The organism is Thermanaeromonas sp. C210 (assembly GCF_013167955.1).
In the GTDB taxonomy this organism is placed as follows: Bacteria; Bacillota; DSM-521; order Neomoorellales; family Neomoorellaceae; genus UBA12545.
Window position 1 is genome coordinate 57394 of sequence record NZ_BLWF01000004.1, and the last position, 115343, is coordinate 172736.

General features: G+C 55.7%; 110 protein-coding genes, 10 pseudogenes and 2 riboswitches. Of the genes and pseudogenes, 13 read left to right on the forward strand and 107 right to left on the reverse strand.

Features of this window, described 5'->3' with window-relative positions:
* Positions 1 to 6: 6 nt before the first annotated feature.
* The 16 genes and pseudogenes from cbiT to TAMC210_RS10655 form a co-directional block, all read right to left on the reverse strand.
* Positions 7 to 615 carry a precorrin-6Y C5,15-methyltransferase (decarboxylating) subunit CbiT gene (gene cbiT / locus TAMC210_RS10580; protein WP_254388642.1) on the reverse strand — a complete coding sequence of 203 codons (609 nt, stop codon included), beginning with the start codon at positions 613 to 615 and terminating at the stop codon, positions 7 to 9.
* Positions 596 to 1249: a precorrin-6y C5,15-methyltransferase (decarboxylating) subunit CbiE gene (gene cbiE, locus TAMC210_RS10585; protein ID WP_173298785.1), complete on the reverse strand. Its 654-nt coding sequence runs from the start codon at positions 1247 to 1249 to the stop codon at positions 596 to 598. Before cbiE ends, cbiT begins: the two co-directional genes overlap by 20 nt.
* Positions 1239 to 2345: a cobalt-precorrin-5B (C(1))-methyltransferase CbiD gene (cbiD, locus tag TAMC210_RS10590; RefSeq protein ID WP_173298786.1), complete on the reverse strand. Its 1107-nt coding sequence runs from the start codon at positions 2343 to 2345 to the stop codon at positions 1239 to 1241. The genes cbiE and cbiD overlap by 11 nt, the downstream gene beginning before the upstream one ends.
* Positions 2332 to 2916, reverse strand: a complete 585-nt coding sequence (cobU, locus tag TAMC210_RS10595; protein WP_173298787.1) for a bifunctional adenosylcobinamide kinase/adenosylcobinamide-phosphate guanylyltransferase — start codon at positions 2914 to 2916, stop codon at positions 2332 to 2334. Before cobU ends, cbiD begins: the two co-directional genes overlap by 14 nt.
* Positions 2917 to 3023: 107 nt before the next feature.
* Positions 3024 to 3201: riboswitch (cobalamin riboswitch) on the reverse strand.
* A gap of 146 nt (positions 3202 to 3347) precedes the next feature.
* Positions 3348 to 4247 carry a PHP domain-containing protein gene (locus tag TAMC210_RS10600; RefSeq protein WP_173298788.1) on the reverse strand — a complete coding sequence of 300 codons (900 nt, stop codon included), beginning with the start codon at positions 4245 to 4247 and terminating at the stop codon, positions 3348 to 3350.
* 17 nt (positions 4248 to 4264) lie between these two features.
* Positions 4265 to 4789, reverse strand: a complete 525-nt coding sequence (locus tag TAMC210_RS10605) for a hypothetical protein (protein WP_173298789.1) — start codon at positions 4787 to 4789, stop codon at positions 4265 to 4267.
* A 165-nt stretch (positions 4790 to 4954) separates the two neighbouring features.
* Positions 4955 to 6499, reverse strand: a complete 1545-nt coding sequence (gene rny, locus TAMC210_RS10610; RefSeq protein ID WP_217267361.1) for a ribonuclease Y — start codon at positions 6497 to 6499, stop codon at positions 4955 to 4957.
* A 388-nt stretch (positions 6500 to 6887) separates the two neighbouring features.
* Entirely contained in the window at positions 6888 to 7961 is a 1074-nt protein-coding gene (gene recA, locus TAMC210_RS10615) for a recombinase RecA (protein ID WP_173298790.1), read from the reverse strand.
* A 1-nt stretch (position 7962) separates the two neighbouring features.
* Positions 7963 to 8529: an RNA 2',3'-cyclic phosphodiesterase gene (thpR, locus tag TAMC210_RS10620; RefSeq protein ID WP_173298791.1), complete on the reverse strand. Its 567-nt coding sequence runs from the start codon at positions 8527 to 8529 to the stop codon at positions 7963 to 7965.
* 80 nt (positions 8530 to 8609) lie between these two features.
* Positions 8610 to 10088, reverse strand: coding sequence for an AAA family ATPase (locus tag TAMC210_RS10625; RefSeq protein WP_217267389.1), 1479 nt, complete (start codon positions 10086 to 10088; stop codon positions 8610 to 8612).
* A complete protein-coding gene (locus TAMC210_RS10630; protein WP_173298793.1) occupies positions 10081 to 10665 on the reverse strand; it encodes a hypothetical protein in 585 nt (194 codons plus the stop codon). The genes TAMC210_RS10625 and TAMC210_RS10630 overlap by 8 nt, the downstream gene beginning before the upstream one ends.
* Positions 10666 to 10716: 51 nt before the next feature.
* On the reverse strand, positions 10717 to 12045 hold the full coding sequence (gene rimO / locus TAMC210_RS10635) for a 30S ribosomal protein S12 methylthiotransferase RimO (protein ID WP_173298794.1): 1329 nt from the start codon (positions 12043 to 12045) through the stop codon (positions 10717 to 10719).
* A 56-nt stretch (positions 12046 to 12101) separates the two neighbouring features.
* The gene (locus TAMC210_RS10640; protein WP_173298795.1) at positions 12102 to 12860 is read right to left on the reverse strand and encodes a helix-turn-helix domain-containing protein; all 759 of its coding nucleotides are present in this window, start codon (positions 12858 to 12860) and stop codon (positions 12102 to 12104) included.
* Positions 12861 to 12942: 82 nt separating this feature from the next.
* A complete protein-coding gene (locus tag TAMC210_RS13755) occupies positions 12943 to 15255 on the reverse strand; it encodes an FtsK/SpoIIIE family DNA translocase (protein ID WP_173298796.1) in 2313 nt (770 codons plus the stop codon).
* 57 nt (positions 15256 to 15312) lie between these two features.
* The gene (locus tag TAMC210_RS10650) at positions 15313 to 15555 is read right to left on the reverse strand and encodes a YlzJ-like family protein (RefSeq protein WP_173298797.1); all 243 of its coding nucleotides are present in this window, start codon (positions 15553 to 15555) and stop codon (positions 15313 to 15315) included.
* A pseudogene (locus TAMC210_RS10655) lies at positions 15555 to 15920 on the reverse strand (ClpP family protease); the annotation flags it as partial. The gene TAMC210_RS10650 and the pseudogene TAMC210_RS10655, both read right to left, overlap by 1 nt.
* Before the next feature lie 183 nt (positions 15921 to 16103).
* Here TAMC210_RS10655 and TAMC210_RS13965 point away from each other — a divergent pair.
* On the forward strand, positions 16104 to 16310 hold the full coding sequence (locus tag TAMC210_RS13965; protein WP_373996453.1) for a nucleotidyltransferase domain-containing protein: 207 nt from the start codon (positions 16104 to 16106) through the stop codon (positions 16308 to 16310).
* Here the strand turns inward: TAMC210_RS13965 and TAMC210_RS10660 are convergent.
* From TAMC210_RS10660 to TAMC210_RS10705, 11 genes and pseudogenes are all read right to left on the reverse strand, one after another.
* Complete coding sequence (locus TAMC210_RS10660; protein WP_173298798.1) at positions 16223 to 17923, reverse strand: recombinase family protein; 1701 nt, start codon at positions 17921 to 17923, stop codon at positions 16223 to 16225. The two genes, TAMC210_RS13965 and TAMC210_RS10660, sit on opposite strands and share 88 nt — an antisense overlap.
* A 3-nt stretch (positions 17924 to 17926) precedes the next feature.
* Positions 17927 to 18109 (reverse strand): hypothetical protein, encoded by a 183-nt coding sequence (locus TAMC210_RS10665; protein WP_173298799.1) that lies wholly within the window; start codon positions 18107 to 18109, stop codon positions 17927 to 17929.
* Positions 18110 to 18840: 731 nt separating this feature from the next.
* Positions 18841 to 19482 (reverse strand): DUF1638 domain-containing protein, encoded by a 642-nt coding sequence (locus TAMC210_RS10670; RefSeq protein ID WP_173298800.1) that lies wholly within the window; start codon positions 19480 to 19482, stop codon positions 18841 to 18843.
* Between the two features lie 72 nt (positions 19483 to 19554).
* On the reverse strand, positions 19555 to 20073 hold the full coding sequence (locus TAMC210_RS10675) for a uroporphyrinogen decarboxylase family protein (RefSeq protein ID WP_173298801.1): 519 nt from the start codon (positions 20071 to 20073) through the stop codon (positions 19555 to 19557).
* Positions 20074 to 20370: 297 nt separating this feature from the next.
* Positions 20371 to 21629: pseudogene (gene ltrA, locus TAMC210_RS10680) on the reverse strand (group II intron reverse transcriptase/maturase).
* A 575-nt stretch (positions 21630 to 22204) separates the two neighbouring features.
* On the reverse strand, positions 22205 to 22333 hold the full coding sequence (locus TAMC210_RS13690; protein WP_256366494.1) for a hypothetical protein: 129 nt from the start codon (positions 22331 to 22333) through the stop codon (positions 22205 to 22207).
* Positions 22334 to 22369: 36 nt separating this feature from the next.
* The gene (locus tag TAMC210_RS10685; RefSeq protein WP_173298802.1) at positions 22370 to 23287 is read right to left on the reverse strand and encodes a polysaccharide deacetylase family protein; all 918 of its coding nucleotides are present in this window, start codon (positions 23285 to 23287) and stop codon (positions 22370 to 22372) included.
* A 448-nt stretch (positions 23288 to 23735) separates the two neighbouring features.
* Entirely contained in the window at positions 23736 to 24620 is an 885-nt protein-coding gene (gene ligD / locus TAMC210_RS10690; protein WP_254388643.1) for a non-homologous end-joining DNA ligase, read from the reverse strand.
* A 41-nt stretch (positions 24621 to 24661) separates the two neighbouring features.
* A complete protein-coding gene (locus tag TAMC210_RS10695) occupies positions 24662 to 25471 on the reverse strand; it encodes a Ku protein (protein WP_173298804.1) in 810 nt (269 codons plus the stop codon).
* 466 nt (positions 25472 to 25937) lie between these two features.
* Entirely contained in the window at positions 25938 to 26834 is an 897-nt protein-coding gene (ligD, locus tag TAMC210_RS10700; protein ID WP_173298805.1) for a non-homologous end-joining DNA ligase, read from the reverse strand.
* A gap of 265 nt (positions 26835 to 27099) precedes the next feature.
* Positions 27100 to 28368, reverse strand: coding sequence for a stalk domain-containing protein (locus TAMC210_RS10705; RefSeq protein WP_173298806.1), 1269 nt, complete (start codon positions 28366 to 28368; stop codon positions 27100 to 27102).
* A 388-nt stretch (positions 28369 to 28756) separates the two neighbouring features.
* Here TAMC210_RS10705 and TAMC210_RS13970 point away from each other — a divergent pair, with 388 nt between their 5' ends.
* A complete protein-coding gene (locus tag TAMC210_RS13970) occupies positions 28757 to 29194 on the forward strand; it encodes a DUF6951 family protein (protein ID WP_373996451.1) in 438 nt (145 codons plus the stop codon).
* Between the two features lie 104 nt (positions 29195 to 29298).
* On the opposite strand, the gene TAMC210_RS10710 is transcribed toward TAMC210_RS13970, so the two are convergent.
* The 4 genes and pseudogenes from TAMC210_RS10710 to TAMC210_RS13975 form a co-directional block, all read right to left on the reverse strand.
* The gene (locus TAMC210_RS10710) at positions 29299 to 31674 is read right to left on the reverse strand and encodes a DMSO/selenate family reductase complex A subunit (RefSeq protein ID WP_173298807.1); all 2376 of its coding nucleotides are present in this window, start codon (positions 31672 to 31674) and stop codon (positions 29299 to 29301) included.
* 103 nt (positions 31675 to 31777) lie between these two features.
* Positions 31778 to 33103 carry a radical SAM protein gene (locus tag TAMC210_RS10715; RefSeq protein WP_173298808.1) on the reverse strand — a complete coding sequence of 442 codons (1326 nt, stop codon included), beginning with the start codon at positions 33101 to 33103 and terminating at the stop codon, positions 31778 to 31780.
* A gap of 487 nt (positions 33104 to 33590) precedes the next feature.
* A pseudogene (locus TAMC210_RS10720) lies at positions 33591 to 33973 on the reverse strand (P-II family nitrogen regulator).
* 39 nt (positions 33974 to 34012) lie between these two features.
* A pseudogene (locus tag TAMC210_RS13975) lies at positions 34013 to 35140 on the reverse strand (ammonium transporter); the annotation flags it as partial.
* Between TAMC210_RS13975 and TAMC210_RS13980 the strand changes: the two are divergent.
* Both TAMC210_RS13980 and TAMC210_RS10735 read left to right on the forward strand, forming a co-directional pair.
* Positions 35141 to 35515 (forward strand): annotated as a pseudogene (locus TAMC210_RS13980) (sodium/proton-translocating pyrophosphatase); the annotation flags it as partial. It abuts the pseudogene before it with no gap.
* A 132-nt stretch (positions 35516 to 35647) separates the two neighbouring features.
* Positions 35648 to 36038 (forward strand): annotated as a pseudogene (locus TAMC210_RS10735) (HD domain-containing protein); the annotation flags it as partial.
* Between the two features lie 29 nt (positions 36039 to 36067).
* Here TAMC210_RS10735 and TAMC210_RS10740 read toward each other — a convergent pair.
* Genes TAMC210_RS10740 through TAMC210_RS10750 form a run of 3 tightly spaced genes read right to left on the reverse strand, consistent with a single transcriptional unit; the run spans position 36068 to position 38346 of the window.
* On the reverse strand, positions 36068 to 36754 hold the full coding sequence (locus TAMC210_RS10740; RefSeq protein ID WP_173298809.1) for a DUF2225 domain-containing protein: 687 nt from the start codon (positions 36752 to 36754) through the stop codon (positions 36068 to 36070).
* Positions 36755 to 36771: 17 nt separating this feature from the next.
* The gene (locus TAMC210_RS10745; protein WP_173298810.1) at positions 36772 to 37551 is read right to left on the reverse strand and encodes an OmpA/MotB family protein; all 780 of its coding nucleotides are present in this window, start codon (positions 37549 to 37551) and stop codon (positions 36772 to 36774) included.
* A gap of 54 nt (positions 37552 to 37605) precedes the next feature.
* The gene (locus tag TAMC210_RS10750; RefSeq protein WP_173298811.1) at positions 37606 to 38346 is read right to left on the reverse strand and encodes a flagellar motor protein; all 741 of its coding nucleotides are present in this window, start codon (positions 38344 to 38346) and stop codon (positions 37606 to 37608) included.
* A 276-nt stretch (positions 38347 to 38622) separates the two neighbouring features.
* On the opposite strand from TAMC210_RS10750, the gene TAMC210_RS10755 reads away from it, so the two are divergent.
* Complete coding sequence (locus tag TAMC210_RS10755) at positions 38623 to 40335, forward strand: IS1634 family transposase (protein ID WP_173297513.1); 1713 nt, start codon at positions 38623 to 38625, stop codon at positions 40333 to 40335.
* Between the two features lie 240 nt (positions 40336 to 40575).
* Here the strand turns inward: TAMC210_RS10755 and TAMC210_RS10760 are convergent, their stop codons facing one another.
* The 3 genes from TAMC210_RS10760 to TAMC210_RS10770 all read right to left on the reverse strand — a co-directional run bounded on the left by TAMC210_RS10760 (position 40576) and on the right by TAMC210_RS10770 (position 41619).
* Positions 40576 to 40983, reverse strand: a complete 408-nt coding sequence (locus tag TAMC210_RS10760) for a HEPN domain-containing protein (protein WP_173298812.1) — start codon at positions 40981 to 40983, stop codon at positions 40576 to 40578.
* Positions 40980 to 41354, reverse strand: a complete 375-nt coding sequence (locus TAMC210_RS10765) for a nucleotidyltransferase domain-containing protein (protein ID WP_173298813.1) — start codon at positions 41352 to 41354, stop codon at positions 40980 to 40982. The genes TAMC210_RS10760 and TAMC210_RS10765 overlap by 4 nt, the downstream gene beginning before the upstream one ends.
* Positions 41355 to 41424: 70 nt before the next feature.
* The gene (locus tag TAMC210_RS10770) at positions 41425 to 41619 is read right to left on the reverse strand and encodes a DUF3854 domain-containing protein (RefSeq protein ID WP_254388674.1); all 195 of its coding nucleotides are present in this window, start codon (positions 41617 to 41619) and stop codon (positions 41425 to 41427) included.
* A 71-nt stretch (positions 41620 to 41690) separates the two neighbouring features.
* On the opposite strand from TAMC210_RS10770, the pseudogene TAMC210_RS10775 reads away from it, so the two are divergent.
* Positions 41691 to 41912 (forward strand): annotated as a pseudogene (locus tag TAMC210_RS10775) (hypothetical protein); the annotation flags it as partial.
* A 373-nt stretch (positions 41913 to 42285) separates the two neighbouring features.
* Here the strand turns inward: TAMC210_RS10775 and TAMC210_RS10780 are convergent.
* From TAMC210_RS10780 to TAMC210_RS11040, 54 genes and pseudogenes are all read right to left on the reverse strand, one after another.
* A pseudogene (locus TAMC210_RS10780) lies at positions 42286 to 42690 on the reverse strand (ClpP family protease); the annotation flags it as partial.
* Between the two features lie 156 nt (positions 42691 to 42846).
* Positions 42847 to 44511, reverse strand: a complete 1665-nt coding sequence (locus tag TAMC210_RS10785; RefSeq protein WP_173298815.1) for a ribonuclease J — start codon at positions 44509 to 44511, stop codon at positions 42847 to 42849.
* A gap of 156 nt (positions 44512 to 44667) precedes the next feature.
* Positions 44668 to 45552, reverse strand: coding sequence for a 4-hydroxy-tetrahydrodipicolinate synthase (gene dapA, locus TAMC210_RS10790; protein WP_173298816.1), 885 nt, complete (start codon positions 45550 to 45552; stop codon positions 44668 to 44670).
* Between the two features lie 21 nt (positions 45553 to 45573).
* The gene (gene dapG / locus TAMC210_RS10795; RefSeq protein WP_173298817.1) at positions 45574 to 46779 is read right to left on the reverse strand and encodes an aspartate kinase; all 1206 of its coding nucleotides are present in this window, start codon (positions 46777 to 46779) and stop codon (positions 45574 to 45576) included.
* 17 nt (positions 46780 to 46796) lie between these two features.
* Positions 46797 to 47807: an aspartate-semialdehyde dehydrogenase gene (locus tag TAMC210_RS10800; RefSeq protein WP_173298818.1), complete on the reverse strand. Its 1011-nt coding sequence runs from the start codon at positions 47805 to 47807 to the stop codon at positions 46797 to 46799.
* A 20-nt stretch (positions 47808 to 47827) separates the two neighbouring features.
* Entirely contained in the window at positions 47828 to 48436 is a 609-nt protein-coding gene (locus TAMC210_RS10805) for a dipicolinate synthase subunit B (protein ID WP_173298819.1), read from the reverse strand.
* Between the two features lie 23 nt (positions 48437 to 48459).
* The gene (gene dpsA, locus TAMC210_RS10810; RefSeq protein WP_173298820.1) at positions 48460 to 49353 is read right to left on the reverse strand and encodes a dipicolinate synthase subunit DpsA; all 894 of its coding nucleotides are present in this window, start codon (positions 49351 to 49353) and stop codon (positions 48460 to 48462) included.
* A gap of 99 nt (positions 49354 to 49452) precedes the next feature.
* Positions 49453 to 50259 carry a 4-hydroxy-tetrahydrodipicolinate reductase gene (gene dapB / locus TAMC210_RS10815; protein WP_173298821.1) on the reverse strand — a complete coding sequence of 269 codons (807 nt, stop codon included), beginning with the start codon at positions 50257 to 50259 and terminating at the stop codon, positions 49453 to 49455.
* A gap of 97 nt (positions 50260 to 50356) precedes the next feature.
* A riboswitch (Lysine riboswitch) is annotated at positions 50357 to 50535 on the reverse strand.
* Positions 50536 to 50623: 88 nt separating this feature from the next.
* Complete coding sequence (locus tag TAMC210_RS10820) at positions 50624 to 50854, reverse strand: YlmC/YmxH family sporulation protein (protein ID WP_254388675.1); 231 nt, start codon at positions 50852 to 50854, stop codon at positions 50624 to 50626.
* A 26-nt stretch (positions 50855 to 50880) separates the two neighbouring features.
* Positions 50881 to 51192: a hypothetical protein gene (locus tag TAMC210_RS10825; RefSeq protein ID WP_173298823.1), complete on the reverse strand. Its 312-nt coding sequence runs from the start codon at positions 51190 to 51192 to the stop codon at positions 50881 to 50883.
* Between the two features lie 36 nt (positions 51193 to 51228).
* Positions 51229 to 51408: an aspartyl-phosphate phosphatase Spo0E family protein gene (locus tag TAMC210_RS10830; RefSeq protein WP_173298824.1), complete on the reverse strand. Its 180-nt coding sequence runs from the start codon at positions 51406 to 51408 to the stop codon at positions 51229 to 51231.
* Positions 51409 to 51410: 2 nt separating this feature from the next.
* A complete protein-coding gene (locus TAMC210_RS10835) occupies positions 51411 to 51782 on the reverse strand; it encodes a dUTPase (protein ID WP_173298825.1) in 372 nt (123 codons plus the stop codon).
* A 26-nt stretch (positions 51783 to 51808) separates the two neighbouring features.
* The gene (locus TAMC210_RS10840; protein ID WP_173298826.1) at positions 51809 to 53077 is read right to left on the reverse strand and encodes a M16 family metallopeptidase; all 1269 of its coding nucleotides are present in this window, start codon (positions 53075 to 53077) and stop codon (positions 51809 to 51811) included.
* A 23-nt stretch (positions 53078 to 53100) separates the two neighbouring features.
* On the reverse strand, positions 53101 to 54204 hold the full coding sequence (locus TAMC210_RS10845) for a D-alanyl-D-alanine carboxypeptidase family protein (RefSeq protein WP_173298827.1): 1104 nt from the start codon (positions 54202 to 54204) through the stop codon (positions 53101 to 53103).
* Between the two features lie 82 nt (positions 54205 to 54286).
* On the reverse strand, positions 54287 to 54997 hold the full coding sequence (locus tag TAMC210_RS10850) for a polysaccharide deacetylase family protein (RefSeq protein WP_173298828.1): 711 nt from the start codon (positions 54995 to 54997) through the stop codon (positions 54287 to 54289).
* A gap of 82 nt (positions 54998 to 55079) precedes the next feature.
* Positions 55080 to 57299: a polyribonucleotide nucleotidyltransferase gene (pnp, locus tag TAMC210_RS10855; RefSeq protein ID WP_173298829.1), complete on the reverse strand. Its 2220-nt coding sequence runs from the start codon at positions 57297 to 57299 to the stop codon at positions 55080 to 55082.
* A gap of 162 nt (positions 57300 to 57461) precedes the next feature.
* Complete coding sequence (gene rpsO, locus TAMC210_RS10860; protein WP_173298830.1) at positions 57462 to 57731, reverse strand: 30S ribosomal protein S15; 270 nt, start codon at positions 57729 to 57731, stop codon at positions 57462 to 57464.
* Positions 57732 to 57885: 154 nt separating this feature from the next.
* Positions 57886 to 58107, reverse strand: a complete 222-nt coding sequence (locus TAMC210_RS10865; RefSeq protein WP_173298831.1) for a hypothetical protein — start codon at positions 58105 to 58107, stop codon at positions 57886 to 57888.
* 76 nt (positions 58108 to 58183) lie between these two features.
* Positions 58184 to 59113, reverse strand: a complete 930-nt coding sequence (locus TAMC210_RS10870) for a bifunctional riboflavin kinase/FAD synthetase (protein WP_173298832.1) — start codon at positions 59111 to 59113, stop codon at positions 58184 to 58186.
* Positions 59114 to 59137: 24 nt separating this feature from the next.
* Positions 59138 to 60052: a tRNA pseudouridine(55) synthase TruB gene (gene truB / locus TAMC210_RS10875; protein ID WP_173298833.1), complete on the reverse strand. Its 915-nt coding sequence runs from the start codon at positions 60050 to 60052 to the stop codon at positions 59138 to 59140.
* Positions 60036 to 61019, reverse strand: coding sequence for a DHH family phosphoesterase (locus tag TAMC210_RS10880; RefSeq protein WP_173298834.1), 984 nt, complete (start codon positions 61017 to 61019; stop codon positions 60036 to 60038). Before TAMC210_RS10880 ends, truB begins: the two co-directional genes overlap by 17 nt.
* Positions 60994 to 61371 carry a 30S ribosome-binding factor RbfA gene (gene rbfA, locus TAMC210_RS10885; RefSeq protein ID WP_173298835.1) on the reverse strand — a complete coding sequence of 126 codons (378 nt, stop codon included), beginning with the start codon at positions 61369 to 61371 and terminating at the stop codon, positions 60994 to 60996. Before rbfA ends, TAMC210_RS10880 begins: the two co-directional genes overlap by 26 nt.
* A 15-nt stretch (positions 61372 to 61386) precedes the next feature.
* Positions 61387 to 63942 carry a translation initiation factor IF-2 gene (gene infB, locus TAMC210_RS10890; RefSeq protein WP_173298836.1) on the reverse strand — a complete coding sequence of 852 codons (2556 nt, stop codon included), beginning with the start codon at positions 63940 to 63942 and terminating at the stop codon, positions 61387 to 61389.
* A 34-nt stretch (positions 63943 to 63976) separates the two neighbouring features.
* Positions 63977 to 64264 (reverse strand): L7Ae/L30e/S12e/Gadd45 family ribosomal protein, encoded by a 288-nt coding sequence (locus TAMC210_RS10895; protein ID WP_173298837.1) that lies wholly within the window; start codon positions 64262 to 64264, stop codon positions 63977 to 63979.
* Complete coding sequence (gene rnpM, locus TAMC210_RS10900; RefSeq protein WP_173298838.1) at positions 64257 to 64547, reverse strand: RNase P modulator RnpM; 291 nt, start codon at positions 64545 to 64547, stop codon at positions 64257 to 64259. Before rnpM ends, TAMC210_RS10895 begins: the two co-directional genes overlap by 8 nt.
* An 18-nt stretch (positions 64548 to 64565) precedes the next feature.
* The gene (gene nusA, locus TAMC210_RS10905; RefSeq protein ID WP_173299220.1) at positions 64566 to 65639 is read right to left on the reverse strand and encodes a transcription termination factor NusA; all 1074 of its coding nucleotides are present in this window, start codon (positions 65637 to 65639) and stop codon (positions 64566 to 64568) included.
* 13 nt (positions 65640 to 65652) lie between these two features.
* Complete coding sequence (rimP, locus tag TAMC210_RS10910) at positions 65653 to 66120, reverse strand: ribosome maturation factor RimP (RefSeq protein WP_173298839.1); 468 nt, start codon at positions 66118 to 66120, stop codon at positions 65653 to 65655.
* 142 nt (positions 66121 to 66262) lie between these two features.
* Positions 66263 to 69865, reverse strand: a complete 3603-nt coding sequence (locus tag TAMC210_RS10915; RefSeq protein WP_173298840.1) for a PolC-type DNA polymerase III — start codon at positions 69863 to 69865, stop codon at positions 66263 to 66265.
* Positions 69866 to 69902: 37 nt separating this feature from the next.
* Positions 69903 to 71651, reverse strand: a complete 1749-nt coding sequence (locus TAMC210_RS10920; RefSeq protein WP_173298841.1) for a proline--tRNA ligase — start codon at positions 71649 to 71651, stop codon at positions 69903 to 69905.
* The gene (ispG, locus tag TAMC210_RS10925; RefSeq protein ID WP_173298842.1) at positions 71638 to 72726 is read right to left on the reverse strand and encodes a flavodoxin-dependent (E)-4-hydroxy-3-methylbut-2-enyl-diphosphate synthase; all 1089 of its coding nucleotides are present in this window, start codon (positions 72724 to 72726) and stop codon (positions 71638 to 71640) included. The genes TAMC210_RS10920 and ispG overlap by 14 nt, the downstream gene beginning before the upstream one ends.
* 10 nt (positions 72727 to 72736) lie before the next feature.
* Positions 72737 to 73747 (reverse strand): RIP metalloprotease RseP, encoded by a 1011-nt coding sequence (gene rseP, locus TAMC210_RS10930; protein WP_173298843.1) that lies wholly within the window; start codon positions 73745 to 73747, stop codon positions 72737 to 72739.
* Positions 73744 to 74916 carry a 1-deoxy-D-xylulose-5-phosphate reductoisomerase gene (locus tag TAMC210_RS10935; protein WP_173298844.1) on the reverse strand — a complete coding sequence of 391 codons (1173 nt, stop codon included), beginning with the start codon at positions 74914 to 74916 and terminating at the stop codon, positions 73744 to 73746. The genes rseP and TAMC210_RS10935 overlap by 4 nt, the downstream gene beginning before the upstream one ends.
* The gene (gene ytvI / locus TAMC210_RS10940) at positions 74916 to 76016 is read right to left on the reverse strand and encodes a sporulation integral membrane protein YtvI (protein ID WP_173298845.1); all 1101 of its coding nucleotides are present in this window, start codon (positions 76014 to 76016) and stop codon (positions 74916 to 74918) included. Before ytvI ends, TAMC210_RS10935 begins: the two co-directional genes overlap by 1 nt.
* Positions 76017 to 76031: 15 nt before the next feature.
* Positions 76032 to 76817: a phosphatidate cytidylyltransferase gene (locus TAMC210_RS10945; RefSeq protein WP_173298846.1), complete on the reverse strand. Its 786-nt coding sequence runs from the start codon at positions 76815 to 76817 to the stop codon at positions 76032 to 76034.
* The gene (locus TAMC210_RS10950; RefSeq protein ID WP_217267391.1) at positions 76818 to 77576 is read right to left on the reverse strand and encodes an isoprenyl transferase; all 759 of its coding nucleotides are present in this window, start codon (positions 77574 to 77576) and stop codon (positions 76818 to 76820) included.
* Positions 77577 to 77655: 79 nt separating this feature from the next.
* Complete coding sequence (locus TAMC210_RS10955) at positions 77656 to 77826, reverse strand: 4Fe-4S binding protein (protein WP_173298848.1); 171 nt, start codon at positions 77824 to 77826, stop codon at positions 77656 to 77658.
* A gap of 230 nt (positions 77827 to 78056) precedes the next feature.
* Positions 78057 to 78578 carry a ribosome recycling factor gene (gene frr, locus TAMC210_RS10960; RefSeq protein WP_277997722.1) on the reverse strand — a complete coding sequence of 174 codons (522 nt, stop codon included), beginning with the start codon at positions 78576 to 78578 and terminating at the stop codon, positions 78057 to 78059.
* A gap of 39 nt (positions 78579 to 78617) precedes the next feature.
* Entirely contained in the window at positions 78618 to 79334 is a 717-nt protein-coding gene (gene pyrH, locus TAMC210_RS10965) for a UMP kinase (protein WP_173298850.1), read from the reverse strand.
* 98 nt (positions 79335 to 79432) lie between these two features.
* Positions 79433 to 80038, reverse strand: a complete 606-nt coding sequence (gene tsf / locus TAMC210_RS10970; RefSeq protein WP_173298851.1) for a translation elongation factor Ts — start codon at positions 80036 to 80038, stop codon at positions 79433 to 79435.
* A gap of 12 nt (positions 80039 to 80050) precedes the next feature.
* The gene (gene rpsB, locus TAMC210_RS10975; protein ID WP_173298852.1) at positions 80051 to 80761 is read right to left on the reverse strand and encodes a 30S ribosomal protein S2; all 711 of its coding nucleotides are present in this window, start codon (positions 80759 to 80761) and stop codon (positions 80051 to 80053) included.
* A gap of 223 nt (positions 80762 to 80984) precedes the next feature.
* Positions 80985 to 81767, reverse strand: coding sequence for a GTP-sensing pleiotropic transcriptional regulator CodY (gene codY, locus TAMC210_RS10980; protein WP_173298853.1), 783 nt, complete (start codon positions 81765 to 81767; stop codon positions 80985 to 80987).
* A 28-nt stretch (positions 81768 to 81795) separates the two neighbouring features.
* Complete coding sequence (gene hslU, locus TAMC210_RS10985; RefSeq protein WP_173298854.1) at positions 81796 to 83181, reverse strand: ATP-dependent protease ATPase subunit HslU; 1386 nt, start codon at positions 83179 to 83181, stop codon at positions 81796 to 81798.
* A 67-nt stretch (positions 83182 to 83248) separates the two neighbouring features.
* Entirely contained in the window at positions 83249 to 83773 is a 525-nt protein-coding gene (hslV, locus tag TAMC210_RS10990; protein ID WP_173298855.1) for an ATP-dependent protease subunit HslV, read from the reverse strand.
* Positions 83774 to 84712: a tyrosine recombinase gene (locus TAMC210_RS10995; protein ID WP_173298856.1), complete on the reverse strand. Its 939-nt coding sequence runs from the start codon at positions 84710 to 84712 to the stop codon at positions 83774 to 83776. It lies immediately after the preceding gene.
* A gap of 59 nt (positions 84713 to 84771) precedes the next feature.
* Complete coding sequence (gene trmFO, locus TAMC210_RS11000) at positions 84772 to 86073, reverse strand: FADH(2)-oxidizing methylenetetrahydrofolate--tRNA-(uracil(54)-C(5))-methyltransferase TrmFO (protein WP_217267392.1); 1302 nt, start codon at positions 86071 to 86073, stop codon at positions 84772 to 84774.
* A gap of 14 nt (positions 86074 to 86087) precedes the next feature.
* Complete coding sequence (gene topA / locus TAMC210_RS11005) at positions 86088 to 88190, reverse strand: type I DNA topoisomerase (protein WP_173298858.1); 2103 nt, start codon at positions 88188 to 88190, stop codon at positions 86088 to 86090.
* A 25-nt stretch (positions 88191 to 88215) separates the two neighbouring features.
* Entirely contained in the window at positions 88216 to 89247 is a 1032-nt protein-coding gene (dprA, locus tag TAMC210_RS11010) for a DNA-processing protein DprA (RefSeq protein ID WP_173298859.1), read from the reverse strand.
* A gap of 146 nt (positions 89248 to 89393) precedes the next feature.
* The gene (locus TAMC210_RS13695) at positions 89394 to 89528 is read right to left on the reverse strand and encodes a hypothetical protein (RefSeq protein ID WP_256366495.1); all 135 of its coding nucleotides are present in this window, start codon (positions 89526 to 89528) and stop codon (positions 89394 to 89396) included.
* Between the two features lie 92 nt (positions 89529 to 89620).
* On the reverse strand, positions 89621 to 90373 hold the full coding sequence (locus tag TAMC210_RS11015) for a type 1 glutamine amidotransferase (protein WP_173298860.1): 753 nt from the start codon (positions 90371 to 90373) through the stop codon (positions 89621 to 89623).
* On the reverse strand, positions 90333 to 91721 hold the full coding sequence (locus TAMC210_RS11020; protein ID WP_173298861.1) for a Mur ligase family protein: 1389 nt from the start codon (positions 91719 to 91721) through the stop codon (positions 90333 to 90335). The genes TAMC210_RS11015 and TAMC210_RS11020 overlap by 41 nt, the downstream gene beginning before the upstream one ends.
* On the reverse strand, positions 91714 to 93327 hold the full coding sequence (gene murJ, locus TAMC210_RS11025; RefSeq protein ID WP_173298862.1) for a murein biosynthesis integral membrane protein MurJ: 1614 nt from the start codon (positions 93325 to 93327) through the stop codon (positions 91714 to 91716). The genes TAMC210_RS11020 and murJ overlap by 8 nt, the downstream gene beginning before the upstream one ends.
* Before the next feature lie 110 nt (positions 93328 to 93437).
* Positions 93438 to 94961: a YifB family Mg chelatase-like AAA ATPase gene (locus TAMC210_RS11030; protein WP_173298863.1), complete on the reverse strand. Its 1524-nt coding sequence runs from the start codon at positions 94959 to 94961 to the stop codon at positions 93438 to 93440.
* A 182-nt stretch (positions 94962 to 95143) separates the two neighbouring features.
* On the reverse strand, positions 95144 to 96217 hold the full coding sequence (gene arsB, locus TAMC210_RS11035; protein ID WP_254388645.1) for an ACR3 family arsenite efflux transporter: 1074 nt from the start codon (positions 96215 to 96217) through the stop codon (positions 95144 to 95146).
* Between the two features lie 38 nt (positions 96218 to 96255).
* A complete protein-coding gene (locus TAMC210_RS11040; protein WP_173298864.1) occupies positions 96256 to 96645 on the reverse strand; it encodes an ArsR/SmtB family transcription factor in 390 nt (129 codons plus the stop codon).
* Positions 96646 to 96923: 278 nt separating this feature from the next.
* Here TAMC210_RS11040 and TAMC210_RS11045 point away from each other — a divergent pair, with 278 nt between their 5' ends.
* Both TAMC210_RS11045 and TAMC210_RS11050 read left to right on the forward strand, forming a co-directional pair.
* The gene (locus TAMC210_RS11045; protein WP_256366501.1) at positions 96924 to 97088 is read left to right on the forward strand and encodes a permease; all 165 of its coding nucleotides are present in this window, start codon (positions 96924 to 96926) and stop codon (positions 97086 to 97088) included.
* 14 nt (positions 97089 to 97102) lie between these two features.
* Positions 97103 to 97786, forward strand: coding sequence for a DUF2703 domain-containing protein (locus TAMC210_RS11050; protein ID WP_173298866.1), 684 nt, complete (start codon positions 97103 to 97105; stop codon positions 97784 to 97786).
* A 98-nt stretch (positions 97787 to 97884) separates the two neighbouring features.
* On the opposite strand, the gene TAMC210_RS11055 is transcribed toward TAMC210_RS11050, so the two are convergent.
* The 7 genes and pseudogenes from TAMC210_RS11055 to TAMC210_RS11085 form a co-directional block, all read right to left on the reverse strand.
* Entirely contained in the window at positions 97885 to 98130 is a 246-nt protein-coding gene (locus TAMC210_RS11055) for a thioredoxin family protein (protein ID WP_173298867.1), read from the reverse strand.
* 40 nt (positions 98131 to 98170) lie between these two features.
* Positions 98171 to 99348, reverse strand: a pseudogene (locus TAMC210_RS13985) (permease).
* 724 nt (positions 99349 to 100072) lie between these two features.
* Complete coding sequence (locus TAMC210_RS11065) at positions 100073 to 100363, reverse strand: hypothetical protein (protein ID WP_173298868.1); 291 nt, start codon at positions 100361 to 100363, stop codon at positions 100073 to 100075.
* A gap of 226 nt (positions 100364 to 100589) precedes the next feature.
* Complete coding sequence (locus TAMC210_RS11070) at positions 100590 to 100829, reverse strand: hypothetical protein (protein ID WP_071521725.1); 240 nt, start codon at positions 100827 to 100829, stop codon at positions 100590 to 100592.
* Positions 100830 to 101436: 607 nt separating this feature from the next.
* Complete coding sequence (locus TAMC210_RS11075) at positions 101437 to 101670, reverse strand: cytochrome b5 domain-containing protein (protein ID WP_071521723.1); 234 nt, start codon at positions 101668 to 101670, stop codon at positions 101437 to 101439.
* Between the two features lie 144 nt (positions 101671 to 101814).
* A complete protein-coding gene (locus tag TAMC210_RS11080; protein WP_173298869.1) occupies positions 101815 to 103203 on the reverse strand; it encodes a nickel-dependent hydrogenase large subunit in 1389 nt (462 codons plus the stop codon).
* A complete protein-coding gene (locus TAMC210_RS11085) occupies positions 103200 to 104132 on the reverse strand; it encodes a hydrogenase small subunit (protein ID WP_173298870.1) in 933 nt (310 codons plus the stop codon). Before TAMC210_RS11085 ends, TAMC210_RS11080 begins: the two co-directional genes overlap by 4 nt.
* 83 nt (positions 104133 to 104215) lie before the next feature.
* On the opposite strand from TAMC210_RS11085, the gene TAMC210_RS11090 reads away from it, so the two are divergent.
* From TAMC210_RS11090 to TAMC210_RS13990, 3 genes are read left to right on the forward strand one after another with little or no spacing between them, the layout of a single operon-like run.
* A complete protein-coding gene (locus TAMC210_RS11090) occupies positions 104216 to 104716 on the forward strand; it encodes a hydrogenase maturation protease (RefSeq protein ID WP_256366496.1) in 501 nt (166 codons plus the stop codon).
* Between the two features lie 40 nt (positions 104717 to 104756).
* Positions 104757 to 105005 (forward strand): hydrogenase maturation nickel metallochaperone HypA, encoded by a 249-nt coding sequence (locus TAMC210_RS11095; protein WP_173298872.1) that lies wholly within the window; start codon positions 104757 to 104759, stop codon positions 105003 to 105005.
* A gap of 45 nt (positions 105006 to 105050) precedes the next feature.
* A complete protein-coding gene (locus tag TAMC210_RS13990) occupies positions 105051 to 105296 on the forward strand; it encodes an acylphosphatase (protein WP_173298873.1) in 246 nt (81 codons plus the stop codon).
* Between the two features lie 328 nt (positions 105297 to 105624).
* Here the strand turns inward: TAMC210_RS13990 and TAMC210_RS11105 are convergent, their stop codons facing one another.
* The 7 genes and pseudogenes from TAMC210_RS11105 to TAMC210_RS13995 all read right to left on the reverse strand — a co-directional run bounded on the left by TAMC210_RS11105 (position 105625) and on the right by TAMC210_RS13995 (position 111174).
* A complete protein-coding gene (locus tag TAMC210_RS11105) occupies positions 105625 to 106902 on the reverse strand; it encodes an IS110 family transposase (RefSeq protein WP_173298874.1) in 1278 nt (425 codons plus the stop codon).
* Positions 106903 to 107072: 170 nt separating this feature from the next.
* Positions 107073 to 107666, reverse strand: a complete 594-nt coding sequence (locus TAMC210_RS11110) for a cysteine hydrolase family protein (RefSeq protein ID WP_173298875.1) — start codon at positions 107664 to 107666, stop codon at positions 107073 to 107075.
* A gap of 63 nt (positions 107667 to 107729) precedes the next feature.
* Positions 107730 to 108341 (reverse strand): DedA family protein, encoded by a 612-nt coding sequence (locus TAMC210_RS11115; protein ID WP_173298876.1) that lies wholly within the window; start codon positions 108339 to 108341, stop codon positions 107730 to 107732.
* Between the two features lie 595 nt (positions 108342 to 108936).
* Positions 108937 to 110064 (reverse strand): annotated as a pseudogene (gene tnpC, locus TAMC210_RS11120) (IS66 family transposase); the annotation flags it as partial.
* A gap of 137 nt (positions 110065 to 110201) precedes the next feature.
* Entirely contained in the window at positions 110202 to 110558 is a 357-nt protein-coding gene (gene tnpB, locus TAMC210_RS11125; protein WP_173298877.1) for an IS66 family insertion sequence element accessory protein TnpB, read from the reverse strand.
* Complete coding sequence (gene tnpA, locus TAMC210_RS11130; protein WP_173298535.1) at positions 110552 to 110872, reverse strand: IS66 family insertion sequence element accessory protein TnpA; 321 nt, start codon at positions 110870 to 110872, stop codon at positions 110552 to 110554. The genes tnpB and tnpA overlap by 7 nt, the downstream gene beginning before the upstream one ends.
* Before the next feature lie 44 nt (positions 110873 to 110916).
* Complete coding sequence (locus TAMC210_RS13995; protein WP_217267363.1) at positions 110917 to 111174, reverse strand: DUF2225 domain-containing protein; 258 nt, start codon at positions 111172 to 111174, stop codon at positions 110917 to 110919.
* A 136-nt stretch (positions 111175 to 111310) separates the two neighbouring features.
* Here TAMC210_RS13995 and TAMC210_RS11140 point away from each other — a divergent pair, with 136 nt between their 5' ends.
* Together TAMC210_RS11140 and arsM are read left to right on the forward strand one after the other, a co-directional pair.
* Positions 111311 to 111769, forward strand: a complete 459-nt coding sequence (locus TAMC210_RS11140) for a MarR family winged helix-turn-helix transcriptional regulator (RefSeq protein ID WP_173298878.1) — start codon at positions 111311 to 111313, stop codon at positions 111767 to 111769.
* Positions 111766 to 112563 (forward strand): arsenite methyltransferase, encoded by a 798-nt coding sequence (gene arsM, locus TAMC210_RS11145; RefSeq protein ID WP_173298879.1) that lies wholly within the window; start codon positions 111766 to 111768, stop codon positions 112561 to 112563. The genes TAMC210_RS11140 and arsM overlap by 4 nt, the downstream gene beginning before the upstream one ends.
* Positions 112564 to 112988: 425 nt before the next feature.
* Here arsM and TAMC210_RS11150 read toward each other — a convergent pair whose 3' ends face one another.
* Entirely contained in the window at positions 112989 to 114074 is a 1086-nt protein-coding gene (locus TAMC210_RS11150; RefSeq protein ID WP_173298880.1) for a DUF362 domain-containing protein, read from the reverse strand.
* Positions 114075 to 114593: 519 nt separating this feature from the next.
* Positions 114594 to 115121: a hypothetical protein gene (locus TAMC210_RS11155; RefSeq protein WP_173298881.1), complete on the reverse strand. Its 528-nt coding sequence runs from the start codon at positions 115119 to 115121 to the stop codon at positions 114594 to 114596.
* Between the last annotated feature and the right edge of the window lie 222 nt (positions 115122 to 115343).

Below are 115343 nucleotides of genomic sequence, written 5' to 3' on the forward strand. Positions count from 1 at the left end.
ACCTGACTAGGAACAGGCGCCGTCGGCCAGCTGAACAATATAAACCGGATTTAGGCTGCGGAACATCCGGCGCCCGCCCACCTCTTCCAACCTCGCTACATTTAATGCTACGGCCGAGGTGTGGTACCCCTTGCTCCGGCCGAAGGTCATACTATCCCACAGGGTTTCCAAGGTAACAGCATTAATGACCATGATCCCCCGGGGCTTCAGGGCCCTGCTACAGTACTCCAGAATATCCTTCAGCCGGCCCCCGCTGCCCCCGATAAAAATGCGGTCAGCCGGCGGCAGGCCCTCCAGGGCTTCAGGAGCCCTCCCCACTACCTGAACTACATTCCCCAAGCCGAAGGCCTGGATGTTAGCGCGGGTCAAATCCGCCGCCACCGGGTCCTCCTCGACGGCGTATAACGTTCCGGGATTAACCAATCGGGCGGCCTCTACCGTCAGGGACCCTGTACCGGAGCCGACGTCATATACCACCTGTCCCGGGGCCAGGCGCCCCTTGGCCAGGGTCAGTACCCGGATTTCCTCTTTAGTAAGGGGAACTGCCCCCCGGCTGAACATCCCGTCGGGAATGCCGGGAGTTATGTAGGGCCACTTACCGCCGGGAAAACCCACCGATGATCACCGCCGCCGCATCAAAATCGGCCCGGGCCAGCTCCTCGGCCGTCAGATACGCCGTCCTCTCTCCCGGCCCGCCCAGTTGACTTCCCACCCAGAGGACGGTTGCACCCAGCCCTTTACCCTCCATGTATCTTCCCACCGCCGCCGGCGTATTTTCCCCGCCGGTGAGGACGGCAAGTAGGATTTCCTGCCGGGCCAACCCCTCCAAATAGGGGTCCAGTACTCCCAGGGGCCGTCCGTGCAGGCTCACTATATTGGCCCTTTCCCAGCTGCATCCCAGCCGGGCGAAGGCCAGCTGCACCGAGCTTATTCCCGGCAGCACCCGCATTTCCTCCGGGCGAAAACGGCGCTGCAGCCAGCCCAAGAGGCTATAAAGGCCGGGATCTCCCGAGACCAGAACTGCTGTCGGGCGCCCCGCTACCGAACTCAAATACCGGTATAACCCTTCCAGATCGGCATCAATAATCCTGCGTTCCTTATCGAGGAAACCGAACAGTTCCAGGGCCCGGCGCCCTCCCACCAAAATCTCCGCCTCCGCTGCCGCCTGGTAAGCCGCCGGCGTAAGCCACATAGGATCGCCCGGTCCCACGCCGACCACCGTAAGCCAAGGCCGCCTTTCACCCTGCATGCTGCAAGTCCTCCATTATCCTAGCCCCTTCCTCGTCCTGGCCGACGATGCCACCGGCCAGGTCCAAGAAGGCGGTCCCCACCTCCAGGACATCCCCTACCAGCTCCCGGCTGCGCTTGCTGGCCACGGAAGCCAGATGGTCCCAGAATTCGCGGGACCGCCTTTCCTCCCAGAAACCGCGCAGAATTTGAACAACAACCTCCAGGGTATTGGCCGACAGTATAGCCTGCACCCCCTCGGGTGGGAGGCCCCAGGCTGCCGCCCTCGCAGCCACAATCTCCCGCCGGGCATCTGCCGTCCGGCTATGGGTATTAAAGATACCGCCGGCCACCTTCACTAACTTGCCCACGCCACCCCACAGGAGCACCTTCTTCAAGCCCCGCTCTGCACACGCCTTAAGCAGGTCTCCTATGTAGTTACCGCTCAAGATTACCGCCCTTTCCGGCAGGCCGTAACCCTCCACCGCCTGGCGCCGGCCCCGGCGGCCGGGCGTTAACACGATGGCTCTAAATCCCGCCGCCCGGGCTACATCAATTTGCGGGAGGAGGGAAACGCGCAGCGCCTCTTCCGACATGGGCTCTACAATGCCGGTAGTCCCCAGGATGGACAGGCCTCCTACAATTCCCAGGTGGGGGTTTAAAGTGCGCCGGGCCAGTTCCTCACCGCCGGGGATACTTATGGTGAGCTCCACACCCTCACCTTCGGGGATAAAATCCCTGACTGCTGCGAAAATCATGGCGCGGGGCACGGGATTGATGGCCGGCTCTCCCACCGGTACCGCCAGGCCCGGAAGAGTTACCTTTCCCACCCCTCTACCGGCCTTCAAAGTAATCCCCCGCCCTCCGGGACGCGCCCTCACCTGAACGGCGGCACCGTGGGTAATGTCGGGATCATCGCCTGCGTCTTTGATGACCGTAGCTTCTGCCCAGCCCTCCCCCCGCCGCACCGTTACCGGGAGTTCGATTACCTCTCCCCGGGGCAGGGTGACCCGCACTCGGTCCTCTGTTTTTCCGGGGCCCCAGAGGGCTTTTACCGCCGCCCTGGCTGCGGCCGCCGCGCAGGTACCGGTGGTATAGCCCTTTCTAAGATTGTTCATAGAGACCTCCTCCCGGTCCCTTAAGTTGCCTCCGGACAGCCAGGGATTTTACTTCCACGGGCAGGCCGCAGACCACTAGATACACCGCGTCGGCCCTGGAGGCCACTTCCTGATTGGCCAGGCCCAGGAGATCGCGATAAAGGCGGCCGAGGGGATAGGGTGGTACCACCCCTAATCCCACCTCATTGCTGACCAGGATAACGTCGGCCGGGGACTCCTGGGCCCTGCGGGCCACCTTCCGCAACCGGACCACGACCTCCTCCTCGCCGAGGCCCTCCTCTACCAGGAGGTTGCCCACATAAACCGCCAGGCAGTCCACCAGGAGGACCCTTCCCCTCTTCCCCCATTCTTTGATTACTTCCTCCAGGGCCACGGGTTCCTCCACCGTAGTCCAGCAGTCCGGCCTCCGGGCCTTATGGCGGGCCACCCGGGCGGCCATCTCCTCATCCGTGACCCTGGCGGTGGCCACATAAACGACCTCCTCACCCCAGCTCGCGGCCAACTCTTCGGCAAAGCGGCTCTTACCGCTCCGCACCCCTCCCGTAATGAGTACCAGCCTTCCCCGTTCCAATCCCGGACCTCCCTAAACTGCCTAGCTCCACATACCAAAAAACCCAGCCTCTCGCCTAGAGGCTGGGTTGCTATTATCCTTCCATCGGGCCCTTCCCTTGACGCGAGGGTCTACAGTCACCACAGGCAGGTCTCCTGGCTCCGGCTCACCGCCATCCTTCCCCTTCCCAGGGCGTACCCCAGTGGGCTTTCTGAAGGATAGCTCCCCGGTTACAGTGGCGCGACCGCTCAGGATTTTCACCTGATTCCCTTTTAGCCTTACGGCACCTGTGGTCGTCCGCTATTTTTTCCTTCAGTATAGCGCAAGATCGTTCACTAATCAAGGGTTTCCTGTCGCAATCATGCCCCTTGTTCTCGTCCGGCCACCACTCCTAAACCCCGGAGCTAAAAGAGCCCGCCGGAGTCTAGCTCTAGGGCGGCTGCGCTGGGAGGCTAAAGCTTCCCGGGTCCTTCTCCCGACCGGCCAGGCCTCTCCCCTTCCCCGCCATCAAAGGCACTCCTTAGGGCACGGGCACACCCCTTGAGTCTTTCTATGACCTCCTCGCCCACTGTCACGGCTCCCAGCTCGGCATGGTCCGGGATGTCCGGACCGTGAAAATCGGAGCCGCCGGTAACCAGGAGGCCGAGCTCTCCGGCCAGGTCCAGGTAGCGGGCCACCTCCTCCCGGCTGTGCTGGGGGTAATAGGCCTCAAGCCCCTGAAGCCCTCTGCTCGCCAGTTCCCTTATAATGGCGTCTTCGCCTATGAGGCCGGGATGGGCCAGCACGGCTACTCCCCGACAGGATCTGATAATCTCGACACCTTCGGCCGGCGCAAGTTTATACCGGGGCACATAGGCCGGCCGTCCCCGTTCCAGGAGCTCGGAAAAAGCAGCCTCGATGGAGGGAACAAGGCCCCGCGCTACCAGGGCCTGGGCAATATGCAGACGTCCGACGGCCTGCCCCCGGACCAGGGGAGACACGTCCTCCCAGGTAACGGGATAACCCAGCTCTTGCAACCGGGCGATGATCTTAAGGCACCGCCTGTACCGGGCCTCCTGCCGCTGTTGCAAGAAGCTGCGTAGCCTGTCCCCCTGGAAGTCGATATAATATCCCAGCAGGTGGACGTCACAACCCTCCCACTCGGTGCTCAACTCAATGCCCGGGATTACCTCAATACCATAAAGGGAAGCCACAGCCAGGGCTTCCTCTAAGCCGTCCACCGTGTCATGATCCGTAACCGCTATGGTCGCCAGCCCTTTTCGATGTGCCAGCCGGACCAGTTCGTGGGGCGTTAGCTTTCCATCCGAAGCGGTAGTATGGGTATGGAGGTCTCCGCCTTTGACTGCCGGCACCCCCCTGCTTCCCCGGCTTACTTTTGCTTGTTAAAAACCAGGACTCGGCCTTCCTCCCTAAAGGCTATCAGTTTTTTCTGGGTTGCTTCTCTCCTTATACTCTCCAACATGTGGTCGATTATTTCTTCCTGCACCAGCAGGTCTTCTTCCTGCACATTCTCATTAACATCCGCCACCAGGCTCTCGCCGAACTGCTGGCGTACGAGGGTCATTATAAGGTCAATTTCCCCCTGGGACAGGGTTCCCACATCCCTCTGCACCTCGAGAACGGTGAGCTGCTCGAAGCAGTGATAATCCAGGATGATTACCTGGGCCTCCCGCTGCTCCAGGAGATTAAAGGTGGCCAAAGACTTAACAAACTGCTCCCTGAACTCTTCCAGTTCCTCGCGGGGAACCCGGCCCCTCAGCATGAAGGAAAACTTTAGTATGCGGGCGCCCGGTTCATAATTGATGGTCCCTATCTCCGGATAGCGCACCAGTATAGAGATTAATAGTCCCACGCTGTCGGATATCTCGCCGTTGTACCGGTATCGTACGCCCATACTGTGCCACCTGCCTTCTACCTAAACGGTGTTCAAGGCTTAGTTCTGCGCCTTCTTCAAAAAATCCTGCCATCTTTTAGTTCGGGCCGCAAAAAATATGGTGGCAGAGATGGCAATTTAAGGCCTCTCCCTGCCACCCCTGCCTGTAAGCAACACCTTCCCGGCCTACTTGGCATAGTCCACGGCCCTTGTTTCCCGAATGACCACTACCTTAATCTGGCCCGGATATTCCAGTTCATGCTCGATCTTCTTCACTATGTCCCGGGCCAGCTGCACGGCCATGGTATCGTCTATTTTCTCGGGCTTGACTATGATGCGGATCTCGCGGCCTGCCTGTATGGCGTACGCCTTATCCACTCCGCTAAAGGAGTCGGCAATCTCCTCTAGTTTTTCCAGACGCTTGATGTAGGCCTCCAGCGTTTCCCGCCGCGCTCCGGGCCTGGCGGCGGAGATGGCATCGGCCGCCTGCACCAGCACAGCCTCGAGGCTGCGCGGCTCTATATCCCCGTGGTGGGCTGCAATGGCGTGGATTACCTCCGGGGACTCCCGGTATTTCTTGGCCAGCTCAACCCCGATATTGACATGGGGCCCTTCTACTTCGTAGTCTACGGCTTTCCCGATATCGTGGAGCAGGCCGGCACGCTTGGCCACCTGGACGTCGGCCCCCAGCTCGGCCGCCATGGAGCCCGCCAGAAAGGCCACCTCCAGCGAATGTTTCAGGACGTTCTGGCCGTAGCTGGTCCGGTACTTAAGCCGGCCCAACAACCTGATAAGTTCCGGGTGCAGGCCGTGAACGCCGGCCTCAAAAGCAGCCTGTTCACCCTCCTCCCGGATCTTCTGCTCGATCTCCCGCCGGGCCCTTTCCACCATTTCCTCAATGCGGGCCGGGTGAATGCGGCCGTCGGCAATGAGCTTCTCCAGGGCAATACGGGCTATTTCCCGGCGGATGGGGTCAAAGGCTGATAAAATGACGGCCTCCGGAGTATCATCGATAATTAAGTCCACACCGGTCAGGGTTTCCAGGGCGCGGATATTGCGTCCCTCGCGCCCGATGATGCGCCCCTTCATCTCATCGTTGGGCAGGTTAACCACGGAAACAGTGGTTTCGGCCACCACTTCAGGAGCACACCGCTGAATGGCCCAGGTGATGATCTCTTTGGCTCGTTTGTCGGCTTCCTCCTTGGCCTCCGTTTCCACTTGTTTGATCAACAGGGCGGCCTCATGGCGCACCTCGTCCTCCACGCTTTTCAGCAGCAGCGCCTTGGCCTCTTCGGTCGTCAAGCCGGAAAGGCGCTCCAGTTCGGCCACCTGCTGCCGCTTGAGCTCCTCCAGATGCTGCTTGAGGCGTTGCAGGTCTTCTTCCTGCCGCTGAAGATGGGCTTCCCTTCGTTCGAGACCCTCGGCCTTCCGCTCCAGAGCTTCCTCCTTCTGCAGCAGGCGGCGCTCCAGGCGCTGGAGCTCACTACGCCTTTCGCGGTTTTCCCGCTCCACTTCATTACGGAGGCGATGGACCTCTTCCTTAGCCTCCAGGAGGGCCTCCCGCTTCCTGGCCTCGGCCTCCCTTTTGGCCTCCTCGATGATGGCCGCCGCCGACTTTTCCGCGGAAGCTATCTTAGTCTCCACCAAATATCTACGGAGAACATACCCAATTCCCGTGCCTGCCGCCAGAGCCGCCAGCAGGGATGCTATCCAAACTAAAATCTCTCTCACCCCCTTGACATAAAATAAAGCCGAGCAGAAACCCGGCTTAGGAAAGGCATCCTACCAATTTTTCCCTTGAAAAAATACAGCTATGCACCTGTTGGCTAAGAACTGGCTAACGGGACCCTCTTCTACTCCGGCCTAACGGCACAAGAAAGGCCTCTACTTCTCCGCAGTCCGTATTTTACCCTGATTATGCTCAAAGGCCGCCAACTGACCCCTTAATATCTAAGGCACAAGCCTATCACGGTGCATCTATTTCAAGGACTTGGTAGTACGCCTTAACACCTAGTTTCCCTCGATGGTATTGTATTATTTTCGGTAATTGGCTGTCAAGCAAGTTCCGGCCAGCCCCTGGACGCCGCGTGCACCGCCGCCGGACGCCCGAGACCACCCTTTAATCTTCTCCGTCGCCTTCCCTCGGCCGGGTAAGGAAGGTGGCCACATTAGCACTGGCCTTCTGGGCTAACTGCCCGGCCAGGGCGGCGGCCAGCTCGGCATGCTGGCGCAGGTACTCCTTCGCCGCCTCGCGCCCTTGGCCCAGGCGCTCTTCCCCCACCGAATACCAGGTGCCGCTCTTCTTGACGATGCCCAGGTCTACGGCCAAGTCGATAAGACACCCTTCTTTATCGATGCCCCGTCCGTAAATAATATCGAATTCCGCCTGCCGGAAGGGAGGAGCGACCTTATTCTTGACGACCTTGACCCGGGTCCGGCTGCCTATAATGTCGGCCCCCTGCTTGATATTGTCGACTTTACGCACATCCAGCCGGACCGAGGCATAGAACTTTAGGGCCCGGCCTCCCGGCGTAGTCTCGGGATTACCGAACAGCACTCCCACTTTTTCCCGCAGCTGGTTTATAAAGATGGCCACCGTGCGGGACTTGGACACCACACCCGCCAGTTTCCTCAGGGCCTGGGACATAAGCCGGGCCTGGAGCCCTACGTGGGCATCCCCCATTTGGCCTTCGAGTTCGGCCCGGGGAACCAGGGCGGCCACCGAATCGATCACCACCACATCGATGGCCCCGCTCTTTACTAAAACTTCGGCTATTTCTAAAGCTTGCTCACCGGTATCGGGCTGGGAAACCAGGAGGTTGTCGATGTCCACTCCCAGATTGCGGGCGTAGAGGGGATCCAGGGCATGTTCCGCGTCGATGAAGGCGGCGGTACCCCCTTGCTTCTGGGCCTCGGCTATGATATGGAGGGCCACGGTGGTCTTACCGGAAGACTCCGGCCCGAATATCTCCACAATGCGCCCCCGGGGTACCCCTCCCACTCCCAGGGCCAGGTCCAGGGGCAGGGCACCCGTGGGTATAACTTCCACATTGAGGCGGGCGCTGGCTTCCCCCAACTTCATTATGGAGCCCTTGCCGAAATGGCGTTCGATCAGGTTAAGGGTGTGCTCCAGCATCTTCTGCTTTTCTGATACTTCCACCCTTGGGTTCCTCCTCCAGGTTACTATTTCCATTTTAGAAAAATTTTTGACCTGAAGTCAAGGTAAATGTTTCTAAAACCTCGTAGCGGGGTCCCCGGGGGGTTAGATGACTCTGCATGAGCACTATCTCTTTTACCCTCTCTTCTCCCCAATTTTCTCCCTGACAGAGCCGTAGCCGTTGCTCAAGTTGAGTCCAATTGGCCCTGGACCGCAAACGCCCCAAGGTTAAATGGGGAGTAAAAGGCTCAGAGCCAAAGCCCAGGGGAAGAAGTGCGCCCTCTACGCGCCGGTGGAGATCCATTAAAGAAGGATTGGGATCAAGGCCCACCCAAATCACCCGGGGCCGGGACCAAGCAGGGAAGACGCCTATGCCCTTGAAGTGCAGCACCAGCTCTCCATATCCCTCCATATCCTGCCGTAGGCGGGGAACCATTTGTAGGGCCTGCGCCGGTTCGACTTCGCCCAGAAACTTCAGGGTTAGGTGAAGGTTTTCCCTTTCTACCCATTTAACGTCGGCCCCGCAGGTACGGAGTTCATCCTGCAGGGAAGCAAGGCGGCTATTCAATTCCCCAGACAGGGTTATGGCCACGAACAGGCGCACCTTTCTCTCCTCCAACCTGTCTTAAGGATAACCCAGCTCCACTTTTTTGGCAATAGATAAGATAAAAGGAGCCGGGAACCTCAAGAGGCCCTGGCTCCTGTCGTAAGAAGGGAACGTAGAGTCTCCCCTTTCAAAGTTTCCTCCCTCAGCAGCCGACCGGCTATCCCCTCCAGCAAGTCCCTGTGCTGGAGCAGCAGTTCCCCTACTTTTTTCTCCTGGACTTTAATAATCTCCGCAGCGGCTCGGTGCATCTGCTCCTTGCTCAGGCACTCCTCGTCCACCACTCCCAGGTCCGAAAGTCCGGAAACAATGATCACTTTCGCCAACCGCACTGCCTCCTTAAAGTCGTTCAGCGAACCGGTACTGCGGTTACCCAAGAGCAGGTCCTCGGCCGCCGCACCGGCCAGGCAAATGCGAAGTTGCCCCTCCAGGTGTTCCCGGGTATAGAGGTACGCATCGTCGAGTTTCTGCCGGGTGTATCCGAGGGCTTGGCCCCGGGAAGCAATGGTAACCCGGGTTACCGACCCCGGCTGGACCAGTTCCGCCACCAGAGCGTGCCCGGCCTCGTGAACCGCAAGCCGGTAGAGCTCCTCCTTGCTGGGTTTACGCCCTATCTTCTCACCCAGCATAACTTTATCCACCGCTTCCTGCAGGTGTTTCTGCCGGATAACAGGAGAATTGGCCCTCAAGGCCAGGATAGCCGCTTCGTTGGCCACGCTTTCCAGGTGGGCCCCGGAAAAGCCGAAAGTCTCCCGCGCTATACTCTCCAGATTAACATCGGGGCCCAGGGGTTTGTTGGACGTATGGAGCCTAAGAATCTCCAGGCGGCCCTCCCGGTCCGGCAGCTCTACCTTAACATGACGGTCAAAACGGCCGGGCCTTAAGAGGGCGGGATCCAGCAGGTCGGGCCTGTTGGTCGCGCCGATCACCAAAATTTGGGTGTCTTCCCCGGTCCCCAAGCCGTCCATTTCCACCAGGAGCTGATTCAGCGTTTGGTCGTATTCCAGGTGGGACGAGTGACTCCCCCTCTTACCACCAAGGACCTCGAGCTCGTCGATGAAAATAATGGCCCGGTTCTTCCCCGCCCTGCGGGCCAGGCACCTGGCCTCGCGGAAGAGGGATCTTATTCTCTGGGCGCCGACCCCCGCATAGACCTCGATGAATTCACTGCCGCTGGCGGCCAGGAACACCGCATCCGTATACGTGGCCGCCGCCCTGGCCATCAAGGTCTTACCCGTTCCCGGAGGCCCGCTTAAGAGAATGCCCTTCAGAGGCCTGATGCCCATACTGTGCAACTGGTCACTGCGCCGCAAAAATTCCAGGGCTTCCTTAAGTTCCTGGACGGCTGCAGCCTGGCCACCTATATCCTCAAAGGAAATGTTCTGCCGGGGATAGTAAGGGGCGTAGGACCTCGCCGTAAGCATCCCCTTTTTGTCCAGCAGCCAGTAAAGGACCACCCCCATGCCGCCTAGCAGGAGCAGAGGAGCCACGTCGTAGCCCTGGAAAAGTAGAAAGATCAACAGGCCCAGCGCTCCGCCGGCCGCGAGCTCCTTAAGCACCGGCAGCCTCACCTCCCGCGGCCCCATCCCCCTGGAGCCGGCACGGAACGATCTCGTACAGGTAATAGGGTCCCTGGTAGAGGGCCACGTAAATGCGTCTGCCGTCCATATCCAATTTTATATCCATGCCGGCGGCGCGGGCCTGGCTCTCCAATTCACGGGCCATGGCAGTGAAATTGCCCCTAACCGCCGCCTCATAAACCGCAAACTGACCTTTATCCCACAGCTCTTCCAGGGCCGGGGAACGGCGGTCCGTAATGAGCAGCTGGAAGGTGCCCGGCCGGTAATACCGCTCCAGAGTCCCTTCCAAGCTCCGGTAAGTCGCCTCCAGGTTTTCTACCCGTCCCAATTCCACCACCACTTCCTCCGTGCCGTCGGCCCTTTGAACCTTCACCCTTTCTACCCCGGGCTCGGCCTGCAACTCTTCCCATACCGGCCGGTCAAGAAAGAATCTCTCGTATACGAATTGTCCGCCGAAAAAAAAGGCCGCACTGAGGAGGCAAGCCACTACAACATATGGAAGGCGCCAACCTTGCCCTAGCAAAGGCAACACTCCCCTCCCGTTAGCACCTTCCATTATAACAAAACCTCCTGCCGGAAACCTTAGTAATTCCTTGGTACTGCTGGATTAAACCACAACCTCTCCCCCGAGGTCATAGACACCCTCTACGCCGGTTATCCTGACCCTTACCATATCTCCCGGCCGGCACTTCCCGCGGATGTATATCACCCCGTCCACCTCCGGGGCCTGCCGGAAGCTACGGCCCACGTACACTTCTCCCTGTCCGTCATCTGCCTTTCCCTCCACCAGGACTTCCAGTTCCTTGCCGACCCAGGCCGCGTTGTTTTCTTCGGTAATGGGCTCCTGGTGTTCAAGGAGGCGCCTGTACCTCCTCTGCTTCGTCCTTTCCGGTACTTGCCCCGGCATACCGGCTGCCGGCGTACCCTCCTCCGGCGAATAAGTAAAAGCTCCCACCCAATCGAAGCGGACCTCTTCCAGGAACCGCAACAATTCGCGAAAATGCCCTTCCCTTTCGCCGGGGAAGCCCACGATGAAGGTCGAGCGCAAGGCTATGTGGGGTAAAAGGGCCCTCAACCTGGTAATAACCTTGCGGGCAAGGGCTAAAGTGCCGGCTCTCCCCATGGCCCGAAGAATATCCGGATGAGCATGCTGCATCGGCAGGTCCAAGTAGGCACATACCTTATCTTCGCCGGCCATAACTTCTATGAGTTCGGAGGTTATTCTGCTGGGGTAGGCGTATAATAACCGGAGCCACCTTACTCCGGGAAGGCGGGCCAGAGTCTTCAATAATTCGGGCAGGGCGTACCTTCCGTATAGATCCATCCCGTAGGCTGTAGTATCCTGAGCAACCAGTACCAGCTCCCGGGCACCCCGGGAAACCAGCCATTCTGCCTCCCTTAGCAGCTCTTCCTTAGGCCGGCTGCGGTAGGTCCCTTTAATCAGGGGTATGGTACAGTAGGCACAGGCATTGTCGCAGCCTTCGGCTATCTTCAAATAGGCCGTAGGGCCGGTGGTGAGCCTGCGGCGGGGCAGGCCCCGGAGATCCTCTTCCCCGGGTCCCGGTATGTCCACCAAACGCTCCCCCCGCAACACGCGCTCTATTATCTCCGGCAGCCGCGGGATGGCTTCCGGCCCTATAAAAGCCCCTACCTCCGGTAATTCCTGCCAGAGTTCCGGCCCATGCTGTTGGGCCAGGCACCCTGCTACGATGAGGGCGGGACAACTTTCTCCTCTCGTGGGGGTCAGGCTCAAGATGGTACGAAGGGCCTCTTCCTTGGCCGCCCTTATAAAGCTACAGGTATTGATGATAACTACTTCTGCCTCTTCAGGGGTTTCAACCAGCTCATATCCCTTTTCTTCCAGTACTCCCAGCATATATTCGCTGTCTACTTCGTTCTTGGCGCAGCCTAAGGTAATTACCGCTACTTTAGCCATTACGTCTAAACTATCCGTTGGGCTCCTTTCCCTCGGCTAAGGCTTGCCCCTACCGTTCACTCTTCGCCGGCCTCCGGGGCCCTGAAGGTCCGGGTAACCACCTCGCCCACTTTGCCCAGGGGCGGCAACACCTCGCCGTTGACGGTGACTTCGGCCCTCCCGGCGCTCCCCAGGGTAAGGGTTATGGCTTCGTCCCCGCGAAAAGTTCGGGTGTCTCCGGCCCGAAGGGTGCCGGAGAAGGTGTCCTTCCCATCGACTCGAACACCTATCCAGCATTCCTGCTCTCGGACGTACACCTTAACTTCCACTCCGCTGATTTCGGGAACCTGGGACGGAGGCGGCTCCGACGGGGAGGGAGCTGGCGGCGGAGCCGCAGGAGGTGTCACCCCGCCGTTCCTCGCGGGAGGGGGCAACTGCGGGCTTTCCTCGGGAACCGGCCGAGATTGATTATAAAGATAGTTCAACCCCCAGAGGAGGAACAACACCAGAACCACTGCCCACCAGCGGCTGATACCCCTTTTCTTGGTCTTTTCCCGGTGTCCTTCTCTGGGAGAGGCAACTCTGTATTCTTCCTCCTCTTCCGGAGGCAGCTCGGCCTTCAGCTCTTCCACCAGCTCCTGGGGATCTAACCCCAGATAGCGGGCATAACTGCGCAAGAAACCAATAGCATATACCCGCCCCGGGAACTGCTGGAAATCCTCCTTCTCCAGGGCATCCAGGTACTTCAGGCGTATTTTGGTGGCTTCCTCAGCCTCCCGTAAAGTGATACCTTTTTCTTCCCGCGCCCGGCGCAGCTCCTCACCTATTCTCCCCATAGCCCCACCCCTACAACCCTTTCTTCCGGGCATATCGCCCACTTTGGTTCTTCGACAAGGACCTATGAAATCCTTCTATAGATCAAATATCGGCTGTTTCGCCAAAAATACGCCGGTACTCATCCCAATTAATAAGGATAGCGCGCGGTTTGGTGCCCTCAGGTCCCCCCACAAAGCCCCGGGCCTCCATCATATCCATCAGCCGTGCGGCCCGGGCGTATCCCACCCGCAGTCGCCTCTGGAGCATGGAGATGGACGCCTGGCCCGTTTCCAGTACTACCCGCACTGCATCGGGCAGCAGTTCGTCACCACCGTTCTCCTCAGAAGAAAGCTGTTCTTCTTCCTTAAGGAAATTAGGATCGTAATCGGGGCGGGCTTGCTGCTTTATGTAAGTGACCAAATCCTCGACCTCCCGGTCGGAAACATAGACTCCCTGGACGCGAATGGGCTTAGTAGCCCCTGTGGGCAAAAAGAGCATGTCGCCCCGGCCGAGGAGCTTTTCAGCTCCCGCCATATCCAAGATGGTCCGGGAATCGATCTGGGAAGAGACGGCAAAGGCTATCCGGGCCGAGATATTGGCTTTGATCAAACCCGTGATAACATCCACCGACGGCCGCTGGGTGGCCACCACCAGGTGTATGCCCGCTGCCCTGGCCATCTGCGCCAGGCGGCATATGGCATCTTCCACATCGGCAGGGGCCACCATCATAAGATCGGCCAGCTCGTCGATGAGGACCACTATCAGGGGCAAGGCACCTTGTCCCTCGTTCTCCTTTTGCTGCAGGCGGTTATAACGGGTGAGATCTTTTACTCCTGCCGCAGCAAAAAGCTCATAGCGCTTCTCCATCTCATTTACCACCCAGTGCAGGGCGGCAGCTGCCTTCTTGGGGTGGCTGACCACCGGCGCCAGGAGATGAGGTATGCCGTTGTACTGGGTAAGTTCTACCATTTTGGGGTCGATCATCAGCAGCTTCAGCTCATGGGGCTTGGCCTTAAAAAGCATGCTGCAGATAAGGGAATTGAGGCAGACGCTCTTCCCCGAGCCGGTAGCCCCCGCGATAAGAAGATGGGGCATCTTCGCCAGATCCGCGATCACCGGATTGCCGGCAATGTCCTTGCCCAGAGCCAGAGTCAGTTTGCTGGGAGACTCAGTAAAGGCGGGGGTTTCCAGCACTTCCCGCAGGTGAACCAGGGCTACTTCTTTATTGGGCACTTCAATACCCACGGCGGCTTTACCCGGGATCGGCGCTTCAATCCTCACCTGGGGTGCGGCCAGGCTGAGGGCAATATCGTCGGCCAGGCTTACTATGCGGCTCACTTTAATACCTGGCGCCGGCTGCACTTCGTAACGGGTAACAGCTGGGCCACAGCTCACCTGGGTCACCTTTACTTTGACGCCAAAACTGTCTAGAGTATCTTCTAAGATTTTGATGCGCTCGGCAATATCCTTTTCTAAGCGGGGATTTTTAACCCTTACGGGCTTGCTCAGTAAATTAAGAGGCGGCAAAACGTAATCCCCCGAGGAGCCCCCCCCCGCCGACAAAGGAAGTTCCTCATCCGTTTGTTCTGCGGAAGGCAGGGGGCTACGGGAACGCCGGCGCCGCTTTCCCTCCTCGTCTACCGCCGGGGGTGGAGGAGTATCGGGATAAATCCTGGGCGATGGTTCCTCTTTAGCCTCAGCCGTTACCACCGGCGCGGCAGGACGGGTGTCCACAATTACCGGAACCACTTCCCGCTCGGTCTTGGCGTTTAATTTAGGCGCTTTTTCCTCCGCGCCATTATCCCCTGCTTCGTCAACCGTCACTTCGGTATAAAGGAAATTGACCAGCCACTCCTTAAGGCCGGAGCCCGCGGTCCTAAACCGGTGCCAGACCGACGCCAGCCCCTTGGACAGGGAAACCCCCGTAAAAAGAAGAAAAGCTATTAATACCAGGGATCCCAGAATAATCCAGGTGCCTATCCGACCGAACACCGTCCCCAAAATTACAGAAAGCACGGCTCCGATGAGCCCGCCACCACCGCCGGCCATGCCTATGGCCAAAACTTCCCTGGCACCCCGCCCAGGCAAGTAAGGCTGGTGCAGTGCGCTCAGCAAGGTCAGGATGAAAATTAACACCCCGATCAGGCGGGCATTCAAATCGCGGGCCCGGCCGCCGATGATCAACCTCAGGCCCCACATTCCGAAAAAAATAGGAACCAAAAATTTGCCCTGGCCCGTCAAACCCTGAAGAACACGGACCATGAACTGGCCCAGGGCTCCGATGCTTGCGCCGGGGGACACCCACCCTACCGAGGTAGTATACAGGCCTGCTGCAAACAGGAGGGCCAAAGCCATCAGCAGGACGCCCATTATTTCATTCTTCAACCTGTTGGTAACCGTTTTGGTCTGCGGCATTTTGCATCCCCCCAGCAGGTACTATTTCTACACGGGGGAAAAAATTCCTTGTCGTACTCACTCCTTCCAGGGGTCCGTGACACGGCCGGGAACGAAACTCACCACCCGGCCAGGCTGGTAGGGGCTGTAAAGGTAATCGGCAGGGTCGGTGCTCAACAGGCGCACAACCCGCGCCTGCTGGAAGCCCAGGGGTTCTACCAGCAAGGTCAACCTTCCCACCTGTATCTCCTGGAAGCTGGGCCGGAACCCGTCAGCTCCCTCCCAGATCAATTCCGGTATCATGGGAGTATAGATTACCATTAGTGGAGACCTCCCGGACCCGGAGCACCTTCGGCTATCAGGGTCTTCAAGTGATTTACCGCCTGGGACAATCCTCCCACTTCATCTATGAGCCCCACTTCGACGGCATCCCTCCCAACCAGAACCGTACCAATATCCCTGGCCAGCTCCCCTGTGCGGAACATCAACTCACGGAATTTCTCTTCGGAGATTCTGGAATGCTCAGTGACGAAGCGCACCACCCGGTCCTGCATCTTATCCAGATATTCGTAGGTCTGGGGCACACCGATTACCAGGCCCGTCAGCCGGATGGGGTGCACCGTCATGGTAGCGGTTTCCGCAATAAAGGAGCGGTTGGCGGCGACAGCGATGGGCACCCCCATCGACCCCAAGTAGCTACCAACCGGAATTCCACAGCTATTAACATAGAGACGCCTTACACTCGACGCAGTAGTAACTAACTGGTAAAAAAATAAAAAGAAAGTAATTTCCATTAATGGAAGGATAGTTATGGCTAGACTGAACCGTAAACTGGAGAAAATCACTCTTTCCCCTCAGCAGTTTAAAAAATTGACGGATTTCATCCGCAGTCAGGGGGATGCCCTCGCTTTTTTATCTATGGCTCCTACGGGACAGAGCTACAAACTCCGTTGTCGGATATTGATTTTGCCGTTCTACCAATGCCGACCTACAGGGACACTGCCACCCGGAGTTCCACCGTACCCTCTCCTTCACCTCCGGCCAGGCGGGCGAACTCGGTGAGGTCCACGCGGTAGCTTATCTCTAGTCTATCCTTCCAGAGGGTAACCTTGTCAATAATCTGGGCCAGCATCCTCTTCTGCACCGGTACAGGAGCCGTGATAAAAATGTCAAACCACCGGGGCGCCAACCTGGCGAATTCCTGAAGTTTTTCCCGCTCGTAAGTGCAGGCCCTCAATTCCGCCCTAGTCGCGGCTACCTTCTTTTCCAGGTCGGCTATCTCCTCCTGGGCCCTTTTTATCTCGGCCGCCATGAGTTCCTCACTGTAAAGGCTTCCGGCAGGATCGGAAAAATATTGGTTTAAACGTTCCACCCAGTTCTTGAGCCGCCGCTTGGCCTTTTCGAGCTCGGCTTCGAGGTGTCTTATCTCCTTATTAAGCCTCATAACCGTTAACTGTTGGCGGCTGTCGATATAGGCCTCCAGGTTACCCAGGTCGAGGTTGGATAGGAACATCCGGAGCTCATTTAGGAAAATGGTATCTATCTTTCTCTGGGAGTAACTTCCCTGGCCGGGACAAAATTCCTTGCCTATTCTGGCGTGAGTAATACAGCGGTAGTAAGCGCGCTCGTAGATGTAAGTCTTCCCATTAGGCTTGGTTATTTTAGCCCTGTTGCTCCTGCTCGAGATAAAGCCCCGCCCGCAGTACCCGCACTTAAGGAAGCCGGTAAGTAGCGCCGGGCCATCTAGGGCCCTGGCATCAGGCTCCTCGTTCCGGGCGGAAGCTTTCATCTTCTGCATTACTTTAAGCCAGGTTTCTAGGGGGATTATAACATACTCCTCAATGGGCCTGGGATTGCCGTCTTCATCCCTGGGAATAATTATCTCCGGATTATTAAGGTCATACCGGTCTTTCACTCGACACCGGGAGGTAGGAGTATTGCCGGGCCTGGTACGGTTGTAGGCCGGTAGTCCAGCTATAATGGGGTTTTGCAGTACATCCCTTACTCGCCCGTCGCGCCACAGCTTCCCTTCCCTCGTCCTTAAGCCCCGGCTATTGAGTATCTCCGCGATCTTCTTGCTTCCCACGCCTTCTTCCAGGTAAAGGCGCACCATCTCTTTTAGAACATCGGCTTCCACCAGGTCTATCTCCAAAGGCAAACCGTTCTTGCGAGAAGACAGCCGGAACCCATAAGGCGGTCTGCCCCCGCTCCATTTACCCTGCCGGGCCAGATCGAGCATCGCCTGGGAAACGCGAATTGAGGTGTTCTTGCTTTCGGTTTCCGCCTGCCACCCCTCGATAAAGCGGAGGAGCTTTTCCATCTGGTCGTCCACGTTAAGCTTCCGACCCCCAGGGGCATCGGCCACCGCAATAACCTCCACCCCTGCGCGGTAAAGCCGCCACAGTACCATCGGGTACTCGAAGCTATTGCGGCTAAGGCGATCGGCCTTGAACACAAGTAGCACGTCATACTTACCGGCTTCGGCCTCGCGGAGGGCATCCTGTAAAATATCCCTGTCTATTGAAGATAGCTTATAAGCCGATACCCCTGGCTCTATATATTCAGCAACAAGTTCCCAGCCGCGCTCGGCCGCGTACTCCCGCAGTAAATGTTGCTGGACAGGGATACTGTCTTCTTCGGTCTTAACTTGCTTTTTCGTGCTCACCCGGTATAGAGCGGCTGCCCGCAAGGTCTATTCCTCCAGTTTGGCCCAAATCATTTGTGCTGCAAGGTAGCGGAATGTCTCTAGTCTCTTATCGGCATCTGTAGCATCGCGGGGAAATTTGTTTTCTACCGTAATATCACCATATTTACGGGTATAAACAACGTGATCTCTTTCTTCTTTTATATTATACTGTGCTTGTAGATCGCCCACAACGCCACCCCCCTGTTTATAGGCTGCCAAAGAGGAATCAAAATATGCAAAATAAGAAAACCGGACCAAGAAAGCCTGGTTATTCCAATGAAGTAAACCTCCGCCGCGCTTATTTCGGCATCCTCTTCACATACGCTGCCTCTACAAAACGGTGGGCTTCATGAGGCTGGTACTATATTGCGGCCTGGTTGACAAAGGTCGAAGCACCAAAGGCTTTACCTGGCATGTGGGAGGGCGCCCCCGGGGCGCTTAACCTGCATTTAAAGGGAGGAGCACCTTTGGCGTCGCTCCTCCCACTAGAATCAGGAAGGCCTGCACGTGCAGGCCCTCCTGAGTGGTGCCCATATAAGCATAACGCCCGGCTGGTATCCACCGGGCAGTATCGGATAAGTGCGATTGCTGACTTCTTCTGCTATAAGATATTCAATTTGGCGAATTAAGTATTTAACTTCGTCAAACCAGGGAGCAACATCACTCTTGCCTCGAAGTTGACCAGGTCTGCATAGTCCGCCTTCCGCCGGGCGTCATAGAGCCTATCGGATAACACCGTCAGGCGGTTCCTCCGTTGCTTAAGCGAGCGCGGGGCACAAGTGGTAGTCGTCAACCCCATGAGGACCAGACTACGCCGAGGCACCAAGTATGTATCGCGCTGATTATACCAGCTCCCAAAGGCCGTAATAAACACACTCCACAGGCCTTGAAAGGTCCACTGGCAGAAGGGCTCACCATAGTTACCAATAGTTACCTGTTCTAAATTCTTCCGGATCTACCGCTCGACCCGGGAATACCTCTAGGAAATCCTCTCCATCTAATTGCAAATTTATGAGACGCTCTAGCCACCTTAAATCACCTTGCAATTCATCATAATGCAAATTACAGAAAGCAGCAAATGCCCGGGTATACTGCCGGTCCTCTACACCCTGGCTTTGCCCTGTATCGATGAAGGCCACGCGGGTATACCCTTTAAGCATCTCTTTTAAAATCCACCTGGCCGTCTCGCCTCCGTAAAGGGGAACACATCGCTGGTATTCTTTGTAGGGGTCGGAACCGAATTCTATCCAACCTCGGCTTAAATAATAAGCATTGCCCTTCTCTTTATCCCTTTCATGGGCCGCACGAGATCCTAAAAGCAACCCGATGCAGTCGTCAGCCTTAGGAATCACCAGACGACAGCGGCGGGTCTGCAAACCGGTTATACCATTGCCACATAAGCCATAACCAAGAATAATAGTACTATTAAATCCTTCTTTTTCCATTCGTTCGATATTTTCCTGCACCGTAACCCGGAGTAAATCCGGTGTCCGGTGTAAACCTTGCTTTAAAAAAGTAACTTCTTTTAAGTTTACCCCTAAGCTTTCTAGCTCGTAGCGCAAAACCTCGCAGGCAATAATATATCTTACTAGCTGCAAAAATAGAGCACCTCCGAAGCAAAACAGGGATCCTTTCTAGGCTCCCAGAAGCGTTCCCCACTCGTTTACCATCTCACCGATTCTTTTAATACGAGAAAATTTGGCGTTAGCCGGTACAGTATCGGCTACACCGAGGATAAACCGGTAACCTGGTGCTATCTCTTTAAAAAGCCTACGCATAAAGATCTCAAATTCTTCATCGGTCATACTCTCTTCCTCTAGCGCCACCGAAGGTACCCCACCAAAAATAGTCACTTTATCCTTAAAGGCTTTCTTGATCTCAGGAATTGTACATTTGGTCATAGGTTGAGGACATATGGCCTCCGCTATGTCCATCCCGCTTTCAGCTAAAAGGTTTAATAATCCCTGATTTTCCCCGTCACAATGGCACAAAAGAAGCTTACCTTTTTCATGAAGTAAACTGGATAGATTTTGAAGGTAAGGCATGATATATTTCTCGAAAAAGGGTGGATAAGTTAGCATTTCATCGAAATTAGCCCCCGAAAATACCACTTCTGCCGGAGAATCAGCTAAAATACGAAAATACGCTGTCAAGTGTCATCATAGGTCATCAGCTCACTTTTTTAGAGTTGTGACCAGGGGCGAAAGCCCCTGGTCAAAGGAACATTAATTTAACTCTAACGGATATTTCCCATATTTTTTCACAGCCCGGGCCAGGGCCCAAACATTCTCCACCTTCGCCTCCTTCTGTCTTTCCACTTCCTGCAGCCAGGCGTGAGTGGCAAACTCGAGCGCGAGGGAAACCACCTCCCATAATAATCGAGTAGGAGGGGGCGGCTAGCCCCCGTCCTCTCACACCACCGGACATGCGGGTCCGCATCCGGCGGTTCATCAAGCTTGACGAAGACAAGAATAGCGGTCGGTTAAGCTCATGAGGCCCTGGGACTGCCAATAGGCATTGCCCAGGGCTCTATTCATTGGCCCATGGGCCATCCGCCATGGCCCTTTGCGAGCATTGGCAAATTGATGTACTACCCACTCTGGTAGCCCCAGTGCACGCAGTTCGCGGTATCTTGTCCGTACTCGCTTCCACTGCTTCCAGAGACACATGCGTAGCCTCCTCCGCATCCAGCCTTCTATCTCCTCAAAGACGCTGGGCGTTTCGGCCAGGGCAAAGTATCCTATCCACCCGCCCAAGTAGGCGTTGAGACGCTCTATACGCTCGGCCATACTCACGGGTTTATTCCGGGCAGTTATCTCCCGAATTTTCCCTTTCACCCGCTCGATGGTCTGAGGCGCCAGGCGGATAAGAATTTCTCCTGTCTTGCGTTTGTGCATGCTGAACCCCAGGAATTTCAGTTTCCACGGTCGGTCTACCGCGCTCTTTTGCTCATTAATCTTGAGCTTCAACCGCTCCTGCAGGAAGTTGCGGATACTTGCCATGACCCTTTCTCCCGCTCGTTTGCTTTTGACGTAGATGTTGCAGTCGTCGGCGTAACGGACGAATTTGTGGCCCCTCTTTTCCAGTTCTTTGTCCAGGTCGTCCAGGAGGATGTTGGCCAGTAACGGGCTTAAAGGTCCACCCTGCGGCGTCCCTTCTGCCGTCTCTATGACTATTCCGTTTACCATGACGCCTGCCTGGAGATAACGGCGGATAAGGATGAGTACCCTCTTATCCGTTACTTTTCGGGCCACTCGGGCCATGAGTATGTCGTGGTTTACCCGGTCGAAGTATTTCTCGATGTCCAGGTCCACAGCCCATTCGTATCCTTCTTCTACGTACTGCCGCGCCTTCTTTACCGCGTCGTGGGCTCTCCTTCCGGGTCGAAACCCGAAACTGCCTTCTGAAAACTGCGGTTCGAAGATGGGCGTCAATACCTGCAGGAGGGCCTGCTGGATCAGGCGGTCCATCACTGTGGGTATCCCCAGCTTCCGTTTGCCTCCCCCGGGTTTCGGGATTTCGACCCGGCGCACGGGCTTTGGTCTGTAGGTTCCCGCGAGCAGTTCTCCCCGGATGCGCGGCCTTGTCAAACGCGTATTTGGTCCCGCAACCCTTCGGCCGGGATGCCGTCCACGCCGGGCGCGCCTCCGTTCCGCTCTACCCGCTTTAACGCGGCCAGCATGTTGCTCCTTTCCACCACCTGCTCCATCAGGCCGCTACCTTGGCCTCCGCGAGGTGACGTTCCGCTTTGTGCCGGAGAAGAACTCGGCCCTCCCGCGGTCCCCCGTGGCTTCACCACTTCCTCCCGCGGACAGGCCCCTTGCGGGGTTTTCTGCTGTCTTCGTCCTTCTCGCGAACGCATCGGTTTCACCTCTGACTTGATGTTCGGGCCTTCCCCTGGTGTTCATGACCCCCTGGGTACTATGCCCTCTGCTGACTCCTGCCGGTTCAGCCGTGCCTTCCGACACGGGTTGCCAGCTTTCCCTGGCTTATCCGGCAGGCCTCCCCGGGTAAGAGCGTTAACCTTCGCCCCGCGCCCGCCCCATCTACTCTACCGCCCCTTGGCAGCCTGGGATTTCGCTGTGTGTTGCCAGCTCATCCGAACGGTCTAGCCTCCTATGGGGTTCTTGTTCATCGGGCCGTGGCTTTGCCTCCGGCTTCCTTCGAATCCTACCTCGCGGTAGGCACCCTTGCCTTTGGCTAGCAGACTGTGCTGCCTCGCCTGCAGCGGACTTTCACCACCAAGTTAACGCCCATGCCGGGCGCACAACAAAAATCGCCCTCCTAATGGAGGGCTACTTCTTCGCCTACGGTTTCCACTGCATGTTCGTAATGCCTTATGGGTATATCGGCTATGGACCCCTCACCGTGGAAGGGCTCGTAGGTTTTAAGCTTTACTTCTTTGCCGTCCATGGTGCGCGTGCTGCCCTATGATCAAGACCGTCGCTTTTACAGGTCATTCAAAGAGCCAAAGGAGTAACCTCTGCTCTTTAATTCCTCTATTACCTCACCGAGCACCTCCGAGTTACTGCGGCTCACCGCATGGAGCAGGAGCACGGATCCGGGCACCGCGCCTGCCAGGATAGTCTTCTTGGCCAATTCCGGCTCCGGTTGGTTGTCGGTCAGCCAATCGCGATAGGCAAAGCTCCACAAGACCGCGCGGTAGCCGTGGTCGCCGGCCGTTTTCAAGACCACCTCACTTAAAACCCCCTGAGGTGGCCGGAAAAACTCGGTAGACGGTAATCCCAAAGCAGCCAGCAGGCCATCAACAGCCTTCAACTCGTGGAGAATTTCACTGGGGGAAAGTTGACTCAGGTCGGGATGCGACTCGGTATGATTGCCGATGAGGTGACCTTCGGAGGCTATCCTCTTTACCAGCTGGGGCTGGTTCTTCACGAAGCTACCGGTGACGAAAAAGGCTGCTTTGACGCCTTGCTGTTGTAGGGTATCCAGAATCTTGGGGGTAAAGCCGGCTTCATACCCCAGGTCGAAAGTCAAATAAACCGTCTTCTGAGGCGGCCCGACAAAAATACCTTCATACTCGGCCAGGAGCTGTTCTATTTCCGGGGCTGTATTCACCCTGCCGGCCTTAAGCTGGTACCAGAAGCTGAGGGACTTAGCAGACACGTTGTCCTGCCCAGGTGTCTCCACTGGCCTTGGCGGCTCATCCTCTTCTTCCTCCGATTCCTTAATCTCCTCTTCTTCTGGGAGATCAATCTCTTCTTCTTCCTCCTTGACTTCCTCTATAACCTCTGGAGGGTGTCCTTCGCTTATTGGCGGATTATTTTGGACAGGAGGAATATAAGAACAAGCAGCAAGGAGACTAGCAAGTACGGCCGAGAATAAAAACAATAAGACCCTTTTCATGACAAAATACCCCCATGCTGGCAGTATCTTCTGCATAGATCGACATTCGTGAGCACTTTAACTCTAACATATTTGCATAAGGGGATCTGCAGGAATTATCACCCATGGTTCCGGCGCCGCCTGCCGGAGAAGAGCTCCGTATGTTCAATAGCCTCTGTTGCATAAGGGGCGACTAGAAGGGCGGCCCTACGGGACAGCCCCAGGGCCGTTAAAGGCGAGACGATCATTTAGGCATAATGAAGAGAGCAAAAGCAGTAAAAAAGGGAGGAGGTCTAGGGCCGCAGGGGGACACCTTTTCTAAGGGGCATTCCCTTGGGCCAAACCCGGTTCAAGAAGGAAAAACCGGGATTACCCTCCCGGTACCGCTGCCGTTCATCCTTGCCAGGCAGATAGAAAGATTTATATGGTTACCTTTTCCCTTCGCCCGAAACCCGGCCCAGAAGAAAAACTAGCATAATCCCCGATAGCTGGGATGGCGGAGGCGGCCCTCCGGCGTCTCCTCCAGATACTCCACTTTGCACACCAGACGGGGTTCCACCCACCGGACCCCCCTGATACCCGCCAGCCCTTCTACCTGATGGGGCAGAAGCGAGGGCAGTTTTTCCAGCTCCGCCAGGAGATGCCTCTCTTCCTCCCGGTCGAAGCCGGTGCCCACCTTTCCCCGGTACACCAGCCGGCCATCCAGGTATTCACCCAGCAGAAGGGCACCCAACTCGCGGCGGCCGGTCCCCGGCTGGTACCCCAGAATGAGGAATTGCCCCTCCCGGGTACGCCTGAACTTTCGCCAGTAACTAGAGCGACGGCCCGGAAGGTAAGGGCTCCCCTTCTCCTTGGCCATAACCCCTTCCAAACCCTGCTCGAGGCAGGACTCGAAAAACCTGGTCCCATAGGTGCTGATAAAGCCGGATATTATGAGGTTATCCGTAGGCCGCACCGCTTCCTGAAGCCAGCCTTTGCGCACCTCCAAGGGCCTGGCCATAACATCTTGACCGCGGTAATACAGAACATCGAAGACCACCAACAGGGCGGGCGCCCGCGCGGCCGCCCTGCGCACCTTCCACTCGTCAATTAGATTTCCCCGAGCCTTAAGGAAATTAAAGGAAGGGCGACCCGTATCGTCCAAAACTATTATTTCTCCGTCCAGTACCAACGGCTGACCCTTAACTGAATGGTGAAAGTAGGACAGATCCGGGAAGGAACGGGTGAGATCCTGCAGGTTGCGTGATTGAAGGATGGTTTTCCCGTCAATATAAGCCAGACAGCGGTAGCCGTCCCACTTTATTTCATATATAAAGTCGGGCGAGTCAAAGGGTTCGCTGGATACGGCCAGCATGGGCCGGAGCCTGTAAAGCGGCAGCCCTGTATGGCCCGGTGTCATGAGGTCTTTCGCCGGCGCCGGGCACCGGCCTTTTCCTCTTTTTGCACCATCTCAATACTGGCTTTAAGGGCCTCCATAAGGTCCACCACTTTGTGGGCCTCGGGCCGGGCCGGGACCTCCACCTCTTGCCCTGCTATCTTAGCCTCTACCAACTTTCTCAGAGCCTGGCGGTACTCGTCGGTGTACTTTTCCGGCCGGAATTCCGCCGTCAGGGTGTTAATCAGGGTAACCGCCATTTCGACCTCTTTGGTCTCCAGGCGCACCTCATATTTAAGCTCCGCGAGTTCCCCTACCGAACGCAGTTCTTCGGGGTAGATCATGGTATTCAGCATAAGGCTCTTATCATACACCCTTACGGCGGCCAGGGAGGTTTTATTTCTTAAGGCGACCTTGGCAATGCCTATTTTCCCCGTCGCCTTTAGAGCCTCCCACAGTAAGGCATAGGCCTTTTGCCCCCCGTCGGCGGGTGTCAGGTAATAAGAGCGGTCAAAGTAGACAGGGTCTATCTCCCGGAGGTCCACGAAGTCGAGGAGGTTAATAGTTCTGGTAGCTTCCCGGGGCAGATCTTCCAGGTCTTCTTCCCGCAAAACAACGTACTTCCCCTTTTCGTACTCATATCCCCGCACAATCTCCTCCAGGGGCACCTCTACCTGGCAGTAAGGGCAGTACCTCCGGTATCTGATAGGGGTTTTGCACTTGGCGTGCAGGTAGTTAAACTTTACACCGTTGCTTTCGGTAGCCCTGTACAGCTTTACCGGTATGTAAACCAGGCCGAAGCTTATAGCTCCCTTCCAGAGCGGACGCACACCCTTCACTCCAACCCTTATTCCCGGACACCCCGGTTTTTTCAAATGTAGTATGTCTCCCCATACCCCCTGTAATACCTGCCGCCGGCTCCGGGGACCTCGGGCGGAAACCGCCCTGCCGCTCCGTTAACCGCTGCTCAAAGTTTCCACCCGCACCTAGGTAAACACCTGGCGCATCCCTACTTTTTAGCGGGGCGTGATTTAACTCCCGCTCGCCCCGTGAGCCTCGCGGACTAATACTTGTGCTCAATTTTCAGCCTCCGGCGGGGTCCCCGACTCATTTGGCTTCCGTACCTCAGGAGCTGGCCTCGCCGTCCATAGCCTCGGCCCCGCCTCCGTCCTCAATTTCGCAAAAGACTGCCTTCCGCTCAGGTCAAGTCGCTCGCTTACCTAAATCACCCTTATCAAAATAGTGGATACATCGAGGGTAAACACTTCATCCTTGCCAACGTGGAAAAGCCGCTCTTCAAGGGGACACTAAAACCCGGGCCGCCTCCAGAAGGGAGGTAAGGTCGTTGCGGCCCTCGAGTAAACCCCGGTAAAGATCCCCCCGCTCCTGGAGGCGGCTGCAGATGGTGTGGATGTTAAAATCCTGGGGGACTATTCTCCCCTCTTCTACCTCCTCCCAGGTCAGTGGTGCGGACACCGGAGCCCCGGGCAGAGGCCGCAGGCTGTACGGAAAGGCCATGGAGCGGCCCCGGGCATTCTGTCTGTAGTCGAAATATACTTTACCCCTGCGCCTGGCTATTTCATGGGCAATGGTTACCTTGGCCGGATATATCTCGGCCATCATGCCGGCCAAAGCGCCCACGGCCGCCGTCACCTCGGAAAAAGTCCACCTGGGTGCCAGGGGAATAAAAACGTGAAGTCCCCTGGCTCCTGAAGTCTTGGGATAACCGGTAAGCCCCAATTCTTTCAGAACCCCGCGCAAAAGAACGGCCACTTCCAGGACATCCCGGAAAGTGGCTCCTTCTGCCGGGTCCAGGTCAATCACAGCTATATCGGGATACTCCAGGTGCTCCGCCCGGGAAAGCCAGGCATGGAGCTCGATGCACCCCAGGTTGGCCAGCCAGGCCAGGGTCTCCGGATTATTGCACAAAACATAGTTAACGCGCTTGCCGCTCTCGCGGTGGTGCACGGTTACGGTCTCCACCCAGGGCGGGGCACCGGCGGGGCATTCCCTCTGGTAAAAGGCCTGCCCCTTTATTCCGTCCGGGTATCGCTTCATTATCACCGGCCGACCCTTGAGGTAGGGAAGGACCACCGGAGCCAAATCGATATAGTGCTTTATAAGGTCAAATTTGGTCAACCCTTCTTCCGGCCAGAAAACCTTATCCAAATTGGTTAATTCTATTTCGTTCATAGCCTTGCCCCATCGACTTTTCTCTAGGGCGAATCTCCTCCAAGGTCCGCAGGCCTTTCTTCTGGCCGGTTGGCAACCCCAACCTAACCGGCTAAGCTTACATCCTTCCATTCAAGGTTAAGTATTTCCGCGCTACTACTTGGGATATTCGGCCGAACCTGGCGAAAGTAAATTAACCCTCTTATTCGGCGCCTAGAAAAACCGGCTGCCCCTCGGTAGCTTTAAAAAGAATAAACCCCGGTGTGCCGCCGGGGTTTATGTCGTCTTATCGGTTTGAGGACAGCGCTCTTAGCCAGTAATCCTGGATAATGCTCTGGCCGTAAGTGGTTCCCGGTACCGCCCAGCGGGCGTTGAGCTCTACCCATCTTTGCGCCGAGCCTCGCTGGACCAGATTGAACCGCGGGTCGTACAGGGTTTTCCCCGGAGGCAGGGGCTCCTTGGTAGCATAGGCATAGAGGTGCTGGATATGAGCCTCCACCCCGATGGCCGGGGACGCAAAGGTGGCGCCGTAAAGGCCGGGCTGCAGGCTGACGGCCGACGGGTCGGCCCCATTCAAGGACTCCTGTCCTGTTAGGGGCTGGCTGGTTGCCCACAGGCCGCAGTAGTTATTCTGAAAGGCCTTTACGCTACCCGTGAACTGGAAGTAGCGGGTCTCCTTGACCGCCTGGGCGAAGGCCAGGTCGCCCCGCACGCCGTATTGCTTGCCGATCTTGATATACAACTCTGGTAGTTCATCGGGGATAGGCAACATTTCCCGTCCCTCCCGCCGCATCATCTCAGCAATACGCGGCGTCTCCTTGGCCATCCAGGCCTTGAGGTCATCTGCCGTAAGTATCGGTTCGCCCATAATGGTCAGGTCGGCCGTCTTAATTACGGTTCCGCCCGGCAGTTTGATTTCGTGTTTATACGGGGCCAGGAGTTCCAGCATCTTTTTAAACTCCTGCACTTGGGCGGGACTAAAGGCCTCTTCCCCCATGGCAGGCAGTTCGGAGGAATTCACAACTCTGCCGTCCAGCAGGCGCAGGTTGGAGCGGTAAGCGGCCAGATCCTCCAGCAGCTTGAATGTAAGCGACTTTATTTCTACCACCCTCGTTGCCTGTACCCAATGTACCTCACAGCCCAGGGCCTCGCCCACCGCCCGCAGGGGAACCACCGTCCGGCCGGCGGCGGTTATCCGGGCCTTGCCGTAAGAAGGAGGAATATTAAGCGCTTCCCCGTTCACAACTATCTCCACATCTGTATTCTTACCGGTACGCGGCGGCACCGCATATGAGTTATCGTCCCCAGAGGTGATGACCACCTGTCTCGTATCCTGCCGCCATTCCACTAATGCGCCCAGTTTTTCGGCGATGATGCGCAGCGGGACGTAAGTACGGCCTCCCTCTATAAATGGCGCCTGGTCACCCGGCGGAATACTTACCTCCCTGTTATTAACATAAATACGCGCCGGCGCCGTCCCTGCCACCGCCGGAACGCTAGTTAACACCAAAATCCCCGTGCATAAAATACACGTAACCGCCTTTTTAAAAAACATCGTCGCTACAACCCCTTCCGGGGTTGTATATTCGACGAGAAAGCCTATAATTCCTCCGCTTAAGGAACCATCCCGCGAAAAAAAGACGTTCCAATCCAACCGATGCTATTACGTCATGTTAGACTTCTAAGCAGCAGGGGAAAATAAAGGCCAACCCTGGAATGCGCCTTGAGGTCGTAACCTAAACGCACCTTGCCATTAACTTATACTTAACCATCCTTCTCCGCCCCACCTAAAGTACATCTCCCTACCAAGTCCGTTTATTGAACATACGTATTATAAAGTAACACTTAAACGTCATGGGCTGGACCAAGACGTTTACTTGGGCAGGACGATATAAATTTCTCGAATATGGTTTCCTATACTGAATGCCGGGGGGTACAGGAAGATGGCTTATGCTAAGATAGATGCGGGCATTTGCGGTTTCATCACGGAAGTAGAAGTAACCGCCAGCGGTGTAACGCAGGCCGGGGTGAAAATCAGCAGCACCTGCCCTAATATCCAAAAAATAGCTGCTAAGCTCACCGAGGTTAATCCCCTAGAAGAGATTGGAAGCAAGAATGAACGCAGCCGTATTCGCGAACTTTTCCGGCGGTATAGCCCCCATGCAGCCTGTCCGGTCCCTTCCGGGGTGGGAAGTGGCCGCGGGTCTCGCCCTACCCCGGGACGTCCACATTCACGTATCCCACTTATTATACGGGCTTTTTTGAGGCCGGGACGATCCGGTTCACGGTATACGCCTTGCCGTGTTGACCTCAATAGTAAGAAAAACGTCCCTGCCCGGCACCCAAGTACCGGGCAGGGATTTTCTTGGGCTCTGGGCTAACACATTATCGCCCGGGACGGAATATACTAATATACCGTCGCCCCCTCTCCTTCTTTTCCCGGGGCTTGCCTACCCTTGTTCCCTTAGCCCTTTTTTCACCATCCCTAAGCTTTGACAACCTCTACCAGGTTGGTGTGCTGGGGATTGCCGAAGGCTAGGGGACTGGGATGGTACTTGGTAATGACATTGGCACAGCCCCGTTGATCGATGCCGTCGGCATCAGGCGTCCACCAGGCGCCCTGGGGTACGGAAACCACCCCCGGCATAATCCGCGGGGTAACCTTGGCGCAGATGATCATAGCTCCCCGGTCATTGAACACCTTTACTTTGTCCCCATCTTTTATACCCCGGACCTCAGCATCTATCGGGTTAATCCATACCACCTGGGGAGCCGCTTCCTCCAGCCACGGCACGTTGTCAAAAGTTGAATGAGAGCGGCGGCGATAATGGGGAGTGATACACTGCAGGGGATATTTCTCCCGCAGGGGATCCTGGGGTCCCTCCCAGGAAGGAATATATTTCGGTACAGCCGGTATCTCCTCGGGATTGTTCATTTTCCATAGACGTTCGGAGAAAATCTCAATCTTGCCCGACGGTGTGGGGAAGGGATTGTTGTCGGGATCTTCTATCTGCTCTTTGAAGGCAATGGCCGGTTCCGGATATTGCCACCGATAATAACCCTTTTGTTTGAACTCTTCGTAGGTGGGAAACTCCGGATGGTTTTTCCGGGTTGCGTCCACGATATAGCGCAACCAGTCTTCCAGTGTCTTCCCTTCGGTGAACTGCTCCCTAATGCCCAGCTTCTCGGCCAGATCGCTAATCCAGTCATAACCGTTGCGGCACTCGAAAACCGTATCCACTGCTTTGTTTATAAAAAGGACATAGTCTCCGAACCCCCATGGGGTTACTATGTCATCCCTTTCCATGGGATTATCTGCCGGTAGGAGGACATCGGCAAACTTGGCGCTGGGGGTCATGAAATGTTCGCTAACCACAATCAACTCCACGAGGCTTTCATCCTGGAGCAGTTTGGCAGTACCGTTGCAGTCAGAATGCTGGTTGATTAACGTATTGCCGGCCAGATTAAAGATTATCTTAATGTTCGCCGATAATTGCTCTACCCCTTGGACCCCGTCCTTGGCCCCCATACCCTTGCCCCGCTTAATGGCGTCCGGCCAGATAAAGCAGGAAATGCTGGCCTTGCACGGATTGTTTACTGGAATGCTGCCGACCTTCTGCCCCCGCGCCTGGTAGCCGGCGCCCGAGGCCCAGCCGCCGCTAATACCGACGTTGCCCGTCATGGCCGCCAGGACGGTACCTCCGCGGACGAACTGTTCTCCATAGGCCTGCCGCTGGGGGCCCCAACCCTGAATGAGAGCAGCCGGTTTCATGGTGGCGTACTCCCGCGCCAGCTGGATAATCTTCTCTTTGGGCACCCCAGTGATGGCCTCAGCCCATTCCGGTGTCTTGGGCGTTTTATCTTCGCCCAGCCCTAAGACATAGCTCTTATAGGAGTTGCCCGGAGGTATTCCCGGCGGCATGTGCTCCTCGTCGAAACCGAGGCAGTATTTGTCCAGGAAAGCCTGATCGTGCAGGTTTTCCGTTATCATTACGTAGGCCATGGCATCCATAAGGGCGTTATCCGTAGTGGGCCGGATAGGGATCCACTCGTCGGCCAGGTTAATGGCCGTGTCGGTATAGCGCGGGTCGATAACAATTATCTTGGCACCGGCATCCTTGGCCCGCCGTAGGTAATAGATGGTGTTGGTGCCGTGAATAGTTTCAGCGGGATTCCAGCCCCAAAGGATAATCAACTTGGAATTGACCCAGTCTTCCCGGCTGTTGCCTGTACTGATGGTGCCGTAGGTGTAAGGTGTCGCCATCTGCGTCTGGGCGGTACTATAGGTACCGTAGTAATTTAGATAACCACCGTACAGGCCCAGGAGGCGCTGCATCCACACCCTTTCTGCCGTTTTCCCGGCGTTACCAGAAGCATAGTGTATATATATGGCTTCCGGTCCATACTCCTGCATGACACGTTTGATATGTTCAGCAATGATAGTGAGGGCCTCATCCCAGCTAATGCGCTCAAATTTTCCCTCCCCCCGTTTGCCGACCCGCTTCATGGGATATTTCAGGCGATCGGGATGGTACAAACGGTTGCGGTAGGACCGACACCGGAGGCAGGCGCGCAGCTGCGGCAGGTCTTCGGTGTCTGGAGCATCGTCGGTGGTAATTCGTACGATCACGCCGTCTTTGACATGGGCTTTGACGATGCAACGGCCGCCGCAGTTATGGGCGCCGGAAGTTGGAACAATTTTTACGCCGTCATCCCCGGTTGCCGCATTAGCATTTGCACCCGCCCTTTTCCCCAGGGGCATGGTCAGCAGGGCAGCCGCTCCACCGGCGGCAGCGGCGCTCAAGGCTAAGAATTTACGCCTGGAAATAGTTTTGGGCCAGAATTTGGTTTCCTCCGCCATGACGTGCGCCTCCTTATTGTAAGATTCTTAACAACCGAGGGCAATCACCCAGACCTCTTGCCCTCCCAACGGTTTCCTGACTACCCCCTTCCCCGAAACCGGGCTAAACATCGGCTGCCGGATCAAATATCTCCGGCCAGGTCAACTGGATCTTTAATTCGCGTAAGTAGCTGCCATCCTCGCGCTCCTCCATGACGCTAGTGGATATGCCTACTTCCACTTCCAGGCCTTTTAGCTCTTTAACCTGGTTTACATGAAACTCCAGAAATTGGAATGTCTTGTTGAGGTTATACCAGCGATAGTTCCTCTTCTTGAATACCCTCAGGACCCGCGGGATGTCGCCGCCGAACACTTTGGCCGACTTAATAAAGTAATCACGGGGAGAAAAATGGAGAAAGGGCGCTGCCCCGTGGCCGTAGTTTTGCCGGTAGATCTGGCTGGTATTTTTATTTTCTAAAGAGCAATAGTGGATACCGATTTTTAGCCCCTGTTCGAGGGCAAAATCCATCAGTTCCAAACAGTCCAGCTCGCTCCCGGCCACCGGGAGTCCTCCGCCGTACCAGTAGTTGTAAAGCACCCGGTAAGGAGGATTCTTAATCTTGTACCCCTTTTCCCTGTAAACGTCGGCATTGTTAAATGGGTAGCAGAATTCCAGAAGGTTAATCCCAAAAATGTTTAGTCGTTCCAGCTCCAATAATATCCCTTGCATCTCGGGTACGGTTCCGGGCAGAACCGGCATTTCCACCATTACCCGAGGGATATAATCCCGCGCCAGGGCTATATGCTTGAAGGTGCGCTGCCGCACCCCCTCTGGGTCGTGGAGCCTTATGCTAAAACGAATTTCATCCAGGCCGGCCCCTTGCAGGGCTGCCAGCATGTGGCGGTCGGCCAGGTCTCCAGCCGTATATAGGCGGGTATAAACACCGGGAAATTTTTCTTTGGCAGCGCGGAAAAAGGCCAGCATTTCTGCCGGGTGGAGAAGGGGCTCTCCTCCCGTTAACGCCAGGTGGGTTATTTCCTGCCCGGCCCTTTGTAAGTAATCTAGTTCCCGGAGACAGTCCCTTTTATTTTGGCTGTAATAGTCGTAGTTCTCCTGGTTGGGATTAAAGCAGAAGAAACAGCGGCGGTGACACTGCAGGGAAAGGAATAAGGTGAGGCTTCCCACACCCTTCCGGCAGGCCAGGCAAGCAGGTGAGATGCGGTTTATATACAGGCTCTTAGCATCGTTCCGAACTACTACACCCTTACGGCGCAGGTTCTCTATCCGATTCTTGGTTTCTTCTTGCCAGTTGTCCTCGGCTATTTCTATACCGGTCCGTCGGACTTGGTGCAAAAAATCTTCATATATCTGAAGGTATGTTCCGGCATACTTGGCTAGGACCGGATTTCTAATCCGGGGGAGAGTTTCCGGGCAGATATCAATGATCACTCTCGCCACCCCTGCTACCGGCTGCGGTCAAGGCCGTCCGCCCCCAGGCGGATTGGCCGGTTAAATGGAGAGCGGAAGGTGGGAAAACCGTAGATAAGATAGGCCCATCCACACCAGAGCGCTGGTTTGGCCGGCCTCTGTTTTAGGAATATCCTAGCATTCACATTTTTGTAGATTCCACGTTGGCGCTTCCCTTCCCTTTATCTAACGCAACAAACCTAACCCCTGGCTTTTTATATTAGCGTACAAAAATACCGTTACTAACCAGCCGCCATAACTGGCCGTATCAGGGGTTAGGAAGAACAGGCTTTCTCGCAACCGTGGCCGGTCACATATGTTGCTACCTGCTGCAAATGAGATGAAAGAGATCATAATGTTAGTGGGTATTCATTTAAGGAAAGGAGGGTACGCCTCCCCCCATGTCGCAAGTTTAAAGGGGGGAGGCGTTAGGACGCAAAGTAGAGATTGACTTCTTAAAGGCGGGTCATTACCTTAATGGCACCGATTTCTTTGGCCCCAAATGGGCCAAGTTATTATCTAAATGGCTTGTTCGTTCACCGGTGCGGATTCGGATGGCATCTTCGACGCGATAAACAAATATTTTCCCATCACCTATGTGTCCTGTCTTAGCATTTTCTATTAAAATGTTCAAGGCTTCTTCCACGTACTGTTCCGGTAATACTATCTAAAGTTTAACCTTAGGGAGGAGGTCTATAGTATAAACGCTGCCTCGATAAACTTCTGTTTTACCTTTCTGCAGCCCGCAGCCAATAACATGGGTTACAGTCATCCCCCGATTCCAAACCGTCCAAGAGCCTTTTTAACTTTTTCCAGCCTTTCAGGACGAATTACAGCCTCAATCTTCCACATAAACTCTCCTTTTCTTTTTTAAAGTTTTAAGATATGCCCTTACCTACCCCCTGCTGCCACGCGGCCTTCGTTTCCGTTGACAAACCGCAACGCTGCTGTGGACATATCTGGATAGGCGTCCTCTCCGTGCTGTGAGAGATCCAAACCTACTTCTTCCTCTTCAGTGCTGGCCCTTAAAGGCGTAAGCAACCCCACTACTTTAAGGATTACAAAAGTAGCTGCAGCGACAAAGACCCAAGCCGCAAGAACCGCTATTAACTGCGTTAATAATAGGGGGAGGGATTACCATAAAACAGCCCGTTGTTACCTGCCGGATTTACAGCTTGCGAGGCAAACAGACCGGTGGCCAGGGACCCCCACGTACCTCCTATACCATGACAACCAAAGACGTCGAGGGCATCATCATAACCGATTCTTCTCTTTAGAATGCTCACGGCAAGGCAACACAGTATTCCGGCTATTAGGCCGATAATTATAGAGGCCAAGGGTGTTACGTAACCCGCGGCAGGGGTAATGGCTACCAACCCTCCAACAGCACCACTTGCTGCTCCCAATACGGTCGGTTTTCCATGAAGCATCCACTCGGTAAATATTCAACCCAGGACAGCCGCTCCTGCTGCCGTATTGGTAGTAATGAAGGCACTGACCGCTAGTTCAGACGCTCCCAAAGCACTACCGGCATTGAAGCCAAACCACCCAAACCATAAAAGGGCCGTTCCCATAACTGTCATAGGTAAATTATGGGGAGGCATGGGAAGCTTGCCATAGTCCATTCTGGGACCTAAAACCAGAGCGCCCACTAGACCGGCCACACCAGCGCTGATATGCACCACCGTGCCTCCTGCAAAGTCCAGAGCCCCCTAGATTGCGCAACCACCCATTTACGGCCCATACCCAATGGGCTAAAGGATCATAAACAAAAGTTGCCCAAAGCAGAACGAACAAGAGATAAGCGGGAAAGCGCATTCTTTCAACAATAGCTCTAGATATTAAAGCTGGTGTAATTATGGCAAACATTAACTGAAAGGCAGCAAATACTTGATGGGGAATGCCAGACGCGTAGTCGGGATTAGGAGTTAGTCCTACCTGGCGAAACCATATCCAACTAAGATTTCCTATAATGTTACCTACGTCTGGGCCAAAGGCCAAGGAATAACCCATAAGTATCCTGGTCTTATGGAAGGCAAAGCCAGGCCCAGTATGGGAACTGCGCAGACATAGTGACCCGTGGGGCCTTAAAGGAAATGGTATTGTCAGGTATGGTAGTAGTGGTAACTCCCATGCTTGTAGGCTTGATTCTGAAGGCGGAAGCCGCGGCGGCCTTCCTTATGATACTTCCTTAACAACGGGGGCGGTGCGTGGGATAACGCCAAGAAATTCATTGAATTAGGCAATTATGGAGGTAAAGGTTCCGAGGCCCATAAGGCCGGGGTGGTAGATGATACAGGGGGAGACCCGTAAGGATCGGCAGGGCCTTCCTTACAGGTTCTTGTTAAGCTCATCAGTCCTATAACCTTAGTGTTAGCTAGGCTTTTCGTGTAATGACTTGGAAAGAGACTTAGGAGTGTGCTGTTGTGCAAAGCGAGGATGCTCTAAAGCTTCTACATCAATATTTAAAATCAATATTTAAAGACACCCAACCTCATTAAGCATTCCTTGGCTGTGGAGGCTATTATGCGGGCCCTGGCCAGGCATTTTGGCGAAGATGAGGATAAATGGGGACTGGCCGGGCTCACCCATGATATAGATTTAAGAGGAAACTAAGGATAATCCCCAGCGCCATAGCCTGGTGGGCGGGGGGATTTCGGAGCGAGAAGGGCTGGACCCAGAGATCGTCTATGCTGTAAAAGCCCATAATGAAGCCCATGATCTTCACCGGAAGGCTCGCTTAAGCCGCGCATTGTACGCTAGCGATCCCTTAACTGGACTTATCGTGGCTGCTGCCCTCATCCGGCCGGAGAAGAAGCTTTCACCTGTGGATGTGCGATTTCTCCTCAACCGATATCATGAGAAATCCTTCGCCCGAGGGGCCAAGCGGGAACAGATAGCGTCCTGCCGGGAACTGAGGTGAATAAAAGGGGGCGGACACGCCCCTTATTGATTTTCCGACTTGTCTTCGGCGATCTTCTCCTTATAATACTCCCATATCTCCATGAGCAAGTTGCGCAGATAAGGCTCCAAGCTAGGTACGTGCAGGAGGCGGCTAAGCCACTGGCGGGCTACAACATAATTTCCCAGCCTCCCCTCTATTTCACCTATGAGGTAGAGCCACAGGTGGGCTTCCTCGGTCGTCTTGGTATCTTCCTGGGCGTAGGCTTCTTGATAAAGTTCGCTGGCCCGGCGGAGATAACGGTGCTCTTCCTTAGGTTCGTGGCTATAGCGGTAGAACCAGCCTAGCCTCAGGCAGAGGCTGGCGAGGAGGGAACTTTTTTCTTGATTTAGAGTGCCGGTTAGGTAAGCCAGCTTATATACTTTAATAGCCGTGGGTAAATCTCGCCGGCCAGTATAATCTTTGTACTTGATCTTTTTTATATATTGCTCTGTAATAAGTTCCCGCCGGTCCTTTTTCACCGGCCCGAAGTTCGCCGTAAAAGCATATCCGCAATGGGGACACACAGCCACATCATAAAAGTAAGGGTTTTCCCCCTCGAAATAGCCACAAAAATCGCTGTCGCGCCCTACCTGGCGTATAGAAATTAAGCGCACCTTCTTATTGGTAAATTTCTGCTGGCAGAAGAGGCATTGATAGCGCTTATCATATAGGGGTTCGAGTTTGGACATCTTTTAGCCAGCCCTTCCTAGGGTGAAGGAGACTTAGAATTAGAAGTAGGATTTTGGTTTGCGTTACCGGTTAGGAAAGGATTATGCTTATAGATAATAACATCCACGCGCCTGTTCTTTTTACGGTTTTCCTCGCTAGTATTGGGAAAGAGCGCGTGATATTCTCCATAACCTAAGGCTACAAAGCGGGTGGGATTTAGGCCTGCATTTTCCGTAAAGTAGCGTATTACAGTCGTAGCCCTGATAACCGAAAGCTCCCAGTTACTGAGGAACTGAATGGTATTAATAGGTAGATCGTCAGTAGAACCTACGACACCAACGTAGTTGGGTACCGTTTTTAAAAGGGCTGCGATTTTATCTAAAATAGGCAGGGCTTCTGGTCGTAGCTTGGCCTCTCCCTTATCGAAGAGGACGGACCCAGTAAAGCTTATTATAACTCCCTGCTCAGTTATGGTAATGTAAACTTCGTTTTTAAGTCCCTGCTCAGCGATGTATTCGCTTATCCCTGCGGCTAGAGTAGCGAGGGGGTCGCCGGGTTCCTCGAGCGGGACTACGGAGGAACCACCGCCTAGTTCAGGCAGAATCATTGCCGAACCCCCGGCAAAAATTTGGGCTAGGGCCTGGACAAGTTGCTGATAACGCACTGTATCTACCTTAGAAATGGCATACATTACGATGAAGAAAGCCATGAGGAGGGTAATCAGATCGGCGTAAGTCAAAAGCCAGCGCATGATACCGGCTGTTTCGTGGCCTCCACCATGGCCCTCATCCGGATCCATTTTATCCCAAGAACGCAACTAACACCCCTCCCCCCTCTATTCTTCCCGGCGCCGTTCGGGGGACGGCTTTTCCTAGAGTTTAAGTATTTCCAATTCCCGCCGGATAAGGCGCGGGTTTTTGCCCTGCACAATACCTAATACACCATCAAGTATTATCTGATTAGCTACCATTTCCTCTGCTGCTTTGGCTTTGAGCTTACCGGCAATGGGTAGCCACAAAATATTAGCGCTGGCGATTCCATAGAAGGTGGCCAGGAAGGCTACAGCGATGGACCCGGCGAGTTGATTCACATCGCTTATATTGCTTAGCACGTGTACTAGGCCCACTACAGTACCTATAATACCCATAGTGGGCGCATAACCACCGGCTGTCTCAAAGATAGCGGCTGCCTGTTTAGCTTGGCGCTGGCGTTGAATTATTTCATTTTCCATAACGCGGCGTATCTCTTCAGGATCTATTCCATCTACGGCGAATCCCAAGCCGTTCCTTAAGAAGGAATTTTCTTCTTGATTAGCGTGGGATTCTAAAGCTATGAGCCCTTCGCGTCTGGCTATTTCTGCTAAACGTACTAGATTATCGATTAACTCATCTATGTTGATTTCATCCCGAGTGAAGGCCTTAATCAAAAGGGCTGGAACACGCTGGATCTCCCGCATAGGGAAAGAGAACATGGTAGCCCCGATGGTACCACCTAAGATTATTACTAAGGCTGGCAGATTTAGCATTCCACTAAGGCTTATGCCTTCCATCAGTATGGCAACCAGAAGGGCAAGTACAGCTAGGGACAAACCGATGATGCTGGATATGTCCATGAAGCTTGCGGTGCAAAAAGGCTCCTAAAAAAGGGCCTGCACCTGTGTCACCTCCCGTGTAATCTCCCTGGCTTCCCACCAAGTTACCCATTTGTATTATATCGTCTTACCCGAGTTCGACAGTTGCTAGGCAAAAATGGGTGCTTTTTAGGTGAAGAAGCCTTATAAATCAAGGGTTTTCGGTTTCGGGGAAGTCCAAAAATGAAAAACTGTATAGGCACACGATTGAGAGTTTATCCCTTGATGATAAGGTAGTACATGGGCTATAATATAGACATGTACATACGAACTGTTTCCCGCAAGAACAAGGACGGCTCTGTTGTCCGTTATATTCAGCTGGCCCACAACGTCTGGGACCCTAAAGCCGGCTACCCGAAAGCTAAAGTACTCTACAACTTCGGCCGTGAAGAGGAGGTAGACCGGGAAGCCCTGGTCCGCCTGGTAAAGAGTATTACGCGTTTTTTGGGACCGGAAGAGGCTTTATGCACCCAGGCAGAGTTAAATGGCGGCACTCCCCTGAAATTCATCTCCAGCCGGCCTATGGGTGGCGTCTGGGTGTTAAACGAGCTCTGGAACCGGCTGGGTATCAACCGGGTTTTGGCCGGATTGCTGGCCAAACGTAAGTTCCAGGCGCCGGTCGAACGGGCCATTTTCGCTATGGTAGCCAACCGGGCTTTGAACCCAGCCAGTAAACTTAAGACCGAGGATTGGGTCAGCCACGATGTTTTCATTCCCGGCCTTGCGGAGGTGCCGGTGCAAAACCTTTACCGGGCCATGGACTTCTTACTGGAAGCTGCTGAAGAACTGCAAAAGGATATCTTCTTCTCCGTGGCCCACCTCTTTAACCTGGAAGTCGATCTCTTATACTTCGATACCACCTCAACCTACTTTGAAGTAGAGGAAGAGGATAATCCTGAAGATAACAAGCAGCACTTACGCCGTAAAGGCAACTTTAAGGACCACCGGCCGGATTTACCGCAAGCTGTAATAGGTCTGGCTGTCACGAGGGGAGGCCTACCGGTACGCTGCTGGGTCTGGCCGGGCAATACCGCCGACATGGCGGTAATCGAGCAAGTCAAAAAGGACCTGGTGGGCTGGCAACTGGGCCGGGTCATCACCGTTGTTGACCGCGGTTTTGCTTCGGAAGATAATCTCCGTTACCTCCAGCGCGCCGGCGGCCATTATATTGCCGGTGAAAAGATGCGCGGCGGCAAAGATACAGTGGCAGAGGCCCTGGCCCGGCCGGGCCGTTACAAAACCGTCAGAGATAACCTTGAAGTTAAAGAAGTTATTGTCGGCGACGGTGAAAAAAGGGTACGGTATATCCTGGTACGCAACCCTAAAGAAGCAGAAAAAGACAGACTGGAGCGTGAGGAAATCCTGGCCCGCCTCAAAGAAGAACTAAGGGCTATCGGGGACCTTAAAGGCGAACCCCATACCAAAGCCTGTTGTCAACTCATCGCCCACCCCACCTATGGCCGCTATCTCAAGACCGACAAGAAGGGTCAACCGTATGTCGATATGGCCAAGGTAAAAGCCGAAGAAAAGCTGGACGGCAAATACCTGTTAAGAACCTCTGACGATACCTTAAGTGCTGAAGACGTAGCCCTGGGATATAAGCAGCTTCTCGAAGTAGAAGACGCCTTCCGCACCATGAAGCAGTCGCTAGAGCTGCGGCCTATTTATCATCGTCTGAGCGACCGCATCCATGCCCACGTCCTCCTGTGCTGGCTAGGGCTGCTCCTAATCCGGGTAGCTGAAACGAAAGTGCAGGATAGCTGGCGGAACATCCGCCAGACCCTAGAACGCATGCACCTGGGCGAATTTGTTGGTCCTGAGGGCAGGGTCCTTCAAAGGACGGAAACAACCCCACCACAGCAGCATATCTTTAAGGCCCTCGGGATAAAGGAGCCGCCGCAAATAATCGCGGTTGAAATAAAAGGCCAAAAGCAGTCCCTAGTAACACGAGCTCAAAAAGCCGATCCCTGAAACCCTTGCGCAACAAGCTGTTGCGCTTATTATTCACCTAGTAACTGTCGAACTCGGGTTTACCTGGTCCCTGGAATCAGGAAAGCCTGCGCTGGCAGGCCTTCCTTTGTAATCCTGGTCCCGTATATATGGCCGCCAGGCCCTGGCCGAAGCCAGCGCCTGGTGGCGAAATAAAACGCCCGGCAGGGTTCCCTACCGGGTGCTTTGCTGCAATCAATTTACTTTCTACCGCTGGATAGATCAATCAGGACTCCGAATCTCTTTAACCACAAGAGTTTCAATCTGATCGACAAAAGATTTTACTTCATCAAACCAGGTAGCAACAATATCGGCTTCAAATTTGACCAGGTCGGCATAATCAGCTTTCTGGCGGGCATCGAACAGTCTGTTATATAATGTTCCGGCCGAAGGGTTAACCAAACCAGCTTTTACGATCTTCTGATGGAAAAGCGAACGGATACCTGAATGTTTGGCTGACCAGTAACCCTGGGCAAGGAGAATGGCAGAAACAGCGTAGAAACAAGCATAATATAACCGGTTAACGGAAGTACATATATGGCCTTCTGAAAAAAGCAATTCCGCCTCAGTTATAGCTTCTTTAGCGCGTTCCATCCTGTATAGGACTAACCGTTCAATTTCTTCTTTCACAGAACTATCCCCTCACGTTTTACGTTCTGGGTGAAAGGCATAGCCTGGTATAGAGGGGAATTCCACTCCTGTTCGCTAAAAACCGCTATAGACAAAGCTGCTCCTGTCTCTAACTCCAGCGGATAAAGTTTCTCGCGAATCGCATCTTCCAGGTGCCAATTAACAGGTCCTTTCGTAAGGATTAGTACATCATAGTCCGAATCGGCTTCGGCATCACCACGAGCCCTGGAGCCATATAATATTACTGTCGCACCTGGAACAACTTCGCGAATAAGATCACGACAGCGTTCTAACAAGCGTTGTTCCTCATCGTCTGGGTAGTGGCGAATGACTCGGTAGCTTATCTGACTGCTCTTGTCCTCAACGGCCACGTTAGTAATCACCCCTGCCACTATTATACACTATGGCCACAACTGCATACCAGTATTTTCAAACTTTAGGTCACGTGGTCAAAATTGTTGTTAATTCCAACCTGGCCACCAGGGCATTGTCTATCCCTTTTTCCTCCTTAGACCTGGCTTCCCAAACCGTCTCCCGCACCGTTATGCCCATTTTGCTCAATTCTGCCGCCAGCATTCTTTTGGCGGTGGCTACCGTCTTGTTGCTCTTATAGTCCATATCGTAGGCTATCACCACATTGCTCAAAAGCCTTCAGGATGTCCTCGGGAAGAGCATCATCGAAATCGGGTGCCAGTGTGATTACGGCTAAGCTGATCAAGGTCCTCCAGGGGCTGGTTGACGCCGCCAACACCGTCATCGTCATCGAGCACAACTTAGACGTCATTAAGTGCGCCGACTGGATCATCGACCTGGGTCCCGAGGGCGGTGAAGCCGGTGGGGAGGTGATCGCTGAGGGCACGCCGGAGCAGGTGGCCGCGGTCGAGAAATCGCATACCGGTCGATTCCTCCGGCCTTTATTGCGACGCTGAGGAAGAGAGGCAGACCAACATATTCGCCGAAGAACTCCTTATCCCCTTTTCGTTTCTCAGGAGAGTACTGGCGTCAGGCTTGATCAGGTCAGTACACCAGCTCATGTCATTTTCCACGTCTCCAGGGAGGCGCTAGAAATCGCGCTCAAGCGTCACCTCACGCCCTATCAGATACTCCGGCTGACAAACGTCCCTCCAATACCTATTTCCTTTATTGAGTTCATGGGAAAGAAAGTAACAGTGCCCGTCAGATGCCCCCACTGTTTAGGTCAGGGCTTTAACTTATATCCTGTCCGGCAATTGGTAGAGGAACCTGAGGATGTTATTCAGGTGTTGGGCAAACGGACGGAGTAGAATATATTCGCTACTTAGGCGCGATGGGCACCCCTATGCTGTGTCCACCCCCCAGGACCAGGGATACAACGGGTTTGGACATGCTCACCAGCATTTCGGCTATGGCGAGGCCCGCTTCTACATCACCGCCGACGGTATTCAACACCACCAACAGGCCCTTGATGTCCCGGTCCTGTTCCACGGCTACCAGCTGGGGAAGGACGTGCTCGTACTTAGTGGCCTTATTCTGGGGTGGTAGAACCAGATGGCCCTCTATCTGCCCCACGATGGGCAGACAATGAATCTCGCTCTTAACTTCCGGGACGGTCGTCTGCCCCAGCTCGCGAATATTTTCCAGCTTCCTGTTGGCCGGGCGAGCCGTCACCTGTCTCCTCTGGCCGTTGGGCTCTTCTTTAGAGGGGGGCTGTAGCGGTTGGTCTTGCATTTGGCCTACCTCCGATAACAAATTTAAACTCCTCCCTTTTAGTATGGGAGCCGGCAGGTACAAAAATACGACCGGGGCAAGGTGCCTTTACTGGCGGGCCGAAAAAGTAGGCCTGGACCCGCGCAGGACGGGTTCAGGCCTCAGAGCCGAAGTAGATTAAACTTCCATGATAATGGGCAGGATCATGGGGCGGCGCCGGGTCTTTTCATACAAGAACTTACTAAGAATATCCCTTATATTGGCCTTGATGGTCGACCAGTCGGTGATTTTCCGTTCCTCGCACCTTTCCAAAACCTGCCGGACCCTGGCCTTGGCTTCCTCGAGGAGTTCCTCGGCCTCCCGCACATAGACGAAGCCCCGCGAAACAATATCGGGACCGGCCAGGATGGTTCCCGTATCCTTGTTAAGGGTCAAGACCACAATGAGGATGCCGTCCTGGGCCAGCTGCCTACGGTCCCGCAAAACGATATTGCCGACATCCCCCACTCCCAGGCCGTCTACCAGAATTCGGCCGGCGGGAACCCGGCCGGCCACCTGGCCCTTGTCCCGGCTAAATTCCAGAACCTGGCCGTTCTCGGCCACGAATATATTTTCCTCCGGAATACCGAGCTCCTGGGCTAGGCGGGCGTGTTTAATGAGCATACGGTACTCGCCGTGGACGGGAACAAAGAACCGGGGTTTGACCAGGCTGATCATAAGTTTCAACTCTTCCTGGTTGGCGTGACCGGAAACGTGGATCCCGGCCACCGCTTCGTGGTAAACATCCGCTCCCTGCTTAAAGAGGTGGTCCACGGTGCGGGCCACCAGCTTTTCGTTTCCTGGTATAGGGAGGGCGGAAATAATCACCGTATCACCGGGCACTATTTCCACTTGCCGGTGCTCTCCCATGGCTATCCGGAACAGAGCCGACATGGGCTCTCCCTGGCTGCCGGTAGATATGATAACCGAACGATTCTTGGGAAGATGAATGAGCTCATCAAGTTCCACCAGCGTTCCCGGCGGTATATTTAGATATCCCAGCTCAGCGGCGATGTTCACCACGTTTACCATGCTGCGGCCCACGATGGCCACCTTGCGGTTGTACTTATGGGCGATGGAAATAACCTGCTGCACCCGGTGAATATTCGAAGCAAAGCTGGTAACTAAGACCCGGCCTTTGGCCTGGCGAATAACCTCGTCGATGGTATTACCTACCGTGCGCTCCGACATGGTAAAACCGGGTCGTTCCACGTTAGTGCTGTCCGAAAGGAGCACCAGGACGCCCTGCTCCCCCAGTTTGGCGAACTTGTAAAAATCAAAGACCTCCCCGTCGATGGGGGTGTGGTCGATCTTGAAATCCCCCGTGTGGACTATAGTGCCCACCGGAGTATGCACGGCCAGACCCACAGAGTCTGCTATGCTGTGACTAACCCGCAGGAACTCGACACGGAAGGGGCCAAGCTTCAAGGTATCCCGGGGTTTCACCTGGTGCAGGCGAACGCTGGTTAATCCGTACTCCTTCAGTTTAGCCTGGATAAGGGCCAATGTCAGCTTAGTGCCGTATACTGGAACATTGATCTCCCGCAGAACATAGGGTAGCGCCCCGATGTGGTCTTCATGGCCATGGGTCACGATAATGCCCTTTATCATGTGCCGGTTCTCGAGCAAATAAGTGATATCCGGTATGACCACATCAACGCCGAACATTTCATCCTCCGGAAAAATCAAACCGCAGTCGATGACCAAAATGCTGTTGCCGTACCGTATAACCAGCATATTTTTGCCGATCTCCCCGAGGCCGCCCAGGGGAATTAGAGATACTCTTTGCTCGTTTTCGCCCATCAATCCACCTCCGTTTGTCATTTTGACCAATAAAAAACCGGGCGTTTACTGCCGGCCCGGTTTGTATACACCGCTCAACACCAGCTGTATATTATTATAGCCTATTTCTGCCCATACAGCAACCGCTGCACCGCCATTACCTACCACTTTCTTCCTTCAGGAAAGAAGCCCCGCAGACCGGAGGGCCTGAGTTATTTTTTCCTTTTCGGCCGCCGTCGCCTCTACCAGAGGCAGGCGTACCGGACCCGCAGGCAGGCCCAGCATGTTGAGGGCCGCCTTGACGGGGACGGGGTTGGTAGTAACGAACAGGGCCTTGAAGACGGGGAAAAGCTCCTGGTGAATGGCTGCCGCCTCAGCGGTATTACCCTGGACGTAGGCCCGGACCATGGCCTGCATGCGCTCTCCTACCACATGGGCGGCCACGCTGACAATGCCGTACCCCCCCACGGACATTAGGGGGAGGGTCAGGGAGTCATCCCCGCTGTAGACCAAAAAGCCTTCCGGGGCATTCCGCAAAATGGTCGTCACCTGGTCCAGGTCCCCGCTGGACTCCTTTACGGCCACAACATTATCGATGGCCGCCAGTTTCAAAGTAGTGTCAGCCTCCATGTTGCGCCCGGTCCGGGAAGGAATGTTGTAGAGGATAATAGGCAGGGAAGTGGCCTCGGCCACGGCCTTGAAGTGCCGGTATAGACCTTCCTGGGACGGCCGGTTATAGTAGGGGACCACCAGCATCAGACCGTCCACGCCCACTTTCTCGGCCTCCCGGGAAAGTTCAATGCTGGCGGAGGTAGAATTACCCCCTGTGCCGGCAATGACTACCGCCCTGTCCCCTACCGCCTCCTTTACCGCTGCGAAGAGGGCTATCTTTTCCTCATGGGTCAAAGTCGGCGATTCCCCCGTGGTGCCGGCGACCACCAGGCCGTCGCTGCCATGCTCCACCAGGTGGGAAGCCAACTTCCTGGCTCCCTCGAGATCCAGCTCCCCGGTCTGCTTAAAGGGGGTCACCATGGCTGTGAGAATGCGGCCCCACTTTACCAAGGACTATCACCTCCGCAATTTCTAGGCGCTGAGTTTAAACTGGCGGTGAAGGGCCCGCACAGCTTTCTCCATGTGGGCTTCGTCTACGAGGCACCAGATGGACGTGTAAGAGTCGGCGGATTGTAATATGGCAACCTCTTCCTGGGCCAAGGCCGTAACGATGGCCGCCATAACCCCCGGAACCCCGCGCATGCCGGCGCCGACGGCAGCCACCTTGGCACAATTAGGGCGCACTTCAACGTCAAACCCCTGTTCCCTTAACGAAGCCAGCGCCCGCTCGGCCACCTTGTTGCTCACCGTGAAGATAGCTTCATCCGGGAAGAGGTTGATAAAATCGACACTTATCCCTTCGGACGCGAGATGGCAAAACAGATCCCTGGCCTTCTTTTCTCCGGTCAGCTTAACCCGGAGCTGAGTTAATCCTCCAACGTTGGTAATGCCCGTGATCAGCCGGTCGCCGCCAATGCGGGTGCCCCCGAAAACCGCCTGGGAGGCCACCACCAGGGTGCCCGGGTCATCGTTAAAGGTGGAGCGGATGCGCAGGGGTATGTTTTTCTCCCGGGCAATTTCTACGGCCCGGGGGTGAATCACCCTGGCCCCTTCGTAGGCCAGCTGGCACAACTCGTTATAGGTGACGGTCCGCAGGGTCTTGGCATCTTCCACAATATGTGGATCGGCGGTCTTGAGGCCATCCACGTCGGTAAAGATTTCTACCGCTTCTGCCTCCAGGGCCACCCCCAGGGCGGCTGCGGTGGTATCGCTCCCACCCCGGCCCAGGGTGGTAATCTCCCCCTCTGCCGAAACTCCCTGGAAGCCGGCCACCACTACCACCCGGCCCGCCTCCAGCTCCCGGCGGACGCGCTGCGGCTCCACCCGGATGATGCGGGCATCGCCGAAATGGCCGTCGGTAATAATACCCGCCTGGGCCCCGGTCAGGCATACGGCCGGTAAGCCCGCCTCCTTAAGGGCCCCTACCAGCACTACACCAGATATGATCTCGCCGCAAGAAAGAAGCAGGTCTTTTTCCCTTTCACCCACCTCCTGACCCGCAATTAAGTCCAGCAGCGTATCAGTGGCATAGGGCGCGCCCCGCCTTCCCATGGCGGAAACCACTACTACCACGCTGTAGCCTGCCTGCCGCGCCTTGAGGACTTGCTGTACTACCCTTTGGCGGTCTTCGGCCTTCGCCACGGAAGAACCGCCGAACTTTTGTACGAGGACCCGCAAGGGATCTCACCTCGCTTTTACAGAAGGCCCTCCCGGAGCAGAACCTCGGCTATCTGCACAGCGTTGGTGGCCGCTCCCTTACGCAGGTTGTCGGCCACAACCCACAGACTTAAACCGCTCTCCACCGAAATATCTTCGCGAATGCGGCCTACAAAAACTTCATCCCTGCCAGAGGCGTGGACGGCCAGGGGATAGGCCTTGGCCTGAGGATCATCTACCACTACTATCCCCGGCGCCCGGCTTAGGATTTCCCTGGCTTCCTCCGCCGTCAGTTTCCTCTCGGTTTCCACGGTAACTGCTTCCGAGTGGCCGTTGAAGACCGGTACTCGCACTGTGGTAGCGGTGACCCTAATGCTGGGGTCTCCCATGATTTTCTGGGTTTCGTAGACCATTTTCATTTCCTCTTTGGTATAGCCGTTCTCCAGGAATACATCAATATGGGGTAGGCAGTTGAAGGCAATCTGATGGGGAAAAACGGCGCCCCGAACTTCCTTTTCTCCCTTCAGGACCTGCCGGGACTGCTGCCGGAGTTCCTCTATGGCCTCCTGGCCGGCCCCGGAAACCGCCTGGTAGGTAGCCACCACCACGCGTTTGATGCGCGCCGCGTCGTGGAGGGGCTTGAGAGCCACCACCATCTGGATGGTGGAGCAATTGGGATTCGCAATAATCCCTTTATGCCACCGGACGTCCTGGGGGTTTACCTCCGGCACTACCAGGGGGACTTCGGGGTCCAGGCGGAAGGTGCTGCTGTTGTCAATGACTACTGCCCCGCGGGCTGTGGCTTCGCGGGCAAAAAGTTTGCTGGCTTCTCCGCCGGCAAAAAGGGCCAAATCGACTCCCTCAAAGGAAGCCGGCGTCGTCTCTTCCACGGTATAGTCCTGGTCTTTAAATCTTACCGTGTTCCCCGCCGACCGGCTGGTAGCGAGTACTTTCAATCTTCCAACCGGAAAGTTCCTCTCGGCCAGCACTTGCAGTATAGTCTGCCCCACCGCACCGGTGCCTACAACTGCTACGTTGAGTTGGCGCATGCTCTGGCTATCCCTCCAAACTATGATGTTTTGGCCACCCCCTTGGCAGGAGCCAGTAAGAGGGGCTGCAGCTGCTTCCCTGCCAGGGCGGCTACAACAGTATCCACTATTAAACTCATATCGGCGATCAGAGAATTAGCCTTCTTAAAGGGATCATCCTGCCCAAAGGGCACCCAATAAATGTTCTTAGCATTTAGGAGCAGGCCCAGATTCTTCGCATTTGCGCTGAGGCCGTCGTTGGTGGAGATGGCTATCACCACCGGCCGCTGGTTGCGCAGTACTGCTTTAGCAGCCATCAAAACCGGAGAGTCCGTGATCCCATTGGCCAGCTTAGCCAGGGTATTCCCGGTACAGGGAGCGATCACCAGCACGTCCAGAAGCTTCTGGGGTCCAATGGGTTCTGCTTCGACGATGGTCGTGATGGCCGGGCGGCCTGCCAGGCGCTCAAGCTCCCCCTGCCAAAAGGCGGCCGTCCCGTAACGGGTATCTGTTTCCTTTACTGACCAGGATAGAATAGGGAAGACTTCGGCCCCTTCCTCTACCAATTTCTTAATTTCCGGAACAACCTTCTCCAGAGTGCAGTAAGACCCGGTAACGGCAAACCCTACTTTTTTCCCAATCAGTCGCATTGCCACGCACCTCCGGGTAGGGGTTACAGTCGTTCCAGGCCATCTAAGATGAAGCGGGGATACAGCCGGGCCAGAATCTCGCCGGCCGTTTGAGGGGCTACCTTGCCGGGTAACCCGGGAGCCAGTACGGCCCTTCTTCCCAGTTTCTGGGCCGCAGCAAAATCCGTTCCTCCCGGCGCGCTGGCCAGATCGATGATGAGGCACTGGGGTGAGGCGGCAGCCAGAACTTCTTCCGTCAGCACAGGGGCCGGCACGGTATTGAACACCACCTGTGCCCAGCCGATGGCCGTGGGAAGTTCCTCGAAGGAAATGGCCCTCCAGCCCAGGGCCAGGGCGCGCGCCCGGTCGGCTGCTCCCCGGTCCACCACCGTAACCCTGGCTCCCATTCCGGCCAGCATATGGGCCAAGGTTAAACCCGTTCGTCCTAATCCCAAGACGAAGGCCTCGCTGCCGTGGAGGGTGACGGGCATCTCCTGGAGAGCCATCATGATGGCCCCCTCGGCCGTGGGAACCGAGTTAAGGATAGCCATTTCATCCCTTTCGGCCGTCTCTACCAGCTTCCAACCCTTTTCCCGGGCCACCTTCTTCAGTACCGGCCGGGCTACACCCACCAGCACGAGGGTTCCGGGTGCTACCTCGTCCACCCAGCCTTCATCGAGCCGGAAGGTATGACCGGTAAGCGTCCCCTTGATGACGCCCCTCTCATCTGCGCCGGGCACCGGAAGAATGAGGACATCTGCCTGGCGGACGGCATTGCTCGCCTCCTTAAACAGGAGGCAATCCTTAAGTTCCGGTAACGGCGGATATCCCGCCACCCGTACCTCGGCTCCCAGGCGAACCAGTTCCTGCAGGAGGATTATTTCCCGGGCGTCGCCGCCCAGTAGGGCTATCTTTATCCCCGCCAGCATCTTACCCATGCCGGAACGACCTCCTGCTTGCTGACACCTTGTTACTTGCAATATATGTGCGAGCAAGACCGGAGGTGCTTATCTGGGGCCCTATTAGACCCGCGCCTGCTATAGGTCCAGGAGCTTTTCGAGGCCGAAGACCACCCCCCTTAAATGCAGGACTTTTTCAATGGCCAGCAGCAACCCCGGCAGAAAGGCCTCCCGGCTGATGGTGTCATGCCGGATGGTCAGCAGCTGGCCGCAGCCGCCGAAGATAACTTCCTGGTGGGCCACGGCCCCGGGCAGCCTAAGACTATGCACGTGGAAGCCCTTATAGGTGCCGCCCCGCACACCCTTTAACCTTTCCGGGAACCTCCTTCCCGTTACCCCTTCCTGCCCCTGGGCTTCGGCCATCAATTCGGCCGTCTTGAGGGCGGTTCCCGAAGGGGCATCCCGTTTTTCTTCATGGTGCATTTCGATAATCTCCGCCTGGGGGAAATAGCGGACGGCCAGTTGGGCAAAATGCATCATTAACACGGCCCCTAAAGCGAAGTTGGGTGCCACTACTGCGCCCAGCCCTTTTTCTTCGCAGAGGATATGTAGCTCCTCTAAATCCTCCCTGGATATTCCCGTGGTCCCGATCACCGGTCGCACCCCGTGTTCCACAGCCACGCGGGCATTATGCAGGGCGGCCTCGGCCACCGTAAAATCTACCAGTACCTGGGGCCGGGTCACCTCCAGGGTGGCCGCCAGGTCAGAAGTTATGGAAACTCCAGCCGGTGTACAGCCGCTTAAGGTGCCGATATCAGTGCCTGTTTTCACCACGTCGACGGCGCCCACCACTTCTATGCGAGGGGAAGCAAGAAGTCCTCTGACCATCTCCCTCCCCATCTTACCAGCTGCCCCGGTAATTACTACCCTTATTTTGTCACCCAAACTTCTTCACCTCTTATAAAAAATAGGGGAAAACCATGAGCATTCTTGCTCCGGTCCTCCCCGGATGGACGAAGAATACTCATCTCGCTGAGTGATCCGTGCGAGGAGCGCTCCACTACCCCGTCTAGGTAGTGACAGTCTGGTACTTGTTCAGCACCAGCCCAGCAGCAGGGCCCGGGAAACCCGGCTGCTTCGGCGGCCAGCCCTTTCCCGTCCCTTCCTCGCTTCCCAGGCTCCAGGGCGGTACTCATGCTATGCCGCGCCTCTACCCCGCTCCGCACGAGATGAGGCTTTTTGGCTCGTTATTTGTTATTATGCTAGCACAAACCTTCGAAGCCTGTCAATGACCTCAAAACTAAAGAATTCAATACTGAAACTCAACCGTAATGATTTCCGCTCCTACTTTGCGGACGGCCGACCAGGGTATCACCAGTTCTTGCCTCCGGCCCCACAAAGCCGCCAGGCCCCTTTCCCCTGGCAATACCAGGGCATTGATTTGGCCCGTCTCCAGGTCAATAATGAGGTCGCCCTCTTTAAGGAAACCCAGCCGCGAGCCGTCATGTATGTTAATGATTTCCTTGCCCCTTAACTCCATCAACCGCACCTTCTCACCTCCTGCCTTTAACGCCGCGGCCGCCAGGATAAGAGAAGGGGCTGGAGAAGGGCGACGGTGAGGGCTAGCAGGGCTAAGGGATCCACCTGCCAACCGCCTACGCTGACGGTTTCCGGCAGGCTCAACTTAAGAAAACTTACCAGCATAATCAAGGACAAATAAATACCACCGGCCACCGCCACCAATTCGGCTAGGGCCCGCGAAGCAGGGCTGGGTACTCCTTCAACGTTCCCCGTTAACCGGTAACGCCGCACTTTGGCCCTTAAGGCTAAGTAAAAGAGTAGTAGCAGGATGCAGAGGGTTGTTATCTGGCCCCCCATAACTTCCACCCCCGCTAAAACATATGGGGGCGGGAATTATTCTATTACTTTTACTCCTTCCCTCTGCAGCCGCGTGTATCTGACTACCAGATCGTCCAGCCTGCGGCTCAAATCCGCCACTTCCCTACTATCCATTGGAACACCCCGGCCGATAAGGGCCTCCAGTTGTTGCCTTAATCTTTCTATCTCCTGGGCCATGTTCTCCGCAGCATCCATTGTTACCCGTCCTCGCTCCCCGGGGCATAACCTTCCCGGGAGGATAGGCCCCTCTGCCGCCGGAAATTCTCCTCGTTCTTGGCCACATACGCCTGGTAGAGGTCTTCGGCGCTAAGCCCGGCCTTCAGGCACATACTGATAAAAAAATGGAGTATGTCCACCAACTCATCCTTTACGGCCTCGGAATTAAGGGGCCGGGGCACCTTCCACCACTTAAAATTGACTTCTTCCAATAGCTCTCCCAGCTCCACCATAATGGCCAGCACTTCCTTCTGAATCCACTCTGAAAAGCTCATTTCCGGCAGCCGGTGGCCGGCCCTTATTTCCTCATCCAGTTGGGCCTGGAGTAGAAACATATGTTCAAGACGGTCCACTATTTCTCCCCTCCCTTCTCACCCTCCTACAGCCCGGCTTGTACCGCCATGGACTGCAAATCCAGGTCGTCGTCTAAGGCAGGACCCAGGGTGGTAAGGGATAGCCGCTGGGGGGAAAATAACTGCCGGGCCACCCTTTGCACGTCGTCCACGGTGACCTCGCTGAGCCGCTCAATGGTTTCTTCCACTGTAATAACCCGGCCCAGGCACAGCTCGGTCCTGCCCAGGCGGCTCATGCGCTGACTCACATTCTCCTGCCCCAACAGCAGGTTGCCCCGGATCTGGTCCTTGGTACGCTTCAACTCGGCTTCGGTGACCCCCTTCTGTTTAATGAGGGCCATCTGCTCTAAAATCAGCCGAATAACTTCCAGGGCGCCTTCCGGGCTGGTTCCAGCGTAAACGGTGAACAGACCGCTGTCTGAATATCCGGCATGATAGGAGTAAACAGAGTAGGCCAGGGCCCTGTCCTCCCGGACCAGCTGGAACAACCGGGAGCTTACGCCTCCACCTAAGATGTTATTAAGGGCCTGCAATACATAGATGTCCGGGTGGTCCTGGGCCAAGCCGGGCACACCCAGACATATCTGGATTTGCCCGGTTTCCTTAACATTGACACTTACTGCAGCCCTTTCCTCCGGAGCGCGGCAGGGAACCCCCCCTTCGCCCAGGGGCCGGCGGCCGAAGGCCTCAGCAAGCTTGTCCTCCAAATCCCGGGTCTTAAAGTTCCCCGCCGCGGCCAAGACGATGCGCCCACCCTGGTAGTGTTCCCGGTAATATCCGCAGATCCCTTCGCGCTGCAGTTCCTGAATGGAGCTATAGGTCCCCAAAATGGCCCTCCCCAAGGGGTGGCCCGGCCACACGGTTTGGGCGAAAAGGTCATGGACTATTTCATCCGGTGAGTCCTCGTACATCTTTATCTCTTCCAGGATAACCTTTTTCTCTTTAGCTATATCCTCGGGGTCGAAACGGGCATTGAAGAACATATCGCTCAATACGTCTATGGCCAAGTCCAGGTATTCGGCTAGCACCCGGGTATAGAAACAGGTATATTCCTTGGTAGTAAAGGCGTTGAGCACTCCTCCTACCGACTCCAGGGCCTCGGCTATCTCCCTGGCGTTCCTCCTATGGGTTCCCTTAAAGAGAAGGTGTTCCAGAAAGTGGGACACCCCGTGGTTCTCATCCGTTTCGTGACGCGAACCTGCCCCCACCCAGATCCCGAGAGCTACGGAATGGACATAGGGCATTTCTTCGGTTACGACACGGATACCGTTAGGTAGAATTGTTTTGCAATACATCCCGGTCCTCCCCGTCTGGTCTTTTAATTTGGCCCCTTCAGGAAGCGGGATAACCACGACTCCGCCTGGATCTCCCGAGCCGCCACCAGAGGCGCAGAAGCAACCTCCTCTCCCCGGTACAGGAGCTGTATGGTGCCCACTACTTGTCCCTTCCGTACCGGTGCTTTAACGGCCCGGGGCAAAAGAACTCTTTTCTCCAGCCCCTCCATGTCCTCCACCGGCACCGTCCAGGCAACGTCCGAGGAAGATACTACTGGCAACTCCTGCGGCCGCCCGTTGGGGACGTAAATGGTTCCGACCCTTTGGCCGGCCTGCACCAGTTCCAGGTGAAAGGCATTAAAGCCGTAGTCCAGCAAACGGCTAGCATCCTCGTACCGATCCCAGCTCCGGAGCACCACGGCTATGAGCTGGCGGCCTTCCCTGGTAGCCGAGGCCACCAGGCACTGACCCGCCTCTTCGGTGGTACCCGTCTTGACCCCGTCGGCCCCGGGGTAAGAGGTCAGGAGGCGGTTGGTATTGTACAGTAGACGCTTCTGGTCGGGGGAACCGTTAATTTCGTCCTCCCGGGTGGCCACAATCCGTCGGAACACGGGATGTTGCAGGGCGTATCGGCTCATCACCGCCAGATCGTAGGCCGTGCTGTAATGATTGTCGGCCGGAAGCCCGTTGGGGTTGACGAAATGGCTGCGGTAGGCCCCTATCAGGCGGCTTTTGCGGTTCATCATCCAGGCAAAGGTCTCTTCCGAGCCCGCCAGGTGTTCCGCAATGGCTACCGTGGCGTCATTGCCGGAATTCATGAGGGCGCCTTTAATAAGGTCTCCCAACCTCCAGGTGGTGCCCGCCACCAAATCGATGCTGGCCCCCGGCGTAGTCGCCGCATATTTGCTTACCGTTACCTCGGCGTCCAGCCTACCGAGCTCCAGGGCCAAAACGGCCGTCAGGATCTTGGTAGTACTGGCAGGCGGCCTTTCTGCATGGGCATTCTTGGAATAGAGGAACTGTCCCGTCCTGGCCTCCATGAGGGCCGCCCACGGAGCGCTGATTAGGGGCTCTTCCGCTCCGAAAGCGGCACGGGGCAAGCTTAAACACAAAAAAAGCCAGGGCAAAACCCTTAACCACCGAAACATGTTTTTCCTCCTCGCACCAGCCTTATAAATGTATTATGTTCGAGGAGGAGAGCCGGTATTAATGTTCCGCTAAAAACCTTCCTCAAAGAATCTCAGAAACCGTGGCTAGCTCATAACCCCGCTTCCGGAGCTGGTTAATGATCTCTCCCAGCGCTTCGGCAGTGGGGCGGGTTGGGTGCAACAGAACAATGGCCCCGTTCTGACTGTGGGAAACCACTATTTTGATGATATCCTCCGCCGCGGTCCCCGGCAAGTAGTCTCCCGTGTTGACCGTCCACATGATAAACTTGTACCCCAGGTCGGCTGCGGCGGCGACAACGTGGGGCTTACTTTCACCGTACGGCGGAGCATAAAGGGCCGGTCGGCGTCCCGTGAGGTCCGCCAGCACTCCTTCGGCCTTCCTTATGTCTTCGCGATTTTCTTCGCGGCTTAAGTTATCTACGTGCTGATGGCTGTATCCGTGGTTGCCGATCTCATGGCCTTCCCGGGCCATCTGCCTGACTAGGTCCGGGAATTTAACGGCCCACTGGCCCGTCACGAAAAATGTAGCCCTCGCCTGGTTGCGGGAAAGGGTTTGTAATATGTCGGGCAAAAATTCTTCTCCCCAGTCCACATTAAAGGCCAGGGCGACGGCTTTTTTGTTAACGTCACCCTGGTAGATGGGCTGCACTTTAAATACCGGGGCATCCTCTCCCTGCACCCAACGCCAGGCCATCATACCGATAAACACCGCGGCGAGAACCGCGGCCAGGAAAATCCACACGCGCCTCCGCCGCCAGTAGAGCACATACATACAGCCGTCACCACCCGCCGAACTGTCTTACCAAAAATATATGCCCTACCGGCGCAGATTATCGTAAAAATGTTGGAAGAGATTAGCGGCTCCTCCGCTCCCGGCCGTACCGGCGAGAAGGCTGCCGTCCCGGCGTACTGCCGTCTTCCAGGGTACGCAGGGCCTCCTTGCGCGAAAGTTTGAGCCGACCCTGGGGATCGAAGCCGATGGCTTTGACGAGGATCTCGTCTCCTTCCTTAACCACTTCCTCCACCCGGCCTACCCGGCCTTCGGCCAGCTGAGAAATATGGACCAGGCCCTCCTTGCCGGGCATTCCCAGTACTCCGGGGATTACTTCCACGAAGGCCCCGAAGTCGGTCACCCTGGTTACCCGGCCGCTGTATATTTTGCCCACTTCTACATCCCTGGTCAGGGCTTCGATTATTTGCAGGGCCCGCTCTCCGGCTTTGGGATCGGTAGCGGCGATGAAGACCCGCCCGTCATCCTCAATATCGATTTCCACGCCCGTTTCCTCAATAATCTTCTTGATAACCTTGCCTCCCGGGCCTATAATATCCCGGATCTTATCGGTGTCCACCACCGTGGTAAGCATACGCGGAGCATAGGGAGAAAGTTCTTTCCGCGGCTCCGGCAGTACCTCCATCATCTTAGCCAGAATGTACAGGCGAGCCTGCCGTGCCTGTTCCAAGGCCCGGGTAAGGATAGAACGGTCGATGCCGGGAATCTTGATATCCATTTGGAGGGCGGTTATTCCCCTGGCAGTACCCGCCACTTTGAAGTCCATATCCCCCAGGGCATCTTCGATACCCTGAATATCGGTCAAGACGGCTACTTTATCGCCATCCTTAACCAAGCCCATGGCTACCCCGGCCACCGGCGCCTTAATGGGCACCCCGGCATCCATCAACGCCAGGGTACTGCCGCAGACGCTAGCCATAGAGGTGGACCCATTGGAGCTCAACACCTCGGATACCAGGCGAATGGCATAGGGAAATTCCTCTTCCGGCGGTATCATGGGCTCGAGGGCCCGCTCGGCCAGGGCTCCATGGCCGATCTCCCGCCGTCCCGGAGCCCGGATAGGCCGAGCCTCGCCTACCGAATAGGGCGGAAAATTATAATGGTGCATATAACGTTTAGATTCTTCTACTCCCAGGTCGTCAAGGATCTGCTCATCACTGATGGAACCCAAAGTGGCCACGGTAAGCACCTGGGTTTCTCCCCTGGTGAACAGGGCGGAGCCATGGGTACGGGCCAGGACGCTCACTTCGCAGGTTATAGGTCGAATATCTTCCGGTCCCCGGCCGTCTACCCGCCGGCCTTCCTCCAGGATGAGCTTGCGGACGATTTCCTTTTCCACCTGGGTGACCACATCTCCCACCAGTTTGGCCACCTCGGGCTGTTCCTCCGCCACCTCGCTGTAGGAGGCCAGCACTTCCTCTACGATAGCGTCTTTACAGGCCTTGAACTGCTTTTCCCGCTCCTGCTTGTTCCACCTTTCCTGGATGCCCCGGCGGATGATTTCCTGCAACCGGGGAGCCGCCAATTCCCTGGTCCTCTCCTCTATTTCCGGCAACAACTCGACAACAGTTACTTCTTGTTTTTCTTTAGCCAGGCCCAGGGCCCTGGCTTCCTCGTGGAATTCCTGGATAAAGGCGACGATGCGCTTGATCTCCTCATGACCGGCCATGATGCACTCCAGCAGCAGGTCTTCGGGCACCTCGTGGGCCCCGGCCTCCACCATCATGATGGCTTCGGCCGTCCCGGCGACCACCAGGTGGAGCTGACTCTCTTCGTCCTGCTGGAGGGTAGGGTTAATGATAGGTTGGCCTCCGATAAGGCCCACGGCTACGGCGCCGATGGGTCCGTTAAAGGGGATATCGGAAAGGGTCAAGGCTGCCGAGGCGCCTATAATCCCCGCCACGTTGGGCGGGCAGTCCTGGTCCACGGACAGGACCGTGGCCACCACGTGCACGTCACGGCGGTAGGTTTTGGGGAAGAGCGGTCGAATGGGACGGTCGATTAAGCGGCTGGAAAGTATAGCCTTTTCACTGGGTTTGCCCTCCCGCTTAATAAAGCCGCCCGGGATCTTTCCCGCAGCATAAAGCCGTTCCTCATAATCCACCGTAAGTGGGAAAAAATCTATGCCTTCCCTCGGTTCGGCCGACGCCGTGGCAGTAACTAAAACCATAGTTCCCCCGTACTGTACCAAAACGGCGCCGCCCGCCTGTCTGGCCAGGCGGCCGGTTTCTAAAACCAGCTCCCGCCCGGCCAGGGGAAGGGCTTTGCGCAGTACCTCCTGCATTCCTTTTCTTGTTCCTCCTCTGCTCTATCCTCAATAAGCTAGTATTTCTTCGACATTTATCATAGTATTTCCTGCTTTTGCAGGGCTTAAATCCCGCCCCCGGCCGATATATTAATGATATATTAAAAAGGAGCGGCTTCCCGCTCCCTTTTTCCCCTTCTCTTAATGCCTCAGGCCCAGGGCTTCTACTACCCGGCGGTATCTCTCAACATCATTCTCCCGCAGGTAGTTGAGCAGTCGCCGGCGCTGGCCCACCATCTTAAAAAGCCCCCTGCGGGAATGATGGTCCTTCCGGTGGACCTTTAGATGCTCCGTCAGGGAATTAATGCGCTCCGTTAAGAGGGCGATCTGTACTTCGGGCGAACCCGTGTCGTTTTCGTGTTGCTGAAAGCGCTTGATGATTTCCTGCTTCTTTTCTTTTTCCAAAGCCACGGCGCCTTTCACCTCCTTCTCCCATCCTATCCCCAGCAGGCCAAGAAAGGCGTCGGAGGCTCGCCTTTCCTTGCCACAGGTTCATCTTTTATCCTTACAAGTAAAGATTATAGTCTACCGGAACCCTGCTTGCAACTTTATTGTGATAGGTAAGCTACTTGCCTATAACGGTTATTACAATCCTTCCAGCCGGTACATCTTTGACGACCAAATCAAAGAGTCTCCCCGACGCAGCCATGAAGCCCCTAAACCGAGTGGCCACTGCGATTCGGCCGGGAAGCTGGCGGGCGGCAGAAACGATGTCCGCCGTGAGTATGCCCTCCTGGCGCAGCTCTCTCAATCGTTTCCGGGCATGGGAAGTAATGATTACCCGCACTGCTACCAGCTCCTGCTTCCCTGTTGACCAAAAGTTAGGGCTCCAGTATTATCTTACGTCAGGGACCAAGAGCTGGTTACGCCTGCAGGAGCTCCCGGGCTAATCTTACATCCCGCTCGATCTGGGCTATCAGCTCCTCCTTACGGGCAAAGGCCTGCTCAGGCCGCAAGAAGGCCCTGAGCTCCAGACGGACTTGACCACCGTAAAGATCGCCGGAGAAATCCAGTAAGTAAACCTCCACCGTCGGCGAAAAACCCTTTCCGAAAGTGGGCCTTTGTCCTATGTTAGCCACACCGGAGCGCCAGGTGCCGTCGGGCAACAACATGCGGCAGGCATATACACCGTATGCGGGAAGCCTTATCTCCCCCGGCACCGCTATGTTGGCCGTGGGAAAGCCCAGGGTACGTCCCCGCCCGTCCCCCTTTACCACCCTTCCCGCCAGGGTGGGCCAGTAGCCGAGCATGTCACGGGCCAGGCCGATCTCGCCGGCCGCCAGGGCCTCCCTTACGGCTGTGCTGCTCACTATTCGCTCCCCTATTTTTACCGGCGGCAGAACAACTACCTCAAACCCCATTTCCGACCCCAGGGCTTCCAGTAAACCGGGATTACCCCTCGCACCCCGGCCAAAGGAATAATTAAAACCCACCGCCACCAGGGAAGGCCTGAAGGACGGCCACAGGAGATCCTTTACAAAGTCTTCCGGCGGCAAGGCGGCCAGGGAGGACGAAAAGGGCAGAAAATACAGGTAATCCACTCCCAGGCCCGCGATCAGCTCTTCCTTCTGGCTCTGGGTAGTTAAGAGGTCGGGAGACGCGCCCGGCGCCAGAACGGCCGCAGGGTGGGGATCGAAGGTCAGCACTACGGAGGCCCTCCCCCTTTCCCTAGCCTTTTCCACCGCGAGCCCTATGAGGGCCCGGTGTCCCCGGTGAACGCCGTCGAAGTTGCCCAGGGCCAGACAGCACCCCTTTACCGCGGTCGTTTCCTCAATTCCATAGTAAACCTTCATTACTTATTCCGCCCTTCACCTCCCTCACGGGAAAACCTTTTCCGGCTTAAAGCCCTCGACCGATCTTTTCCCCATGCAGCGGGCCACGGCCAGGAGCACCCCTTCTTCCCCGTGAAGCCGCACCAGATCTCCCCTCTGTAGCCCCGGCGGGACATTCCGGCACCCGTCGGAAGCCAGAAGGGCACCCCGCAGTACAACCCTTACTGCTTCTGGCTTAACCACCACGGCCGGCAGGTGATGGACTCCGGCCGCCGGGGGCAGGAGAAAATCGTGACGGCCTTCCTGCAAGGCCGCCTCTATTTCCTCCAGGGTCCAGGCACCATCTATGGTAAAGGGGCCCGTTCTGTACCTCAAGAGAAAGTACACAGCGGCGCCGCAGCCCAGGTAGGTACCCAGGTCGTGACATAGGGTGCGGACATAAGTGCCTTTGGAGCAGACAACATCCAGCAGGGCCCGTGGGTAGGGGCCCCGGGGCCACAACTTTAAAAGCTCCAGACGGTAAATCACCACCCGGCGCGGTTGGCGGGGTACTTCTTCACCCCGGCGCGCCAGATCATAAAGCCTTTGTCCTTGATGGCGCACGGCCGAAAACATAGGGGGGACCTGTTCCTGCACGCCGGTAAAGCGGGACAAGGCTGCCTCCAGTTCCCGGGCGTCGAGCTCCTCAAGGGGTCTCTCATTTATTACTTCTCCGGCCATATCCTGGGTGACAGTTTCGAGACCGAAGATTACCTCCGCCCGGTAGGCTTTAGAACCTTCCTGAACATATTCTAGCAGGCGGGTGGCCCGCCCGAGGGCCACAGGCAGCACCCCGGCCGCCAGTGGGTCCAAGGTGCCCCCATGGCCCACCCTTTTGACCCCCAGGAGGCGCCTTATCCTCTGGACCGCGTCATGGGAGGTAGGTCCGGGCGGCTTTAAAAGGTTAATAAAGCCCTCCATCGCAGTCCAGGCGTGCCTCCACGGCCTTAACAACCTTTTCTACGGCCGCCTCCAGGGGACCGGGGATGGTGCAGCCTGCCGCCCTCTTGTGGCCGCCACCCCCAAAGAGGCCGGCTATTTCGTTGACATCCACTTGTTTTTTGGAGCGCAGGGCCACCTTTATCATCCCGTCCTCCAACTCACGAAAGGCCAGCCCCACTTCCACCCCGGCAACCGAACGAGGATAGTTTACCAGGCCCTCCACGTGTTCCGGTCCGGCTCCCAGGCGTACCATAACTTCTTGCCTGATGACTACCCACGCCACCTTGCCCCCGCAGGCGAGGGAAAGGGTGGAAAGGACATGGGCCAGCAGGCGGAGACTCAGGAGGGGTTTGCTCTCCCAGAGAAACTCGCGGATAAGTTGCATGTCGGCACCCAGGTCCATCAACTCGGCCGCCATCCTCAAAGTGTCCGCCCGGCAATTTTCGTATTGAAAAGAGCCGGTATCCGTCACCAGGGCGGTGTAGAGGGCGGTGGCTATAGGCGCGTCTACGGCCGTCCCCATTTCCTTTAATATCCCATAGACCAATTCGCCCGTAGCCGCCGCCCCGGGATCCACCAGGTTAAGGTCACCGAAAAAGGAGTTACTTACATGGTGATCGATGTTGATTATGCGTTGGACCTCACGGCGCCGCTCCCCGAAGCCTTCCCTGACGCGCTCCAGATCGGTACAATCCACCACCACCAGCAGGGGCGGCAGGGCGGCAATCTCATGGGGCAACACCACTTCTTCGCTCCCCGGCAAAAAGCGGTACATGGGAGGCACAGGATCCCCGATTATGGTGGTAACCGCCGCTCCCTGCCGGCGCAGTGCTGCAGCCAGGGCAAGGGTGGAGCCGATGCAATCGCCGTCGGGAAGGCCGTGGGAAGCTATGGCCACTTCCCTAGCTCCGGCCAGCTCCTCAGCTATCGCTGCCACCAGATTCATGCTTCTCAGCTTCCTCCGCCTTGATACGGTACAACAGCCTGGCTATACGGTCCCCGTGCTCAATGGATTCGTCGAACTTAAAAACAATTTCAGGAGTCAGCCTCAGTTTGATGCGCCGGCCTATTTCCCGCCGCACGAAGCCCGTAGCCCGGGCCAGCGCCTCCAGAGTCTGCTTCTTTTCCTGTTCGTCCCCGTAGATGCTAACGTATACCTTGGCATGCTGCAGGTCGCTGGACAACTCCACAGCGGTTACGGTAACAAAGCCTACGCGCGGGTCCTTAATTTTATCCCGGAGGATCTGGGCTATTTCTTTCTTCATCTGCTCTGCCACACGCTCGGCCCGCAAAGACATGGGACCTCACCCCTCCTACAATTGCCGCTTTATCTCCTCGATGGTATAGGCCTCTAGAACATCGCCCTCCTTGATGTCGTTGAATTTTTCCAGGCCGATGCCGCATTCAAAGCCCTGCACGACTTCTCGCACATCATCCTTGAAGCGCTTCAGGGAAGCCACGCGGCCCTCGTACACTACTACCCCGTCTCGGATCAGCCTTACCAAGGCCTTGCTGGTGACCTTCCCTTCCGTAACGTAACAACCGGCAACCGTTCCCACCTTGGGCACTTTAAAGGTCGCCCTTACTTCCGCCCGTCCCAGGATTACTTCTCTCTTCTCCGGCTCCAGCAGGCCCGCCATGGCCGCCTTAATATCGTCTACGACTTCATATATGATCCGGTAGAGGCGTATTTCCACCCCGGCATTCTCGGCAGCCTTGCGGGCGTTGGCATCAGGCCGGACCTGGAAACCCACGATAACGGCATTGGAAGCTGCCGCCAGCATAACATCCGACTCCGTAATGGCACCCACGCCGCTGTGGATAAGGACCACTTTTACTTCATCCGTGGACAGGCGTTCGAGGGCATTGCGCAGGGCCTCCACCGAGCCCTGGACGTCGGCCTTTACAATGAGCCTGAGTTCCTTGGCCTGGCCGGCGTCCATTTGCTTGAAGATCTCTTCCAGGGAAGTCTTGCCGCCGGCCTGCAGATCCTTTTGGCGTTTTTCTATCTGGCGCTGCTCGGCTATCTGGCGGGCCAGTTTTTCGTCTTCCACCACCTGGAATATATCACCGGCCTCCGGGACCTCGTCCAGGCCTAGAATTTCGACGGGCATAGAGGGCGGGGCCGCGGTTACGCGGTTGCCCCGGTCGTCGAACATAGCCCGTACCCGCCCGAAGACACTGCCGGCCACTAGATTGTCCCCTACCTTCAGGGTTCCCTTCTGCACCAGTACGGTAGCCACCGGGCCCCGGCCCCTATCCAACTTAGCTTCCACCACTACCCCGCGGGCGGGCCGGTCGGGATTGGCCTTCAGATCGGCCAGTTCGGCCACCAGCAGCACCATCTCCAGCAGTTGGTCTAAACCCTGTTTTTTCAGGGCCGAGACCGGCACCATAACCGTGTCCCCGCCCCATTCCTCGGGGACCAGGCCGTACTCGGTCAACTGCTGCTTAACGCGGTCGGGATTAGCCCCCGGTTTGTCTACCTTATTAACGGCTACGATAATGGGAACCTGGGCTGCTTTAGCGTGATTTATAGCCTCCACCGTCTGGGGCATGACCCCGTCATCCGCCGCCACCACCAGAATAGCAATATCTGTAACCTGGGCTCCCCGGGCACGCATGGCGGTAAAGGCCTCGTGACCCGGGGTATCCAGGAAAGTTATTTTCCGCCCTTTGACCGTTACCTGGTAGGCGCCGATATGCTGAGTTATCCCCCCAACCTCGCTAGCAGTTACATTGGTGTGGCGTATGGCATCCAGCAAGGTGGTCTTGCCATGGTCCACATGGCCCATGACCGTTACCACGGGCGGACGCGCTTTGAGGGTAGCCGGGTCATCAGGGACATCCGGCAGCTCGGTGATGGGCGTCTCTATCTTGACTTCTACCTCGGCTCCCATTTCCTGGGCCACGATGGCCGCCGTATCCACATCCACTTCCTGATTAATGGTAGCCAGGACGCCCAGGCTCATGAGCTTCTTAATAACCTCGGCCGCCGTTTTGCTGAGCTTCTTAGCCAGCTCCTGGACCGTCAGGGGGCCGCTCAGAACTACGCGCGGTACAACGGGGCTGGGTTCAGGCTGCTGTTCCTTGCTCTTAGCCCGGACCTTCTCTCGCCGCAATACGCGTTCTGCTTCCCGCTCCTCAAAGAACTTATCCCGCGTCCTTTCCCGCTCTCTCGCCTCCGTCTTGCCGGGACGGTCTCTCCTCTTCTCCGGCTGGTCCTTGGTGACGGCCTCCGGAGGCTTAGGGATACGCAGCGGCTTGCCTTCTGGGCGTTTACGGGGGGCAGCCCCTTTTCCGGCCTCTCCCGGTTTGCGGGCCCGGCGCCCGTGGTCGCGCCGGGGTTTTTCTCGCCCGGCCTCCGGGATGCTCCTAGGACCCTCCGGTCCCCGGGCCGCCTCGGTTTCAGGAACTTTAGGGGTGTGAGGCCGTGCGGCCCTCGGGGCCGCTACCTCGCCGCCTGTTGCCTCCACCTCCGGCCAGGCATCCCTCTGTACGTCCTCCACCTTACGGGGACCGCTCCGGGTCGCCTGCTCCCCTTCGGGCAGGACTTCCTCCTTGGGCCGGGGCTCGGCTCCCCCTGTGGTCACCTCAGCCTCCTGGGTTTGGGCTGCAGGCACCTGCTCCGCCGGCTTTTCCTCCGGTTGTGGTGCCACCGTAAGGGAAGCCTGGGCTGCAGCTTGGGCTGCTGCTTTGGCCGCCCTCCGCAGCCGCCGGTAATGATTGCGGATCTTAATAACCTCGCCGTTCTCCAGTACGCTCATATGAGACCGAGTATAAATACCCAGACTGGCCATGGTATCCATGAGTTCTTTATGGGAAACCCTTAGTTCTTTGGCCAGTTCATATACCCTCGTCTTCCCCATAGAATCACCTCCATAGTCTAACCCGCTTGCCAGCTTATCCCACCACCTGCCCTATCAACCTGGCAAAACCCGGGTCCTCCACTGCTGCTACTGCGCTAGGAGGTTTGCCCATGGCCAACCCTAATTCGGCCTTGGTACCCCAGACCACCAGTGGGACGGCCGATCTACGGCAGAGCAGTTCGAACTCTCTCCTCAGGCGGGGACTGGCGTCCTCGGTAATAATGACCAAATAAGCCCGGCCCTTTCTCAGGTCTTCCCTGACCGCCCTGGACCCCCAGGCCACCTTGCGGGCGCGCAGGGCTAAGCCGAGAAGTTCAGCCATTCTCCTGCTCATGGGCCCTCTTTTGGAGATCGGCCTCCAGTTGCGCCAGTATTTCGGGGCTAACCTGCATCCCCAGGTTCCTCTCCAGGGCCTTGCTCTTAATAGCCTTTTGCAAACACTCCACTTGAGGACACAGGTAAGCGCCCCGCCCCGCCTTTTTTCCGGTCGGGTCGATAACCAATTGCAAATCCGGGGTACGGACCACTCGTATCAATTCCCGTTTCTCTTTTCTGCTGCGGCAGCCTACACACATGCGCACGGGAAACTTCTTTGGTCGAGGCACAGGTCTTCGCCTCCGTTCTTAAACCTCGGCATCCAGGTCTTCATCCCACGGTTCCCAGTCTCCAGCTTCACTCTCACTCTTAATATCGATTTTCCATCCCGTGAGCTTTGCCGCCAACCGGGCATTCTGTCCCTCTTTGCCGATGGCCAGGGACAGCTGGTTGTCAGGCACGATCACCTTTCCTATTTTGTTCTCGTAGTCCACCTCCACATCCAGCACCCTGGCCGGGCTGAGGGAGTTAGCCACGAACACGGCCGGGTCATCGCTCCATTTAATAATATCGATTTTTTCCCCCCGGAGTTCGTTCACCACTGCCTGGACCCGGACACCCTTGGGCCCAACGCAGGCGCCCACCGGATCCACCCTTTCTTCCCGGGAGTGCACGGCTATCTTGGAACGCACGCCAGCCTCACGGGCCACCCCTTTAATTTCTACTATTCCATCATGGATCTCGGGCACTTCCAGTTCAAACAACCGCTTCAGCAGACCCGGGTGGGTACGGGAAACCAGGACTTGGGGACCTTTGGTGGTCTTCTTGACTTCCACCACATAAACCTTTATCCTTTCTCCCGGGGAGTAGCTTTCCGTAGGTATCTGTTCGGTAGGCGTCATTATGGCTTCAACGCGCCCGAGATCTATAATCCAGTTTTTCCCTTCGTGTCGCCGCACAATGCCGGTGATAATATCGTTTTCATGGGCGATAAATTCTTCGTAAATAAGGTTGCGCTCAGCTTCCCGTATCCGCTGGATTACCACTTGTTTAGCCGTTTGGGCCGCAATGCGTCCGAACTCCTTAGGCGTGATTTCCTTTTCGACAATATCCCCGATTTCATAAGTGCTGTTCAAAGAGCGGGCCTCGCTTAAAGCGATTTCCGTTCGGGGATCACCTACCCTTTCCACCACCTTTTTCTGGGCAAAAACTCTGATCTCGCCCGTTTCCGGTTCAATATGAACCCTTACATTCTGGGCCGAGCCAAAATTCTTTTTATAGGCGGATACCAGGGCGGCCTCAATAGCTTCCAGCAGAACGGCCATTTTAAGCCCTTTTTCCCGCTCCAAGTCCCTTAAGGCATGGATGAATTCGGTATTCATTCTTAAACCCACCTCACTCCTCCCTGGGTTCGTACTTCAGCCTGGCGCTGGATATTTCCCGGCGCGGAATGCTTAATTGTTCCCCTGCCGGTGTCAGGATGTGGACCATTTCACCTTCCAGCCCCAACAGCTGCCCTTCGAACTTGCGCCGCCCCTCCAGGGGCGCGAAGGTTCGCAGGGTCACTTTGCGGCCCTTGAAACGCTCAAAGTCGGCGTCTTTTTTCAAAGGCCGCTCCACCCCAGGCGAAGACACCTCCAGATAGTAGCTGTGGGGAATGGGATCCTCGCGGTCGAGTTCAGTTTCTACTGCCCGGCTTACCCTTTCACAGTCGTCCAGGGAAATACCTTCCGGGCTGTCGATGTATAACCGCAGGAAGTAACGCCGGCCCTCGCGGCAGTACTCTACGTCTACCAGCTCATAACCCATGGCCTCAATTATGGGCTCCACTAGGCTCTGCACCGCCGAAGCTATTTGACTCAACGCCTTCCCCCCTCAAGATAAAAGAGTGGGTAAGTACCCACTCTTCTACATACAATAGGCCCTCTCCTTCGCTAAACACGAAGTAAAAAAACCTAGCCTTAGTATAGCATAGCCTTCAAGGCCATGCAACCCTTGGCCCCCTCTAAAATAGTGCCAGCTGGTCGGTAGCCGGCAACCCTGCCAGGCACCCGTGGCGCTCCAAAACCTCCAGTACCGACCGGTTTATCCGGCTACGGCGCTGCAGGTCCTCCACCGAAGTAAAGGGTTTTTCCCTTCTGGCCCGATCAATGGCCTCGGCCGCCGACCGCCCCACCCCGGCCAGGGAAGCCAGGGGGGGAAGCAATTGGCCGGGAGCGGTTAAAAAGCGGACGGCGTGGGACCTGGCCAGGTCCACGCGCTTTAACGTAATGCCGCGGCAAAACATTTCTCGGGCCACCTCTAAGATGGAGAGGAAGTTCTTATCCCGCGCGCTGGCCTCGTTGCCCTTACGCTCTAGGGACCTGATTTCTTCCTGCACCCGGTCCAGGCCCTGGCAGATGATGTCGGCGTCGAATTCTTCGGCCCGCACGCTGAAAAAGGCGGCGTAGAAGGCTTCGGGGTGGTAAACCTTATAGTAGGCAATGCGAAAGGCCATCATGACGTAGGCCACGGCATGGGCCTTGGGGAATAAGTAGGTTATCTTTTTGCATGATTGAATGAACCATTCGGGCACCCCGGCCGAGCGCATTATATCTTCATATTCCTTCTTTACCCCCTTCCCCTTGCGCACGTCCTCCATCACGCGAAAGGCCACTTCCGGGGGCACTCCCTTATGGAGCAGGTAGTTCATAATATCGTCCCGGGTGGATATGGCCTCGCTGAGGCGGGCGGTCCCGCTCCTGATAAGGTCCTGAGCGTTATTCAGCCATACGTCGGTGCCGTGGGAAAATCCGCTGATGCGCACCAGCTCGGCAAAGGTCCGGGGCCGGGTTTCTTCCAGCATTTGCCGTACAAAGCGGGTCCCGAATTCAGGGATCCCTAAGGTGCCCACCTGGGTGCCTATATCCTCCGGCCTCACCCCCAGAGCTTCCACGCTGGAAAAGAGGGACATGGTTTTTTTCTCGTCCAGGGGGATCTCCCGGGCAGGTACCCCGGTTAAATCCTCCAGCACCTTAATGACCGTAGGATCATCATGGCCTAGCAAGTCTAACTTCACCAGGCGCTCACTCAAAGCCTCATAATCAAAGTGGGTGGTGATAACGGTGCTGGACTGGTCGTCTGCCGGGTGCTGGAGGGGTGTAAATAAATGTATGTCAGTTCCCCGGGGTACCACCATCAATCCCCCGGGATGCTGCCCGGTGGTCCGCTTCACCCCGGTACACCCGCGCACCAGGCGGTTGACCTCCGCCTGCCTCAGCTTCAAATTATGCTCTTCTAGATATTTTTGTACAAAGCCGTAGGCGGTTCGTTCGGCTATGGTAGCGATGGTACCGGCGCGGAAAACGTGATCCTTGCCGAACATCTCTTCGGCGTAACGGTGGGCCTGGGCCTGGTATTCGCCGGAAAAATTCAGGTCGATGTCTGGGACTTTGTCCCCTTTAAAGCCCAGAAAGACTTCAAAGGGTATGTCATGGCCGTCCTTGACCAGACTTTCCCCGCACCGCGGGCAGCATTTGTCGGGGAGATCCGCCCCGCAGTTAACGCTGCCGTCCTGGACAAACTGGGTATAGCGGCAACCGGGGCACCGATAATGGGGGGGCAACGGATTTACCTCGGTGATTCCAGCCATGGTGGCCACCAGGGAGGAACCTACCGACCCCCGGGAGCCAACCAAGTAGCCGTCTTCATTGGATTTTTTGACTAACCTGTGGGCAATGAGGTAGAGCACCGCAAAACCGTGCTGAATAATGGCCTTGAGTTCCTTGTAGAGCCGACCCTGAACTTCGGGCGGGAGGGGGTCACCGTACCATTCCCGCGCCCGCCGGAGGACGATGTCGGTTAGCTCTTCCTCGGCTCCCGGGATCTCGGGAGGATAGAACTCGTCGGGAATGGGTTTAAGGTCCTCCACCTGGGTGGCCAGGAGCCGGGGGTTTTCGATTACCACTTCCCGGGCCGTCTCTTCCCCCAAATAGGCGAATTCGGCCAGCATTTCCTCCGTAGTACGGTAATAAAGGGGAGCCTGAACCTCGTCTTCATAGCCCTGGCCGTGCAGGAGGATCTGGCGGAAGATAGCATCCTCCGGCTCCACAAAATGGACGTCCCCGGTGGCCACCACCGGCTTGCCCAGTTTTTTGCCCAGGGCCACGATGCGGCGGTTCATCTCTTCCAGAGCCCGCCGGTCGGGCATTTTACCCTCCCGGATTAAAAACTCATTGTTGGCCAGGGGTTGAATTTCCAGATAGTCGTAAAAGGCCGCTATGGCCGCCAGCTGCTCTTCGTCAGCCCCGGCCAAATAGCTGCGGATGAGTTCACCGGCCTCACAGGCAGTGCCGAGAAGCAGCCCCTGCCTGTACTGCTGGAGCAGGCGGCGGGGTATGCGGGGTTTGCGGTAAAAAAACTGGAGGTGGGAAGCCGATACCAAACGGTAAAGGTTGAGCAGGCCCTCCCGGTCCTTGACGAGGATCACAATATGATAGGTTTTCTGCTGGTCCGGGGGGGAACCGTCGTCATCGAAGAGGTATCCTTCCAGGCCATAGATTATCTTGACCCCGTAGCGGCGGCCGGCCTCGGCCGCCACCGGAAAGGCCTGGAGTACCCCGTGATCCGTTATGGCCACCGCCCCATGCTGCCAGCGGGCGGCACACCGGACCACTTCTTCCACTTCCGCCACTCCGTCCATGGCGCTCATTTTGGTATGAAGGTGCAGCTCCACTCTTTTGACCGGCGCCAGGTCCTGACGGCAAAGGGGGTCGGCCATTTCCATATCCCGGGCCAGGAGTATTAGTTCCTGACTGTAGAGATCGTATTGCACATCCCCCCTGACCCGGACCCACTGGCCCGGTTGCAGAGATTTATCCTTCAGGGGGCCTTCGGTTACAAAGGCCTTCACCGTGATGCTGTCCGTCCGGTCGGTAATGTCCAGGGTCACTAGCAGGCGGCCGCTCCGCAGCTGGCGGCTGCTAAAGTTCAGGACCTCTCCCCGCACTACTACTTGCCGCTCTTCATCCTGTATACCGATAAGGGCCCGCTCCTGACCCTTAATTTTATGGCCCAACAACACCCCGCCGTTTTCCTGCTCACCGCTTTCCCCTTCATTTCCTCGGGGGGCGGAGTCCTTAAGGGGCTGGCATATTTTCTGAAGGTGTTCAACCTGCAACTCCCGGGAAACCCTGGACAGCTCCCGGCAGTAGTCTTCATCCGTTATTACCTCTACCGTTACCTCTTGCCCCAGATCCTCTTGCAGGATCTCGGCCAGTACGGCAGCGCATCCCGACCGGCGCAGCACCTCCAGGGGCAGCTTTCCCGGCAAGATGAGCTGCCAACTGTTTCCCCCGTCCCTGGCTAAACGGGCTCCCGCCAGCCAGGCGCGGCTTCCCGGGCCCAGGCGGGCGGTCAACTGCTGCAAAATACCCTCTTCCCACCCGAGCTGCCCTTCCCCCTCTTCCATGGTTTCCAACCGGATCTCCAGCCCGGGGAATTCCTCCCCCAGCCTGGCCTGCCATGTAAGCTCCTCTCCGGGTGCCAGTCCTCGACGGAGCCATATCCGGCACTCGCCCCGCCGACGAAACACCTCTACGCGTGCAATCGCCTCGCGGTCGACAGCCATTCAACTGTTCCCCCATGAACTTCATCCTCGGCCAGGTTTAAAGTCCGGGATATCCCCGGTAGAACTCGTCGGGCGTCTGCAAGGCCGCCGTAATGGCCTCCTTTACCCTCCGCGCCACTCCTTCTCGGGGCACCGCCTTTTCTTCCTTACTCCAGCGCCACTTCCAGTCCACAGTGCCTTCAGCCACGGTTTTCTTCCCGATGGTGAGGCGCAGGGGGTAACCGATGAGGTCTGCTTCGACGAATTTAACCCCCGCCCGCTCATCGCGGTCATCCAGGACTACTTCGATGCCTTCTGCCCGGAGCTCGGCATAGATTCTTTCCGCTTCTTCCCTCTGGGCCGCATCCCGGACCGCCACGGGTATAATTACCACCTGATACGGCGCAATGGACACCGGCCAAACGATGCCGTGCTCATCGTGGTGCTGCTCCACGGCGGCGGCCATGGTACGGCTTATGCCTATTCCGTAGCAGCCCATAACAACGGGCCGTTCCTCACCCTTGTCGTCTTTATAGAGGGCGCCTAAGGCAAGGCTATATTTGGTACCGAGCTTGAAAATCTGCCCCACTTCAATACCCCGGGCCTCTTCCAGGGGTGAGCCGCACTGGGGACATGGTTCCCCGGCGCCGGCCTGCCGGAGATCTGCCACCTTGAGGGGCACGAAGTCCCGGCCCGGATTTACGTGGAGGTAGTGATAATCCTTCTCGTTGGCTCCAGCCACTCCGTTGACCAGGTAGGGGATCTCCAGATCCGCATAAATGGGTATTCGGCCCAGTCCCACGGGGCCCACGAAGCCCACCGGTACGCCCAGCACCTCTTCCACCTTGTCCGGTTCCGCCAGGTTCAAGCGGGCTGATTCCAGGACCTTCTGCAGCTTCACCTCATTGAGCTCCCGGTCTCCACGCACCAGGGCGGCCACCAGTTGCCCGTCGGCTTCATATAAAATCGTTTTTATCAGACGCCGGGAGTCAACGCCTAAATAAGCGCATACTTCTTCCACCGTCCGCCGGCCGGGAGTATGTACTTTTTCTAGAGGCAGGGGTTGGGCGTCTCCGGCCACCGGACTGGGGGCCGCCGGGGCTATTTCTACGTTGGCGGCATAATCGCAATGGTGGCAGAAGAGCACCAGGGCCTCGCCAGCTTCCGCCAATACCATGAATTCGTGGCTGAAATTGCCTCCAATGGCCCCGGTATCCGCCTCGACCGCCCTGAACTTCAGCCCGCACCGGCGGAAAACATTGCTATAAGCCACGTACATTTTATTATAGCTTTCCTGCAGGCCTGCTTCGTCCCGATCGAAGGAATAGAGGTCTTTCATGATAAACTCCCGCCCCCGCAGGAGCCCGAAGCGGGGCCGGCGCTCGTCCCGGTATTTATTTTGGATCTGGTACAGGCGGAGGGGGAGCTGTTTATAGGAGTTCACCTCGGCCCGCACCAGGGCGGTAATGATTTCTTCGTGGGTGGGCCCCAGACAAAAGGAACGGCCGTGGCGATCCTTAAGGCGGAACATTTCCTCTCCGTAAAGCTCCCAGCGGCCGCTCTCCTGCCAAACTTCGGCCGGCTGGATAATGGGCAAGAGCAGCTCCTGGCCCCCCGCCCGGTCCATTTCTTCGCGGACGATCCCTTCGATTTTATGGATAACCCTCCAGCCCAAAGGAAGAAAGGTATAAATTCCGGCCGCGGCCTTACGGATAAATCCGGCCCGCAGCAACAGTTGGTGGCTGGCTATTTCCGCCTCGGCAGGTGTTTCCCGTAACGTTGGAGTGAAGAGTTCACTGGCGCGCATGGCGTTCCTCCCGTTCCTGCAAGATTTTATCGATTTCTTCCCAGAGGGCGTCTACCAAGTGTTCTTCCGGCACCCGGCGGACGGGTTCTCCCTGCCGGAAGACCATGCCCCACCCCCGCCCGCCGGCTATTCCTACATCGGCCTGCCTGGCTTCCCCGGGTCCGTTCACGGCGCACCCCATTACGGCCACCTTGAGGGGCACCTGCAGCCCTTTAAGTTTCTCTTCCACCCGGGCTGCCAGCCCTTCCAGGTCGATCTGGCAGCGCCCGCAGGTGGGACAGGAGATGAGCTCAACTCCCCGTTTTCTTAGGCCCAGGGACCGCAGGATGGTGTAGGCTACTTCTACTTCCAGAACGGGGTCCCCGGTTAAGGACACCCGGATGGTATCTCCTATCCCTTCGCTCAGCAGGATTCCCAATCCCACGGCCGATTTTACCGCCCCCGTCAGCAGAGGACCGGCCTCGGTAACGCCCAGGTGCAGGGGGTAATCCACCCTTTGGGCCAGAAGACGGTAGGCATCTACCATCAGCGGAACCTCCGAAGCCTTTAGGGAAACTTTGATATTAAAGAAGCCCAGGTTTTCCAGCAACCGTATGGAACGCAGGGCACTTTCTACCATGGCCTCGGCCGTAATGCCGCCGTGGGCCTCCATGACTTCCCGCTCCAAGGAGCCCGCATTAACCCCTACACGGATGGGAACGCCCCTTTCCCCCGCTTCCCGGGCGACCCGCTCTAGGGCCCGGGCGCCTCCGATATTGCCGGGGTTTATCCGCAGGCCGTCGGCGCCGGCCGCCAGGGCCTCCAAGGCCAGCCGGTGATCGAAATGGATGTCGGCAATGAGGGGTAAATTCGTCTGGGCCTTTATGGACCGCAAGGCCCGGGCCGCCTCACGGTCCGGCACGGCCACCCGCACTATCTCGCAGCCGGCCGCCTCCAGGCGCCTGATTTGATCTACGGTGGCGGCCACATCCCGCGTGTCGGTGTTAGTCATGGACTGGACCACTATGGGGGCCCCGCCGCCAACGGCTACTTTACCCACGTAAATGCGCCGCGTCTGACGCCGCCTAACCTCCACCTCTTCCACCTCAGCTAAAAAGGCGTAATATGTCGCGGTAGGTTATCAACAGCAGGAGCCCCATGAGCAGGGCAAAGCCTATGAGGTGAATTATGTTTTCCTTGGCCGGATCGAGGGGCCGGCCCCGGACGCCCTCCCACGTTAAAAACACCAGCCGGCTGCCGTCCAGGGCCGGGATGGGCAGGAGATTGATAAGCCCCAGATCGAGGCTTAAAACAGCGGTAAAACTCAGGACGTTGGCCAGGCCGAAGGAAGCTGCCTGCCCCACCATCTGGACAATGCCCACCGGTCCGACTACATCGGGGGCTATCTTTCCCGTAATCATCTCAATTAAACTTACCACTATCGCTGCCGTGATGCTGACGGCCTGGGAAAAGCCCAGGTACAGGGAGCGCCACAACCCCTGCCTTTCCCAGGAAGGCCCAATGCCTATTAGCCCCACTCCGGTGCCGGGGTCCCGCTCGCTCTGCACGGAAACGACCATTCTTCGTCCCGCCCGCTCGATCTCTAGCGAGAGGTTTTCCTCGGGCCGCCGGTTGATCTCCTGCACCATGTCCATCCAGCTATCCACCGGCACGCCGTTTATGGAGATAACCCTGTCTCCCGGTTGGAGGCCGGCTGCAGCCGCCGGCCTTCCGGGCTCCACCCGGCCGATGACATTTTTATCCACCGGGATCCCTAACACCATAAAGACAAAGATAAAGAGGGCCACTGCCAGGACGAAGTTCATGAGGGAGCCGGCGGCAATAACCGCCATCCGGACCAATACTGGCTGCCGGTTAAAGCCGCGAGGGTCGTCCTGGTCGTCGCCCTCCATTCCGGCCATACGGTTAAAACCGCCCAGGGGAAGCGCGCGCAGGGAGTACACCGTCTCACCACGCTTAAATTGAACCAGGGCGGGACCCATCCCGATGGCAAACTCTTCTACCTTAATGCCGGCCTTCTTGGCCACCAGGAAGTGGCCCAGCTCGTGGGCGACGATCAAGAGGCTGAAAACAAATAAGGCCCAAACAATCGTCAAGCTAACTTACACCTTCCTTTCCATCCGGCGGCCAGGGATAAAGCCTCCCGGCGGGCCCAATGGTCTGCCGCCAGTATATCCTGCAGCCCCGGTGCCTCTACAGGGTGGTGGCGGGCTAGAACCCCCTCTACCAGCCGCGGGATGTCCAGGAAACCGATTTTCCTCTGTAAGAACAGGTCTACTGCCACTTCGTCGGCCGCGTTCAAGGCTGCCGGGAATGTGGCCCCCCGGCGCCCGGCTTCAAGGGCTAACCCGAGGCAAGGAAACCGGTCCCAGTCGGGCTCTTCGAAGGTAAGGGATCCCAGGGCCGTCAAATCCAGGCGGGGATACGCGTTTGCCCACCTCTCCGGCCAGGTGAGGGCATACTGGATGGGCAGCCGCATATCGGGCAGGCTCATGTGGGCCAAGGAACTGCCATCATTATATGTAACTATGGCGTGAACAATGCTCTGGGGATGGATGACCACCTCGATATCTCGATAATCCAGCTGAAAAAGGTGTTTGGCTTCCAACACCTCTAATCCCTTATTCATGAGGGTGGCCGAATCAACGGTGACCCGCGGCCCCATCCGCCAGTTGGGGTGGGCCAGGGCCATATCCGGAGTTACCTTCTCCATTTCCTTCACGGAAAGTTTCCTGAAAGGGCCGCCGGAAGCCGTGAGGATGACCTTATGGATGCCTTCACCCGGCCGCCAGCACTGGAAGACGGCCGAATGTTCACTGTCCACGGGTAGAATACGGACGCCCCTGCGCCGGGCCTCTTCCATAACCAGGTCTCCGGCCGTCACCAGGATCTCTTTGTTGGCCAGGGCTACGTTCTTCCCGGCCTCTATGGCCGCCAGCACGGCCGGCAGGCTCGTGGTGCCCACCATGGCCGCCAGCACCAGGTCGGCCTCGGGGAGGGTGGCCGCCGCCAGCAGGCCCTCCGCTCCGGCCAGGACCTCCACCCCCAGCCCGCGAACTCGTTCCCTTAACTCTCGCTGTCTTGCCGCCTCCAGGACCACCGCCATCCGGGGCCGGTGGCGCCTTATCTGCTTCTCCAGCCGCTCTATATTGCGGGCCGCGGCCAGGGCCAGGACCTCAAACTTCTCCCGGAAGTTTTCGATGACTTCCAGGGCCTGTCGTCCGATGGACCCGGTAGACCCCAGGATAACTATGCCTTTGCTCATCAGGTGCCTCCTGTCTCTCTGTTACTGTAAATAATGGCTTTGACCACCAGTACGGTTAGCGGCCCGATAATGATCCCCGCAATGCCCAGGAGCTTCAGTCCGGCATAAAGGGCCACCAAGGTGGTTAAGGGATGCAATCCCAGGCTTACAGCCACCAATTTAGGCTGTAGGAGCTGTCGCAGGATGATAATAAAACTATAAAGGACTAGCAGAGCGATACCCAGGCCGTATCTGCCCTGGATAAACTCCCACACGGCCCACGGAATATAAATGGTGCCCGGACCCACAATAGGTAAAAGATCGGCCAGGCCGATTACAAAGGCCAGGGTCAGGGCGTAGTCCACCTTCAAAATCAGCAGCCCGATAACCGTCTGGACGATCTGCAAGCTGATCAGGACGGTTTCCGCCCGCAAAACGCCGATGATGGCCTTGCCGAGGAAAACGCCTGTGCGCTCCACCCGTTCGGCCCACACGGCGGGCAAAACGCTGCGCAGGCCGGCCAGTATGGTATCCTTATCCCGGCTGAAGAAGAAGGTGGCCACCAGGATGATGATCACTACTACAAAGAGTTCGGGCAGGGAGCGCAGGAAGGTTATCAACCATTGGGCGAGGGAAGTCAACCACTCCCTCAGAGTAGCAATACCGGTATCCACGAGATTCTGCAGGGAACTTAAAATATCCGACGGCCAATTGCCGGAAAAATAAAAGGCCTGCAGCCGGTTAATCCACTCGGCCAGGACTCCCCCCAGATTCCGGGCCTGAGCCGGCAGGCTGGCCACCAGCGCTTCCAGTTCTACTACCAGGCTGGAGATCAGCATAAAAAGGAGAATGCTGGCCACACCCAGGCAAACCAACAGGGCGATAAGCACAGCTAGGGTACGGCTAACCCTGCCCCGGTACTGGATAAAGTTTACCACCGGGTCGATGAGGGCCGCCAGTAAAGCCGCCAGGGCAAAAGGTAATACCACGGAGGATATCTTGTGGTAAATAACCGCTACCGCGGGCAAAATATAATAAAAAACCAGCAAGCAGATAACTGTCAAAACCAGGACAAAGATCAGGGTCTGGAAAGCCCGGTTAAAGCGTTCAGGCGCCGACAATCATTTCACCTCTATTTAAGTAACAAATCTCCAAAAATAGTATACCACTGGTCCTACTAGAAACAAACTATCAAATCGGTCGAGGATTCCGCCGTGGCCGGGAAGAAAGCGGCCGCTGTCTTTAGCTCCGGCCATCCGCTTAATACCGGACTCTATCAGGTCGCCTGCCTGCCCGGCCGCGGCCACCAGCACCGCCAGAGGGACTAGGTGCCAGGGGCTCAGCGGCAGTAGCCGGGGGCCCACCAGCACGCCGGTGACGACCACCCCCACCAGACCGCTTGAAGCCCCTTCCCACGTCTTGGCCGGGCTCAAGCCGGGACACAATTTCCTCCTGCCCCAGAAGCGCCCGCCCAGGTAAGCGGCCGTATCGTTCACCCAGGTCAGGATCAGGCTGTACAAGAGGAGGGGGAAACCCCACTCAGGGATAAAGCGAAGGAGCAACAGGTGGCTTAAGGATCCGGACACATAGAGGAGCCCGGTGTAACTGGCAGCCGTGTCCACCAGGGAGTAGCGAGGATAAGCGAATAAGAAGACCAAAAGGAAGAGGAAGAGCGCCCCTTGCGGAAAAAAAGTGGGGAAATCACGCCCCCAGTACACCATGAGGAGCAGGGCCAGGCCGCCCAGTTGACCCCAAACCCTTAAAGGGTTGATGCCCATGCGCTGCAGCAAGTCATAATACTCCCTTAACCCCCAAAAGGATATCAGGGTTAAGAGGACCCACAGCCATAGACCCCCGGCATATGCCAAACCGATCAGGAGGGGAATGCCCACGACGGCCACCAATACCCGCTGTATCAGCACTTATTTTAATCCCCCAAAGCGCCGCTCCCGCCGGGCATAATCCTCCAGGGCCGCGAGCAGGTCTTCCCGGCGGAAATCCGGCCACAAAGTAGAAGTAACCCATAATTCCGTATAGGCCGCCTGCCACAGCAGAAAGTTGCTGAGGCGCATCTCCCCGGCCGCCCGGATCAGGAGATCAGGGTCGGGCAAACCGGCCGTGTAGAGGTATCTCTCCAGGGTATCCTCTCGGACCTCTTCCGCCCTTAACTTTCCTGCCTCTACGTCCTTAACCAGGGCCGCACAGGCGTCCACGAGCTCCGCCCGGCCGCCATAATTCAGGGCCAGATTCAAAACGAGGCGGCCATTGCCGGCCGTGGTTTGCATAGCCTGCTGTAACTTCTGCCGGGCCTCCGGCGGGAGTTCATGCAACCTGCCGATGGCCCGTATTTGCACGCCCTGTTCGTGCAGTTCCCTCACTTCCCGCTCCAAGTATTCCACCAGCAGGTTCATCAGAGCCTCTACTTCCGACCGGGGGCGCTTCCAATTTTCAGTAGAAAAGGCGTACACCGTCAGGATTTGAATGCCCCATTCCAGACAGGCCTTAACCACTTCCCGCAGAGCTTCTACTCCGGCCCGGTGGCCGGCCGCCCGGGGCAGGCCCCGCCTCAGGGCCCATCGTCCGTTCCCGTCCATAATGATGGCCACATGGCGGGGCAGGCGCTCGGGAAGGGGCTCTGCCTTTTGGTCGTCCCTCTTCTCCTTGCGCCGTCGAGGAAACAATGCCGTCAGCACTCACCCGTTACCTCCCAGGGAACACACTATAAAACAAACCCCCTCCAGGGGAGGGGGATGACCGCCATCACTCTTCTACGATGGCTTCATTGGGGCAAACTTCCATACACGTACCGCAATTAGTGCAGACATCAGGGTCGATCACAAAGATGTTATCTCCCTCCGAAATCGCCCCGCTGGGGCACTCATCTGCACATACGCCGCATGCCAGGCACTCCTCGGTAATCCGGTAGGCCATCCTTTCTTCCACCTCCTTTCGCCGGTGGCTCGATATACACAGGGGCCAGTACCAGTTCCACCTGGCCGGCTCCCACCACCCGCACCCTCACAATCCGGTTTTCACCTTCTGAGGTGGAACCTTGTTTTCGACCGGTAAACCTGATATCCACCACCCGGTAACCGGCTTCGGCAAGATCCGCTTCCGCTTCCTCGGGGGGCAGTCCCAGGTACTCCTCCCACAATTGCCCCTTAAACCTCCATAATTTCTTCTTCTTTCACGGCCAGGGCTTTATCTATAGCCTGAATATACTTGTCGGTCAACTTTTGCACTTTATCCTGGGCCCGGCGGACCTCGTCTTCCGAGGCTTCACCGCTCTTTTCTTTGGTCCTAAGCTTATCGTTGGCCTCCCGCCGGATGTTCCGCACCATTACCCGGAACTCTTCGGCCTTCTTGCGGGCTACCTTAACGAGTTCGGCCCGCCTCTCCTCGGTTAATTGGGGCAGCACAATCCGCAGCACGGAGCCGTCGTTGGTGGGGGTCAAGCCCAGATCGGACTTCAGGATGGCCTTCTCCATCTCTCCCAGGACCGAACGATCCCAGGGCTGCACCACCAGCAACCTGGCCTCCGGGGCCGAGATAGTGGCCAGCTGGTTGATGGGCGTAGGCGTACCGTAGTAGTTCACCTGTACCTTCTCCAGCAAGGCAGGGTTGGCCCTTCCCGCACGAATGGTAGCCAGCTCCCGCCGCAGTCCTTCCACGGTTTTCTGCATCTTACTTTCCGCTTCCCTGAGGATATCTTCCAATGCCACCTACCTCCCAACGTAGGTCCCTATTTCTTCGCCCATAACGGCCTTAAAGATATTACCCTTTTGTTTAATGCCGAACACGATAAGGGGAATATTATTATCCATACAGAGAGAGGTAGCGGTAGAATCCATCACACCCAACTTGCCGTTCAAAACATCCAGATAGTCCAACCCCGTGTATCTCTTGGCATCCGGATTCTCCTCCGGATCGGAATCGTAAACCCCATCTACCTTCTTGGCCATGAGTATAACCTCAGCCTCGATTTCCGCTGCCCGCAAGGCCGCCGTGGTATCCGTGGAAAAATACGGGTTGCCCGTTCCGGCGGCAAAGATGACCACCCGCCCCTTCTCGAGGTGCCGGATGGCCCGGCGCCGGATGTAGGGCTCGGCAATCTGCCGCATCTCAATGGCCGTCTGCACCCTCGTGTCCACCCCGATACGTTCCAGGGCGTCCTGGAGGGCCAGGGCATTGATGACTGTGGCCAGCATACCCATATAATCGGCCGTGGCTCGGTCCATACCTTTGGCGCTGCCCTTCACACCGCGCCAAATATTGCCGCCGCCCACCACTACGGCCACATCTACGCCTAAATCCCGAACTTCCTTGATCTGCTCCGCAATGGAGCTGATGGTGTCCTGGTCAATACCAAAACCCTGGTTCCCCGCCAGGGCCTCTCCGCTTAACTTCAATACCACCCTCTTATACTTGGGTTTGCCCATGAAGTCAATACCTCCATGACTCCCCATAATGTTTCTACACAGGCACTAAAATTCCTTTCACCGGCGGAAAAAAAGAGCACTTTCGTGCTCTTTCTTCCTTACCCCTCTATCCCTCCTTCCCCCAATTCGAACCGTACAAAGCGGCGTACCTCTATGTTCTCTCCCAGCTTGGCTATTTTTTCAGCAATCAAATCCTTTACGGTGCGCTCCATATCCTTGATGAAGGGCTGTTCCATAAGACAAGCTTCTTGATAAAACTTTTCCAGCCTGCCTTCTACGATTTTATCGAGAACCTTTTCCGGCCTGCCTTCATTGAGGGCTTGGGCTCGGAGAATACTTTTCTCTTTTTCGATGACTTCCTGGGGAACATCCTCCCGTCGCACGTACTGAGGCCGGGCAGCGGCTACCTGCATGGCCAGATCGTGGACCAGTTGTTTAAATTCGTCGGTCCGGGCCACAAAATCGGTTTCACAGTTGACCTCGATTAGGACCCCAATGCGGCCTCCGCCGTGGATGTAGGCATCCACAATGCCTTCGCTAGTAGCGCGTCCAGCCTTTTTGGCGGCTGCCGCCAAGCCCTTCATACGCAGGTATTCGATGGCCTTATCCATGTCTCCCCCGGTTTCTTCCAGGGCCCTCTTGCAGTCCATCATACCGGCCCCGGTACGGCTACGCAGCTCCTTAACGTCCGCAGCAGAGATCATAGCTCTCCTCCTTTACTCACCAACGGCTTCCGGCTGGTCCTGTCCCTGCAGGCCTTCCAACACGGCATCGGCTATCTTGCTGGTCAACAGCCGGATGGCGCGGATGGCGTCATCGTTACCCGGGATTACATAATCGATTTCATCGGGATTGCAGTTGGTATCCACAATGGCCACTACGGGTATGCCTAAACGACGGGCCTCGGCCACGGCAATGCGCTCTTTGCGCGGGTCAACCACATAAAGGGCATCCGGCAACTGCCTCATTTCCTTAATGCCGCCCAGAAAACGCTCGAGCCTCTCCCTCTCCTTGCGCAGGGTCATGGCCTCCTTCTTGGGCAGCACTTCCAGGGTCCCGTCCTCCTCCATGCGCTCCAGTTCCTTAAGGCGCTCAATGCGCCTCCGGATGGTGGCGAAATTGGTCAGGGTTCCTCCCAGCCAGCGCACGTTTACGTAGAACATCCCGCACCGCTGGGCCTCTTCCTTGATGGATTCCTGGGCTTGCTTCTTGGTGCCTACAAAGAGAATCTTGCCCCCGTTGCTGGCTGTTTCCCGGACGAAGTTGTAGGCTTCCTCAATTTTTTTCACCGTACGCTGCAGGTCAATGATATAAATACCGTTGCGCTCGGTGAAGATGTAAGGGGCCATCTTCGGATTCCAGCGCCTCGTCTGATGGCCAAAGTGGACTCCGGCTTCCAACAACTGCTTCATGGAAATAATCGCCATTAATGCTAACCTCCCCGTGGTTTTTGTACCTCCGCCGTCATCACCGGCCCAAAAGACCTTATCCGGCACCCTTTTGGGCCTCCGCCAGCGTGTGTAGTAGTACACCAGCGGTAGTATAGCATAATCCAGAGTCTACCGCAAGTTTAACCCCCCATAATAAGTAAAACCGGGGAATATCTCTCCCCGGCTTTACTGCTCCCTTGGAGACACCGATGGGCCTTGCCTAGCGGCGCAGTTTTTGCAACTCCTCCAGCAGGTTGTCGTTCAGAATGCGGATATAGGTCCCCTTCATGCCCAGGGACTTGGACTCGATGACACCGGCGCTTTCGAACTTCCGCAGGGCATTCACAATAACCGAACGGGTAATCCCGGCCCGATCGGCTATTTTGCTGGCTACCAGGATTCCTTCATCGCCGTCCAGTTCGGCAAAAATGTGCTCGACTGCTTCCAGCTCGGAATAAGACAGGGTAGCCAGCGCCACCTGCACGGCAGCACGCTTGCGCGCCTCCTCTTCAATCTTTTCGGCTTTAGAACGCAGGATCTCCATACCCACTACGGTGGCCCCATATTCGGCCAAAATCAAGTCTTCATCGGTAAACCTGATGTTAAACTTGGACAACACCAGGGAACCAAGGCGCTGGCCGCCGCTGACGATGGGTACCACGGTCGTCAACTTGTTGTTGAAAACACACCTCTTCTCGGCGTCGAACACGCAGGCATTACCCACCTGGCAGAAGTTGGCCTGGGTTTCATCAATACGGAGGAGTTGTTCGTTGTATTTCTCCGGGAAGCGCTCCGATTGGAACACTATCTCCTCCATAATGTCGCAGGTGAAACCCTCCACAAAAGCATAACCCAGGACCCGCCCGTGGCGGCCGACGATATAGGTGTTAGCTCCGAGGACGTCCCGGAGTACGCTGGCCATTTCTTGGAAATCCACTGGGTTGCCCGCGGTCTTTTGCAGAAGACGGTTGATACTGCGCGTTTTTTCCAGCAAGGTTTGCATAAATGCCAATTCCTCCTTTCAGTTGATTCTACAAGATGTAGGCCCTTACATCGGCATTCTGCAGAATATCTCCTAGTTTCTCCCGGACGTAGTTACGGTCGATAACTACCCGGTTGGGCTGCCGGTCGGGAGCTTCAAATAAGAGATCCTGCAACACCTTTTCCAGGATGGTATGGAGACGGCGTGCGCCGATGTCTTCTCCTTGAGTATTTACAGTATAAGCAATATCGGCAATTTCCGCAATAGCATCACCAGTAAATTCTAATTCTAAACCTTCTGTAGCCAGGAGAGCAGCATACTGCCGCAGTAGAGAGTTCTCCGGCTCCGTTAAGATGCGCCGGAAGTCCTCCCGGCTCAGGCTCTTGAGTTCCACCCTGATGGGGAAACGGCCCTGTAGCTCGGGAATCAGATCGGAAGGCTTGGCTATATGAAAGGCGCCGGCGGCAATGAACAAAATATGATCGGTCCTCACCGGGCCATACTTGGTCTGTACGGTAGCACCTTCCACAATGGGTAGGATGTCCCTCTGTACGCCTTCCCGGGACACATCGGGTCCCACGCCGCCGTTACGCCCGGCAATCTTATCGATTTCGTCGATAAATATAATACCATTTTGTTCTACCCTCTGTACAGCTTCTGCCGCTACTTCGTCCATATCTATGAGCTTATCCGCTTCTTCCTGGGTGAGAATCCGGCGTGCCTCGGCGACAGTTACCCGCCGCTTGCGTTTACGCCGGGGTAAAAAGTTACTTAAGGCATCCTGGAGATTGACGCCCAGCTCTTCCAGACCCAGGGCACCAAACATGAGGCCCGGGGCCGCGCTCTCTTCCACCTCTATCTCTATAACCATATCCTCCAGTTCTTTTCTCCGCAGTTTCTCCCGCAGAATGGCCCTCTCGTCTTCCGTAACCCCAGGAGCCTCTCCGGCCGGTGTCTCGCCCTCGGCCACGCCTCCGAAAATCAGCTCCCACGGGTTGCGTCCCTCCCGGCCCCGGCGCGGGCGCGGAGCTAAAAGGTCCAGGAGCCTTCTTTCCGCCAGCTTAGCGGCTTCTTTTTCCACTTCGGCCCGTTTCTCTTCCTTCACCATTCTTACGGCCTTCTCCACGAGCTCCCGGACCATGGACTCTACGTCCCGGCCCACATACCCTACCTCGGTAAACCGCGTGGCCTCCACCTTGACGAAAGGGGCCCCAACTAGACGGGCCAGGCGCCGAGCAATTTCCGTCTTTCCGACACCCGTCGGGCCGATCATCAGGATATTCTTGGGCAGAACTTCATCCCGTATCTCGGGCGGGAGTTTTTGCCGCCTGTAGCGGTTACGCAAAGCAACGGCCACGCATTTCTTGGCCTCTTCCTGGCCTATGATGTATTTATCCAGTTCGCGCACTATTTCACGAGGTGTAAGGACAGACACCCCGCCACCTCCTTACCCCTTGGCGCCGCCTCAGTCTGTTTGCGGCTTCACCCGCTCTTATGATATTCTATAATTCTTCCACTACTATATTATCGTTAGTATAAATGCAAATTGAAGCAGCAATTTTCAAGGCTTCCCGGGCAATGGTAGCGGCATCGAGCCCCGTATGGGTAAGGAGGGCCCGGGCCGCTGCCAGGGCATAGGGTCCCCCGGAGCCGATGGCCACCAGCCCATCATCGGGCTCCAGGATCTCGCCGCTGCCGGAAATGAGGAGGAGGCCCTCCCGGTCGGCTACCACCAGCAGGGCCTCCAGGCGCCTGAGCATGCGGTCGGTACGCCAATCTTTACCCAGTTCCACGGCCGCCCGCCATAGGTTGCCGTGGTATTCCTCTAGTTTGCCTTCGAATTTTTCAAAGAGGGCGAGGGCATCGGCCACGCTGCCGGCGAAGCCAGCCAGAACCTGTCCCCGGTAAAGGCGCCGTACCTTCCGCGCCCCGTGCTTAATCACGGTGTTTCCCAGGGTTACCTGCCCGTCGCTGCCCATGGCCACTCTGCCATCCCGTCTAACGGCGACCACCGTGGTCCCTTCCACTTAGGTTTCCTCCTCGGTTAAGGCTTTGCCGGCCCGGGGATGGGCCAGATCGTAAACTTCCCGCAGGCGATGGGGATTAACATGGGTGTAAACCTGGGTGCTGCTCAGCCTAGCGTGGCCCAGCAGTTCCTGCACCGCCCGCAGATCGGCGCCGCGCTCCAGCATATGGGTAGCAAAACAGTGGCGCAGGGTATGCGGGCATATACCGGCAGACAGGGAGGCCTTTCTAACATAATGCTCCAGCCGTTCCCGGATGCCCCGGCTGCTCAGCCGGCCACCCCGGTAGTTGAGGAAAAGGGCCCTCTCCGGCCGCCGTCCTTTACGCTCCAAGAGCGGACGCGCAGAACGGAGATACTCCTCCAGGGCCGCCCGGGCTGCCGCTCCCAGGGGCGCCAACCGCTCCCGCCGGCCCTTGCCCATTACCCTTAAATGGCCACCCTTTAAGTCTAAATCATCCAGGTCGAGGTTGACAAGCTCCCCTACCCGTACCCCGGACGCATAAAGGGTTTCCAGGATAGCCCGGTCCCGCAAGCCCAGGGGAGTGTGAACTGGGATTTCTAGAAGCCTCAGGAGGTCGGGATAACTAATGTACTGCGGTAGACGTTTAGGCTGCCGGGGGGCTTTGATGGTGTCTACGGGGTTGCGGTCGACTATGCCTTCCCTCAGAAGATAGCGATAAAACACCCTCAGGGACACCAGTTTCCGCGCCATGCTGCTCCTCTGTTGTCTTTGCCCGTTGAGCCAGCCTAAAAAGCGGCGGACCAGAAGGTGGTCGACCTCATTGGGATGGGCTGTGGGGCCCAGGTTTTTTTCGATAAAAGAAGCAAATTGTCTTAAATCAGTCAAATAGGCCTTCAAGGTGCCCGGCGCCGCGTTTTTCTCCCCCGTCAGGTAAGAGGCAAACTCCTCCAGGGCTTCGGCAAAGGTATTAACCCTCATTTAAGGAGGGCCTCCTTACTTAATGTATATCTTATATCAAAAAGCGCCAAAAGTGCAAGTCAATTGAGCGAAAATTCGCCGAGAATCTTCTGCCAGCTACTGATGGCCCGCCGGGAAAGAAGGAGATTTCGCTGCCGTCGCGACCGGACCCGGCGATCCAGCGGGGGCAGTAGGCCGAAATTAATGTTCATTGGCTGGAAGCGGGCCGGGTCGGCCGTGGTAATATAATGTATCAGGGCACCGTGGGCCGTATCCAGGGGCAAATCCAGGGGCTCCAGACCCTTTATTAACCTCACGGCATTGATCCCGGCCACCAGCCCCATGGCGGCTGATTCAATGTATCCTTCCACCCCTATGAGCTGGCCTGCCAGAAAGATTTCCGGGCGCCCCTTAAGCTGCAACGTGGGCGTCAGCAAGCGGGGAGCATTAATGTAGGTGTTCCGGTGCATTACGCCGTAACGCACGAATTCGGCCCGGGCCAGGGCGGGAATCAGGCGAAAAACCCGCTCCTGTTCTCCCCACTTAAGGCTGGTCTGAAAGCCCACCAAGTTATACAGCGTGCCCTCACGATTGTCCTGGCGCAGCTGGACCACGGCAAAGGGCCGCTTCCCCGAAACGGGGTCCACCAGGCCCGTGGGCCGCATGGGCCCGTAGCGCAGGGTTTCAGGCCCTCGCCTGGCCATCTCTTCCACCGGCATGCACCCTTCGAAATAGATTTCTTGTTCAAAGGGGTGGGGGGTATGGCGCTCTGCACGAAGGAGGGCCTGGTAAAAAGTATAGTATTCTTCCTCCGACAGGGGGCAGTTTAAATAATCCCCCTCTCCCCCGCCGTAACGGGAGCCCCGGAAGACCTTGCTCCAATCCAGGGAATCGGCGGTAACAATGGGAGCCGCCGCGTCATAAAAATAGAGATATTCCTCTCCGGTCAGATCCTTAAGGGCCTCCGTAAGGGCTGGCGAGGTCAAGGGGCCGGTGGCCATGATGACCACCCGTCCGGCGGGTATCTCCTTTACTTCTTCCCGGATTACTTCAATGGAAGGGTGACCTTCTATGCGGGCCGTGACCTCCCGGCTGAACCCTTCCCGGTCCACGGCCAGGGCCTTACCAGCCGGAACCCGATGCCTGGCAGCCACTTCCATCAAGAGGGAACCTGCCTGACGCATTTCCTCTTTCAGCAGGCCAGCCGCATTCTCCAGCTCGTCGGAGCGGAGGGAATTGGAGCAAACCAGCTCGGCCAAATAGCCGGTCTGGTGGGCGGGAGTGGTCTTGGCAGGGCGCATCTCCCAGAGCTCCACCTTTATTCCCCGCGAGGCGGCCTGCCAGGCCGCCTCACTGCCGGCCAAGCCCCCGCCTATGATCATAAGGGTATCCGATTTCACGGTTGTCCTTCCCCCTGCCTTGGCATCTTTTCTTCGTAGCCACAGCCCTGTTGGGGGCAGACCAGGCGGACCTCGCGTCGGTTGGCCTTTTCCACCAGGCGGCTGCCGCACCGGGGGCAGGAGCTCTCACTTGGTTTGTCCCAGGAAATATAATCGCACTGGGGGTAATTCCTGCAGCTGTAAAAGCGGCGCCCCTTTTTGCTGCGCCTTTCTACAACCTCCCCGCCGCACCGGGGACAGGATACACCTATAGCCGTAAGCAGGGGCTTGGTAAAACGGCACTCGGGAAAACCCGGGCACGCCAGGAACTTGCCGAACCGGCCCTGTTTTACCACCAAATTGCGGCCGCATATCTCGCACTTTTCCTCGCTGACCTCTTCCGGCAGTTCAATAACCCCGATCTTGGCCTCGGCCTGTTCCAAGACCCGGCTGAAGGGAAGATAGAATTCCTCCACCACCTGCCGCCAGGATAGCCTGCCTTCTTCGATCTGGTCTAACTTGGCCTCCATGTGAGCTGTAAATTCCACGTCGATGATATCGGGGAAATGCTCCTTTAAAAGGTCTACCACTACGCGCCCCAGTTCGGTGGGGACCAACTGTTTCTGCTCCCGCACCACGTAGCCCCTGCTCAAAATAGTCTCAATGGTGGGGGCATAGGTGCTGGGCCGGCCGATGCCCAGCTCTTCCATGGTTTTCACCAGGGTTGCCTCGGTATAGCGGGGAGGCGGCTGGGTAAAATGCTGCTTGGGATCGAGGGAAACCAGGGTCAGGATCTGGCCCGGTACCAGCTCCGGTAAGCGCTCCTCTTTCTCCCCTTCTTCCCCGTCCCTGTCCTCCCTGTATAGCTTTAGGAAACCAGGGAACTTAACCACCGAGCCGCTGGCGCGAAAGAGGTATTCCCCGGCGGCAATGTCCAGGGTAACGGTATCCAGCACCGCCGCTTCCATCTGGCTAGCCAAAAAGCGTTCCCATACCAGGGCATACAGGCGGTACTGGTCCCGCGTAAGATACCCTTTAATGGATTCGGGGTCCAGCCCCACGGAGGTCGGCCTAATGGCCTCATGGGCGTCCTGGACGTTGTCCTTGCGGGCGCTGTATTGCCGCCTTTCCCGCGGAACATAATCGGGCCCGAAATGCTCCTGCAGGTAGTGGCGGGCTTCCTCCTGGGCCACCTGGGCTACACGGGTGGAATCCGTGCGAATGTAAGTGATGAGGCCCACCCTACCCCATTCCGGGCCTAGATCGACGCCTTCGTAAAGCTGTTGGGCCACCTGCATGGTGCGCCGGGTAGTAAAATTCAGCCGCCGCGAGGCTTCCTGCTGCAGAGTGCTGGTGGTGAAAGGCGCCGGTGGATTCTTGCGCCGTTCCTTTTTCTTGACCTCCACCACTTTAAAGGGTACACCGGCCAGGGCGGCCAGCACCCGGTCCATGGCCTCTTTGTTAGGGATGCTAACGGCCTCGTCCCGGTATTTGTGGAGCTTTGCCGCAAAGGCGGGCCCTTCTTCCCCTTTCAGCCACGCCGTTAGGCTCCAATATTCCTCGGGTTGAAAACTTTGGATCTCCCTCTCCCGGTCCACGATTAACCGAACGGCCACCGACTGCACCCTTCCGGCGCTCAACCCCTTCTTAATTTTTCGCCAGAGAAGGGGGCTAAGTTTGTAGCCCACCAAGCGGTCCAAAACCCGGCGGGCCTGCTGGGCCGCTACGCGATCCTGGTCAATAGCCCGTGGTTTCTTAATGGCCTCCAAGATGGCCTGGCGCGTAATTTCGTTGAATTCTATCCTGCACTGGCCGTCCGGCAGGCCTAGAAGGTGCTGCAGGTGCCAGGCAATGGCTTCCCCTTCTCGGTCCGGATCCGGCGCCAAAAGCACCTTGTCGGTCTTCTGGGCCGCCTGCCTCAACTCCTTGACGATCTCCCCTTTGCCACGGATGGTAATATAATGGGGTTCAAAGCCGTTTTCGATGTCGATACCGAATTGGCTTTTGGGCAGGTCCCTTATGTGGCCCATGGACGACTTGACTAAATAGCCGCGGCCCAAAAATTTGCTTATAGTCTTGGCCTTGGCCGGTGATTCTACTATGACCAGCGTTTTAGCCACTTTTTTCACCTCTGCTGACACCGGGCTAACAACGCGAATATAGTCCCCCTGGCATCCTCGTGACGAGGCCCTGCAATTCTAAGAAGGTGAGGGCGACGTTTATTTCTCGGGCAGGCAACCCCACAGCGGCCACCAGCTCTTCCACCGCTGCCGGCACGTCACCCAGGGCGGCCAGAACCTTCTCCTCTGTGGGGGACAGCTTAAAGCCGCCTGTCCTTTCCCTCCGTTCCGGGAGAGCCGGAGGGCCGTAATCGGAAAAATATTCCTCCAGGATGTCCTCTACACCCGTGACCAGTTTCGCTCCCTGTTTAATCAAGTTCAGAGTTCCCTTGCTCTGAAGGCTGGTAATGGGCCCCGGTACGGCAAATACATCCCGCCCCTGCTCCAGGGCAAAATCGGCCGTTATAAGGGCCCCGCTCCTTTCCCCTGCCTCCACCACCACCGTTCCCGGGCAAAGACCGCTTATAATGCGGTTGCGGGCCGGAAAGTGATGCCTCTCTGGAGGCGTTCCCGGCGGCAGTTCCGACAATATAAGCCCCTCCCGGGCTATCTGTTGGAAGAGGGACGTATTTTGACGGGGATAGATTACATCCACCCCGCACCCTAAAACGGCTATAGTCTTGCCTTTGCCCTGGAGGGCACCTCGATGGGCGGCGGCGTCTATACCTACCGCGAGTCCGCTCACCACGGACACCCCTTGTTCCGCCAGTTCCCGGGCCAAAGCCTGGGCCACTTTTAACCCATAGGCTGTAGCCCGCCTGGTGCCCACGACGGCCACTTTAAGGTTTTCCAGGAAATCTAAACTTCCACGATAATACAACACCGGAGGCGGATTGTAAATGTTTTTTAGCTCCTGGGGATAAACAGGGTCGGAAAATAGGAGAACTCCCACCCCCGAACCGGTGAGATTATCCCATAGCTCTGCCGGACGGACTTTACTCCGCCAGTCCAGCAGTCTTCCGGCCCCTTCTCCCAACCAGGTCAGGCTGCGGAGTTCCTCCTCACCCGCCCTCCAGGCTGCTTCCGCGCTGCCGAAGTGTTCGATAAGCTGCAACATTCTGCGTCCTCGCAGCCCGGGGCATTGATGTAAGGCTACCCAGTAACCCCGGTCTACATTTTCATAACTCAACTTTCCCTGTTCCCCCTACCGAATATTCGCCTTACGGGGCCGAGCCCTGCAGAAAAAACGGGTCCCGCACTTGCCTAAGGGCCTCCACCGGCGGGCTTGCCCTCCTGTTCCTTACCGCCCTTTTTCTTATCACCAATGGCCATTAAGAGGAGAACGAGGAAAAAAACCTGTAACACTAGTGAACTCAGGGCCGCCAACATTTTAAGCATCAATCCCACCCCCTGTTAAAGGATGCTGCTCGCCATACCGCACCCGGCTTATAGAAGAGCCACCGCTCCCGGTAGCCGCAGCCTACGGTATGTTAACCTCCCTTCCTCCTACCCCGGCCGAACCGCCGCAGAAGATTCTCGTTGGCCTCCCACTCCAGTTCATCATTCAGAGGAGCTAAAGGGACCTCGCCGTAACGCTTCTGCAGCGCCAGGGCCAAAACGTAATCGGCCAGATGGGGATTCTTGGCCAGAAGCGGTCCGTGAAGATAAGTGCCGATGACCCTCCCGGAAATGCAACCTTCGGTGCCGTCTGCCCCATTATTTCCAAAACCGAACACCACGTGGCCCAGGGGTTCTGCCTGCCCGTCACCTTCGAGAAAAGTGCGGCCCCCGTGGTTTTCAAATCCGACCACCGGCCTAGGGTCGCCCAGGCGCGGAGCGCGAATAGCTATGTTACCCTTCAGGCGCCGGTTTCCCGCTTCCGTATATACCGGCAATAGGCCCAGTCCCGGAAGAATATTACCTCCTGCGGTGCGGTAATAGCGACCGAAGAGCTGGTACCCACCGCATATAGCCAGCACCGCAGCTCCTTCTTCCACGGCTTCCCTCAGCCAGGGTCCTTTGGTGAGCAGATCCCTGGCCGCTACACCCTGCTCCTGATCGGGGCCTCCTCCCAGGAAAAACAAGTCGTATAGTTTGGGATCCAAAGGGTCCCCTAAGGAGAGACCGGTTATTTCTACTGCTATACCCCGCCACCGGGCGCGACGGTAAAGGACGAGGATATTGCCGCGGTCCCCGTAGAGATTAAGCAGGTCGGGATAAAGGTGGCATATATGCAGCTTCACTGTGAGCTCCCATCCCCTTGAGCAAACGGCGGCAAAGGGCGAGATTAGTATAGGTACACAGTATAATAAGGTTATCAACCGGTTCCCGGGTGGCCTCGCGCAGGGCGGACTCCAGGTCGGGAATCACTTTTAAGGCCTCAAGGCTTACCCCGCTGTATTTCAGACAAACGGCCATATCCCACGCCCTAAGGCCGGAACAAATAATCCGCGAGTAGAGGGATTTGAGCAGGGGTTCCAGGTCCACGTCCCAAAGCCAGGATACGTCGCGACCGTCGGCCGCCAGGTCGTTGATGGCCACGATATATGCCGCCGGCCGATTCCCCGCGACCGTCCGCAGGGCTTCAGCCATCCCCACGGGATTCTTGACTAGAACCAGAACACCCTTCTTGCCTGCCAGCCGGAAACCTTCTATGCGTCCCCGCCCCGGGCGAAAATCCTTCACTACTTCCCGTATTACCGAAGGCTCTACTCCCAAAAGCATTCCTGCACTGCTGGCCGTCAAGACGTTATAAGCATTATAGACACCGGGAAGGGCACTCGTCAACCTTATACGGCCGCCGTTAAAAACAAAATGGAAAGAAGAACCGTTTTCATCCCAGAGGAAGTCCTCGGCCCGGAAGGCCGTTTCCGGACGCGCCCAGTCACAGCGGGGGCAGCGATAGGATCCCAAGTGCCCGTAATGGTAATAGGCGTACTCCAAAGGCACCCGGCAGGAGGGGCAGAGGTGCCCCTCCTGCACATCAGCCGGGCGGGTTCGGCTAAGGGGGGTGCGCTCCAACCCGTAATAAAAAACTCCCTTTCTGCCGCGCCCCAAAGAGGCAACTAATGAGTCGTCCGCATTAAGGAGCAGCCGGGCCTCGGGCACCTGAGCCAGGGCCCCCTTTATCGATGCGGCCAACTGTTCTAATTCATGGTACCGGTCCAGCTGATCCCGTAGAAGATTGGTAACTACCACCAGGTGAGCGGGCACTTGTCCCAAAACTATACCCAAGCTACCTTCATCCACCTCTAAAACCGCTGCGCGGCCGTAACCTTTAGCTTTTGCCCCTTTGAGCATGGCCGTAGCCACCCCAGCCGGCATATTGGCTCCTTCGCCATTGTACACCACCTGCCAGCCCTGGGCGGTCAAGAGCTGAGCCAGCAAGTTGGAGGTGGTAGTTTTGCCGTTGGTACCGGTAACGATGACAATGGGGTTTAAGCCCCGGGCGAGGTGGCGCAAGAGGCCCGGGAACACCTTGAGCGCTATACAGCCCGGCAGGGACGTGGCATCCCGACCTGCCAGGCGACAAAGGAGGGCCGCCAGGCGGCCCAGGAATACTGCCAGCGAACAAAGTAGAAGATTAAACATCGCGAGTTTTCTGCCCCCCTACCGGCCGGGTACGGCGGACGCGCCGCCTAAGTATTCTCCATAAGTGTTCTAATTCCTCCATGCGCCAAACCCAGGCCAAACCCAAGTAAAGAACGGCCCCCAGCCCTATCATAACTAAAAGTCCAAGCCCTTCCCGTACAACTTCGAAGTCCGGCCAGCCCAGGGAGATCCGCCCGGCCAGGAGCTTTAAGACCACACCCATTACCAAAGCGGCTCCCAGGCTGCGCGCCAGGGTGCGTCCTACGGCGCTGAAGTCCACGGGTACAAAACCCCGCCGGCGTAGATAGTAGTAAAGGAGGAAAGCATTAAACCAGCCGGCTAGGGAATAAGCCAGGGCCAGGCCCCTGACCCCCCACAGGGGGCCTAAAGTAAAATTAAGGCCGGTGCCCAAGGCGAGGGTGAGGAGACTGGTTTTCAAGGGCGTCCTCGTGTCATGCAGGGCATAAAAGGCGCGGGCCAAAATCTCATAGGCACCGTAGGCGGTAATACCTAAAGCATAATAAGTAAGGGCGCCGGCGGTGAGGAGGGTATCCTGGCGCGTAAAACGCCCGTGCTCAAAAAGCACCCTGATCACCGGCTCTCCTAATACCGCCAGCCCTACCGTGGCCGGCAGGGCCAGAAAAACAATCGTCCTCAAGGACGTGACCAGGTAGCTGCTGAAGGTTTCACGTTCCTCCTGTGCCGCCAGCCGGGTTAGGGCCGGTAGCAAAGTAATGCCTATGGAAGTGGCAAAAAGCATGGGAACCATGACCACCCGGCTGGAAATAGTCAGGGCGTTAATGGAGCCCTGAGGCAGAAAAGAAGCGATGAAGGTCTGGTTGATAAAAAGATTGATCTGGGCGATGGACAGACCCAGGGCCACCGGTAACATAAGGTGCCCGATCCGCCTGATGGCCGGATGGTGAAAGTTAAGGGACCATGTGTAACGTGGCTTAAGGCGCCCCACACCCCAGATCTGTACCAGGAAGTTAAGAAAGGCGCCTATCAGAGTGGAAACCGCGAAGGCCGCAATACCTAAAGGCTGGGCCAGGGCAATGCCGAAAATAATAATGGCCGCATTATATACGAGAGGCCCGATAACCGTCCCGATAAAGGACTGGTAGGCGTATTCGGTTCCCATGAGGACCCCATTCAGGGAGTGGAACATTATACTGATCAGACCGATGCGGGTCAAAAAGGCGGTGTAGGCTACTTGCTGGTCGTCGAAACCGGGGGCCACCAGGCGCACCAGGGACGGCGTAAGGGACATGCAGAAGAGGATGGCCAGGCCCACCAGGACCAGCACTATATTGAAGGCGATACTTACAACTTCCCAGACCTCTTTCTCTCTTTTCTCAGCCAAATAAGTGGACAGCACGGGGATAAAGGCAGAGCTTATCCCCCCTCCCACTAAAACCAGGTAAATGGTGTCCGGAATAACGAAGGAAGTATTGAGCATATCCGTCAGGCGGTTCTGGCCAAAGAGGGTGGAGATAGCCGTGTTACGCAGAAAGCCCAGTATGCGGGACACCATCGACGCAGCGGTCATTACCATGGCCCAATGGGCCAAACCCAGTTCCACTCGGGCCGTCACTTTTTCTGTCACCAGCCAACCTTCCCTCGACTTCTACCTGAAGTACCGCCTTCATTTTTGCCGGGCTAAAGGTATTTTAACCCCTTTGAGGCCGCAAAAAAAGAGGGGGCTGGCTGAAAGGTTCAGCCTCCCCATACGGAACGGTATTGAAGGGCCTCGGCCAGGTGGTGTTCCTCAATCATCTCCGCTCCCTCCAGATCGGCAATGGTGCGGGCCACCTTGAGGAGGCGGTCATGGCCCCGCATGGACAAGGCGAGCTTGTTAAAGGCCGAACGCAACAGAAGGCGGGCTCCACGGGTAAGGCTACAGCACTCACGCACCTGGTGCCCGCTCATTTCGGCATTGCAGCTGAGGCCCCAGGGGGCCAGGCGTCGACGCTGCCGCTCCCTGGCTTCCGTCACCCTATGGCGGACCACCCCGGATGGTTCCGCCCACTGTTGGGTTTCAATTTCCCGGTACTCGAGGCGCCGCACTTCTATGTGGAGGTCAATACGATCCAGCAGAGGGCCGGACAAGCGTTTGCGATACTGGGCTATCTGGTAGGGGGTACAAGTGCAGGTGTTCCTCTCATCAGCGAAGTAGCCGCAGGGACACGGATTCATACTTCCCACAAGGATAAAATTGGCAGGGTAGGTAATAGCTGCCGCCACCCGCGCCACGGTGACCACCCGGTCTTCCAGGGGCTGGCGCAGGGCTTCCAGGACATCCCGGCGAAACTCCGCCATCTCGTCCAAGAAAAGAACACCGTAGGTGGCCAAACTAACCTCACCGGGCTTGGGAATCCGGCCGCCGCCGATAATACTGGCCGTGGAAGCAGTATGGTGAGGGGTGCGGAAGGGCCGCTCTGTCACGAGCCCCTGGCCCGGGGCCAGGAGTCCGGCTGCGCTGTAAATCTTGGTCACCGTTAAGGCTTCTTCGTAGGTTAAGGGCGGCAGAATGGAAGGTAGACTCCGGGCCAGCATGGTCTTCCCGGCCCCGGGGCTTCCGATAAGAAGCACGTTATGGCCGCCGGCTGCGGCTATCTCTAAGCCCCTCTTGGCGGCTTCCTGCCCCTTGATTTCCGCCATGTCAACCCCGGCGGTAACCCCAATTGGCCCGGCCGGATCTGCCGCCTCGACTACGGGAAGGTCTCCCTCTCCCCGCAGGTAGGCCACAACCTCCACCAGAGTCTCGGCCGCCATTACCCTCAAACGGCTGGCCAAGGCGGCTTCGTTAGCATTGGCCGACGGCACAATAAAAGTAGCCCCCGGCTCAATCTCCTGCAGTGCCAGGGCCATAGGCAAGACTCCGGGAACGGGCCGCAGGCTTCCTTCCAAGGAAAGCTCGCCGACGGCATAGACAGCCGTTGCCTTCTCGCCGCTCAGCTCACCTGCGGCGGCTAGAATACCTAGAGCTATCGGAAGGTCATAGATGGGGCCCTCTTTTTTTATGTCGCCGGGGGCCAAGTTAACAATAATGCGCCGTAGAGGAAACTCGAAACCGGAGTTTTTGAGGGCTGCTCTAACTCTCTCCCGGGCCTCCCTCACGGAAGGGTCGGGGAGGCCTACAATCTCAAAAAGGGGCAGGCCGTTGCTAATATCGACCTCTACCCTTACCTTTTGCCCCTCCAGGCCCACCAGGACTACGGAGTTAACAATGGCCAGCATTTGGAACCCCCGATAAGTCGGCAAATGTACCGGTTATATATCCAACATTTGCTATTCGCCGGCAGACGCGGGAGTTCCTGCTCAAGGTGGTAAAAAAAGAAGAGACCCCGTTTGGGGTTCTTCCGCTATCCCTGTTTCCGGCTTACTTACGCCCCCTTCTCCGTTCGATTTTCCGCCTTTTTTCAGTTCCTGCCCGGTACCGCTCCATAGTACCGTCGCTGGAAGCTTAAGGCTACGTTAACCAACCCGATCATCACCGGCACCTCAATCAGGGGACCGATGACCGCCGCAAAGGCCTGGCCGGAGTTGATGCCGAATACGGCCACGGCCACGGCGATGGCCAGCTCAAAGTTGTTGCTGGCGGCGGTAAAGGAAAGGGTTGTCGTCTGTTCATAGTTGACCCCCAGCCGCATGCTGAGGAAAAATGAAATCAAGAACATGAGGACAAAGTAGCAGATCAGGGGAATGGCTACCCTGACTACATCCATGGGCAAGGAAACAATGTACTGACCCTTAAGGGAAAACATAACCACAATGGTAAACAACAGGGCGATTAGCGCTAAGGGGCTGATCTTGGGGACAAAGGTTTTTTCGTACCATTCCTTGCCGTGGGCCGGCATCAGGGTAAAACGGGTGATGACCCCGGCCACGAAGGGGATGCCCAGGTAGATAGCCACGCTGGTGGCCACTTCGCCGATGGAGACGTGGACTTGCATCCCCTGGAAGCCCAGCCATCCCGGTAGAAGGGTGATGAAAATATAGGCGTAAATTGAATAAAAGATAACCTGGAAGATGGAGTTCAGGGCCACCAGGGCGGCGGCGTACTCGGCATCGCCCCTGGCCAGGCTGTTCCAGACGATGACCATGGCGATACAGCGCGCCAGGCCGATTAATATTAGCCCGGCCATGTATTCCGGGTAATTGTGTAAGAAGATAATGGCCAGGATAAACATGAGAATGGGGCCGATAATCCAATTCTGGACGAGGGACAGGGCCATAACTTTGCCGTTGCGGAATACCTTGCCTATTTCCTCGTATTTCACCTTGGCCAGGGGCGGGTACATCATCACGATAAGGCCGATGGCGATGGGGATGGAAGTTGTGCCCACCGACATTTTATTCAGCGCATCCGCGACCCCGGGTACCATGTAACCCAAGGTCACACCAAAGGCCATGGCCAAGAAGATCCAGAGAGTTAAAAAGCGATCCAGCAGGGATAACCTCGCCACAGGTTGACTGTTGTTTACCGCTGCCATTAACTATTAAACCTCCTCGTAGCTTTTATTTTGCACAACTAACCATCCATCTCTTTACTGCTCATCTTCCGGAACGAGCGGCAGGCAACCTTGGGGTTTTCAAGGAGCTGCTGCAGTTTCTCGTAATCAACCCTAAACTCCTTCTTATCCGCAAGGGGTACATCCAGGTAGTCCAGCCAGCCCTGAAGGACTGCGGCCAGTTTTTCCTTATTGAGGTGGTAGAACACCCACTGGCTCACTTTTTCCTCCCAGACCAGGTCGGCTTCCTTTAGTACCCGCAGGTGCTGTGATATTGCCGGCTGGGTAATTCCTAAAATCTCTTCCAGCTCGCAGACGCACAGCTCCCCTTCGGTCAGCAAGGCGATAATCCTGAGCCGCAGATGCTGTCCCAGGGCTTTAAAGACCTTTTCCCAATCCTTTAATGTCACCCCCTTCACCCCCCTCTAAATAAGCTATTAATTATATAATATTGGGGTTCATTATCCTTGTCAATACGGGGTTCCCGGCCCTATTGGCATCCTTGCCGATAGGGCCGGTCTTGGGCATCATATACTAAAATAATAAAGCAGCATACATTACTCCTCTATGTATCGGGGTTAAAGGTAGGGTAGATTATGAATTATATTGATCGAGTACTGGAACGGCTACATCAGGATGTGCCTGTCGAGGTTTTTTATCCTGCGCGTCCTCTACGTCCAACCCACGCCTGGGGCCCCTCATGGCCCTGATCATCGGCGGCGCCGGGGCCAGTATACCCGAGGTTGCCCTGCTGGCAAGCATCTTTAAGCCCCGCCTGGTGGCGGTGTTCGTTCTCACCATCTTTACCATCGCCGTCCTGGCCGGGTATGCTCTTGATATTATCTTTGCATAAGGAGGCACTGTATTATGGCGGAAAAGAAAGGACTGCTGGCCAGGGTCTTCGGCCGGCAGGGAAGCTCTTGCTGCTCTATTCAAATTGAAGAGATCTCTGAAAGGGAAAACCAAACCGCCAACAGCTGTTGCTGCTGCGGCGTTCCTGCGCCGGGCAGTCCGGAAAAAACTGCGGGGCATGAGAAAAGAACATCGCCCGATACCCAGGATAACCAGCGTACCCTCGACATTGATTTCCTCTACCTGGACCTGGATGCCTGCACCAGGTGCCAGGGAACGGCGCGAAACCTGGAAGAGGCTCTTAACGAAGTAGCCGGTATCTTGGAAGCAACCGGAATCAAGGTCAACCTGCGCAAGATCCACGTCCAGACGGAAGAACAGGCCCTGGCCCTGGGATTTGTCAGTTCACCCACCATCCGCATCAACGGGCGGGACATCCAGCTGGACGTGAGGGAAAGCCTTTGTGAATCCTGCGGCGACCTTTGCGGCGAGGATGTTGACTGCCGTGTCTGGGTATACCAGGGCAAGGAATATACCGAGGCTCCCAAAGGGATGATCATTGAGGCCATCCTGAAACATGTTTACGGCGGCGGTATGGAAACCCCGGCAGAAAGGGAAACATTGAGGGAACTACCTGCTAATCTAAAGCGCTTCTTTGCCGCCAAACGCAAGAAAGAAGAAAACAGGTGTTGCGATTAACGCCCTTTTGCCCGTCCTGCCATTAAAAGAGCAACAAACGCGACCTTCAAATTAAACTTGACCCGGGGCCACGGGAAATATAACCCGTGGCCCGCCTGTTACCGGCCTATTTCCTCCTGGATCCACTTCTTGATCTCTTCTTTGTTGGGCACCCTGCCGAACACCTTAACCTTTTCGTTAACTACCAGACCCGGCGTCATCATAACACCATAATCGGTGATCTTGTTGAGGTCCGTCACCTTTTCCACATCGGCGGCCACGCCCAGCTCAGCCAGGGCGTTCATCACGTTTTGCTCTAGCGTCTTGCACCGGGCGCATCCCGTACCTAGAACTTTGATTACCACGGAGTTTCATCACCCCTTTTCTTACTTTTTTGCCTTAATTCTAGCCCACTATGGTACCAAATACCATCCCTGTCAGGGTAGCCATGATGACTACCAGGGAGACGTAGGCAAAGGTTTTCTTGAAACCCAGCACGCTGTTGATCACGAGCATGCTGGGCAGACTCAAGGCCGGGCCCGCCAGCAGGAGGGCTAAAGCCGGCCCCTGTCCCATCCCGGACCCGATAAGTCCCTGGACGACCGGCACTTCCGTAAGGGTGGCAAAGTACATAAAGGCGCCGACAATAGAAGCGGTAAAGTTGGCCAGGAGGCTGTTGCCCCCTACCACCAAAGCAACATATCTGGCCGGGATAATGCCGGTATCGACGCCGGGTCTCCCCATCAGGAAGCCGGCCACCAGCACGCCGCCGAAAAGGAGGGGCAGGATTTTAATGCTGAAATCCCAAGTGGAATTCACCCAGGCCGACAGCTCTTCCCGCTTGAACCAGGCCTTTAAAATAACAGACAAGGCTAAGAGCAGCGCGATAACCAAATACCATTTGGCGCTGTATACCGCGTGCCAGAAACCCGCCTGTTCCGCCGGCTTGCTCCAGGAGGCAAAGATAAGGACCAGGACAAGGACCAGGAAATAAAGAACCGTCTGCCTGAGAGTACGAGAGGATTCTTCTCCTTCCGGCATGAGCAGTCCTTTGGCCCGCTCCTTCTCTTCGCCCCTGAAGAGCAGGGCCATGATGAGGCCGATTATTACCGAAAAGAGTACGGCGCCCAGGGCCCTGGCCAGGCCGATCTGCCAGCCCAGCACCCGGGCCGAGAGGATAATGGCCAGGACGTTTATCGCCGGCCCGGAAACAGGAAGGCTATGGCCGGTCCCAGCCCGGCGCCACGTTTGTATATCCCCATAAACAAGGATAAGACGGTGCAGGAGCAGACGGCGAGAATAGCACCCGATACGGCTCCCACGCCATAGGCCGTAACTTTGGGGCTTTCCGGTCCCAGGTATTTCATGACCGCCCGAGAAGAAAGGAAATTGCTCATGGCCCCGGCGATAAAGAGGGCGGGCACCAGACAGAACAGCACATGTTCCCTAGCGTATTCCTGCAGCATGTAGAAGGCCTCCAGGATGGCGCTCTGCATACGGGGATGCTGGAAGGGCAGGAAATAGGCAGCCGCAAACACGGTGACAATCAATAACAATTTGGCCCACTTGCTCACAGGAAACATCTCCTCTTATATCCATTAGTTTATTATAATTTACCTATATGTTAATTTATAGGCGACTAATGGTCTTGTCAATAAAGAACAAAGGAAGGACCCATCACCCCTCTTCGCTTTTTGGTGGAAACTTTAGAGACGATAAACTTCTTAGCCGAATGAATGCCCTGGTGTCTATAGTTGAGGATTTAACTGCGGTGAGGGCAGGAACAATCCTAGCTAGATTCCAATCTTGTTGGTATTTAAAGACGAAAAAGCTCCTACCGATCACTGGTCGCTTTCAGTAGGAGCTATTAGCTCATTGAGCATTAGACGAGTTCCATCGCCGTTGTATTTAAGTCATTATCATATATGCTATATTATAGCAACGACGTCTAATTTGCCCTTCAATAGCTTCCGTTCAAGGTAGACATATCGTATATAAAATTTAACCAACAATCTCACAAACCGGCAAACCATTGCTAATGTCGACCTCTACCCGTACGCTCTGCCCTTCCAGGCCCACGAGGACGACGGAATTGACAATGGCCAGCATGCGGAACCCCCGATAAGTCGGCAAATGTGCCGGTTATCTACCCAACATTTGCTATTCGCCGGGAGACAGGGAGTTCCTGCTAAGGTGGTGAAAAAAGAAGAGGCCCCGTTTGGGGTCTTCCGTTATCCCTTTTTCCGGCGCGGGTTTTTTAACTTTTATCCCTATTTCCTTTTAAAACATTACGCAATTCTCAATTACCTATTCTGTTATACATATCCCCTCTTCGCTTGGGTTGAGACTATAAAAGAACAGTATGCGCCCGTCTGCCAGAACCCCCAGGATATACGTTTGGGCAGCCTTCACCGAAACTATTTTCGCTTCCACCGTTAATGTTTCTAAATCAATGCGGTTTAGATAGGACATGTTGTTGGCATAATCATTATCGGACTCAAACGTTAGAAATGCAGCGTGGTTCTGGCCGACATAATAAGCTTCAGGAAAAATAATGTTGCCTGTTTCGCCGGGATCATCAAGCTTGATTTCCTTCACCTCTCCGCTCTTAAAATCCAGGAACAGGGTCTTATATCTCCCCCCTCCGGCCAAGTTATGGTCATTAGTTCATTTATATTGTATTCCTATTATGGCCATATGTCAATAAAATTATCGTCTTAACGGTCAAAAAAACGGCCGCCTTCCCTGGCCCGGCCTTCAAGAGGGGGATACCCGGGGCTCTGCCCGGTTCAAAGTCGGCCGGAAAACCGGAGATACATGGGGTTCAGGAGGCTTCGGCGGTCCGGGGGGGCAAGACAAAATGAAAGGTAGTCCCCCTTAAAAGCAGAACCGTATTCCGCGCCATTACTTCCTGGACCTGGCGGAAGAAGGCCTCCTGCCTGCCGAACAGCGACTGGAGTACCGTCCTCGTGATTTCTGCCACCGTTAAAGCGTCGCCCTCCAGTGGGTTGAACCGCGGGGTATCCGGGTCTTCCGAGTTGATAAACGTGACCGGGATGCCCATGCTGCGGGCCATCTCAGCTACGTCCGCGCTAAAATCGCCCTTCGGTTCTACAACCGTGATACCCAGCCGTTCCCCCTTTTTATTCTCATGAGATCCTGCTCTATCATCGATGTTAGTACCCGGCTGCTCTTTCCTGTCCCGGTCGTGCCCACCACCAGCGTGTGCAAGAAACGGTCTTCCCCCGAAATTACTGCCCCCGGGGCTATGCGCACATCAAACCCCTTTTTGCCGAATTCAAATCGCCCCTTAAAGCAGCTGCCCACCCTTTCGAATACTGTTGCCAGGAAGTTTTGACCCCCGGTTCCCCTAAACGTTTTCCCGGCAGCTGCCACAAATGCAATGGTCTTACGATTCTGGGAATAGGAAGTGCATCGACAAAAGGGGTGAGAGCCATACCTATTCACTCCTCCAAAATATTATTACTCAATCTATGTAAACAAGCGGTAAACAGTTCCCACACTTCTTCAAAGTTGCAGTTAATTATCCTTTAGCCTGGCCTTGTTAAATTATCTACTTGGTGGTAAGGGTAAGCTCTTATTATTTCCTCCACATGAACATTAAGCCGGGATGGGTCCCGGCATAACTCGTTTATGTTGCTGTTTGAAAATCAATCCACCAGGCGCCCTACTACGGGGTAACCGGCCAGGACTGCAGGGACATGCTGGCGGAGAAAGGCTCCGGTTAAATCCTGGCCAGCCTGGTGTTCAAAGTGCCGTCCCTGCAGGAAAACGGTGGTGACATCGAAGACAAGGCCGTTGACCGCTACATATGCCGGTTTTCCTCCGGTCCCGTTATACCGGGACAGTTCCGCCCGGGTAAAAACCCGTTCCTGTCGGACCAAAGGTAACACTCCTTCCAAAATATGTTCTATCCATTACTGGTTTCTCTATGTTCCAGTCCTCCAGCCTGCCCCGTTTCATAGTTCAGGGCGGTGGTCGTCAGCCCTCCACCGGGCTTCTTCTACGAAGCCTATTAATAATAAAGATCAACCCTGCAAGTTAATGCTTATTAACCTTTGCCCCTCGCTGTTGATTACATGGGCCGCGCAACTCAAACAGGGATCAAAGGCTCGTACCACCCGCCCTACTTCCACCAGGTCGGTAGAAGAGCTAACCCTGGTACCCACCAGTGCTTCCTCGACAGGGCCCCGCTTGCCGGTATCGTCTTTGGGAGAAAAGTTCCAGGTTGAGGGGGTGATGACATCGTATTTCTCCACCTGGTCATTGTTGATCTTCATACTATGCAAAAGAGGGCCCCTCGGCGCGTCGTTGATCTGAGTCGCCTGAAGGCGAGCAGGGGCGGCCAGTTCGGTAATATATTTTCCTTTCGCGGGCAGTTCGCGTACCCATTGCTCCATCCAGGTAGCTATGAGCGCCGCCTCCTCGGCCCGGGCAATAATCCGGCTCATTGTTCCCGGAGCCGTCACCAAAGACCTGGAAGAGATTATTTTCCGGGCCAGCGGCCCGCCCTCAAGGGCTAATCCCCGGTAGCGGGGAGCCTTGACCCAGGTGTAAGCTGCCGGTTTGTCTGGAGCGGGAACGGTCTCTCCTTCCGGAGTAGCGGTAAACCAGGCGAAGAGGATACTTTCGTCAATTTCTTGCGGCTGCACCGGCAAGAATTTTTCACCGTCATAGATCCCGGCAGGGAAATGACCGCCGAATTCCGGTTCAAAAAGGCCGAAGGAAATAAACCGGGGTGGCCTTGTTCCGATATGAAAATAGTCCGGGTAGACTTCGGCCAGGAGATAAGCATCGGGGACCATTACCTGGGTTAGGAAATCTTGAACCTGTTTTAACAGGGATAAAAACTGCATTTTCTTGTCGGCTGTGGGAACAACGGTCACTCCCTGGGCGACCAGGCCGTGCTGGTGGGGTATTTTGCCCCCGAAAACGGCCAGCATGTCGTGGCATTTGCGACTGTACTCCATGGCGGCGAAATAATGGTCGACAAGCAGCCTGGTTTGAGCGTCGGTGAAACGCCGGTCTTTTAGGCCCGTGCCCGACCCCGGCAGAGAAGAAGATTCGAGATAATCAGGTAAAACGAGGAGGTAAAAATGGCGGATATGATTCTGCAAAAATTCTGCTCCCAGCATGGCTTGTTGTAGCATTCTGGCTTCCGGGGCAAGTCTTGCATTGTAAATTTTATTTACCAGGCGGGCGGCGGTATAACCGTGGGCCATGGAACAGATACCGCAGATACGCTGGGTGAAATAAACGGCGTCTAGAATTTTTCTACCCTTCATCATCAGCTCGAAACCGCGGAACTGTTCACCTATACAATTGGCTTCACTGATAATTTGGCCGGGTCCCAGATAGATGTCGATGCTTAGTAACCCGCTAATTCTTGTTACCGGGCTTAAACTGATCGCCTTCATAATTTCTTTCCGTCCTTTGTCCCACCCGGAATTTTCCCGGGGAGAGGGGTATAAAAAGGAGTCGCTTTGTCGGGAAAGCCAGCCTTGGTGCAGCCGATGCAGGGGGTACTGGCTTTCACCGGCCAGTTTAAATGATCGTTCCAGAGACGGTAGGGGCAGTCAGCCCCGGTGACCGGCCCCATGCAACCCAGGGAAAACATGCATTCCCGGTCGCCCAGGTTCCGGGCCAGGGCCCCGGTATCAAAATATGAACGTCGCTGGCAGTGAACATGAATGGTTTGCCCGTAGAACAAAGTGGGTCGTTGATAACGGTCAACTTCGGGAAAACCGTACAATAATAAATGAAGAAGGGTTCCTACCAACCAGTCAGGGTTGATGGGACAACCGGATACATTTACCACCGGCTCCCGGATAACCTCCCATACCCCCTTGCTCCCGCTGGGATTGGGCCGGGCGGCGGAAGGCCCGCCGAAAGCGGCGCAAGTCCCCACGGCCACAATGTATTTGGCCCGGGGGGCCATCCAGCGGATTAATTCTTCAGAAGTGAAAAGGCGCTCCTCTGTTTTGAAGGGGATGGTGAATTTACCCCCGGCGCGTGTGGCAATGGCCCCTTCTACAATTAAGATAAAATTTCCGGCTTCCACTGTTGCCAAAAGGGACTCTATCGCCTCAGCCCCCTGGCCGGGCATCAAGGCATTCCAAAATCTTATATCCAGCAGAGAACAGATGACCTGGCCCAGCCCGGGTTTTACCGTATTTAAAGTAGATATGGAATCACCCGAGCAGGCATTGGCTTCCAACCAGACAAGAGGGGTTTTGGGGACGGAAGCAATTAAATCTTTTCCGAATAGTTCAGCCAGCTGCCGCGAAAAGCCGGGGGTGTGTTTATGAAGACGGCAGAAAACGGCAAACTGTTCTTTTTCGGTCATAACGCTTCTTTCTTTCCCATAAATTTAAGATAGCTATTCTATCTTATGCCCGTTGGGAGAAAAAATGAATAGAGGAGTTAAAGATGGAAGTTTGCGTAATCGGGCTCGGCAACGAACTGCGGCGGGATGACGGGGTGGGGGTGAAGGTGGTCGACAGGTTACGGAGTTGCTACGGCACGATTAAAGAGTGTGACTTTTTCATCCTGGCGAATGATTTGTTTAGTCTGCCGGTTCTACTAGAACCCTATAAGAAGGCGGTGATTGTTGACGCTTTTCCTCCCGGGCCCCACCCGGGGAAATTAGTAATCTCACGGTTTGTACCAGGAATAGTGGAGCGGGGACCAACAGCCGTGTATTCTCTCCATGATCTGGACCTTTACTGGCATTTGCAATATGCCTTACACCGGGGATATAAAGGCGACATTTTTCTCGTGGGAATTGAAACGGCTTCATTAGAACCGGGGATTGGATTGTCGCCCGCTTTAAAGGAGAAATTACCAGCCTTGACAAAGCAGATACGAGGTTTTTTAGCAAAACTGGTTAAGGGTTTGCCGGAAGAAGACTGTGGGTATGAATTGAAATAACTGTTGCCCAGCCGGAAGCCATAGACGGAGGATGAACTGTATGCATGAGCTGGCAATAATGCAAGAAATCTTAGAGATTGTCACCCAAAACGCCCATGATCATGGTTTACACCGGGTCACGAAAATAAAGCTGGTTATAGGTAAGCTAAGGGCAGTTGAACCTGAATGCCTGGACTTCTGCTTTAATGTACTAAAAGAAGATATGCCCCTCATAACAAAAGCGGCACTGGAGATTGAAATAAAGGAAATAGGGAATGAACTCTATGTTGACTGTATTGAGGGCGATTAGGGTACTGGGGAGCTATTCATAGCTTTCGGGTATCTGCCCTGAAAGATGAAGGGTGGAGGCCTGGTGTCTGTGGCTTACTTAACTCGTGGGGAGGAAGCGGGAAAAACAATTAGTTACCAGGTCAAAATTCGAGGTATTGTCCAGGGAGTAGGATTTCGCCCTTATGTTTTTAACCTGGCACGTAGATACAGTCTCAAGGGGTGGGTGCTCAACTCCACGTCAGGGGTAACTCTGGAAATTGAAGGAGAAACGGATGGTGTTTCTTCATTCTTGAAGGAACTATCTCAATAATTTGCTTCTAACTTGTTAAATCGCCTGCTCTCTTAGATTTTCATTTTTTATGATGCAGTCCAAGAGGGCAGACTAAGCCTCCAGCATCATTCACGATAACAAGACGATGGCTTAATCTTTAAGTCTTGGGTAGTACCCTCACCACTTCCTGGCCCTCGGCTACCCTATCATGTCTCCCGGGGTCTATGCCCTGTTTCATTCCTTCGTTCGGCCTTTTGAGGGCGGGTGGGGTGTGCCTGGTACTTAAATGCAGGGTCTATGCCCTTATGGTAGGGATTAAGGCTTCCCCCACCCAAGACTTTTTACCTTGTGTTTGGGGTTTTACTTCTTAAGCTGCTTGCTGCAATTGGGCGCGGCGATAGTCGCCTAATACTTTGTCAGGATCGTAGTTTTCTTTCTTCCTGGCCAGGCCGTACATCACCCGCAGTAATTTTACGGATATGGCTATTAAGGCCTGCTTTTTCTTCAACGGGTTTTTCCGCCTGGTCAAGAAGTAGTGGTACAGCGCTTTAAATTCACGGTTTTTGGCTACCAAAGTTATACTGGCCTGGTATAAAAGGTTCCTTAATTCGGCTCGCCCGCGTTTGGATATCTTGCTTTGCCCGTTCTTTTTCCCGGAACTTTGTTCGCTTAAGTTCAGCCCGGCAAGTTTTTGGATTTGCTTCCAGTGCTCGTAATTTTGGGGATCGCCTATTTCGCCTAAAAAGCCGGCTACTGTTACCAGGCCTATACCGGGGATGCTTAATAAATTGCCTGCGATATCTATCCCTGCCAAAATATCGGCCATCGCTGCTTCTGTTTGCTCAATCTGCTTCTGGTAAAAGGCTATTTCGTCCAGGCAAGCGTTTAATCTGTGTCGGGCCCCGAATAATCCTTCGGTTACTCCTATGGTCTCCTGGGCCGTCTGGTAAAGGGCCTGGGCCCTTTTCATCCCTACCCGGTGGTTACTGGCCTCTTTTAATGCAGTGGCTAATTCTTCGAGTTTATAGGCTAATATTAACCTGGGGAAGGGACAGTTCCTTAAGACCCATTGGGCTGCTTTGCCTAACAGGTTTTTGAATACTTGCCCCAGCTCGGGGAAGTATTCGTCCAGGATGGCCTTAAGTTGGTTTAAGGCGCTGTTTAGTTTCCGGCGTTGTTGCCGCCGGGTTACGGTCAGGTTCCTTAGTTCGGCATATTTTCCTTTGGGCAAAAGGCAGTGGAGGAAATTCCCGTCCTTGACTACTTTGGCTATTATCCCGGCGTCTTTGCGGTCGTTCTTGGTGGGGGAGTTGCCTACTTCCTCTTTCCGCCTTTTGACGTGATAGGGATTGACTATCACTACTGTATACCCCTGCTCCTTAAGAAACCATGCTAAGGGTTTCCAGTAGTGGCCTGTGGGTTCCATGCCGATTACTACCCTTTTTGCCCTGGCTTTTTCTTTGGCTTCTTCCATTTTTGCCACTAGACGATAATAGCCTTCTTTGCTATTATGAAACTTGAAGGGTTTGACCACATCCAGTTCCATTTGGTTATAGATACGTGCCCAGTGATTGTGTTTGGCTACGTCGATACCGACTATTATCACATCACCATGGACCAGTAATTTCTTTTCCACTTCATTCATACGGTTTCTCGCCTCCTGGTGAGTTTGTTGCGGCTTATTACCTTTTTACCAGGAGGCTTTTTTATTGGCAACACCTACCTTAATTCATTACAGGAATGCTTATGTTTCTTTAGGGCCTCAAGGCCTTAAGGAGATAATCTTAAAGGGGTGACATTAGGCATTCGAAGGAATTAACGCGAAATCGCCTGGGGGATAGCAGGCAGGCTATTAATAAATTCCTCGGTGGTCATTAAGTTTACGCCGATGTTCTGCATATCGAACAAATTGGCGGCGTGCACTTCTGGGGTTTGCGCCCCGGTGGCGTCGGTCAAGACAATAACCCCATAACCCAGGGAATTGGCATCCCAAACAGTAGCCCTTATACAATTTGGGGTCTGGACGCCGGTTACGACTACCTGGTCTACTCCCAGGCGTCTCAATAACAAATCCAGCTCCGTCTGGAAGAAGGCGCTCCACCGGCGCTTAACGATTATGTACTCACCCTGCAGGGGCTTTAACTCCTCGATGATTTCCGCCCCCTTACTACCCGCTACTACTGCCCCGCCCGCCTTTATAAAAGCCTCATACCTGGTGATTTCAACATCGCTGCCGTCAGGCCGGTATTGGCGGATGACGTGGATGATAGGCAGGCCGTGTTGGCGGCAGGCTTGCAGCGCCTCCTTTATCCTGGCCGCCACCTGCAGAGCTCCGGTAACCTCGAAGGGCGCCCCCGGCAAACAAAAATCGTTTTGCATGTCGATGATCAATAGGGCAGTCTTACCCATAGTCACACCCCCAAACCCTTAGGTTTTTCCCCCGGGTAACACTTTAATTAGTCTTGAGGCCCCTCACGACAGAAACCTGCGCTTTATTAGGAGAACTCCTGCCAACAAAGCGGCCAACAATAAGAAAGCAGCCGCCACCATGGAATAAAAATTAAAATACATGGCAATGGTTTCCCAGGCATGGCCCGCTAATCTGCCCAAGTAAACAAGTACGCTATTCCAGATAAGAGTACCAAGGATTGTTAAAGGTAGGAACACCCCTAACTTCATTCCCGAGCTTCCGGCAGGGATAGAAATTAGCGTCCGCGCAATGGGCACAAACCTGCATAACAATACCGCCATACCACCGTATCGGTCGAACCATTTTTCGGCCTTTCTAACGTCCTCCCTTCTCAACCCCATCATTCTTCCCCATTTGCTTCCGCAGAGCCTCTCCAGGCGAGGGATATTCAGCACCCGTCCCAGGTTGTACAAGACTATGGCGCCGAAGACCGATCCCAGGGTGGCCGCCAGGACAACACCCCCTACCTTTAAGTTGCTGAAGGTAGTCATGAATCCCCCAAAGGTCAAAATTACCTCGGAGGGTATCGGCGGAAAAAGGTTCTCCAGAGTAATTAGCAGGAACACGCCGATATAGCCATACCGATTGATGATTGCTAAGATAATATCCTGCATGTCCTTCCCCCATTATACAAATCTATGGTGGTCGTCGGGCGCCGGTAAACCCCACATTCTCTCCTAGCAATTCTACTCACTTCAAAGCGCCTTAAGCGCAGTTGGAGCTTGCCACTACCTTTAATCTTGGCGAACTCAGCCCGGCGGTACGGTGAGAGCAATAGACTAGTGGCGTGAGGCTACCCTTAATCCCTAGTATAAGGAGTTTTTTTCTGCAAGGCCAGGCCATTTTAGGGATTTGGCTGTTTTTCGGGCGCTATCATCCTTGATATGTTGGTACAAAGGGACCGATACAGGGCTATAAGTTGAGGAGGCTGGCTAGATCAGGCAAGATCAATTGTACGCGGCCCGAGGGACAAAAAGCCCTGGTCGGGTTGGTGAATTACTCAACTCGAGGCACACATCAGTAAAGGGTACCCCGAAAGGTACCCGCACCCCCTGAGCAGGCTGGCCCGGGAAAAGGTGAGCAGCAAAACAGCACGGTCCCCTATCTTTGCAACGTAAGCGTCAAATACTACCCACCTTGTTGGGTTGCGGTAGTAAGCATAAAAGAACCCCTACCGAAATCATCTAAGGGGTAGGGGCTAAAACAAGCTTAATTGTTCATCCGGCAAACGGGGGGCAGAGTTTCCGACCACGGCAGGAGTTGATCCAGGGCTTCTTTATCCTGCGTGTCCAGGTTGGGCAGACTTTCGAAGAGGTAGGTAAGGTAGTGGAAGGGGTTTAACCCGTTTTCCTTGGCCGTTTCTATGATACTGTAGACAATAGCGCTGGCTTTAGCACCCCGCGGGGTGTTGGCAAATAACCAGTTCTTGCGCCCAATAACAAAGGGTTTTATAGAACGCTCGCTGCGGTTGTTATCGAGTTCCAAACGCCCGTCCTGCAGGAAGGCGACAAGTTTATCCCATTGGCTAAGGCAATAGTAAACCGCCTGCCCAAAGGTGCTTTTGGGCAGTACGTGGGATTTCTGCTTCTTAAGCCATGCCCAAAATTCGTCCAGCACGGGCCGGCTGCGCTCCTGGCGGATTTGATACCGTTCTTCCGGGGTTTTGTCTTTAAGCTCGCTCTCTATGGCAAAGAGCCGGTTGCAGAACTTAAGCCCCTCCCGGGCAGCCACTGCTTTGTTGCGTTTATCTTGCGGCAGGGCTTTTAAAGCTTCGTCAAACTTGCGCCGGGCATGAGCCCAGCAGCCTACCAGGGTGACATCCACAAGCTCATGGTAGCCGGCATAGCCGTCAACGTGTAAATAGCCCTTAAAACCTTTCAGGAACCGGCGGGGGTGTTTGCCGGCCCGGGTGGTCTGGTACTCGTAAAGAATTATGGGAGGGCCGTCCCGCCCGGTACGGTAGAGCCAAAGGAATGATTTGGTGGTAGCTTCCCTTCCCGGTTCATGAAGTACCTGTAACGTAGTTTCGTCGGCATGGAGGATGTCTCTTTTGAGGAGGTGTTCATGGAGACGGTCGTAAATAAGGGTTAAGTAGGTGTTAGCTCCATGGAGCACCCAGTTGGCCATGGTCTGCCGGGAAAGGTCTATCCCCCAACTTTTAAACTGCTGCTCCTGGCGGTAGAGGGGCAGCCCCGCCCCATATTTCTGGCTCATGATGTAGCTAAGAAGCGAGGGAGATACCGGGCTTCCGGGAAGTACAGGAGCAGGCATGGGTGCTGTGATAACCGGGGTGGTTATTTCCTCTTTCTCGCAGCGGCGGCAGGAATAAACGTATTGAGCACAGTGCTCTCGCAGTTCTTCTATGGTCATGGTAGCTATAGACTTAGCAGCCATGCTTTAATAATTCGACGAATCAGCCCAAATTCCTCTAGAATAAACCATAAGGTGAAAATATTTCTTCCTGATGCTTTATATTACAAGATGGTGCGTGCTTTTACCTCGGGATGGTCTTTGGGCTGGTTCAGGGGAAGGCCGTCAAGCAGCCAGCGCAGCTCCCGGCGGCTTATGGTGATGGTGGAAGAAGTATTTCCCACAGGCCATATGAATTTGCCCTTCTCCAGCCGGCGGTAATAAAGCCAGAACCCGTTGTGTTCCCAGTGGAGGATCTTTAGTTTGTCCCTCTTACGGTTGCAGAAAACAAAGAGGCAAGAAGAGAAAGGGTCTAATTCGAAACCTTCCTTGACCAGCACCGCCAGGCCGTCGATAGACTTGCGCAAATCCGTGGCGCCGCAGGCGAGATAAACCCGGTCGATGCTAACTTCGTTTAGCATAAGCCTACCAGCACCCGTACTACCTGGATGAGCAAGGCCGGGTCAAAGCCGGGTCTTACCTCGATGCTGGCCAGTCCTATTTTGACCAGTAGGGACTGTTCTGGGGAACCTTGCTCGCTTATTTCTATTGGCAGCCACCGGTTGGAACTCTCCGGGGGAGCTGTGGTCTGGTTCTTAAACTTCCGCAGCCAGTACCACAGCTGCCTGGGGCTAATGCCCTCATGAGAGGCGCACCATTCTTTAACGCTTTGCCCGCTTTCCCTGTATTCGGCTATACGAGCTTCCCACAGTTGCTGTAATTCGGCTCTGGTCATAAGGGGAAATCCTCCTCAGTTAGTTTTCTGAGGAAGATTATCCCTTAAACTCGAGCACAATGCCAAGGTGGGTTATATTTGACGCTTACGGTAAAGGCATAACCGCAATGGGGATAGACGGCCACTTCGTAAAAGTAAGGGTTTTCGCCCTTAAAATAAGCGCATAAATCGCTATCGCGTTTAATCTGGCGGTTCTTGCTAAAGCGAAGGTTTTTGTTTGGTAAATTCCCTTCCGCAAAACAGACAAAGATACTTTTTGTCGTATAAAGGTTCAATAGATGCTGCCATAATTTACCCTCCAACTCTTTCGCTAGACACCCGGTTCACTTAATTCCACGTAATTCCACGTACGAACGCTTTTTCCTTTAGGGAAAAACCAGTTGAAAATGCTTGCATAATAAAACATATGTACAATACAATTACCTTGGGCGAAAGAACATGAGAGATGAATTACCAGTAGTCCATTTGCGCCAGTTGATAGATGAACTGGCCCATACCCTGCAGTTGCTGGAAAAAAGCGAAGTAGGTTGCTGCGGGATAACACTTTCTCAGTGCCACTTGCTGCTGGAAGTCTCCCGCCGAAAGGAAGGGGAAACCTCCTTAAGTGAGCTGGCGGCAGCACTAAAGCTGGATTTGAGCACCGTTAGCCAGGTAGCCGACGGTCTAGTGCGCCGGGGGCTTTTGAAAAGAGAAGCCGATCCCAAGGATCGCCGCCGATTAGCATTGTTTTTGACCACCGCCGGCCGTGAACTGGTGGAGACTATCAACCGAGGCATGAACGAGTACGTCAAAGAGATTTTTCGACAGATACCTACGGAAAAGCGGCGGACCGTACTGGAGGGCCTGGACCTCCTTGTTGAAGCCACGAAAAAAATAAAAGGAGGCTGTTGTCCATGAGCGATTCTTTGAAAGAAGCCGTAAAGGGAAAATACGCTGCGGCAGCCCGGATGGTCCAATCCGGCAAGGTGGGAAGTTGCTGCACCTCGGGAGGATGCTTCGGAGGCTGTAACTATACCCCAGAGGAAACAATCGGCTTGCCCCGCGAGTTGCTCAATGCTTCCTTTGGTTGCGGTAACCCCACCGCTCTGGCAGATTTAAAAGAGGGAGAAGTAGTCCTCGATCTAGGTAGCGGCGCCGGACTGGACGTTTTGCTGAGCGCCCCGCGAGTGGGGCCAAAGGGGAAGGCGTACGGCCTGGACATGACTGACGAAATGCTAGCTCTGGCCGAAGAATACCGACGGCAGAGTGGACTGACCAATGTAGAGTTCTTAAAGGGTGATATAGAAAATATCCCGCTACCTGACAACCACGTAGACGTAATCATCTCGAACTGTGTCATCAATCTGGCTGCGGACAAAGCCAGGGTACTCAAGGAAGCTTTCCGTGTGCTTAAACCTGGCGGCCGCCTTGCCGTTTCTGATATGGTATGGCGGCGGGAGGTACCCGCATGGCTGCGGCAAAACGTTGAGCTTTGGACTGACTGCATTGCCGGTGCCTTGACGGAGGCAGAATACCGCCAGCTACTGGAAGAGGCGGGTTTTATCGATGTGGAACTGGAAATAACTTGGATCTTCGGCCCGTCCGACCTGCCAGAAGGGTTTCTGACCGCTGATATGGAAAGGCAAGTGGCGTCCCACGCCGATTCTCTCGCTAGCGCCTTTATCCGGGCACGTAAACCCGAGAGGACTTAGTTAACAGTTGGTTGATGAGACCACCTTGCCAAAATTGCTTAAGGGGCGAGGTGGTCCTTTGGCCCAATTTTTGTAGGTTTGCCAGACCAACAGAAACAGCTATACCCAGTGAGCGGAAAACTTAATTACTTAATTAAGGGCCTAGCCACTGACGGGAGGTAAATCAGTCGAGTGGGGTTTTCGGGTTTCCCCGCAGTGTAGTGGTTATAAGTCCCCGCATATATTGAGTGCGGGGGCTTTTAATTTTGGAATTGCATACCTGTACAGGATAATTCTTCTGTCCTGTGCTTTTTCCTGTCCTTATCCCATTCACTCAGCTCTAGCTTCACCAGCCGCGGTACCTGTGGCCTGTCGCCCTCTACTATCTTCACTACACTTGTTCACGGACGTTACCGGTCGAGGGCGTATGGCGGAAGGACACTAGCCTATTCTCTTAAGATTTTTTCCAGGCGGCTTGCATACTGTTTGCTTTCCTTGTCGTCCGTAATTATCTCTATCTGATCAGCATTGCGAACTCCCAGGCCAAGTTCTACCGCCCTCGATATTTGTTCCTGCTTGAATATTGGTACCTCCATAATTTCCCTATTGCTTCCCAAATCTTTCAAAATAGCCAGACCTACGGCATCTAATGCTATACGGTCCCGGGAAAGGAGCATAACGTTAGCTTCCCTACTAGTTCCCCGGTCCGGCCCCCCGTCTACAAAGACATCAACTCCGTCCATCAAAACGAAGTCCGGCGTATATGCCAGATTAATTTCAGCGATCATCTTTCCCATATGGGGTGAACTGTGGAGTTCGCTCATCAAAGAGTAGCCCCTGCGCGGAGTTATTCCTACCGCCAGCTTCAAAGACATACTGAAAACCCCTCCGTAAGCATGGGTCTTCAGGGTACAGGTGCCGATATTCACGTCTGCGTCTAAAACGGGCTTGGCCACATAAAATCCGTCCTTCCAGTGTAAACCTTCTCTCCAGAATTTCACCCAGCCGTCGGGAGAAAGCTTATCGTAGTTAATTAATGTTATCCCTAATTGTTCCCAAAGCTCGATTACTCCTTTCTGCTTGAGTACATTTTCAGTCAGAGGGGGGCCGCTCCTTTCCCCGACGGCGATAGAGGATGGACCAGCCGCCTTCAATTCAATTAATAGCTGCCTGAGAGTATCGTTATGGGTAGAGCCTGGCGCAGGATCGGCGGTGTTAAAGTTGGGCTTCACAAGTATAGTCTTACCTTCGTATGCTAAAGGCCCCAGGAGCGTCAACAACCTCTTAACCCCTTCTTCCCTGTTCCGGGTCTTTACCATAAATACCTTTGATGTATCTGTCGGTTCTTTACCAGCCAAACCCGGTTCAGTGTTGGCGTAATAACTCGACTCTGAATTTCTCTCCATTTGCTGTTCCGTTTCCGTCCAGCTTCCAGGCCAGGCGCACGAGGCAAGCCCCGAGGCCGTCATGCCTAAACCAGTATAATAGCACATTCGTATAAATTCCCTACGATTTAATGCTCTATCTCCCAAAGTTAACCCCCTCACATATTCCGGAGCTACTGGTCACCTGACGGCCGTTATCTTGTATATGCCCACCAGGTCCGCACGACCTGCCCCTGTCCTTCTGGCTGGTGGAACTGGCCCGGGACAATAACTGACCGCCGGTTTATCATGCAACCAAATCGCCTTTAATCTTGCGGAACTCAGCCCAGCGGTACGGTGAGAGCAAGAGACTAATGGCGGTGGAGGCTATCCTTAGTCCCTAGTATAACGAGTTTTTTCCTGCAAGGCCATGCAATTTTAGGGAGTTGGCCGTTTTTGGGCCGCTATCATCCTTGATATGTTGGTACAAGGGGCCGATACAGGGCTACTGTTGAGGAGGCTGGCAATATCAATTATACGCGGCCTGAAGGAGCAAAAAGCCTCGGTAGGGTTGGTGAACTATTCAATTGCGAGGCACACATCAGTAAAGGGTACCCCTAAGGGTACCCTTTACTTTAACCTCTACTCTACTGAGCTGGTCGCCGGCAGTCAACGTTTTCTGTCCTGTTAGTCATATCCTCCCTCTGGTGTCGGCAGCTGCTTGAATTCCTCTTTTGCTTCAATCATACCTATAATCTTATCAATCAGGTTGCGTAATTGCACGGCCTCCTGTGGCTGTGCACTCATGTTCTGCCCGCCAGTAATGTCCTCCCAGTAGATCTCCTTGACCTTCCCGTCCATCCGTACCTTGAGGTAATAGGTGGGATAGGGGGTGACGTAGACCTGGCCGAGCTTCTTCTGCCCAGGGGGAAATTCCTCGGGGTAGGCCAAAATGTTTATACGGCGCATTTCAGCGTACACGGCAGCCATTTCTTCCGGAGTGAGGGTAAGCCTGGTGGTCACCCTTCCAGCATTGATCAAGTCCTTGGTAAACGTGCCGGCAAAGGTATCCAGGACGTTTTTCGCCTCCACCCCGTATTTGAGGATGAAGTTAAAGTCTTCCGGGGGCGAGGTTTCAGCGGACTTGCCGCCGGAACCGCAGCCGGTAGCCAACAGGAGCCCGGCTGCCAGAACAATAGCGGCGAAAATCCTCATCTGCAGACTCTCACCTTCCTCCCCTACTTATAACTGTTCTCTTTTATAGACGGGAGTAACTACTATTTGGTTCCCTCCGCTAAAATCTTCTCCGTTTCCGTTACCCCGTAAGATGGGGAGTCAGTTCCGGCAAGCCGCTACTAATGTCCACCTCTATCCGTACGCTCTGCCCCTTCAGGCTACCAGGGCGACGGAATTGACAATGGCCAGCATGGTTAACCA

What these genes read in the sequence shown, in the direction of transcription:
- TAMC210_RS13970 (WP_373996451.1), top strand. Translation starts at nt 28,757, where the DNA reads ATGGCTTATGCTAAGATAGATGCGGGCATTTGCGGTTTCATCACGGAA.
- codY (WP_173298853.1), bottom strand. Translation starts at nt 81,767, where the DNA reads ATGCAAACCTTGCTGGAAAAAACGCGCAGTATCAACCGTCTTCTGCAA.
- TAMC210_RS11095 (WP_173298872.1), top strand. Translation starts at nt 104,757, where the DNA reads ATGCATGAGCTGGCAATAATGCAAGAAATCTTAGAGATTGTCACCCAA.
- TAMC210_RS10920 (WP_173298841.1), bottom strand. Translation starts at nt 71,651, where the DNA reads ATGCGCGCCAGTGAACTCTTCACTCCAACGTTACGGGAAACACCTGCC.
- TAMC210_RS10845 (WP_173298827.1), bottom strand. Translation starts at nt 54,204, where the DNA reads ATGTTTCGGTGGTTAAGGGTTTTGCCCTGGCTTTTTTTGTGTTTAAGC.
- tnpA (WP_173298535.1), bottom strand. Translation starts at nt 110,872, where the DNA reads ATGACCAGAGCCGAATTACAGCAACTGTGGGAAGCTCGTATAGCCGAA.
- TAMC210_RS10895 (WP_173298837.1), bottom strand. Translation starts at nt 64,264, where the DNA reads ATGGCTGAACTTCTCGGCTTAGCCCTGCGCGCCCGCAAGGTGGCCTGG.
- TAMC210_RS13690 (WP_256366494.1), bottom strand. Translation starts at nt 22,333, where the DNA reads ATGGACGGCAAAGAAGTAAAGCTTAAAACCTACGAGCCCTTCCACGGT.
- TAMC210_RS10880 (WP_173298834.1), bottom strand. Translation starts at nt 61,019, where the DNA reads ATGAATCTGGTGGCAGCGATAGCTGAGGAGCTGGCCGGAGCTAGGGAA.
- TAMC210_RS10825 (WP_173298823.1), bottom strand. Translation starts at nt 51,192, where the DNA reads ATGGGGGGCCAGATAACAACCCTCTGCATCCTGCTACTACTCTTTTAC.
- TAMC210_RS10705 (WP_173298806.1), bottom strand. Translation starts at nt 28,368, where the DNA reads ATGTTTTTTAAAAAGGCGGTTACGTGTATTTTATGCACGGGGATTTTG.
- TAMC210_RS10710 (WP_173298807.1), bottom strand. Translation starts at nt 31,674, where the DNA reads ATGGCGGAGGAAACCAAATTCTGGCCCAAAACTATTTCCAGGCGTAAA.
- TAMC210_RS10830 (WP_173298824.1), bottom strand. Translation starts at nt 51,408, where the DNA reads ATGGATGCTGCGGAGAACATGGCCCAGGAGATAGAAAGATTAAGGCAA.
- TAMC210_RS11140 (WP_173298878.1), top strand. Translation starts at nt 111,311, where the DNA reads ATGAGAGATGAATTACCAGTAGTCCATTTGCGCCAGTTGATAGATGAA.
- TAMC210_RS10785 (WP_173298815.1), bottom strand. Translation starts at nt 44,511, where the DNA reads ATGGGCGAAAACGAGCAAAGAGTATCTCTAATTCCCCTGGGCGGCCTC.
- TAMC210_RS11105 (WP_173298874.1), bottom strand. Translation starts at nt 106,902, where the DNA reads ATGAATGAAGTGGAAAAGAAATTACTGGTCCATGGTGATGTGATAATA.
- tnpB (WP_173298877.1), bottom strand. Translation starts at nt 110,558, where the DNA reads ATGCTAAACGAAGTTAGCATCGACCGGGTTTATCTCGCCTGCGGCGCC.
- TAMC210_RS11115 (WP_173298876.1), bottom strand. Translation starts at nt 108,341, where the DNA reads ATGCAGGATATTATCTTAGCAATCATCAATCGGTATGGCTATATCGGC.
- pyrH (WP_173298850.1), bottom strand. Translation starts at nt 79,334, where the DNA reads ATGGGCAAACCCAAGTATAAGAGGGTGGTATTGAAGTTAAGCGGAGAG.
- TAMC210_RS11070 (WP_071521725.1), bottom strand. Translation starts at nt 100,829, where the DNA reads ATGGGCATCCCGGTCACGTTTATCAACTCGGAAGACCCGGATACCCCG.
- TAMC210_RS10630 (WP_173298793.1), bottom strand. Translation starts at nt 10,665, where the DNA reads ATGGAAGGTGCTAACGGGAGGGGAGTGTTGCCTTTGCTAGGGCAAGGT.
- TAMC210_RS10935 (WP_173298844.1), bottom strand. Translation starts at nt 74,916, where the DNA reads ATGAGCAAAGGCATAGTTATCCTGGGGTCTACCGGGTCCATCGGACGA.
- arsM (WP_173298879.1), top strand. Translation starts at nt 111,766, where the DNA reads ATGAGCGATTCTTTGAAAGAAGCCGTAAAGGGAAAATACGCTGCGGCA.
- rimO (WP_173298794.1), bottom strand. Translation starts at nt 12,045, where the DNA reads ATGGCTAAAGTAGCGGTAATTACCTTAGGCTGCGCCAAGAACGAAGTA.
- infB (WP_173298836.1), bottom strand. Translation starts at nt 63,942, where the DNA reads ATGGGGAAGACGAGGGTATATGAACTGGCCAAAGAACTAAGGGTTTCC.
- TAMC210_RS13695 (WP_256366495.1), bottom strand. Translation starts at nt 89,528, where the DNA reads ATGCTTAAAATGTTGGCGGCCCTGAGTTCACTAGTGTTACAGGTTTTT.
- TAMC210_RS11030 (WP_173298863.1), bottom strand. Translation starts at nt 94,961, where the DNA reads ATGCTGGCCATTGTTAACTCCGTAGTCCTGGTGGGCCTGGAGGGGCAA.
- TAMC210_RS10915 (WP_173298840.1), bottom strand. Translation starts at nt 69,865, where the DNA reads ATGGCTGTCGACCGCGAGGCGATTGCACGCGTAGAGGTGTTTCGTCGG.
- TAMC210_RS13990 (WP_173298873.1), top strand. Translation starts at nt 105,051, where the DNA reads ATGAAGGGTGGAGGCCTGGTGTCTGTGGCTTACTTAACTCGTGGGGAG.
- TAMC210_RS10740 (WP_173298809.1), bottom strand. Translation starts at nt 36,754, where the DNA reads ATGTCCAAACTCGAACCCCTATATGATAAGCGCTATCAATGCCTCTTC.
- TAMC210_RS11110 (WP_173298875.1), bottom strand. Translation starts at nt 107,666, where the DNA reads ATGGGTAAGACTGCCCTATTGATCATCGACATGCAAAACGATTTTTGT.
- cbiD (WP_173298786.1), bottom strand. Translation starts at nt 2,345, where the DNA reads ATGAACAATCTTAGAAAGGGCTATACCACCGGTACCTGCGCGGCGGCC.
- dpsA (WP_173298820.1), bottom strand. Translation starts at nt 49,353, where the DNA reads ATGGGTAAGATGCTGGCGGGGATAAAGATAGCCCTACTGGGCGGCGAC.
- TAMC210_RS10605 (WP_173298789.1), bottom strand. Translation starts at nt 4,789, where the DNA reads ATGGGCGTACGATACCGGTACAACGGCGAGATATCCGACAGCGTGGGA.
- TAMC210_RS10850 (WP_173298828.1), bottom strand. Translation starts at nt 54,997, where the DNA reads ATGTATGTGCTCTACTGGCGGCGGAGGCGCGTGTGGATTTTCCTGGCC.
- trmFO (WP_217267392.1), bottom strand. Translation starts at nt 86,073, where the DNA reads ATGATCATAGGCGGGGGCTTGGCCGGCAGTGAGGCGGCCTGGCAGGCC.
- TAMC210_RS10755 (WP_173297513.1), top strand. Translation starts at nt 38,623, where the DNA reads ATGTACATACGAACTGTTTCCCGCAAGAACAAGGACGGCTCTGTTGTC.
- TAMC210_RS10750 (WP_173298811.1), bottom strand. Translation starts at nt 38,346, where the DNA reads ATGGACATATCCAGCATCATCGGTTTGTCCCTAGCTGTACTTGCCCTT.
- TAMC210_RS11155 (WP_173298881.1), bottom strand. Translation starts at nt 115,121, where the DNA reads ATGAGGATTTTCGCCGCTATTGTTCTGGCAGCCGGGCTCCTGTTGGCT.
- TAMC210_RS10685 (WP_173298802.1), bottom strand. Translation starts at nt 23,287, where the DNA reads ATGAAAAGGGTCTTATTGTTTTTATTCTCGGCCGTACTTGCTAGTCTC.
- TAMC210_RS11085 (WP_173298870.1), bottom strand. Translation starts at nt 104,132, where the DNA reads ATGACCGAAAAAGAACAGTTTGCCGTTTTCTGCCGTCTTCATAAACAC.
- ligD (WP_173298805.1), bottom strand. Translation starts at nt 26,834, where the DNA reads ATGAACGAAATAGAATTAACCAATTTGGATAAGGTTTTCTGGCCGGAA.
- TAMC210_RS11090 (WP_256366496.1), top strand. Translation starts at nt 104,216, where the DNA reads ATGGAAGTTTGCGTAATCGGGCTCGGCAACGAACTGCGGCGGGATGAC.
- arsB (WP_254388645.1), bottom strand. Translation starts at nt 96,217, where the DNA reads ATGGCAGCGGTAAACAACAGTCAACCTGTGGCGAGGTTATCCCTGCTG.
- TAMC210_RS13755 (WP_173298796.1), bottom strand. Translation starts at nt 15,255, where the DNA reads ATGCCGCAGACCAAAACGGTTACCAACAGGTTGAAGAATGAAATAATG.
- rbfA (WP_173298835.1), bottom strand. Translation starts at nt 61,371, where the DNA reads ATGTCTTTGCGGGCCGAGCGTGTGGCAGAGCAGATGAAGAAAGAAATA.
- TAMC210_RS10650 (WP_173298797.1), bottom strand. Translation starts at nt 15,555, where the DNA reads ATGGTAATCTATACTCCCATGATACCGGAATTGATCTGGGAGGGAGCT.
- TAMC210_RS11080 (WP_173298869.1), bottom strand. Translation starts at nt 103,203, where the DNA reads ATGAAGGCGATCAGTTTAAGCCCGGTAACAAGAATTAGCGGGTTACTA.
- ligD (WP_254388643.1), bottom strand. Translation starts at nt 24,620, where the DNA reads ATGCTGGCCGTATCCAGCGAACCCTTTGACTCGCCCGACTTTATATAT.
- TAMC210_RS11020 (WP_173298861.1), bottom strand. Translation starts at nt 91,721, where the DNA reads ATGTTTAATCTTCTACTTTGTTCGCTGGCAGTATTCCTGGGCCGCCTG.
- pnp (WP_173298829.1), bottom strand. Translation starts at nt 57,299, where the DNA reads ATGCAGGAGGTACTGCGCAAAGCCCTTCCCCTGGCCGGGCGGGAGCTG.
- TAMC210_RS10640 (WP_173298795.1), bottom strand. Translation starts at nt 12,860, where the DNA reads ATGGGGAGAATAGGTGAGGAGCTGCGCCGGGCGCGGGAAGAAAAAGGT.
- dprA (WP_173298859.1), bottom strand. Translation starts at nt 89,247, where the DNA reads ATGTTGCAGCTTATCGAACACTTCGGCAGCGCGGAAGCAGCCTGGAGG.
- rpsB (WP_173298852.1), bottom strand. Translation starts at nt 80,761, where the DNA reads ATGGCGATTATTTCCATGAAGCAGTTGTTGGAAGCCGGAGTCCACTTT.
- TAMC210_RS10995 (WP_173298856.1), bottom strand. Translation starts at nt 84,712, where the DNA reads ATGAGGGTTAATACCTTTGCCGAAGCCCTGGAGGAGTTTGCCTCTTAC.
- nusA (WP_173299220.1), bottom strand. Translation starts at nt 65,639, where the DNA reads ATGAATACCGAATTCATCCATGCCTTAAGGGACTTGGAGCGGGAAAAA.
- TAMC210_RS10820 (WP_254388675.1), bottom strand. Translation starts at nt 50,854, where the DNA reads ATGGAGTTAAGGGGCAAGGAAATCATTAACATACATGACGGCTCGCGG.
- TAMC210_RS10870 (WP_173298832.1), bottom strand. Translation starts at nt 59,113, where the DNA reads ATGAAGGTTTACTATGGAATTGAGGAAACGACCGCGGTAAAGGGGTGC.
- frr (WP_277997722.1), bottom strand. Translation starts at nt 78,578, where the DNA reads ATGCAGAAAACCGTGGAAGGACTGCGGCGGGAGCTGGCTACCATTCGT.
- truB (WP_173298833.1), bottom strand. Translation starts at nt 60,052, where the DNA reads ATGGAGGGCTTTATTAACCTTTTAAAGCCGCCCGGACCTACCTCCCAT.
- tsf (WP_173298851.1), bottom strand. Translation starts at nt 80,038, where the DNA reads ATGATCTCTGCTGCGGACGTTAAGGAGCTGCGTAGCCGTACCGGGGCC.
- TAMC210_RS10800 (WP_173298818.1), bottom strand. Translation starts at nt 47,807, where the DNA reads ATGCGCCAACTCAACGTAGCAGTTGTAGGCACCGGTGCGGTGGGGCAG.
- TAMC210_RS10805 (WP_173298819.1), bottom strand. Translation starts at nt 48,436, where the DNA reads ATGCGACTGATTGGGAAAAAAGTAGGGTTTGCCGTTACCGGGTCTTAC.
- recA (WP_173298790.1), bottom strand. Translation starts at nt 7,961, where the DNA reads ATGGAAATAGTAACCTGGAGGAGGAACCCAAGGGTGGAAGTATCAGAA.
- TAMC210_RS10955 (WP_173298848.1), bottom strand. Translation starts at nt 77,826, where the DNA reads ATGGCCTACCGGATTACCGAGGAGTGCCTGGCATGCGGCGTATGTGCA.
- cbiE (WP_173298785.1), bottom strand. Translation starts at nt 1,249, where the DNA reads ATGCAGGGTGAAAGGCGGCCTTGGCTTACGGTGGTCGGCGTGGGACCG.
- TAMC210_RS10840 (WP_173298826.1), bottom strand. Translation starts at nt 53,077, where the DNA reads ATGTATTGCAAAACAATTCTACCTAACGGTATCCGTGTCGTAACCGAA.
- TAMC210_RS11050 (WP_173298866.1), top strand. Translation starts at nt 97,103, where the DNA reads ATGGCGGAAAAGAAAGGACTGCTGGCCAGGGTCTTCGGCCGGCAGGGA.